General features: G+C 53.6%; 99 protein-coding genes and 1 rRNA gene (1 of these 100 running past the window's edge). 60 read left to right on the top strand and 40 right to left on the bottom strand.

Annotation, left to right across the window (positions count from 1 at the left end; translation table 11 throughout):
• Nucleotides 1–346, bottom strand: partial view of a dephospho-CoA kinase gene (gene coaE, locus AC3G3F_RS00500; protein WP_488394281.1) — the 5' portion only. Its footprint begins 275 nt before the window's first position; the window shows 346 of its 621 coding nt (coding positions 1–346); it begins with the start codon at nt 344–346; the stop codon falls past the left edge of the window.
• Between the two features lie 225 nt (nt 347–571).
• On the opposite strand from coaE, the gene AC3G3F_RS00495 reads away from it, so the two are divergent.
• Entirely contained in the window at nt 572–1,615 is a 1,044-nt protein-coding gene (locus AC3G3F_RS00495; RefSeq protein WP_023245725.1) for a GMP reductase, read from the top strand.
• 31 nt (nt 1,616–1,646) lie between these two features.
• Here the strand turns inward: AC3G3F_RS00495 and hofC are convergent, their stop codons facing one another.
• The 4 genes from hofC to nadC all read right to left on the bottom strand — a co-directional run bounded on the left by hofC (nt 1,647) and on the right by nadC (nt 5,786).
• Nucleotides 1,647–2,849 (bottom strand): protein transport protein HofC, encoded by a 1,203-nt coding sequence (hofC, locus tag AC3G3F_RS00490; protein ID WP_023245726.1) that lies wholly within the window; start codon nt 2,847–2,849, stop codon nt 1,647–1,649.
• Nucleotides 2,839–4,224 (bottom strand): type II secretion system protein GspE, encoded by a 1,386-nt coding sequence (gene gspE, locus AC3G3F_RS00485; protein WP_079813349.1) that lies wholly within the window; start codon nt 4,222–4,224, stop codon nt 2,839–2,841. Before gspE ends, hofC begins: the two co-directional genes overlap by 11 nt.
• A 9-nt stretch (nt 4,225–4,233) precedes the next feature.
• Complete coding sequence (gene ppdD / locus AC3G3F_RS00480; RefSeq protein ID WP_063390123.1) at nt 4,234–4,671, bottom strand: prepilin peptidase-dependent pilin; 438 nt, start codon at nt 4,669–4,671, stop codon at nt 4,234–4,236.
• A 221-nt stretch (nt 4,672–4,892) separates the two neighbouring features.
• Nucleotides 4,893–5,786: a carboxylating nicotinate-nucleotide diphosphorylase gene (gene nadC / locus AC3G3F_RS00475; protein ID WP_023245729.1), complete on the bottom strand. Its 894-nt coding sequence runs from the start codon at nt 5,784–5,786 to the stop codon at nt 4,893–4,895.
• 87 nt (nt 5,787–5,873) lie between these two features.
• On the opposite strand from nadC, the gene ampD reads away from it, so the two are divergent.
• Nucleotides 5,874–6,437 (top strand): 1,6-anhydro-N-acetylmuramyl-L-alanine amidase AmpD, encoded by a 564-nt coding sequence (ampD, locus tag AC3G3F_RS00470; RefSeq protein WP_488394280.1) that lies wholly within the window; start codon nt 5,874–5,876, stop codon nt 6,435–6,437.
• Nucleotides 6,434–7,288, top strand: a complete 855-nt coding sequence (ampE, locus tag AC3G3F_RS00465) for a beta-lactamase regulator AmpE (RefSeq protein WP_023245731.1) — start codon at nt 6,434–6,436, stop codon at nt 7,286–7,288. The genes ampD and ampE overlap by 4 nt, the downstream gene beginning before the upstream one ends.
• A gap of 115 nt (nt 7,289–7,403) precedes the next feature.
• Here ampE and AC3G3F_RS00460 read toward each other — a convergent pair whose 3' ends face one another.
• The 3 genes from AC3G3F_RS00460 to aroP all read right to left on the bottom strand — a co-directional run bounded on the left by AC3G3F_RS00460 (nt 7,404) and on the right by aroP (nt 11,298).
• The gene (locus AC3G3F_RS00460; RefSeq protein WP_488394279.1) at nt 7,404–8,354 is read right to left on the bottom strand and encodes a glycoside hydrolase family 43 protein; all 951 of its coding nucleotides are present in this window, start codon (nt 8,352–8,354) and stop codon (nt 7,404–7,406) included.
• Entirely contained in the window at nt 8,354–9,760 is a 1,407-nt protein-coding gene (locus AC3G3F_RS00455) for a glycoside-pentoside-hexuronide (GPH):cation symporter (RefSeq protein WP_053508803.1), read from the bottom strand. Before AC3G3F_RS00455 ends, AC3G3F_RS00460 begins: the two co-directional genes overlap by 1 nt.
• 164 nt (nt 9,761–9,924) lie before the next feature.
• Nucleotides 9,925–11,298, bottom strand: a complete 1,374-nt coding sequence (gene aroP / locus AC3G3F_RS00450; RefSeq protein WP_134950069.1) for an aromatic amino acid transporter AroP — start codon at nt 11,296–11,298, stop codon at nt 9,925–9,927.
• Between the two features lie 562 nt (nt 11,299–11,860).
• Here aroP and pdhR point away from each other — a divergent pair.
• From pdhR to AC3G3F_RS00425, 5 genes are all read left to right on the top strand, one after another.
• A complete protein-coding gene (gene pdhR / locus AC3G3F_RS00445; RefSeq protein ID WP_000331771.1) occupies nt 11,861–12,625 on the top strand; it encodes a pyruvate dehydrogenase complex transcriptional repressor PdhR in 765 nt (254 codons plus the stop codon).
• A 159-nt stretch (nt 12,626–12,784) separates the two neighbouring features.
• Nucleotides 12,785–15,448 (top strand): pyruvate dehydrogenase (acetyl-transferring), homodimeric type, encoded by a 2,664-nt coding sequence (gene aceE / locus AC3G3F_RS00440; RefSeq protein WP_488394278.1) that lies wholly within the window; start codon nt 12,785–12,787, stop codon nt 15,446–15,448.
• 14 nt (nt 15,449–15,462) lie between these two features.
• Nucleotides 15,463–17,352 carry a pyruvate dehydrogenase complex dihydrolipoyllysine-residue acetyltransferase gene (gene aceF, locus AC3G3F_RS00435; protein WP_053508799.1) on the top strand — a complete coding sequence of 630 codons (1,890 nt, stop codon included), beginning with the start codon at nt 15,463–15,465 and terminating at the stop codon, nt 17,350–17,352.
• Nucleotides 17,353–17,553: 201 nt separating this feature from the next.
• A complete protein-coding gene (lpdA, locus tag AC3G3F_RS00430; RefSeq protein ID WP_023245737.1) occupies nt 17,554–18,978 on the top strand; it encodes a dihydrolipoyl dehydrogenase in 1,425 nt (474 codons plus the stop codon).
• Nucleotides 18,979–19,314: 336 nt separating this feature from the next.
• Nucleotides 19,315–19,599: a hypothetical protein gene (locus AC3G3F_RS00425; protein WP_023245738.1), complete on the top strand. Its 285-nt coding sequence runs from the start codon at nt 19,315–19,317 to the stop codon at nt 19,597–19,599.
• A 37-nt stretch (nt 19,600–19,636) separates the two neighbouring features.
• On the opposite strand, the gene AC3G3F_RS00420 is transcribed toward AC3G3F_RS00425, so the two are convergent.
• Together AC3G3F_RS00420 and AC3G3F_RS00415 are read right to left on the bottom strand one after the other, a co-directional pair.
• Nucleotides 19,637–20,428 (bottom strand): DUF2950 family protein, encoded by a 792-nt coding sequence (locus AC3G3F_RS00420; RefSeq protein WP_488394277.1) that lies wholly within the window; start codon nt 20,426–20,428, stop codon nt 19,637–19,639.
• Nucleotides 20,429–20,440: 12 nt separating this feature from the next.
• Nucleotides 20,441–22,003, bottom strand: coding sequence for a DUF3300 domain-containing protein (locus AC3G3F_RS00415; protein ID WP_220572856.1), 1,563 nt, complete (start codon nt 22,001–22,003; stop codon nt 20,441–20,443).
• A gap of 391 nt (nt 22,004–22,394) precedes the next feature.
• On the opposite strand from AC3G3F_RS00415, the gene acnB reads away from it, so the two are divergent.
• From acnB to lacA, 6 genes are all read left to right on the top strand, one after another.
• A complete protein-coding gene (gene acnB, locus AC3G3F_RS00410) occupies nt 22,395–24,992 on the top strand; it encodes a bifunctional aconitate hydratase 2/2-methylisocitrate dehydratase (protein WP_053508793.1) in 2,598 nt (865 codons plus the stop codon).
• Nucleotides 24,993–25,179: 187 nt separating this feature from the next.
• Nucleotides 25,180–25,542, top strand: a complete 363-nt coding sequence (gene yacL, locus AC3G3F_RS00405) for a protein YacL (protein ID WP_023245742.1) — start codon at nt 25,180–25,182, stop codon at nt 25,540–25,542.
• 74 nt (nt 25,543–25,616) lie between these two features.
• Nucleotides 25,617–26,714 carry a LacI family DNA-binding transcriptional regulator gene (locus AC3G3F_RS00400; RefSeq protein WP_275043919.1) on the top strand — a complete coding sequence of 366 codons (1,098 nt, stop codon included), beginning with the start codon at nt 25,617–25,619 and terminating at the stop codon, nt 26,712–26,714.
• 155 nt (nt 26,715–26,869) lie between these two features.
• Nucleotides 26,870–29,947 (top strand): beta-galactosidase, encoded by a 3,078-nt coding sequence (locus AC3G3F_RS00395; protein ID WP_488394276.1) that lies wholly within the window; start codon nt 26,870–26,872, stop codon nt 29,945–29,947.
• A gap of 53 nt (nt 29,948–30,000) precedes the next feature.
• Nucleotides 30,001–31,257, top strand: a complete 1,257-nt coding sequence (locus AC3G3F_RS00390) for an MFS transporter (RefSeq protein ID WP_053508790.1) — start codon at nt 30,001–30,003, stop codon at nt 31,255–31,257.
• 17 nt (nt 31,258–31,274) lie between these two features.
• A complete protein-coding gene (gene lacA / locus AC3G3F_RS00385; protein ID WP_488394275.1) occupies nt 31,275–31,880 on the top strand; it encodes a galactoside O-acetyltransferase in 606 nt (201 codons plus the stop codon).
• 55 nt (nt 31,881–31,935) lie between these two features.
• On the opposite strand, the gene speD is transcribed toward lacA, so the two are convergent.
• The 3 genes from speD to AC3G3F_RS00370 all read right to left on the bottom strand — a co-directional run bounded on the left by speD (nt 31,936) and on the right by AC3G3F_RS00370 (nt 34,190).
• Nucleotides 31,936–32,730, bottom strand: a complete 795-nt coding sequence (gene speD, locus AC3G3F_RS00380; protein WP_023245747.1) for an adenosylmethionine decarboxylase — start codon at nt 32,728–32,730, stop codon at nt 31,936–31,938.
• Nucleotides 32,731–32,750: 20 nt separating this feature from the next.
• Nucleotides 32,751–33,611 carry a polyamine aminopropyltransferase gene (gene speE, locus AC3G3F_RS00375; RefSeq protein ID WP_000829968.1) on the bottom strand — a complete coding sequence of 287 codons (861 nt, stop codon included), beginning with the start codon at nt 33,609–33,611 and terminating at the stop codon, nt 32,751–32,753.
• Between the two features lie 231 nt (nt 33,612–33,842).
• Entirely contained in the window at nt 33,843–34,190 is a 348-nt protein-coding gene (locus tag AC3G3F_RS00370) for a YacC family pilotin-like protein (RefSeq protein ID WP_000846613.1), read from the bottom strand.
• Nucleotides 34,191–34,391: 201 nt separating this feature from the next.
• Here AC3G3F_RS00370 and cueO point away from each other — a divergent pair, with 201 nt between their 5' ends.
• Nucleotides 34,392–36,002: a multicopper oxidase CueO gene (gene cueO, locus AC3G3F_RS00365; protein ID WP_488394274.1), complete on the top strand. Its 1,611-nt coding sequence runs from the start codon at nt 34,392–34,394 to the stop codon at nt 36,000–36,002.
• 172 nt (nt 36,003–36,174) lie between these two features.
• Here cueO and AC3G3F_RS00360 read toward each other — a convergent pair whose 3' ends face one another.
• Nucleotides 36,175–38,565, bottom strand: a complete 2,391-nt coding sequence (locus tag AC3G3F_RS00360) for a glucose/quinate/shikimate family membrane-bound PQQ-dependent dehydrogenase (RefSeq protein WP_053529465.1) — start codon at nt 38,563–38,565, stop codon at nt 36,175–36,177.
• A 204-nt stretch (nt 38,566–38,769) separates the two neighbouring features.
• On the opposite strand from AC3G3F_RS00360, the gene hpt reads away from it, so the two are divergent.
• On the top strand, nt 38,770–39,306 hold the full coding sequence (gene hpt / locus AC3G3F_RS00355; protein WP_000683341.1) for a hypoxanthine phosphoribosyltransferase: 537 nt from the start codon (nt 38,770–38,772) through the stop codon (nt 39,304–39,306).
• A 102-nt stretch (nt 39,307–39,408) separates the two neighbouring features.
• Here the strand turns inward: hpt and can are convergent, their stop codons facing one another.
• Nucleotides 39,409–40,071, bottom strand: coding sequence for a carbonate dehydratase (can, locus tag AC3G3F_RS00350; RefSeq protein ID WP_023245752.1), 663 nt, complete (start codon nt 40,069–40,071; stop codon nt 39,409–39,411).
• A 108-nt stretch (nt 40,072–40,179) separates the two neighbouring features.
• On the opposite strand from can, the gene AC3G3F_RS00345 reads away from it, so the two are divergent.
• The 4 genes from AC3G3F_RS00345 (at nt 40,180) to AC3G3F_RS00330 (ending at nt 43,709) form a co-directional block, all read left to right on the top strand.
• Nucleotides 40,180–41,106, top strand: coding sequence for an ABC transporter ATP-binding protein (locus AC3G3F_RS00345; RefSeq protein WP_023245753.1), 927 nt, complete (start codon nt 40,180–40,182; stop codon nt 41,104–41,106).
• The gene (locus tag AC3G3F_RS00340) at nt 41,103–41,873 is read left to right on the top strand and encodes an ABC transporter permease (RefSeq protein WP_000983418.1); all 771 of its coding nucleotides are present in this window, start codon (nt 41,103–41,105) and stop codon (nt 41,871–41,873) included. Before AC3G3F_RS00345 ends, AC3G3F_RS00340 begins: the two co-directional genes overlap by 4 nt.
• A gap of 104 nt (nt 41,874–41,977) precedes the next feature.
• Nucleotides 41,978–42,418 (top strand): PTS sugar transporter subunit IIA, encoded by a 441-nt coding sequence (locus tag AC3G3F_RS00335; RefSeq protein WP_488394273.1) that lies wholly within the window; start codon nt 41,978–41,980, stop codon nt 42,416–42,418.
• 61 nt (nt 42,419–42,479) lie between these two features.
• The gene (locus AC3G3F_RS00330) at nt 42,480–43,709 is read left to right on the top strand and encodes a polysaccharide deacetylase family protein (RefSeq protein WP_023245754.1); all 1,230 of its coding nucleotides are present in this window, start codon (nt 42,480–42,482) and stop codon (nt 43,707–43,709) included.
• Between the two features lie 5 nt (nt 43,710–43,714).
• Here the strand turns inward: AC3G3F_RS00330 and panD are convergent, their stop codons facing one another.
• Nucleotides 43,715–44,095, bottom strand: coding sequence for an aspartate 1-decarboxylase (panD, locus tag AC3G3F_RS00325; protein WP_023245755.1), 381 nt, complete (start codon nt 44,093–44,095; stop codon nt 43,715–43,717).
• A 270-nt stretch (nt 44,096–44,365) separates the two neighbouring features.
• On the opposite strand from panD, the gene AC3G3F_RS00320 reads away from it, so the two are divergent.
• A complete protein-coding gene (locus AC3G3F_RS00320) occupies nt 44,366–45,259 on the top strand; it encodes an Rpn family recombination-promoting nuclease/putative transposase (RefSeq protein ID WP_072162046.1) in 894 nt (297 codons plus the stop codon).
• Between the two features lie 26 nt (nt 45,260–45,285).
• Here the strand turns inward: AC3G3F_RS00320 and panC are convergent, their stop codons facing one another.
• From panC to thpR, 8 genes are all read right to left on the bottom strand, one after another.
• Nucleotides 45,286–46,137 (bottom strand): pantoate--beta-alanine ligase, encoded by an 852-nt coding sequence (panC, locus tag AC3G3F_RS00315; RefSeq protein WP_053508781.1) that lies wholly within the window; start codon nt 46,135–46,137, stop codon nt 45,286–45,288.
• 119 nt (nt 46,138–46,256) lie between these two features.
• The gene (gene panB / locus AC3G3F_RS00310; protein ID WP_053529464.1) at nt 46,257–47,048 is read right to left on the bottom strand and encodes a 3-methyl-2-oxobutanoate hydroxymethyltransferase; all 792 of its coding nucleotides are present in this window, start codon (nt 47,046–47,048) and stop codon (nt 46,257–46,259) included.
• Nucleotides 47,049–47,170: 122 nt separating this feature from the next.
• On the bottom strand, nt 47,171–47,650 hold the full coding sequence (folK, locus tag AC3G3F_RS00305) for a 2-amino-4-hydroxy-6-hydroxymethyldihydropteridine diphosphokinase (protein ID WP_053508777.1): 480 nt from the start codon (nt 47,648–47,650) through the stop codon (nt 47,171–47,173).
• A complete protein-coding gene (pcnB, locus tag AC3G3F_RS00300; protein ID WP_205128315.1) occupies nt 47,647–49,044 on the bottom strand; it encodes a polynucleotide adenylyltransferase PcnB in 1,398 nt (465 codons plus the stop codon). Before pcnB ends, folK begins: the two co-directional genes overlap by 4 nt.
• Nucleotides 49,045–49,205: 161 nt before the next feature.
• Nucleotides 49,206–50,102: a tRNA glutamyl-Q(34) synthetase GluQRS gene (gluQRS, locus tag AC3G3F_RS00295; RefSeq protein ID WP_070803113.1), complete on the bottom strand. Its 897-nt coding sequence runs from the start codon at nt 50,100–50,102 to the stop codon at nt 49,206–49,208.
• Nucleotides 50,103–50,170: 68 nt separating this feature from the next.
• Nucleotides 50,171–50,626, bottom strand: coding sequence for an RNA polymerase-binding protein DksA (gene dksA, locus AC3G3F_RS00290; protein WP_001155232.1), 456 nt, complete (start codon nt 50,624–50,626; stop codon nt 50,171–50,173).
• A 176-nt stretch (nt 50,627–50,802) separates the two neighbouring features.
• Nucleotides 50,803–51,507 (bottom strand): DNA/RNA nuclease SfsA, encoded by a 705-nt coding sequence (gene sfsA / locus AC3G3F_RS00285; protein ID WP_023245763.1) that lies wholly within the window; start codon nt 51,505–51,507, stop codon nt 50,803–50,805.
• A gap of 16 nt (nt 51,508–51,523) precedes the next feature.
• Nucleotides 51,524–52,054 carry an RNA 2',3'-cyclic phosphodiesterase gene (thpR, locus tag AC3G3F_RS00280; RefSeq protein ID WP_488394272.1) on the bottom strand — a complete coding sequence of 177 codons (531 nt, stop codon included), beginning with the start codon at nt 52,052–52,054 and terminating at the stop codon, nt 51,524–51,526.
• A 72-nt stretch (nt 52,055–52,126) separates the two neighbouring features.
• Here thpR and hrpB point away from each other — a divergent pair, with 72 nt between their 5' ends.
• The 6 genes from hrpB (at nt 52,127) to fhuB (ending at nt 63,411) form a co-directional block, all read left to right on the top strand.
• A complete protein-coding gene (gene hrpB / locus AC3G3F_RS00275) occupies nt 52,127–54,556 on the top strand; it encodes an ATP-dependent helicase HrpB (RefSeq protein WP_063390940.1) in 2,430 nt (809 codons plus the stop codon).
• Between the two features lie 140 nt (nt 54,557–54,696).
• Nucleotides 54,697–57,213: a bifunctional glycosyl transferase/transpeptidase gene (gene mrcB / locus AC3G3F_RS00270; protein ID WP_023245766.1), complete on the top strand. Its 2,517-nt coding sequence runs from the start codon at nt 54,697–54,699 to the stop codon at nt 57,211–57,213.
• 295 nt (nt 57,214–57,508) lie between these two features.
• Entirely contained in the window at nt 57,509–59,698 is a 2,190-nt protein-coding gene (gene fhuA, locus AC3G3F_RS00265; RefSeq protein WP_053508773.1) for a ferrichrome porin FhuA, read from the top strand.
• A 46-nt stretch (nt 59,699–59,744) separates the two neighbouring features.
• On the top strand, nt 59,745–60,542 hold the full coding sequence (gene fhuC / locus AC3G3F_RS00260; protein WP_488394271.1) for a Fe3+-hydroxamate ABC transporter ATP-binding protein FhuC: 798 nt from the start codon (nt 59,745–59,747) through the stop codon (nt 60,540–60,542).
• Nucleotides 60,542–61,432: a Fe(3+)-hydroxamate ABC transporter substrate-binding protein FhuD gene (fhuD, locus tag AC3G3F_RS00255; protein WP_023245769.1), complete on the top strand. Its 891-nt coding sequence runs from the start codon at nt 60,542–60,544 to the stop codon at nt 61,430–61,432. Before fhuC ends, fhuD begins: the two co-directional genes overlap by 1 nt.
• On the top strand, nt 61,429–63,411 hold the full coding sequence (gene fhuB, locus AC3G3F_RS00250; RefSeq protein ID WP_023245770.1) for a Fe(3+)-hydroxamate ABC transporter permease FhuB: 1,983 nt from the start codon (nt 61,429–61,431) through the stop codon (nt 63,409–63,411). Before fhuD ends, fhuB begins: the two co-directional genes overlap by 4 nt.
• Before the next feature lie 57 nt (nt 63,412–63,468).
• Here fhuB and hemL read toward each other — a convergent pair whose 3' ends face one another.
• Nucleotides 63,469–64,749, bottom strand: a complete 1,281-nt coding sequence (hemL, locus tag AC3G3F_RS00245; RefSeq protein ID WP_053529459.1) for a glutamate-1-semialdehyde 2,1-aminomutase — start codon at nt 64,747–64,749, stop codon at nt 63,469–63,471.
• A gap of 169 nt (nt 64,750–64,918) precedes the next feature.
• On the opposite strand from hemL, the gene clcA reads away from it, so the two are divergent.
• Genes clcA through erpA form a run of 3 tightly spaced genes read left to right on the top strand, consistent with a single transcriptional unit; the run spans nt 64,919 to nt 66,766 of the window.
• On the top strand, nt 64,919–66,340 hold the full coding sequence (gene clcA, locus AC3G3F_RS00240; RefSeq protein WP_053529458.1) for a H(+)/Cl(-) exchange transporter ClcA: 1,422 nt from the start codon (nt 64,919–64,921) through the stop codon (nt 66,338–66,340).
• Nucleotides 66,341–66,363: 23 nt separating this feature from the next.
• Nucleotides 66,364–66,429 carry a small protein YadW gene (yadW, locus tag AC3G3F_RS00235; protein ID WP_366548011.1) on the top strand — a complete coding sequence of 22 codons (66 nt, stop codon included), beginning with the start codon at nt 66,364–66,366 and terminating at the stop codon, nt 66,427–66,429.
• A complete protein-coding gene (erpA, locus tag AC3G3F_RS00230) occupies nt 66,422–66,766 on the top strand; it encodes an iron-sulfur cluster insertion protein ErpA (RefSeq protein WP_001278668.1) in 345 nt (114 codons plus the stop codon). Before yadW ends, erpA begins: the two co-directional genes overlap by 8 nt.
• Nucleotides 66,767–66,888: 122 nt before the next feature.
• Here the strand turns inward: erpA and AC3G3F_RS00225 are convergent, their stop codons facing one another.
• Genes AC3G3F_RS00225 through mtnN form a run of 3 tightly spaced genes read right to left on the bottom strand, consistent with a single transcriptional unit; the run spans nt 66,889 to nt 69,034 of the window.
• Nucleotides 66,889–67,506 carry a TRIC cation channel family protein gene (locus AC3G3F_RS00225; protein WP_000964232.1) on the bottom strand — a complete coding sequence of 206 codons (618 nt, stop codon included), beginning with the start codon at nt 67,504–67,506 and terminating at the stop codon, nt 66,889–66,891.
• Between the two features lie 36 nt (nt 67,507–67,542).
• Nucleotides 67,543–68,343, bottom strand: a complete 801-nt coding sequence (gene btuF / locus AC3G3F_RS00220) for a vitamin B12 ABC transporter substrate-binding protein BtuF (RefSeq protein WP_053508762.1) — start codon at nt 68,341–68,343, stop codon at nt 67,543–67,545.
• Nucleotides 68,336–69,034 (bottom strand): 5'-methylthioadenosine/S-adenosylhomocysteine nucleosidase, encoded by a 699-nt coding sequence (mtnN, locus tag AC3G3F_RS00215; RefSeq protein WP_000689829.1) that lies wholly within the window; start codon nt 69,032–69,034, stop codon nt 68,336–68,338. The genes btuF and mtnN overlap by 8 nt, the downstream gene beginning before the upstream one ends.
• A gap of 84 nt (nt 69,035–69,118) precedes the next feature.
• Between mtnN and dgt the strand changes: the two genes are divergently transcribed.
• From dgt to cdaR, 3 genes are all read left to right on the top strand, one after another.
• A complete protein-coding gene (gene dgt / locus AC3G3F_RS00210; RefSeq protein ID WP_053529456.1) occupies nt 69,119–70,636 on the top strand; it encodes a dGTPase in 1,518 nt (505 codons plus the stop codon).
• Nucleotides 70,637–70,765: 129 nt separating this feature from the next.
• Entirely contained in the window at nt 70,766–72,193 is a 1,428-nt protein-coding gene (degP, locus tag AC3G3F_RS00205) for a serine endoprotease DegP (RefSeq protein ID WP_053508759.1), read from the top strand.
• 151 nt (nt 72,194–72,344) lie between these two features.
• The gene (gene cdaR, locus AC3G3F_RS00200) at nt 72,345–73,502 is read left to right on the top strand and encodes a DNA-binding transcriptional regulator CdaR (RefSeq protein WP_063390132.1); all 1,158 of its coding nucleotides are present in this window, start codon (nt 72,345–72,347) and stop codon (nt 73,500–73,502) included.
• A gap of 88 nt (nt 73,503–73,590) precedes the next feature.
• Here the strand turns inward: cdaR and AC3G3F_RS00195 are convergent, their stop codons facing one another.
• Entirely contained in the window at nt 73,591–73,977 is a 387-nt protein-coding gene (locus AC3G3F_RS00195) for a DUF3461 family protein (protein WP_000272193.1), read from the bottom strand.
• Between the two features lie 246 nt (nt 73,978–74,223).
• Here AC3G3F_RS00195 and AC3G3F_RS00190 point away from each other — a divergent pair, with 246 nt between their 5' ends.
• Nucleotides 74,224–75,525 (top strand): MFS transporter, encoded by a 1,302-nt coding sequence (locus tag AC3G3F_RS00190; protein ID WP_053508756.1) that lies wholly within the window; start codon nt 74,224–74,226, stop codon nt 75,523–75,525.
• Between the two features lie 35 nt (nt 75,526–75,560).
• On the opposite strand, the gene dapD is transcribed toward AC3G3F_RS00190, so the two are convergent.
• The 3 genes from dapD to map form a co-directional block, all read right to left on the bottom strand.
• The gene (gene dapD / locus AC3G3F_RS00185; RefSeq protein ID WP_053508754.1) at nt 75,561–76,385 is read right to left on the bottom strand and encodes a 2,3,4,5-tetrahydropyridine-2,6-dicarboxylate N-succinyltransferase; all 825 of its coding nucleotides are present in this window, start codon (nt 76,383–76,385) and stop codon (nt 75,561–75,563) included.
• A 29-nt stretch (nt 76,386–76,414) separates the two neighbouring features.
• Nucleotides 76,415–79,087: a bifunctional uridylyltransferase/uridylyl-removing protein GlnD gene (gene glnD / locus AC3G3F_RS00180; protein ID WP_488394270.1), complete on the bottom strand. Its 2,673-nt coding sequence runs from the start codon at nt 79,085–79,087 to the stop codon at nt 76,415–76,417.
• Nucleotides 79,088–79,190: 103 nt separating this feature from the next.
• Nucleotides 79,191–79,985, bottom strand: a complete 795-nt coding sequence (gene map / locus AC3G3F_RS00175) for a type I methionyl aminopeptidase (protein WP_002946964.1) — start codon at nt 79,983–79,985, stop codon at nt 79,191–79,193.
• A 323-nt stretch (nt 79,986–80,308) separates the two neighbouring features.
• Between map and rpsB the strand changes: the two genes are divergently transcribed.
• From rpsB to tilS, 21 genes are all read left to right on the top strand, one after another.
• Complete coding sequence (gene rpsB / locus AC3G3F_RS00170; protein ID WP_000246886.1) at nt 80,309–81,034, top strand: 30S ribosomal protein S2; 726 nt, start codon at nt 80,309–80,311, stop codon at nt 81,032–81,034.
• Nucleotides 81,035–81,289: 255 nt separating this feature from the next.
• A complete protein-coding gene (tsf, locus tag AC3G3F_RS00165; protein WP_000808102.1) occupies nt 81,290–82,141 on the top strand; it encodes a translation elongation factor Ts in 852 nt (283 codons plus the stop codon).
• Nucleotides 82,142–82,285: 144 nt separating this feature from the next.
• Nucleotides 82,286–83,011: a UMP kinase gene (gene pyrH, locus AC3G3F_RS00160; protein ID WP_000224567.1), complete on the top strand. Its 726-nt coding sequence runs from the start codon at nt 82,286–82,288 to the stop codon at nt 83,009–83,011.
• 146 nt (nt 83,012–83,157) lie between these two features.
• Nucleotides 83,158–83,715 carry a ribosome recycling factor gene (gene frr / locus AC3G3F_RS00155; RefSeq protein WP_000622423.1) on the top strand — a complete coding sequence of 186 codons (558 nt, stop codon included), beginning with the start codon at nt 83,158–83,160 and terminating at the stop codon, nt 83,713–83,715.
• Nucleotides 83,716–83,856: 141 nt separating this feature from the next.
• Nucleotides 83,857–85,053: a 1-deoxy-D-xylulose-5-phosphate reductoisomerase gene (ispC, locus tag AC3G3F_RS00150; protein WP_053508750.1), complete on the top strand. Its 1,197-nt coding sequence runs from the start codon at nt 83,857–83,859 to the stop codon at nt 85,051–85,053.
• 312 nt (nt 85,054–85,365) lie between these two features.
• Nucleotides 85,366–86,124, top strand: a complete 759-nt coding sequence (gene ispU / locus AC3G3F_RS00145; RefSeq protein ID WP_053508748.1) for a (2E,6E)-farnesyl-diphosphate-specific ditrans,polycis-undecaprenyl-diphosphate synthase — start codon at nt 85,366–85,368, stop codon at nt 86,122–86,124.
• A 12-nt stretch (nt 86,125–86,136) separates the two neighbouring features.
• Nucleotides 86,137–86,994 carry a phosphatidate cytidylyltransferase gene (gene cdsA, locus AC3G3F_RS00140; protein WP_000922422.1) on the top strand — a complete coding sequence of 286 codons (858 nt, stop codon included), beginning with the start codon at nt 86,137–86,139 and terminating at the stop codon, nt 86,992–86,994.
• Nucleotides 86,995–87,005: 11 nt separating this feature from the next.
• Nucleotides 87,006–88,358: a sigma E protease regulator RseP gene (rseP, locus tag AC3G3F_RS00135; RefSeq protein ID WP_063390134.1), complete on the top strand. Its 1,353-nt coding sequence runs from the start codon at nt 87,006–87,008 to the stop codon at nt 88,356–88,358.
• Between the two features lie 31 nt (nt 88,359–88,389).
• Nucleotides 88,390–90,807 (top strand): outer membrane protein assembly factor BamA, encoded by a 2,418-nt coding sequence (gene bamA, locus AC3G3F_RS00130; protein WP_053508744.1) that lies wholly within the window; start codon nt 88,390–88,392, stop codon nt 90,805–90,807.
• A 122-nt stretch (nt 90,808–90,929) separates the two neighbouring features.
• A complete protein-coding gene (gene skp / locus AC3G3F_RS00125; protein ID WP_053508742.1) occupies nt 90,930–91,415 on the top strand; it encodes a molecular chaperone Skp in 486 nt (161 codons plus the stop codon).
• Between the two features lie 3 nt (nt 91,416–91,418).
• Nucleotides 91,419–92,444: a UDP-3-O-(3-hydroxymyristoyl)glucosamine N-acyltransferase gene (lpxD, locus tag AC3G3F_RS00120; RefSeq protein WP_001139265.1), complete on the top strand. Its 1,026-nt coding sequence runs from the start codon at nt 91,419–91,421 to the stop codon at nt 92,442–92,444.
• 105 nt (nt 92,445–92,549) lie between these two features.
• Entirely contained in the window at nt 92,550–93,005 is a 456-nt protein-coding gene (gene fabZ / locus AC3G3F_RS00115; RefSeq protein ID WP_000210741.1) for a 3-hydroxyacyl-ACP dehydratase FabZ, read from the top strand.
• Between the two features lie 3 nt (nt 93,006–93,008).
• Nucleotides 93,009–93,797 carry an acyl-ACP--UDP-N-acetylglucosamine O-acyltransferase gene (gene lpxA / locus AC3G3F_RS00110; RefSeq protein WP_053508740.1) on the top strand — a complete coding sequence of 263 codons (789 nt, stop codon included), beginning with the start codon at nt 93,009–93,011 and terminating at the stop codon, nt 93,795–93,797.
• Nucleotides 93,797–94,945 (top strand): lipid-A-disaccharide synthase, encoded by a 1,149-nt coding sequence (gene lpxB / locus AC3G3F_RS00105; RefSeq protein ID WP_220529169.1) that lies wholly within the window; start codon nt 93,797–93,799, stop codon nt 94,943–94,945. Before lpxA ends, lpxB begins: the two co-directional genes overlap by 1 nt.
• On the top strand, nt 94,942–95,538 hold the full coding sequence (gene rnhB, locus AC3G3F_RS00100; RefSeq protein ID WP_053508736.1) for a ribonuclease HII: 597 nt from the start codon (nt 94,942–94,944) through the stop codon (nt 95,536–95,538). The genes lpxB and rnhB overlap by 4 nt, the downstream gene beginning before the upstream one ends.
• Before the next feature lie 23 nt (nt 95,539–95,561).
• On the top strand, nt 95,562–99,044 hold the full coding sequence (gene dnaE / locus AC3G3F_RS00095) for a DNA polymerase III subunit alpha (protein WP_063390138.1): 3,483 nt from the start codon (nt 95,562–95,564) through the stop codon (nt 99,042–99,044).
• A gap of 12 nt (nt 99,045–99,056) precedes the next feature.
• Nucleotides 99,057–100,016 (top strand): acetyl-CoA carboxylase carboxyl transferase subunit alpha, encoded by a 960-nt coding sequence (gene accA / locus AC3G3F_RS00090; protein WP_053508731.1) that lies wholly within the window; start codon nt 99,057–99,059, stop codon nt 100,014–100,016.
• 183 nt (nt 100,017–100,199) lie between these two features.
• Nucleotides 100,200–101,963 carry a glycoside hydrolase family 19 protein gene (locus tag AC3G3F_RS00085; RefSeq protein ID WP_488394269.1) on the top strand — a complete coding sequence of 588 codons (1,764 nt, stop codon included), beginning with the start codon at nt 100,200–100,202 and terminating at the stop codon, nt 101,961–101,963.
• Between the two features lie 76 nt (nt 101,964–102,039).
• Nucleotides 102,040–104,181, top strand: a complete 2,142-nt coding sequence (gene ldcC / locus AC3G3F_RS00080; protein WP_409528575.1) for a lysine decarboxylase LdcC — start codon at nt 102,040–102,042, stop codon at nt 104,179–104,181.
• A gap of 55 nt (nt 104,182–104,236) precedes the next feature.
• Nucleotides 104,237–104,626, top strand: coding sequence for a VOC family protein (locus AC3G3F_RS00075; protein WP_053508727.1), 390 nt, complete (start codon nt 104,237–104,239; stop codon nt 104,624–104,626).
• 62 nt (nt 104,627–104,688) lie between these two features.
• Nucleotides 104,689–105,987, top strand: coding sequence for a tRNA lysidine(34) synthetase TilS (tilS, locus tag AC3G3F_RS00070; protein WP_053529445.1), 1,299 nt, complete (start codon nt 104,689–104,691; stop codon nt 105,985–105,987).
• 42 nt (nt 105,988–106,029) lie between these two features.
• Here the strand turns inward: tilS and rof are convergent, their stop codons facing one another.
• A complete protein-coding gene (gene rof, locus AC3G3F_RS00065; RefSeq protein ID WP_000062326.1) occupies nt 106,030–106,290 on the bottom strand; it encodes a Rho-binding antiterminator in 261 nt (86 codons plus the stop codon).
• Nucleotides 106,277–106,477 (bottom strand): YaeP family protein, encoded by a 201-nt coding sequence (locus AC3G3F_RS00060; RefSeq protein WP_001518678.1) that lies wholly within the window; start codon nt 106,475–106,477, stop codon nt 106,277–106,279. Before AC3G3F_RS00060 ends, rof begins: the two co-directional genes overlap by 14 nt.
• Before the next feature lie 196 nt (nt 106,478–106,673).
• On the opposite strand from AC3G3F_RS00060, the gene AC3G3F_RS00055 reads away from it, so the two are divergent.
• From AC3G3F_RS00055 to nlpE, 3 genes are read left to right on the top strand one after another with little or no spacing between them, the layout of a single operon-like run.
• Nucleotides 106,674–107,219, top strand: coding sequence for a YaeQ family protein (locus AC3G3F_RS00055; RefSeq protein ID WP_053508723.1), 546 nt, complete (start codon nt 106,674–106,676; stop codon nt 107,217–107,219).
• On the top strand, nt 107,216–107,638 hold the full coding sequence (arfB, locus tag AC3G3F_RS00050) for an alternative ribosome rescue aminoacyl-tRNA hydrolase ArfB (RefSeq protein WP_053508721.1): 423 nt from the start codon (nt 107,216–107,218) through the stop codon (nt 107,636–107,638). The genes AC3G3F_RS00055 and arfB overlap by 4 nt, the downstream gene beginning before the upstream one ends.
• A 31-nt stretch (nt 107,639–107,669) precedes the next feature.
• Nucleotides 107,670–108,371, top strand: a complete 702-nt coding sequence (gene nlpE, locus AC3G3F_RS00045; protein ID WP_079790245.1) for an envelope stress response activation lipoprotein NlpE — start codon at nt 107,670–107,672, stop codon at nt 108,369–108,371.
• A gap of 73 nt (nt 108,372–108,444) precedes the next feature.
• Here the strand turns inward: nlpE and proS are convergent, their stop codons facing one another.
• From proS to metN, 6 genes are all read right to left on the bottom strand, one after another.
• On the bottom strand, nt 108,445–110,163 hold the full coding sequence (gene proS, locus AC3G3F_RS00040) for a proline--tRNA ligase (RefSeq protein WP_080070482.1): 1,719 nt from the start codon (nt 110,161–110,163) through the stop codon (nt 108,445–108,447).
• Nucleotides 110,164–110,273: 110 nt separating this feature from the next.
• The gene (gene tsaA / locus AC3G3F_RS00035; RefSeq protein ID WP_053508715.1) at nt 110,274–110,981 is read right to left on the bottom strand and encodes a tRNA (N6-threonylcarbamoyladenosine(37)-N6)-methyltransferase TrmO; all 708 of its coding nucleotides are present in this window, start codon (nt 110,979–110,981) and stop codon (nt 110,274–110,276) included.
• Complete coding sequence (gene rcsF, locus AC3G3F_RS00030) at nt 110,978–111,382, bottom strand: Rcs stress response system protein RcsF (protein WP_001202315.1); 405 nt, start codon at nt 111,380–111,382, stop codon at nt 110,978–110,980. The genes tsaA and rcsF overlap by 4 nt, the downstream gene beginning before the upstream one ends.
• Before the next feature lie 118 nt (nt 111,383–111,500).
• Entirely contained in the window at nt 111,501–112,316 is an 816-nt protein-coding gene (gene metQ / locus AC3G3F_RS00025; RefSeq protein ID WP_000874218.1) for a methionine ABC transporter substrate-binding lipoprotein MetQ, read from the bottom strand.
• 38 nt (nt 112,317–112,354) lie between these two features.
• Nucleotides 112,355–113,008, bottom strand: a complete 654-nt coding sequence (locus AC3G3F_RS00020) for a methionine ABC transporter permease MetI (protein WP_001287482.1) — start codon at nt 113,006–113,008, stop codon at nt 112,355–112,357.
• The gene (gene metN / locus AC3G3F_RS00015; protein ID WP_053508712.1) at nt 113,001–114,032 is read right to left on the bottom strand and encodes a methionine ABC transporter ATP-binding protein MetN; all 1,032 of its coding nucleotides are present in this window, start codon (nt 114,030–114,032) and stop codon (nt 113,001–113,003) included. The genes AC3G3F_RS00020 and metN overlap by 8 nt, the downstream gene beginning before the upstream one ends.
• A 189-nt stretch (nt 114,033–114,221) precedes the next feature.
• Between metN and gmhB the strand changes: the two genes are divergently transcribed.
• A complete protein-coding gene (gene gmhB / locus AC3G3F_RS00010; RefSeq protein WP_001140156.1) occupies nt 114,222–114,788 on the top strand; it encodes a D-glycero-beta-D-manno-heptose 1,7-bisphosphate 7-phosphatase in 567 nt (188 codons plus the stop codon).
• A 368-nt stretch (nt 114,789–115,156) separates the two neighbouring features.
• Nucleotides 115,157–115,343: ribosomal RNA gene (locus tag AC3G3F_RS00005) — 16S ribosomal RNA — on the top strand; the annotation flags it as partial.

Below are 115,343 nucleotides of genomic sequence, written 5' to 3'. Positions count from 1 at the left end.
CCAGCAGAGGCGCAACCCATAACACATAGGGCGACGTTGCCTGTTGAAACTGTCGTTGGGTTTCCTGCTGAATTAAGGGGTGAAGCAGAGCGTTAAGCCAGGCTTTTTCTTCCGGATGCGAAAAAATACGCTCACGCAGCGCCCGGCGACGTAACGTGCCGTCGGAGGTGATAAGTTCAGAACCAAAATGTTCCGCTATTGCGTTCAGGGCAGGCTGCCCTGGCTCAACCATCTGGCGCGCGATAATATCCGCGTCGATGACGGTTATTCCGAGGTCAGCGAAGGCATCAGCGACGGTACTTTTACCGCTGCCAATACCGCCGGTTAAGGCTACGGTATACCTCATATCTCCAGCTTCCGGAATTTTAATTTGATAATCAAAAGGTTAAATTTTAAGCATGCAAAGACGATACGGTCTGAGCATTAACCTACTATTCGCCAGGTAAATTTATGGGATTGTAACGTAAAAAAAGAGAATTTCGCAGTCTTGTACGGCCATGATTAGTGCGTATGATAGCGTCACTGGAGTTGTGAGTTTCGATTTTTCGCCATTAACCCCAGGAATCCGTACATGCGTATCGAAGAAGATCTGAAGTTAGGTTTCAAAGACGTTCTTATCCGTCCTAAGCGTTCTACCCTCAAAAGCCGTTCCGATGTCGAACTGGAACGTCAATTCACCTTTAAACACTCAGGTCAGACCTGGTCTGGCGTACCGATTATCGCGGCAAATATGGATACCGTCGGGACGTTTGAAATGGCGCAAGCGTTGGCCGGGTTCGATATTCTGACCGCTGTACATAAACATTATACCGTTGAAGAATGGGCGGCTTTTATCAACACTGCTTCGGCTGATGTTTTGAAGCATGTGATGGTTTCCACCGGGACCTCTGATGCTGATTTCGAAAAAACCGCGCAGATTCTGGCGCTGAGCCCTGTGCTGAACTTTGTCTGCATTGATGTGGCCAATGGCTATTCAGAACATTTTGCGCAGTTCGTCGCGAAAGCGCGTGAAGCATGGCCGACAAAAACAATCTGCGCAGGTAATGTGGTAACGGGCGAGATGTGCGAAGAGCTTATCCTCTCCGGCGCCGATATCGTGAAAGTGGGCATTGGTCCCGGTTCCGTATGCACGACGCGTGTAAAAACCGGCGTCGGCTATCCGCAATTATCAGCGGTTATCGAATGCGCTGACGCGGCGCATGGCCTGGGCGGTATGATCGTCAGCGATGGCGGCTGCACCATGCCAGGCGACGTAGCAAAGGCCTTTGGCGGGGGCGCGGATTTCGTTATGTTGGGCGGCATGCTGGCGGGCCACGAAGAGAGCGGCGGCAGCGTGGTGGAAGAAAACGGCGAGAAATTTATGCTGTTCTACGGCATGAGTTCGGAATCCGCGATGAACCGTCATGTCGGCGGCGTCGCGAAATACCGTGCTGCAGAAGGTAAAACGGTTAAATTGCCGCTACGCGGGCCGGTGGGCAATACCGCCCGCGATATCCTGGGCGGTCTGCGCTCAGCCTGCACTTATGTCGGCGCGTCTCGCCTGAAAGAGTTGACCAAACGCACCACCTTTATTCGGGTGCAGGAACAAGAAAACCGCATTTTTAATAATCTCTAATATTTTGGCTGGCGTAAAATGCGCGCCAGCCTTATCCCATCCCGCTCATCGCGTCTCCCAGATGAAAAATCGGCAAATACATCGCCACCACCAGCGTACCGATAATTAAACCAGTAATGATCAATAATGCCGGTTCCAACAGCGACGCCAGATTATCGGCCAGCGCCAACGTAGTTTCACTGTGGTGACGGGCAAGGTTATGCAGCATGATATCGAGTGAACCGGACGCTTCGCCAGTTCTGACTAGTTGCAGGCATAGCGGACTAAATTCCTGGGTATTTTTTAGCGCCAACCAGACCGGGTTGCCCGCGGCGATCTCCTGATGTGCCTGCGTTAAACGCTGTGACCAGTAGGGACAGCCGAGACTGTCGATAGTGCTTTCCAACCCCTGAAGAAAAGGAATGCCTGCGCTTTGGGTTAATGCCAGTACGGTGAATATTTGCGCTAGCTTCTGGCCTCTTATCAGGCGACCCATGATGGGGAGTCGTAGCAGAAGACGCTGGCGCTGCGCCTGCCAGGATGGTTTTTGTTTTACCCTGCGGTGAGCGATAGCAACGAGCATCGTCAGGAGCAAGATGAGCCAACCCCATGTCGCCCCCCATTGCGCTATCGCGATAATACCGCGTGTCAGAAGAGGGAGCGGCGTATCGAAGCTACGGTAAATGGCGGCAAATTCCGGCAGGACAAAGTGCAGCATGGCGAAAACGATCAGGGCGGCCATTGTCAGAATAATGGCGGGATAGCGCAGTGCCTTTTTCACGCTAACCGTAATCTGCCGTTGCGCTTTCTGCTGACGGGCCAGTTCAAAGCAGCATTCGGCCAGTTTACCGGTCAGTTCTCCGGTGCGAATCATCGTCTGGTAGAGCGGCGGAAATACCTGCGGCCAGGAGACTAATGCGCTGGAAAAAGGGACGCCCTGTTCAAGCTCCTGAGCCAGCGTGCGCAACAGTGCTTGCCATTGTCGGTGGGGATGCTGTTTTGCAAGAAGTTCCAGCCCTTCAGAAAGCGTAAGCCCGGCATGAAGGAGCGTTGCCAACTGGTGAATAATTTCAGCGCTTTTCTCTTCTTTCCACAATGCGGCGTTAACGCCCATGCGCTTGATGCGAAGCGGCATAATGCGCTGATGTTGTAGGGTGATGATCAGCGCCAGACGATTGTCTGCCCATACAACGTCTTGTTCCAGTTGACCTTTATCGTTAACGCCTTGCCAGCGCCAGAGCTGTTTAACGGTCATGGGGCATTCCCAGAACGCGCAGTATCTCTTCAAAGGACGTCATGCCTTGCTCAACGGCGCGACAGCCATTTTCAAAAAGCGTTCCTATACCGGTCTGTTGGAGGTGGGCTTCCAGTGCTTGCGCCGATGCGCCGCTCGCAATTAACTGACGTAATGCCGGGGTAACGGTTAATACTTCGAATAACGCGGTTCGGCCATAAAAGCCGTGGTAGCAATGCTGACAGCCGCTAGCCTGCCAGCGCGGTAGCGCGCTGGGCCAAAGATTGGGCGATAGCACCACGGGATCGCTCAGGCACTGTTTGCAGTGCGGGCAAAGTTTCCTTACCAGACGTTGCGCTACCACCAGCGTAAGCGATGATGAGATCATCCAGCGTGCTACGCCCATTTGCTGCAAACGTATTAGGGTTTCGCTGGTGGAGTTCGTATGGAGTGTTGAAAGCACCAGATGGCCCGTTTGCGCCGCCTTAATGGCGATTTCCGCGGTGTCGCCGTCCCGAATTTCACCCACCATGATGATGTCGGGGTCCTGGCGTAATAGCGCGCGTAGCACATTTTGAAAGGTGAGCCCGGCGCGGGGATGGATCTGGGTCTGGTTAATCCCGTCCAGTGGAATTTCTATCGGGTCTTCAACGCTACAGAGGTTGATACCCGGCGTATTCCGGGTTTGTAGCGCGCTGTATAGCGTGACCGTTTTTCCGCTGCCGGTGGGGCCAGTCACCAGTACCAGTCCCTGAGGTTGCTGTAGGGCTTGTCTAAAAGCGGTAAGTTGCGCCCCGTACATGCCCAGCGTGTCCAGTTTCAGCGTTTGTTCAACCTGATGCAATAACCGTAAGACGACTTTTTCGCCTTCTTTACAGGGAAGCGTGGCGATACGAAAAGAGATGCTGTCGCCCGTCAGGTCAACGGTAAATTGCCCGTCCTGCGGCAGCCGATGTTCGGCGATATCCAAATTTCCCAGAACTTTCAATCTGGCTGTCAGCGCAAGCCCCGTCTCTTTGGGGATGTCCTGCAGGATATGAAGAACGCCATCGATGCGGAGCCTTATCCGGTAGCGGCTGGCGCCTGGTTCGAGATGGATATCAGAGGCGCGTTTCGTCATCGCCGAGCGTAATGTCTGATTGAGAAGCTGGGCCGCGGTTTCTCCGCCTTTCGCGGCGTTTGCCGAGGGTGCCTGATCCGGCTTATGCAGATGACTTTCCATTTGCTGACGAGTCCAGCACACAATATCAATCTGTTTTTGCGTGGCGAAATGCAGAGCGTCCAGTAACGCATGAGAGGGCGCGTCGACCACCGCAACAGTGATGCTGTTGCTGGCGCTATTTATCAGTACAGCCTGATGACGTTGACACAATGTGTTGAGCTGTGCGTCTTTCATCTTGTCTCCTTAGTTGGCGTCAAAACGGAAGACATCTTCACAAGCCTGTTGTAACGCGCTGTCGCTTTGAATATTGCAGTTACGCGTCCAGCCGGTAATGCCGTTAGCATTGTCCCAGGCGGGCGTCATGATGACGCTAAGCCCGCTCAGGCTCTCCTGGCCGGTAAGCGTGATGACGCCTTTTTCCACGCTCATGCCCGAAACATAACGGGTGACGACGGGCGAGGGGATACCGTTGACGCCCGCATCGCATGTGTTCGTCCCTCCATGTTCCAGAGCGCAGAGTTCGACGGCGGTACGGTAGGGGACAAACGTTTGCAACATATCCGTCAGCGCCGCTTTACGCAGATAGTTCTGGTAAGCCGGAATGCCGATGGCGCTTAAAATGGCGATGATGCCTATAACGACCATCAGTTCAATAAGCGTGAAACCGCGTTGTTTTTCCATTGTTCGCTCCTTGAGTTAGCTGGCGCTACTTTGGCAAACGAGGGAATAACGGGCGAGCGGCAAAAGGTAAAACGGGAATGCGGATTCTGAAGATTTTTGTTGCGTTACATGACACGGCAACGTTATTGCGAGGCGCTACGAATATTTTACCGAATAACGATGCGGATCTACGGACAGGTGATTTATAAACCCGACGGCGCAGCGCCATCGGGTGGAGAGGATCAGCAAAAACGCATGGAGAGATCGAGCGCGCGCACGTGCTTGGTCAGTGCGCCAACGGAGATGAAATCCACCCCGGTTTCAGCAAATTCGCGTAAGGTTTCCACGGTGACGTTGCCGGACACTTCCAGCCGCGCCTGGCCGTTGACGCGTTTCACCGCCTCGCGCATCTGGTCGGTGTCGAAATTATCCAGCATGATGATATCCGCGCCCGCTTTCAGCGCATCGTCCAGTTCATCCAGATTTTCGACCTCGACTTCTACCGGCACGTCCGGATGTAGCCAGAACGCTTTTTCCACCGCCTGACGAACAGAACCGGAGGCGATGATATGGTTTTCTTTAATCAGGAAGGCGTCAGTAAGGCCAAGACGATGATTGGCGCCGCCGCCGCATAAGACCGCGTATTTTAGCGCAGTGCGCAGACCCGGCAGCGTTTTACGCGTGTCGAGCAACTGGGTTTGGGTGCCAGCCAACAGTTCAACGTAACGGCGTACTTCGCTGGCGACGCCGGAAAGGGTCTGGACAAAGTTGAGCGCCGTGCGCTCGCCGGTCAGCAATACGCGAGCAGGGCCGTCCAGCTCAAACAATGTTTGGTTGGCGTGAATAGCGTCGCCGTCCTCGACATGCCAGGTGAGGCACACATCATCGCCCGCCAGTTGGATGAAAACCTCTTCAACCCAGCGCTTGCCGCAGAAAACACCGTCTTCACGGGTGATCACCGCGGCATGGGCCCGCGTATCTGCCGGCAAAAGTTGCGCGGTGATATCGTTGTCGGCATCGACTTTTCCACCTAAATCTTCACGCAGCGCCTGAGCAACGGCGGCAGGGATATCCAGATTAATGCGTTCCAGTAGCGCGTCACGTCGGTCGTCTGGGTTATAACGGCGAGGCGGCATGATAAAACTCCAAATTGCTAACGAATCATAAGGTAGAAACATGCTACTCTGAAGCAGCTATAAGCACCACTCAAAAGGAGGCTCCGCATGTTGCCAGATAAGGGTTGGTTGGTAGAGGCGCGACGCGTCCCTTCCTCGCATTATGATTGCCGTCCGGATGACGAAAAACCGTCTTTGCTGGTGGTGCATAATATCAGCCTGCCTCCCGGCGAGTTTGGCGGTCCGTGGATTGATGCGTTATTTACTGGAACAATAGATCCAGATGCCCATCCTTTTTTTGCGGAAATCGCTCATCTTCGCGTTTCGGCCCATTGTCTGATTCGCCGTGACGGTGAAATCGTCCAGTATGTGCCTTTTGATAAGCGTGCGTGGCATGCGGGCGTGTCAAACTATCAAGGGCGGGAACGCTGTAATGATTTTTCCATTGGTATTGAGCTGGAGGGGACGGATACGCTGGCCTATACCGATGCGCAGTATCAGCAGTTAGCCGCCGTGACGCGCACGCTCATCGCTTGCTATCCGGCGATCGCCGACAATATGACCGGACACTGCAACATTGCGCCTGACCGCAAAACGGACCCTGGCCCCGCCTTTGACTGGCCGCGGTTTCGTGCTTTGGTAGCCCCTTCGTCGCACAAGGAGATGACATGACGTTGTTTACGACATTACTGGTGCTGATTGTCGAGCGCCTGTTTAAGCTGGGCGAGCACTGGCAGCTCGATCACCGGCTGGAGGCGCTATTCCGTCGGATTACGCATTTTTCGATGCTGCGCACGATGGGAATGACGGCGATCGCGATGGCGGTGACTTTTATACTGCTTCAGGCGTTGAAAGGGCTGCTATTTAACGTGCCGACGCTGGTGGTGTGGATTCTCCTGGGCGTGCTGTGTATCGGCGCGGGTAAAGTGCGAGTACATTATCACGCCTGGCTGAAAGCGGCGTCCCGTAACGATCCGCATCCTTGCGAGGCGATGGCCAGCGAGCTTACGCTAATTCACGGTGTGCCGCCGGATTGTAATGAGCGTGAGTTTCTGCGTGAGCTGCAAAACGCGTTGTTATGGATAAATTTCCGTTTTTACCTCGCGCCGCTATTTTGGTTTATCGTTGGTGGTCCGTGGGGGCCGGTAACGCTGGTGGGCTATGCGTTTTTACGGGCCTGGCAGACCTGGCAGGCGCGCTATCAGACGCCGCACCAACGTTTGCAATCCGGCATTGACGCTATTCTTCATGTGCTGGACTGGATTCCGGTACGTCTGGCGGGCGTAGTGTATGCATTACTGGGGCATGGCGAGAAAGCGTTACCGGCCTGGTTTGCCTCGCTGGCGGATCTGCATACTTCGCAATATCAGGTACTCACACGTCTGGCACAGTTCTCACTGGCGCGCGAACCGCATACAGACAAAGTGGAAACGCCCAAAGCGGCGGTGTCGATGGCGAAGAAGGCCTCATTTGTCGTGGTAGTGATTATTGCCGTGTTGACCCTTTACGGCGCGCTGGTGTAACGCGGTTTTGCCGGAGTGGCGCACGCGCCTTATCCGGCTTACGGTGCGCATTGTTGGCCGGGTAAGCGCAGCGCCCCCGGCAGACGCGAGTTGTGCCGGATGGCGGGTAAAGGGGTCAGGGCGTATCGGCCGGAGGGATGCCGAAATCAGGCATTCCATGCTCATCCCAGCGAATCAGCTTCAGGCGGGTATGGCGGTTGGGATCGTACAGCGGATCGCCTTCTATTTCAGTATAGTTTCGGGCGTGATAAACCAATACCTCTTCACTGTCTGGCGTGGTAGTGAAGCTGTTGTGACCGGGACCAAACTGACGATTTTCAATGCTGGTGGTAAAAACCGGACGTGGTGACTTATGCCAGTTGGCCGGATCGCGCGGATCGGCGCGCAGATCAATCCACAATAAGCCCATACAGTAGTTTTCATCGGTGGCGCTGGCGGAGTAGCTGATAAACAGTTTATCGCCGTGCGCCAGTACAGCCGGGCCTTCGTTAACCCAAAAACCCCGACACTCCCAGTCGTACTCTGGCTTACTGAGTCTTACCGGTTCGCCTTTAAGGGTCCACGGATTTTCCAGTTCAGCCAGATAAATATTTGAGTTACCGGCGATATCCGGCGCTTTTTGCGCCCACAGATACCACTGTTTTCCCTGATGATAAAAAGTGGTTGCATCGAGGGCGAAGGTATCAAACGGCGTCTTAATTTGACCTTTTTCAGTCCAGACGCCGGTGAGCGGGTCGGCATCGGCGCACTCAAGGGCAAACATGCGGTGCTGGAACATATTTAATTTATCCAGCGCCCGGGTATGCGCCGCGGCAAAATAGAGGTACCACTTACCGTTGATGCGGTGCATTTCCGGCGCCCAGATCAGTTCGCTCATCGGGCCGGTTTTCGGCTTGCGCCATACCACGGCGGGGTCGGCGGCGCGCAACCCTTCCAGCGAATCGGCCCGGCGGATTTCCAGCCTGTCATATTCCGGTACGGAGGCAAGAAAGTAGTAATCGCTGCCGTCGCGTAAAATAAACGGATCGGCACGTTGTTCAATGAACGGGTTTGGCCAGTTTGTCATCAGGCTTTCCTTACGCTTTCAGCGGCTTTAACTTCCTGCAACTCACTCAATTCGCGGTAATTAGTGCGACGTTTTTCCAAATCGTCCTGGATTTGTTTCATCAGTTCACGGTCAACTTTCAGCAGACGTACAACGCCTGCGGTAATCAGATAGCCAACCCCGGGGATAATGGAAAACAACAGCATAATACCGTTCATTGCCGAGGCGCTTTGCGCTTTAGCGCTGGCGTCATAACCGTACCAGGAAAGCAAAAAGCCGACCATCGCTCCGGCAATCGCCAGGCCCAGTTTCAGGAAGAACAGATTACCGGAGAAGCTAATACCGGTAATCCGTTTGCCGGTTTTCCATTCGCCATAATCATCGACGTCCGCCATCAGCGACCAGTGCAATGGGGAAGGGATCTGATGCAGAATATTGAGCAGGAAATAGAGCGCCACAATCATCACGGTGGCTTTCGGATCAAAGAAATAGAACGCGCAGGAGAAAATCGCCAGCGCGATATTGGTCCAGAAAAATACCTTCAATTTACACCAGCGATCGGTTAAGACTTTTGCCAGCATACTGCCGATCATCATACCGGCCACGCCGAGACTAATAAAAAGCGTGGCGAAATGGGTGCTTTGCCCCATCACCCAGGTGACGTAATACATGGTTGCCGCCATGCGGATAAACCCCGGACAGACGTTGCATAAGGTCAATAGCAGAATACGTACCCACTGATCGTTCTTCCACACGTCCTTGAAATCATTCTTCATATCGTCGTGTGTCGGAACGGCAGGGCGAACGCGTTCGCGGACGCTGGCGAAGCAGAACAGAAACATACCCATACCGATAATCGCCAGCACGGTCATCGCCAACTGATAGCCTTTGGCTTTGTCGCCGCCGCCAAACCAGTCCACCATCGGCAGCAGCGTTAACGATAGCAGTAGCGTCGCGATGCCGACTAACACAAAACGATAAGCCTGACAGGCCACGCGCTCTTTTGGATCGTTGGTGATCACGCCGCCCAGCGAGCAATAGGGAATATTGATGGCGGTGTAGGTTACGGAAAGCAGAAAATAGGTGACGAAGGCATAGACAACTTTGCTGTTATAGCCCCAGTCCGGTGTCGTGAACATCAGAATGCTGAACAGCGCGTAGGGAAATGCAATCCACAGTAGCCAGGGGCGAAAACGACCATATTTACTTTGGGTACGATCGGCAAGTGCGCCCATTATCGGATCGGTAACGGCATCGATAACGCGTACTGAAAGGAGTAGAACACCGACTAACGCCGGGGCAAGTCCAAAAATATCCGTATAAAAATAATTAACAAACAGCATGATAGCGCCAAAAATAATGTTACATCCGGCGTCGCCCATGCCATACCCGATTTTCTCTCTTACTGAAAGTCTACCCTTATCCATTGAGACTTCTCCCCATCAGATGATGGTGGTAATTATTCGCCTGCGAGCTTTTATTTGCGTAGCAGGATCACGCCACTGATATGGATAAAATGGTTATACGCGGGAAACTGTGAGGCAGATAACACCCTCCCCGGGCGGGGAGGGCGGAAAAGTAACGCTACGAATCAGTGGGCTTTCACCGTTTTTGCCGTTTTTTCCTTACACAGGTAGCCGACGCCCAGGACGAGCAGCCATACAGGAATCAGCCACACGGAGATCGCCATACCAGGCGTCATCAGCATAATGATCAATACTGCTGCCATAAACAGCAGGCAGAGAACGTTGCCGAGCGGATAAAACAGGGCCGGGAAGCGGGTTTTCATGCCCTGTTGCTGTTTCGCGCGACGGAACTTCATATGGGCAAGGCTAATCATCGCCCAGTTAATGACCAGCGCGGAGACCACCAGCGCCATTAACAGTCCGAACGCGGATTCCGGCGCCAGGTAGTTGATCAGGACGCACAGCGCGGTGACGACCGCCGACACCAGAATGGTATTGACCGGCACGCCGCGTTTATCAACAGACAATAGCGCTTTCGGCGCATTCCCCTGCTGGGCCAGTCCGAACAGCATACGGCTGTTGCAGTAGACGCAACTGTTATAAACCGATAGCGCGGCGGTGAGAACCACAATATTCAGCGCATTGGCGACAAACGTATCGCCCAGCTCATGGAAGATAAGGACAAACGGGCTGGTATCGGCGGTGACGCGAGTCCATGGCAGCAGCGAAAGCAGTACCGCCAGCGAGCCGATATAAAAAATCAGGATGCGATAGATAACCTGATTGGTGGCTTTGGGAATGCTCTGTTCCGGGTTATCGGCTTCAGCGGCGGTGATCCCTACCAGCTCTAGTCCGCCGAACGAAAACATAATAATGGCCATCATCATCACCAGCCCGGTCCAGCCATGCGGCAGAAAGCCGCCCTGCTCCCACAGGTTGCGCACGGTGGCCTGCGGACCAGCGGTATCGCTGAAGAGTAACCACGCCCCGAACAAAATCATGGCGATGACGGCGATCACTTTGATAATGGCGAACCAAAACTCCATCTCGCCGAACACTTTGACGTTGGTCAGGTTAATGGCGTTGATGACAACGAAGAAAAGCGCCGCTGAGGCCCAGGTGGGGATTTCTGGCCACCAGAACTGAATATATTTACCGACAGCGGTCAGTTCCGCCATCGCGACCAATACGTACAGAACCCAGTAGTTCCAGCCGGAAGCGAATCCGGCAAAGCCGCCCCAGTATTTATAGGCGAAGTGGCTAAAGGAACCGGCGACCGGTTCTTCAACCACCATCTCTCCCAGCTGGCGCATAATCAGAAAGGCAATAAAACCTGCAATCGCATAGCCCAGTATAATTCCTGGCCCCGCCGACTGAATAACGGAGGCGCTTCCCAGGAACAAGCCCGTTCCTATCGCGCCGCCCAAGGCGATAAGCTGAATATGGCGGTTTTTCAGGCCGCGCTTGAGCTGCTCGCCGTGCTGCTGACTGTCCATCATAAAACCTCGTGTATGGTGCGCTGTTTATTCATAACGCGCTTATTTTGAACGATGCAGTAGTGCGTGTGTAAGTTTGCAATTCCGCTTTTTGTATTGATTTATTTACAGCGCCTTTTTATTAAATGTCACTGCTACTCTTTTGTCTTTATCAGAATAATGGTATGTGGGCGCGAATGCACCTGCTTTGTGCAGGGGTGATGACGAGTTGCGTAAAAAGAAAGCACTTGTAAATACCTCCTTTTATTTTCCCTTATAGAGGTTGATTTGTTTTTATTCATTATTTATGCATAAAAATACATTCAACTTGCTGTTGAATCGGTTCAAATGAGATTTTTTATCGTTTCAAATACGTTAAATCTACCTCCTGGTGGGTAAATTTAACATTTGTGCGCAGTTACAATTTTGAAACGCGATTTCTGTAAAATTGTTAAAATGTGCCTCCTTTACTGATTTCAATCAAAACCTGTATGGACAGAAGGTGAATACTTTGTTACTTTAGCGTCACAGACATGAAATTGGTAAGACCAATTGACTCCGGGCAAATGGCTTAAGACAGGAAATCATGGCCTACAGCAAAATCCGCCAACCAAAACTCTCCGATGTGATCGAGCAGCAGCTGGAGTTTTTAATCCTTGAGGGGACGTTGCGCCCCGGAGAAAAACTCCCACCGGAACGTGAACTGGCAAAACAGTTCGACGTCTCCCGTCCCTCCTTGCGTGAGGCGATTCAACGTCTCGAAGCGAAGGGATTGTTGCTTCGTCGCCAGGGCGGCGGAACCTTCGTGCAGAGCAGCCTGTGGCAGAGCTTTAGCGACCCGCTGGTAGAACTGCTCTCCGATCACCCTGAATCCCAGTTTGACCTGCTCGAAACGCGCCATGCGCTGGAAGGCATTGCGGCTTATTACGCGGCGCTGCGCAGCACCGACGAAGATAAAGACCGTATTCGCGAGCTGCACCATGCCATTGAGCTGGCGCAAGAGTCCGGCGATCTGGATGCCGAGTCCGAAGCCGTGCTCCAGTATCAAATCGCCGTCACCGAAGCGGCGCACAACGTGGTATTGCTTCATCTGCTAAGGTGTATGGAGCCGATGCTGGCGCAAAACGTGCGGCAGAACTTCGAATTGCTGTATGCGCGTCGGGAGATGCTGCCGCTGGTGAGTACGCATCGCACCCGTATATTTGAAGCCATTATGGCCGGAAAACCCGAAGAAGCGCGTGAAGCTTCACATCGCCATCTGGCGTTTATCGAAGAGATTATGTTGGACAGAAGCCGTGAGGAGAGCCGTCGTGAACGGGCCTTACGCCGTCTGGAGCAACGCAAGAATTAGTTTTTTCTGGCAGAACGTTAACCAGAAGATGTTGTGAATAACGCGCAAAAATGTGCGCGGCAACTAAACGCAGAACCTGTCTTATTAAGCTTTCTGACGAAAGTTTAATGGGACAGGTTCCAGATAACTCAACGTATTAGATAGATAAGGAATACCCCCATGTCAGAACGTTTCCCAAATGACGTGGATCCGATCGAAACTCGCGACTGGCTACAGGCGATCGAATCGGTCATCCGTGAAGAAGGTGTTGAGCGCGCTCAGTACCTGATTGACCAACTGCTTTCTGAAGCTCGCAAAGGCGGCGTGAAAGTCGCGGCAGGCGCAGGGACCAGTAATTACATCAACACTATTGCCGTTGAAGACGAACCGGAATACCCGGGCAATCTGGAGCTGGAACGTCGCATTCGTTCTGCTATCCGCTGGAACGCCATCATGACCGTGCTGCGCGCGTCTAAAAAAGACCTTGAGTTGGGTGGCCACATGGCGTCCTTCCAGTCTTCCGCCACGATTTATGATGTCTGCTTCAACCATTTCTTCCGTGCGCGCAACGAACAGGATGGCGGCGATCTGGTGTACTTCCAGGGCCACATCTCTCCGGGCGTATACGCTCGCGCGTTCCTGGAAGGTCGTCTTACCCAGGAGCAGATGGACAACTTCCGTCAGGAAGTGCATGGCAATGGCCTCTCTTCCTATCCGCACCCGAAACTGATGCCAGAATTCTGGCAGTTCCCGACCGTTTCGATGGGGCTGGGCCCAATCGGCGCTATTTATCAGGCGAAGTTTCTGAAATATCTGGAACACCGCGGCCTGAAAGATACCTCTAAACAGACCGTTTACGCCTTCCTGGGCGATGGCGAGATGGACGAACCGGAATCCAAAGGCGCCATCACCATCGCCACCCGTGAAAAACTGGACAACCTGGTTTTTGTTATCAACTGTAACCTGCAGCGTCTTGACGGCCCGGTCACCGGTAACGGCAAAATCGTTAACGAACTGGAAGGCATCTTCGAAGGCGCTGGCTGGAACGTGATCAAGGTGATGTGGGGTGGTCGTTGGGATGAGCTGCTGCGTAAAGATACCAGCGGTAAGCTTATCCAGCTGATGAACGAAACCGTTGATGGCGACTACCAGACTTTCAAATCCAAAGACGGCGCTTACGTGCGTGAGCACTTCTTCGGTAAATACCCGGAAACCGCCGCGTTGGTGGCCGACTGGACTGACGAGCAGATTTGGGCGCTGAACCGTGGTGGTCACGATCCGAAGAAAGTCTACGCGGCACTGAAAAAAGCGCAGGACACCAAGGGCAAAGCAACGGTAATTCTGGCCCACACCATCAAAGGTTACGGCATGGGCGACTCTGCCGAAGGCAAAAACATTGCCCACCAGGTGAAGAAAATGAACATGGACGGCGTGCGTTACGTCCGCGATCGTTTCAACGTGCCGGTTGCTGATGCTGATATCGAAAAACTGCCGTACATTACCTTCCCGGAAGGTTCTGAAGAACACAAATACCTGCATGAACGCCGTCAGGCGCTGCACGGCTACCTGCCAAGCCGTCAGCCGAACTTCACCGAGAAGTTAGAGCTGCCTCAACTTTCAGATTTCGGCGCGCTGCTGGAAGAGCAGAACAAAGAGATTTCCACCACTATCGCGTTTGTGCGTGCCCTGAACGTGATGCTGAAGAACAAGTCGATCAAAGACCGCCTGGTACCGATCATCGCCGATGAAGCGCGTACTTTCGGTATGGAAGGTCTGTTCCGTCAGATTGGTATCTACAGCCCGAACGGCCAGCAGTATACTCCGCAGGACCGTGAGCAGGTCGCGTACTACAAAGAAGACGAGAAAGGCCAGATTCTGCAGGAAGGTATCAACGAGCTGGGTGCAGGCGCATCCTGGCTGGCTGCGGCGACCTCTTACAGCACCAATAATCTGCCGATGATTCCGTTCTACATCTACTACTCCATGTTCGGGTTCCAGCGTATTGGCGACCTGTGCTGGGCAGCAGGCGATCAGCAGGCTCGTGGCTTCCTGATCGGCGGGACTTCGGGTCGTACTACGCTTAACGGCGAAGGTCTACAGCACGAAGATGGTCACAGCCACATTCAGTCGCTGACTATCCCGAACTGTATCTCTTACGATCCATCTTACGCGTATGAAGTGGCGGTCATCATGCATGATGGTCTGGAGCGTATGTACGGTGAGAAACAAGAGAACGTTTACTACTACATCACCACGCTGAACGAAAACTACCACATGCCAGCGATGCCGGAAGGCGCCGAGGAAGGTATCCGTAAGGGTATCTACAAACTCGAAACTCTGGAAGGTAGCAAAGGTAAAGTTCAGCTTTTAGGCTCCGGTTCTATCCTGCGTCACGTGCGTGAAGCGGCACAGATTCTGGCGAAAGACTACGGTGTAGGATCTGACGTCTACAGCGTGACCTCTTTCACCGAGCTGGCGCGTGATGGTCAGGATTGTGAACGCTGGAACATGCTGCACCCGCTGGAAACCCCGCGCGTACCGTACATTGCTCAGGTAATGAACGACGCACCTGCGGTTGCTTCTACTGACTATATGAAACTGTTCGCTGAGCAGGTCCGTACTTACGTACCGGCTGACGACTATCGCGTACTGGGTACGGATGGCTTCGGTCGTTCCGACAGCCGTGAGAACCTGCGTCACCACTTCGAAGTTGATGCTTCTTATGTGGTTGTCGCAGCGCTGGGCGAACTGGCTAAACGTGGCGAAATCGACAAGAAAGTGGTAGCGGATGCGATTACCAAATTCAACATCGATGCAGATAAAGTTAACCCGCGTCTGGCGTAAGAGGTAAAAGAATAATGGCTATCGAAATCAAAGTACCGGACATCGGGACAGATGAAGTTGAAATCACCGAGATTCTGGTCAACGTTGGCGACAAAGTGGAAGCTGAACAGTCGCTGATCACCGTAGAAGGCGACAAAGCCTCTATGGAAGTCCCGTCTCCGCAGGCTGGCGTCGTGAAAGAGATCAAAGTCTCTGTCGGCGACAAAACCGAGACCGGCAAGCTGATTATGATTTTCGATTCCGCCGACGGTGCATCTGACGCTGCGCCTGCTCCGGCAGAAGAGAAGAAAGAAGCGGCTCCGGCAGCAGCACCTGCTGCGGCAGCGGCGAAAGAAGTACACGTACCGGACATCGGCGGCGACGAAGTTGAAGTTACCGAAGTGATGGTTAAAGTCGGCGACACCGTTGCGGCTGAGCAGTCTCTGATCACTGTAGAAGGCGACAAAGCCTCTATGGAAGTGCCGGCACCGTTCGCGGGCACCGTGAAAGAGATCAAAATCAGCACCGGCGACAAAGTGTCTACCGGCTCCCTGATTATGATCTTCGAAGTCGCTGGCGAAGCGGGCGCGGCTGCCCCGGCGAAAGCCGAAGCGGCGCCAGCAGCAGCGGCTCCGGCAGCCTCTGGCTCGAAAGAAGTTAACGTACCTGACATCGGCGGTGACGAAGTTGAAGTCACTGAAGTGATGGTGAAAGTGGGCGATAAAATTGCCGCTGAGCAATCACTGATCACTGTTGAAGGCGACAAAGCCTCTATGGAAGTTCCCGCGCCGTTCGCGGGCACCGTGAAAGAAATCAAAATCAGCACCGGCGACAAAGTCAAAACCGGTTCTCTGATTATGGTCTTCGAAGTAGAAGGCGCATCCCCTGCTGCGTCGCCGGCTAAGCAAGAAGCGGTTGCGCCGGCTCCGGCGGCGAAAGCTGAGAAGCCTGCTGCCCCTGCTGCCAAAGCGGAAAGTAAATCTGAGTTCGCTGAAAACGACGCTTACGTTCACGCTACCCCGCTGATTCGCCGTCTGGCGCGCGAGTTTGGTGTTAACCTGGCGAAAGTGAAAGGGACTGGCCGTAAAGGCCGTATCCTGCGCGAAGACGTTCAGGCTTACGTGAAAGAGGCTATCAAACGCGCCGAGTCTGCACCGGCAGCCGCTGCGGGCGGCGGTATCCCGGGTATGCTGCCGTGGCCGAAAGTGGACTTCAGCAAGTTTGGCGAAATCGAAGAAGTCGAATTGGGTCGTATCCAGAAAATCTCTGGCGCGAACCTGAGCCGTAACTGGGTGATGATCCCACACGTTACGCACTTCGACAAAACCGATATCACCGATCTGGAAGCGTTCCGTAAACAGCAGAACGCCGAGGCTGAGAAGCGCAAACTGGATGTGAAATACACGCCAGTGGTCTTCATCATGAAAGCGGTTGCCGCTGCGCTGGAGCAGATGCCGCGCTTTAACAGTTCGTTGTCTGAAGACGGCCAGCGCCTGACGCTGAAGAAATACATCAACATCGGCGTGGCGGTTGATACCCCGAATGGTCTGGTGGTTCCGGTCTTTAAAGACGTGAATAAGAAGAGTGTGACCGAATTGTCTCGCGAATTGACCACTATCTCCAAAAAAGCGCGTGACGGTAAGCTGACCGCTGGCGAAATGCAGGGTGGTTGCTTCACTATCTCCAGTATCGGCGGCCTGGGAACTACCCACTTCGCGCCGATTGTCAACGCGCCGGAAGTGGCTATCCTCGGCGTTTCTAAGTCGGCGATGGAACCAGTGTGGAATGGGAAAGAGTTTGTGCCGCGTCTGATGATGCCTATCTCTCTTTCCTTCGACCACCGTGTGATCGACGGTGCTGATGGTGCGCGTTTCATTACCATTATCAACAATATGTTGTCTGACATTCGCCGTTTGGTGATGTAAGCAAAAAAGCCGGCCCGACGGCCGGCTTTTTTCTGATAATCTCATGTGGTTTGTGAGGTTATTAGCGAAAGCGATAATTCGTGATCCGTTTGTTGTTTCAAAATTGTTAACAATTTTGTAAGATACGGGCGGATAGAACGACCCGGTGGATGATGGGCGATCAAGTACCCCGGACCGCCGGATACAAATAAAGAGGTCATGATGAGTACTGAAATCAAAACTCAGGTCGTGGTACTTGGGGCGGGCCCGGCAGGCTATTCTGCCGCTTTCCGTTGCGCTGATTTAGGTCTGGAAACCGTAATCGTAGAACGCTACAACACCCTTGGCGGTGTTTGTCTGAACGTCGGCTGTATCCCTTCTAAAGCTCTGCTGCACGTGGCAAAAGTTATCGAAGAAGCGAAAGCGTTGGCTGAGCACGGTATCGTCTTCGGCGAGCCGAAAACTGATATTGACAAAATTCGTACCTGGAAAGAGAAAGTGATCACCCAGCTGACCGGTGGTCTGGCTGGTATGGCGAAAGGCCGTAAAGTAAAAGTGGTCAACGGTCTGGGTAAATTCACCGGGGCTAACACCCTGGAAGTGGAAGGTGAAAACGGCAAGACCGTGATCAACTTCGACAACGCGATCATCGCGGCGGGTTCTCGTCCGATCCAATTACCGTTTATTCCGCATGAAGACCCGCGCGTATGGGATTCAACCGACGCTCTGGAACTGAAAGAAGTGCCGAAGCGTATGCTGGTGATGGGCGGCGGTATCATTGGTCTGGAAATGGGTACCGTATACCACTCGCTGGGTTCAGAGATTGACGTGGTTGAAATGTTCGACCAGGTTATCCCGGCGGCTGATAAAGACATCGTTAAAGTCTTCACCAAGCGCATCGGCAAGAAATTTAACCTGATGCTGGAAACCAAAGTGACCGCCGTTGAAGCGAAAGAAGACGGTATTTACGTTTCGATGGAAGGCAAAAAAGCCCCCGCTGAAGCGCAGCGTTATGATGCGGTTCTGGTGGCGATTGGTCGTGTGCCGAACGGTAAAAACCTCGATGCGGGCAAAGCTGGCGTGGAAGTTGACGACCGTGGCTTTATCCGCGTTGACAAACAGTTGCGCACTAACGTGCCGCACATCTTCGCTATCGGCGATATCGTCGGTCAGCCGATGCTGGCGCATAAAGGCGTTCACGAAGGCCACGTTGCCGCTGAAGTTATCGCCGGTAAAAAACACTACTTCGATCCGAAAGTTATCCCGTCCATCGCCTACACGGAGCCAGAAGTGGCATGGGTTGGACTGACTGAGAAAGAAGCGAAAGAGAAAGGCATCAGCTACGAAACCGCCACCTTCCCGTGGGCAGCTTCTGGCCGTGCTATCGCATCCGATTGCGCAGACGGTATGACCAAACTGATTTTCGACAAAGAATCTCACCGCGTGATCGGCGGGGCGATTGTCGGCACCAATGGTGGCGAGCTGCTGGGTGAAATCGGACTGGCGATCGAAATGGGCTGTGATGCGGAAGACATCGCGCTGACCATTCATGCGCACCCGACTCTGCATGAGTCTGTGGGCCTGGCGGCGGAAATCTTCGAAGGTAGCATTACTGACCTGCCGAACCCGAAAGCGAAGAAGAAATAATCTTCTGAGGGTGGCAATACCGGGTGGTTGTAGGCCGGATAAGACGTCAGTCGTCATCCGGCAAGGCACCGTCCGACCAGAAAAGCGGCTTTGTAGCCGCTTTTTTTACGCGTGGCAAATCAGATGTGTCAAATGATGGCGAAGGATAACGAAACCACAAAATTTATCTTTTCCGCAGAAGTGCGCTTTTCATACCTCATACCGTCAGCAGGGTGTTTGTCGTCTACTCTCAACCAACTAATTGTTTCATAAGAAATATCTCTCCTTACTTTGTCATTACCTCCGAAATTGATAACTTGCTAAAATAATAGCGAGAAAATTATTAGGATTTAACATATGAAACTTTTTCTGACGACAGCAGCGCTAACCGCGACGTTGATTTCCGGCATGGCATTCGCCAGCGATCCCGTTATTCCCTGGGCGACTAACAGCGGTGGTACGGAAAGTACGCATATTGCGGCAATGGGCGAGGATTTGAATGCGCAGCATCAACAGATCACCCACACGCGTGAAGGCGTATGGGCGACTAATTCCGGCAGCATCCAGGCTGATGAAGCCGCTCTGACCAGCAACAAGCCGCCGGTACAAGGCCACCCGGAATTAATGCCGCATCAGGGGTAATGATCATGGCCTGGCGATAACGCCAGGCGCTTACGGGTTATTCGGCGGCCTGCCACTGCGCGTCTGGCGCAAAACGCGTGATAGCCTTAACTTTACTCTCAGTGTCCTTGCCTAAATCCGCCTGATAAATATGATCGTCCTGGTTGACCATAAAACTCATCACCCCGGTTTCGCCGTAATGCATTGGCCAGGCCAGAAGCGCCGTACCGTGACCGTCGTTATCGCTGATAATGCGGAAATGGTAGCCGTGATAACCCTCGTCTGGAGCTGCGGGGCTAAAGTTTGGGCCTAACGGACTGGGGACTTCGCCTGCTTTGGTTGGCCAGTACAGGCCATCTTTTTGGCCTTCGCTACTGATTATCTTGTGTGCCCAGCGATGGTTTTGCAGGTAATAGTCCTGTTGCGCATCAACGTAAGCATGCATGGCCTGTAAGGTAGAAAGTTCATTTCGCCCAATAGTACGGGTGAGAATCTCATTCCCCGCTGCCGCCATATCAAAGCGCCAGCCGCCAGCCTCTTTCACCATAGGCACCGGGAGCTGCCAGTCTTCTCGTCCGACATTCAGGTGCGCCGTATTGTCTTTTTGTACAATGCGATGGCCTTCGCGCCAGTCACGATTGAAGCGGGCCACGGCCTCTGGATCGGCGCCTTCCGGCGGCAGAAATTGCCGCCATTCATCGCCCAGTAGCGCGGTAAGCTGTGTTTCGTTTTTTCCGGCTACCGCCGCGGCGAAGGCGCTGGCGGCTGCTTCCGGGGAGGAGAACCGTTCCTGCGCGTAGCCCAGCAAGGGGAGTGACAGTAACAGAGCGCTTAACATAACCTTTTTCATTATCTGCTCCGGTTAACGGCGATGAAATTCGTGGTGTTCAGAAAAATGTTCCCGCGCGGCGGCGCGTTGCTCGGTGTTTAAATGACCACCCAGGCGGCTTTCCTGGCCGCGTAACTGTTGTGATTGCCATGACGGCGAGCGACTGTCGTTCCCGCTAAACACATTGGCGTGCATATTCTGGTGAAACGCCTGACGCTGTTGCGGCGTAGAGGATGCGATCCGTTGATGCGCCGCGTTACGCTGTTGTAGCGATAAGGGATGCTGCTGCGCTGGCTGCCGCTGCGCGCTGTCATGCTGATTGTCATAACCGCGATAATTATTACGCCGGGCTATTTGATTTAACTGTTGAGAGGCCGCCTTACGCTGGGCATCGCGGGCGTTTGCCGCTGGCAAAGAAGCGTTCGCCGTATGGCTGCTCTGTTGGAATTGCGCCATGGCCGTCTGGCGCTGGCTATCGCGAGACACCGGCGCTTGCTGCGTCGCGCTTAGCCCGCCGCTAACGTTGGTGGGATGGAATCGTTGTGCAACGGTATTATTCGGATAGGGGACGCCATTGCGCCAGGTGGAATTATGCTGCCAGCCCATCGTTTGGCCCGGCAGGTTTTGCCCGGATATCCGGTTGAAATTATTAACATTAATATTGATATTATCGCCATTGTGTTGATAACCGTTACCACCATGATGGTAATCGTCATGATGATGGTCGTCGTCATGGTGGTGATGATCGTCATCATCCCAGTCTATGCTGCTGAACAAGGCATAGGTGGTGGCGACGCCCAGACTATAACCAAAACCTTTAACAAAACTATCGGCAAACTGCTGTCCCGGAGGGGGCGGTAAATACACCGGCGGATAAGCGGTATTGGGCCAGGCGCCATACACCGTCGCGGGATTATAGTTCGGCACGTACACCACCTGCGGATTCGCGGGTTCAATTTTGATGACGGTCGAAGATGCCGCTGGCGTACTGGCGGATGTGGTGGTTGTCGTCGTGACGGCGGAAGAGGCGCTGGACTTCGGCACGCTGGTGACGATTTGCTGCGGCGTCGATTTTAGCGAACCGGTTTGTTGAGCCAGCAGACGTAGCCTTTGTACCGCATCCATCACATCCTGCGGTTGGGCTAAGAACGCATCGCCCAGGTTTTGCACCCATTGCGGATTCTCGCCCATAAGCGCCATCAACTGGGGAAAGGCGACCAGTGATTTGACGCTGGGGTCCCACGGTTGGCTGGCCACCGCCTGAATAGCGGCGTCGCCCTGCAGCGTGGGGTTATCTCGCGACCACTGGACGGCCTGAACCACGTTTGCCGGGTAGGTGGCGGCCATGAGCACCTGCGAAAGCAGGGAATCGGGATAAAGCGCGACAGGCGCGACCCATTGATCGATTTGCGCAGTGGTAAAGGTCGTTTCCGCGACAGGCGCGGGGACGGATGCCTGCGTTTGTTCAGGGGCGGGAGCCGTCGCCTGCGCGGGCGCTTCGGGGGCGCGGCTTTTAACATACAGTACGCCCGAAGCGGCAAATAACCCGGCACTGCACACAAGGGCGATGAGATGGGGTTTAAAGGGCAACGTCATTTTGTCTCTCCCGATTCCAGGGAATCGCTATGGTCATTATGCCTGCTGCCGACGGGGTGCAGTTTTGCGTGAGTATAAAGGGACGATAGTTTAATTTTTAACTAATGTTGGGATCGGTAACGTTACGTGATGATCAAAGCACGAAATGAGGTAAGCATTTACGGTAGCAGCTCCCGCCTCAGCAGAGCGTTAGACCATCCTTAACGATTCAGCCACTTTTTTATGTTGCTTTTTTGTAAACAGATTAACACCCTACTAAAATCCTGCTATTCTGCCCGTTGCGGTACCCGGGCATTTACCCTACTAACTGCTGTCTCACAGGAGCGTGAAGAGAATCGCCCATACACAAAGCGTATGCCGCACTATGACAATGAGAGCGAGGAGAACCGTCGTGCTAGAAGAATACCGTAAGCACGTAGCTGAACGTGCCGCCGAGGGGATTGTGCCCAAACCTTTAGATGCAACCCAAATGGCCGCGCTTGTCGAGCTGCTGAAAAACCCGCCCGCGGGCGAAGAAGAGTTCCTGTTAGACCTGTTAACCCACCGTGTTCCCCCTGGCGTCGATGAAGCCGCCTATGTTAAAGCCGGCTTCCTTGCCGCCGTCGCGAAAGGCGAAACTACGTCTCCGTTAATCGCCCCTGAGAAAGCTATCGAACTGCTCGGCACCATGCAGGGTGGTTACAACATTCACCCGCTGATTGATGCGCTGGACGACGCTAAACTGGCGCCAGGCGCGGCGAAAGCGCTGTCTCACACCCTGCTGATGTTCGATAACTTCTACGATGTTGAAGAAAAAGCCAAAGCGGGCAACGACTATGCGAAGCAGGTGATGCAATCCTGGGCCGACGCCGAATGGTTCCTGAGCCGTCCGCCGCTGGCGGAAAAAATCACCGTTACCGTCTTCAAAGTGACCGGTGAAACTAACACCGACGATCTCTCTCCGGCGCCGGATGCGTGGTCGCGCCCGGATATCCCGTTACATGCTCAGGCGATGTTGAAAAACGCCCGCGAAGGCATTGAGCCGGATCAGCCTGGCGTTGTTGGTCCCATCAAACAGATTGAAGCATTAGCGAAAAAAGGCTTCCCGCTGGCTTATGTTGGCGATGTGGTGGGTACCGGTTCTTCTCGTAAATCTGCCACTAACTCCGTGCTGTGGTTTATGGGCGACGATATTCCGTTTGTGCCGAACAAACGCGGCGGCGGTCTTTGCCTCGGCGGCAAAATCGCGCCAATCTTCTTTAATACCATGGAAGATGCCGGCGCGCTGCCTGTTGAAGTGGATGTCTCCAGACTGAACATGGGCGATGTGATTGACGTTTACCCGTATAAAGGCGAAGTGCGTAACCACGAAACCGGCGAGCTACTGGCGAATTTCGAACTGAAAACCGACGTGCTGATTGATGAGGTACGTGCCGGTGGCCGTATCCCGTTGATCATCGGTCGCGGCCTGACCACCAAAGCGCGTGAAGCGCTGGGGCTACCGCACAGCGAGGTATTCCGTCAGGCGAAAGACGTGGCGGAAAGCAGCCGCGGCTTCTCGTTGGCGCAGAAAATGGTCGGTCGCGCCTGCGGCGTCGCCGGGGTTCGTCCGGGCGCGTACTGCGAGCCGAAAATGACCTCTGTCGGTTCTCAGGATACTACCGGCCCGATGACCCGCGATGAGCTGAAAGACCTGGCCTGTCTGGGATTCTCCGCCGATCTGGTCATGCAGTCGTTCTGTCACACCGCAGCCTATCCTAAGCCGGTTGACGTCACCACGCACCATACCTTGCCGGATTTCATTATGAACCGCGGCGGCGTGTCGCTGCGTCCGGGCGACGGCGTGATCCACTCCTGGCTGAACCGTATGCTGCTGCCGGATACCGTAGGTACCGGCGGCGACTCCCATACCCGCTTCCCGATCGGCATCTCCTTCCCGGCGGGCTCAGGCCTGGTGGCGTTTGCCGCGGCGACTGGCGTTATGCCGCTGGATATGCCGGAATCGGTACTGGTACGCTTTAAAGGTAAAATGCAGCCGGGTATTACCCTGCGCGATCTGGTCCACGCCATTCCGCTGTACGCCATCAAACAGGGACTGCTGACCGTTGAGAAGAAAGGCAAGAAAAACATCTTCTCTGGCCGCATCCTGGAAATCGAGGGTCTGCCGGATCTGAAAGTGGAGCAGGCGTTTGAGCTGACCGATGCGTCCGCCGAGCGTTCCGCAGCAGGTTGTACCATCAAGCTGAACAAAGAGCCTATCATCGAATACCTGACCTCCAACATCGTCCTGCTGAAATGGATGATCGCGGAAGGCTACGGCGATCGTCGTACGTTGGAACGTCGTATTCAGGGGATGGAAAAATGGCTGGCGGACCCGCAACTGCTGGAAGCCGATGCCGATGCGGAATATGCGGCGGTGATCGACATCGATCTGGCGGATATCAAAGAACCAATCCTGTGCGCGCCGAACGATCCGGACGACGCGCGTCTGCTGTCTGACGTGCAGGGTGAGAAGATCGACGAAGTCTTCATTGGTTCCTGCATGACCAATATCGGCCACTTCCGTGCGGCTGGTAAGCTGCTGGATAACCATAAAGGCCAGTTGCCGACCCGCCTGTGGGTAGCGCCGCCAACCCGTATGGACGCCGCGCAGCTCACGGAAGAGGGCTACTACAGCGTCTTCGGTAAGAGCGGTGCGCGTATCGAAATTCCGGGATGTTCGCTGTGCATGGGCAACCAGGCGCGCGTGGCGGACGGGGCGACGGTGGTCTCTACCTCAACCCGTAACTTCCCGAACCGTTTAGGGACGGGCGCGAACGTCTTCCTGGCCTCTGCGGAGCTGGCGGCGGTGGCGGCGCTGATCGGTAAGCTACCGACGCCGGAAGAGTACCAGACCTTCGTGGCGCAGGTAGATAAAACCGCTGTGGATACCTACCGTTATCTGAACTTCGACCAGCTTTCCCAGTATACCGAGAAAGCCGACGGCGTGATTTTCCAGACCGCGGTGTAATTTGCCCGATGGCGTCAGGCTTACCAGGCCTACGACTCTTATTACCCGGTGGCGGCTACGCTTACCGGGCCTACAAAACCCATCGCAACTGCGGTGGGTTTTTATTTTCATTCCGCCTGCTGCTCCCGCTTTTTTTCTTCTCCGGTGCTGCGATAATGACTGTAAGGGCTTTGCAGAGGAACACATTATGGATTACGAATTTCTGCGCGATGTGACCGGACGGGTTTTGGTACGTATGTCAATGGGGCACGAAGTGGTCGGCCACTGGTTTAATGAAGAGGTAAAAGAGAACCTGGCCCTACTGGATGAAGTAGAGCAAGCCGCGCGTACGGTCAAAGGTAGCGAACGTTCCTGGCAACGAGCAGGGCATGAATACACGATCTGGATGGACGGCGAAGAGGTGATGATTCGCGCCAATCAGTTGGATTTTTCCGGCGATGAGATGGAAGAGGGGATGAGTTATTACGATGAAGAGAGTTTATCCCTGTGCGGCGTAGAGGATTTTCTGCGGGTCGTCGCCGCGTATCGCAATTTTATGCAGCAGAAATAAGCGTTGACCACGACAGGTGGGGGCTTTTCCTCGTGGAGGAAAAGCCCTGAAGGGTGTGGCATGATAGCGCCAGGATAAATGAACTCAGGGTATTGAATGTGAAGCCAGTCACGCTCTACGACGTTGCAAATCATGCCGGTGTTTCCTATCAGACGGTTTCTCGTGTGGTGAATCAGGCCAGCCACGTTTCGGCGAAAACACGCGCGAAAGTGGAAGCCGCGATGGCGGAACTCAATTACATCCCCAACCATGCGGCGCAGCAGTTGGCGGGGAAACACGTTCCGCTCATCGGCGTGGCGACCACTAATCTGGCGCTGCACGCGCCGTCGCAGATTGTCGCCGCCATTAAATCTCGCGCCGACCAGTCGGGAGCCAGCGTGGTGATTGCGATGGTGGAGCGCAATGGCGTAGAAGCGTGTAAAATCGCAGTTCACAATCTACTGGCGCGGCGTGTTACCGGGATTATTATTAACTTTCCTCTGGAAGAAGACGCGGCGCTGGAGGTGGTCTCCGCAGCGGGTAACGTACCGGTACTTTTTCTGGACGTTTCTGAACAGACCCCAGTCAACAGTATTGTTTTTTCCCACGATGAGGGGGCGAAGCTGGGCGTTGAGCATCTGGTGGCGCATGGGCATCAGCGCATCGCGTTGCTGGCTGGTCCGGCGTCATCCGTCTCCGCACGCCTGCGGCTTGCGGACTGGCGTAAGCACCTTCAACATCGCCAGATTACCCCCGTTGCTGTACTTGAGGGCGACTGGAGCGCGATGTCCGGTTTCCAGCAAACGCAACAGATGCTGAACAGCGGGGTTATCCCAACGGCGATGTTGGTCGCTAATGACCAGATGGCGTTAGGAGTCATGCGCGCCATTACCGAATCCGGCCTGCGCGTGGCGACAGATATCTCCCTTATTGGCTATGACGATACGGAAGACAGTTCCTGCTATATTCCGCCATTGACGACAATCAGACAAGATTTCGCTCAACTGGGGCGGGGGAGTGTCGATCGTATTTTACAGATTGCCGCAGGCGGCTCGGTTTCGCAGAGTCAACTGTTGCCCGTCACGTTGATTGAACGCAAAACCGTATGCGCGCCGCAAACCGATCGCGCCTCGCCTCAAGCGTTGGCGGAAGCGTTAATGCAGTTGGCGCGGCAGGTTTCACGCTTGTCGTAAAGTGTGCTCTGTATTTGCTGGCTTATCGTGCTAATAACGAATTAGTTTGAGCCAGCTCACCAAACGTTAACCTCATCCTTTACCTAAATTGTTATTTCGCAGTATACCTTCAAAAGAAATGTGAGCGAGTAACAATTTTGCGGAAGGATATGATAATGACACCAGAACGTGATTCACTGGCCGCCGTGTTAGCCCGCCGGGATTGGGAAAACCCTGCGGTAACACAGCTTAACAGGCTGGCCACGCATCCGCCGTTTTGTAGCTGGCGCAAGGCAGACGATGCGCAGCGTAACCAATATGCGGCGCAGATACGCAGTCTGAACGGCGTCTGGAAATTTGCCTGGTTCTCCTCGCCGCAAGCAGTGCCGGAGAACTGGCGTCTTGAAGATCTTACGGAGGCTGGCACCATTAACGTGCCGTCGAACTGGCAGATGTACGGTTATGACTCGCCGATCTATTCCAACATTACCTATCCCTTCCCGGTTAATCCTCCCTGTGTTCCGGCAGAAAACCCCACTGGATGTTATTCGCTCACATTTTGCATGGATGATGACTGGCTGACTGAAGGCCAAACGCGCATCATTTTTGACGGCGTAAACTCTGCGTTTCATCTGTGGTGTAACGGTCGCTGGGTCGGCTATGGTCAGGACAGCCGGCTGCCGTCTGAATTTGACCTGAGTGAATATTTACAGGTGGGTGAAAATCGCCTGGCGGTACTGGTGCTGCGCTGGAGCGACGGTAGCTATCTTGAAGACCAGGATATGTGGCGGATGAGCGGCATTTTCCGCGATGTTTCCCTGCTGCATAAGCCGACGACGCAGATTACGGATTTCCACCTCCATACTCATCTGAATGACGACTTTACCCAAGCGGTGCTTGAGGCGGAAGTTCGACTGGCTGGCGGCGTGAACGACGATTTGCAGCTCGTGCTTCATCTCTGGCAGGGAGAAACGCTGGCGGGAGAGGCCCACGCCACGCCGGGAAGTGAAATTATTGACGAGCGCGGCGGCTACGATGACCGCGCCACGCTACGCCTCAATATCAATCGTCCGGCGCTGTGGAGCGCGGAAACGCCTAATCTGTATCGGGCGGTGATCCAATTGCGTACCGCCGATGGCGAGCTGATTGAAGCGGAAGCGTGTGACGTTGGCTTCCGCCAGGTCCGCATCGATAAGGGGCTGTTACTGCTAAATGGTAAACCGCTACTGATCCGTGGGACCAATCGGCATGAGCATCACCCTGAGCGCGGCCAGGTGATGGATTACGATACTATGGTGCAGGATATTTTGCTGATGAAGCAGAATAACTTTAATGCCGTTCGCTGCTCGCATTACCCCAATCATCCGCAGTGGTACGCCCTATGTGACCGCTATGGTCTGTACGTGGTGGATGAAGCCAACATTGAAACCCACGGTATGACGCCGATGAATCGCCTGAGCGATGACCCGGACTGGCTACCCGCCATGAGTCAGCGTGTGACGCGCATGGTGCAGCGCGATCGCAACCATCCGAGCATTATCATCTGGTCGTTGGGCAATGAATCCGGGTATGGGGCTAACCATGACGCGCTTTATCGCTGGCTGAAAGCGGAAGATCCTTCTCGCCCGGTGCAGTATGAGGGCGGCGGCGCGGACACCGCCGCGACGGATATTATCTGCCCGATGTATGCGCGCGTTGATCAGGATCAGCCCTTCCCGGCTGTGCCAAAATGGTCAATCAAGAAGTGGCTCTCGCTGCCCGGCGAGCGGCGTCCGCTCATTCTCTGCGAATATGCGCATGCGATGGGCAACAGCTTTGGCGGCTTTGCCAAATACTGGCAGGCGTTTCGTCAGTATCCGCGCCTGCAGGGGGGCTTTGTCTGGGACTGGGTAGATCAGTCGTTGATTAAATATGACGCGGACGGCAAACCGTGGTCTGCCTACGGCGGGGATTTTGGCGATACGCCCAACGATCGTCAGTTCTGCATGAACGGGCTGGTCTTTGCCGATCGCACGCCGCATCCGGCGCTGTATGAAGCGAAACACGTGCAGCAATTTTTCCAGTTTCGTTTGCTGCCGGGCGAAGAACGCCGCATTGAAGTACAGAGCGAATATCTGTTCCGCCACAGTGATAACGAGATCCTGCGCTGGATGCTGGCGCAGGAGGGCAATCAGTTGGCCAGTGGTGAAGTTGTGCTGGATATCGCCCCGCAGGGGCGACAAATTATCCTGCTACCTGCATTCCCGCAGCCGGAAACCGCAGGGCAGCTTTGGCTGACGGTACGCGTTGAGCAACCGCTGGCGACAAGCTGGTCGGAGGCCGGGCATATCAGCGCCTGGCAACAATGGCCGTTGGAAGAAAAGCTCTGCGTATCGAAACCCACTCGCGCCAGCGTTGCGCCCGCCCTGACGGTGCGTGACGGCGAATTCTGCGTCACGCAAGGTAATTTGCGTTGGCAGTTCTGCCGTCAGCAGGGCTGGCTTACACAGTTCTGGCGGGATGATGAAGCGCAATTGCTGACCCCGCTTATCGATCAATTCACCCGTGCGCCGCTTGATAACGATATTGGCGTCAGTGAAGCGACACGCATTGACCCCAATGCCTGGGTGGAGCGTTGGAAGGCGGCAGGACATTACTGCGCGGAGCCAGCGCTGTTGCTGTGTGATGCAGACGAGCTGGCGGATGCGGTGCTGATAACCACCGCGCATGCCTGGCAATATCAGGGGGCAACGCTGTTTATCAGCCGCAAAACCTACCGGATTGATGATCATGGCGAAATGCAGATCGACATCGGGGTGGAGGTTGCCAGTGGAATGCCGTACCCGGCGCGGATTGGCTTGAGCTGTCAACTTGCGCAGGTGAATGAAAGGGTGGAGTGGCTGGGGCTGGGGCCGCATGAGAATTATCCGGATCGCCTGAGCAGCGCTTGTTTTGATCGCTGGAACCTCCCGCTGGACGCGATGTATACGCCGTATGTCTTTCCGACTGAAAATGGCCTGCGTTGCGGTACTCGCCAGTTGCGTTATGGCGCGCACCAGTGGAGCGGCGATTTTCAGTTCAATATTAGCCGTTACAGCCAGCGGCAACTGATGGAAACCAGCCACCGCCATTTATTGCAGGCAGAATCAGGCGTCTGGCTCAATATCGATGGTTATCATATGGGAGTGGGCGGGGATGATTCATGGAGCCCGTCGGTATCGCCGGAATTTCAACTGAGCGCCCGGCATTACCACTACCAGATCGCATGGAAATAAAATACCTCATTGGGCAGATTGATCCTGCCCATTTTTAATGCAAGGAAATCCATATGTATTACCTGAAGAATACAAATTTCTGGATGTTCGGCTTTTTCTTTTTTTTCTATTTTTTCATTATGGGCGCTTATTTTCCCTTTTTTCCGATCTGGTTACATGATATTAATCATATCAGTAAAGGGGATACCGGAATTATTTTTGCCTGTATCTCTCTCTTTTCGCTGCTTTTCCAGCCTGTTTTCGGGCTGATGTCCGATAAACTCGGTTTGCGTAAAAATTTACTGTGGATTATTACTGGCATGCTGGTGATGTTTGCCCCGTTCTTTATTTATGTTTTTGGGCCGCTGTTACATTTTAATATTCTACTGGGCTCCATTGTCGGTGGGATTTATCTCGGATTTATCTACAATGCTGGCGCCCCGGCGATTGAAGCCTATATCGAAAAAGCGAGTCGACGAAGTCATTTTGAATTTGGCCGTGCGCGTATGTTCGGCTGTGTGGGCTGGGCGCTTTGCGCCTCCATTGTTGGCGTGATGTTTACCATTAATAATGAGTTTGTTTTCTGGCTGGGGTCAGGGTGTGCGGTGATCCTCGCGCTGTTGCTCTTTTTCTCTCGTACCGATTCTGGCTCATCAGCCGTAGTCGCGGATGCGGTAGGGGCCAATTCATCGCCGTTTAGCCTGAAGCTGGCGCTGGAACTGTTTAAACAGCCTAAACTATGGTTCCTGTCGCTATATGTGGTGGGCGTCTCTTGTACCTATGATGTTTTTGACCAGCAATTTGCCAACTTCTTTACCTCGTTCTTTGCGTCAGGAGAACAGGGAACACGCGTATTCGGCTATGTCACGACAATGGGGGAGTTGCTTAATGCCTGTATTATGTTTTTTGCCCCGTTTATCGTAAATCGCATTGGCGGTAAAAATGCTCTATTGATGGCGGGAATAATTATGTCTGTTCGCATTATCGGTTCCTCTTTTGCGACTACGGCGGGGGAAGTGGTTATTCTTAAGACCTTGCATATGTTCGAGATCCCTTTCCTGATTGTGGGATGTTTCAAATATATCACCAGCCAGTTTGAGGTGCGTTTCTCCGCCACTATCTACCTGGTCTGCTTCTGTTTTTTTAAACAACTGGCAATGATTTTTATGTCCGTACTGGCCGGGAATATGTATGAAAAAATTGGTTTCCAGGGCGCTTATCTGGTGCTGGGGCTGATTGCGCTGGTCTTTACGCTTATTTCAGCCGCAACGTTAAGCGGAGCAGGGCCGCTGGCAGTGATGCGAGTCTCACAACAGAAGAGCGCAAGCTGATTCGCGCGGAGGTGGGAATGATGTTATCAATGAGAGAAAAAATAAAAAAGGGCATGTTGTTTACTGACTTAACAGAAGGACTTCCCGAAGAGCGACTACGTGGTAAAGAGCTTATGTATGATTATAATCATACGCGTCCTTCAGAAGAGAACAAACGTAGAGAATTAATTGCTAAGATGTTTGGTAAAATTGGGAAAAATGCGTGGATAGAGCCGCCGATCTCTTTTTCTTATGGCAAGAATATTTATATTGGTGACAACTTTTACGCCAATTTTAATTTAACTATTGTCGATGACTATACGGTTACGATAGGAAATAATGTGATGGTTGCGCCTAACGTCACGATTTCCGTCACCGGGCATCCAGTCCATTTTTCTCTGCGCATGCAGGGCGAAATGTTCTCTTTTCCCGTGACGATTGGCAATAATGTATGGATTGGCAGCCAGGTCGTGATTAATCCCGGCGTAACGATTGGTGATAATTCGGTAATTGGTGCCGGTAGCGTCGTAACAAAAGATATTCCGCCAGATGTGGTCGCCGCTGGGGTTCCCTGTCGTGTACTACGTAAAATTACGCAGCGGGATAAGGAATATTATTATCGTGATTTAAAAATCGGACCCTGACTCTATTTTTGGGCTTTTGCAGCAAAAACCGGAGCTTCCTTGCTCCGGTATCAATTTACACGGCTGGAATATTGCGGCCGTAGTAAATCTCGCGCATCTCTTTCCACAGCGCGGCGGTGATCTCCTGGCGTTCGGTTTCAGTAAGATCTTCCGGTTTGGTGTGAAACATGTAGTGCTTAAGATCGAACTCCTTAAGCAGCATCTTGGTATGGAAAATATTTTCCTGATACACGTTCACATCCACCATGTCATACAGCGATTTCATATCTTCCGACATAAAATTCTGAATGGAATTGATCTCATGATCGATAAAGTGCTTCATACCGTTGACGTCGCGCGTAAAGCCGCGCACGCGGTAATCGATGGTGACAATATCGGACTCTAGTTGGTGGATCAGATAATTGAGCGCTTTCAGCGGTGAAATCACGCCGCAGGTTGACACTTCTATGTCGGCGCGGAAGGTGCAAAGCCCGCCTTCCGGATGGCTTTCCGGATAGGTATGCACACAGATATGACTCTTATCGAGGTGCGCCACCACGGTTTCCGGTAGCGGGCCGGGATGTTCGGTTTGGTCGATAAGCTTCGGGTCGATCGGCTCTTCGCTCACCAGAATCGTGACGCTGGCGCCCTGGGGTTCATAATCCTGACGGGCGATGTTCAGGATGTTCGCGCCGATAATGGAGCAGGTCTCCGACAGGATCTCGGTCAGTCGGTTGGCGTTATAGAGTTCATCGATATAGGCGATATAGCCATCGCGCTCTTCTGCGGTTTTGGCGTAGCAGATATCGTAAATACAAAAACTCAGGCTTTTCGTCAGATTGTTAAAGCCATGCAGTTTCAGCTTTTTCAATTTTTATCACCTCCTTAGCGTCACTGTGCGGACAGTGCGTCATGTAGATATTGCGGTAGCGCAAATGCAGCGGCATGAATCGCCGGGTTGTAATAGCGACATTTGAGGCCGGCGGCATGAAAACGTGCCTGAATAATTTCGCTCGACAGGTGACGAAGGGCGTCGTTGTCTGTCGCCCAGGCGAAGGTCATGATGCCGCCGTAATAGGTCGGAATCGCCGCCTGGTAGAAGCCGACATCGCTGAAGTAATGACTCAGCTTGCGGTGGCTGTCGAGCGCTTCATCCTGTTGCAGGAAGCACACGCCGTTCTGGGCGACAAAAATTCCGCCTGGATTCAGGCAACGCTTACAGCCTTCATAAAAGGCAGAGGTAAACAGGCTTTCGCCGGGGCCGATCGGATCGGTACAGTCGGAAATGATCACATCAAAGGTCTGATGGGTCTGATTGACGAAATTCACGCCGTCGTCGATCACCAGCGTAAAGCGCGGATCGTCGTAGCTGCCGGCATTGTGGTTGGGTAAATACTGGCGGCAAAACGAGACTACGCCAGCGTCTATCTCCACCATGGTGATGGTTTCGACGTTTTTATGCCGGGTGACTTCACGTAGCATTGCGCCGTCGCCGCCGCCGATAATCAGGACATGTTTCGCATGACCGTGCGCCAGCAGCGGGACGTGCGTCATCATTTCATGATAAATAAACTCGTCGCGTTCGGTGGTCTGTACCACGCCGTCCAGTGCCATCACGCGGCCAAAAGCGGCGTTTTCAAAGATGATTAAATCCTGGTGATCGGTTTTTTCATGATACAGAACGTTGTCTACGGCAAAGTACTGACCAAACTGGTCGTGTAGCGTTTCATGCCACATCGTATTTTCGGCCATTGGCTGATACCTCCATTGTTAACACCCGTAAAAAAAGGGCGCAACATCATAGCTAACAATGACCGTGGATGCACGGTCATTATTTCAGCAATATATTCTCGCCATGCTTCAAATTTCAGGTGCGTTGGCTTGACTCGCTCACCCCAGTCACTTACCGATGTAAGCGCCTGGGGATTCACTGCGTCGCTGCCTTCCAGTAATCTGGATTATGTAGAGTATAAAGCGCGAGGATTATTTAACGTAGGCTAACAGGCTCAGGGAATCGCGGGCCAGAGCTTTGCATTTTTTAGCGACCGGAATACCGATGCCGCTAAGATCGCGGTAGCTGTCTTCGCCCAACGATTTCATATCGAAGGTGTCGTAGTTACTAAGGTCCCACTGATTTTGCTGGGCAAAAAAGACCAGCGCACGCCGAATCTGACTGTTAGGTAAGTTTTGGTAACCACAGTCATTTTTCAGAAAAACGAAAACCGCCGTTAAATCGGCCATATCTTCAGCTTCGGATTCAGTAAGCGCATAGCTATTTGCGCATAAAGCCATCAGGCTGCCAAACAACACGGGTCTGAAAAACGTCTTCATTGCTTCTACCACGGCATCAGGGAAAGTCAACGTTAGCATACTGCGGACGTAGCGACGACTTTTATTATTAGAATTGGCCGCGGTGTTTTCATTCTTGTTGTATTGCTGTCAGGAACGGTAAAGACGTGTTGCTGGCTTGACCTTCCCGTTAGGGCAGGGTCTAAGCTTAGACACCCGCCTGTTCATTATAAGGAAATGATTATGTTACGCCGTGATTTCTTAAAATATTCAGTGGCGCTGGGGGTTGCATCAGCGCTGCCGCTGTGGAGCCGCGCCGCTTTTGCCGCCGAACGTCCCGCGTTACCTATTCCTGACCTGTTAACGGCAGATGCGAGCAACCGTATGCAGCTAATTGTTAAAGCCGGCCAGTCAACATTCGCCGGTAAGAACGCGACGACCTGGGGCTACAACGGTAATTTGCTGGGGCCAGCGGTACAGCTTCACAAGGGAAAAAGCGTGACCGTTGATATCCATAACCAACTGGCCGAAGACACGACGCTTCACTGGCATGGTCTGGAAATTCCGGGCATCGTCGACGGCGGCCCGCAAGGGATTATTCCCGCAGGCGGAACCCGCACGGTAACGTTTACGCCACAACAACGCGCTGCGACCTGCTGGATTCATCCGCACAAACACGGCAAAACCGGGCGCCAGGTGGCGATGGGCCTTGCCGGACTGGTGCTGATTGAAGATGACGATATTCGCAAATTGCGCCTGCCGAAACAGTGGGGCATCGACGATGTGCCGGTGATCATTCAGGACAAACGCTTCTCCGCCGATGGCCAGATTGATTATCAACTGGATATGATGACCGCCGCCGTCGGCTGGTTTGGCGATACGCTGCTGACCAATGGCGCTATCTATCCGCAGCATTCCGCGCCGAAAGGCTGGTTACGCCTGCGCTTGCTGAATGGCTGTAATGCACGTTCGCTGAATATTGCCGCCAGCGATAATCGCCCGCTTTATGTGATCGCCAGCGACGGCGGTCTGCTGGCGGAACCAGTGAAAGTCACTGAGTTGCCGTTATTAATGGGCGAGCGTTTTGAAGTGCTGGTGGATATCAGCGACGGGAAAGCCTTTGATCTGGTGACGCTACCGGTCAGCCAGATGGGTATGGCGATCGCTCCGTTTGATAAACCGCATCCGGTGATGCGTATCCAGCCGCTGCGGATTACCGCCTCCGGCACATTGCCGGATACGTTGACGACGATGCCGGCGTTGCCGTCGCTGGAAGGGCTGACGGTGCGCAACCTGAAACTGTCGATGGACCCGCGTCTTGATATGATGGGGATGCAAATGCTGATGAAGAAATATGGCGCTCAAGCGATGAGCGGCATGGATCATGACAACATGAACGCGCATATGCAGGGCGGCAATATGGGGCATGGCGAGATGGATCATGGCAACATGGATCACAGCGGGATGAATCATGGCGCGATGGGCAATATGAATCACGGCGGCAAATTCGACTTCCATAACGCTAACTTTATCAACGGCCAGGTATTCGATATGAACAAACCGATGTTTGCGGCGCAGAAAGGCCACCATGAACGTTGGGTGATTTCCGGCGTGGGCGACATGATGCTGCATCCTTTCCATATTCACGGCACACAGTTCCGTATTTTGTCAGAGAATGGTAAAGCACCAGCGGCGCACAGAACGGGCTGGAAGGATACGGTACGCGTTGAGGGCGGTATCAGCGAAGTGCTGGTCAAGTTCGATCACGACGCGCCGAAGGAACATGCCTATATGGCGCACTGTCATCTGTTAGAACATGAAGATACGGGGATGATGTTAGGATTTACGGTATAACTGATGTATCCGATGTAGGCCGGGTAAGGCGAAGCCGCCACCCGGCATGTCCGATAGCGCAGACCTGATTTACCGGATGGCGCTTATCCGGCCTACAAATACACGTTAACGTAGGCCGGGCAAGCGAAGCTGCCACCTGACAAAACGCCCGGCACGCGCCGGGCATTAATGGTTATTTCGCGTCGTCAGGCAAAGCATATGCGACGATATAGTCGCCCATCTTTGTGCCAAACGAACCGTGGCCTCCGGCAGAAACTACCACGTACTGCTTACCGTTTACCTCGTAGGTCATCGGCGTTGCCTGGCCCCCGGCGGGTAAACGCCCCTGCCACAGCTTTTCCCCGTTGCTCATGTTATAAGCGCGCAGGTAGTTGTCGGCGGTCGCGGCGATAAACAGCACGTTACCGGCGGTTGAGATTGGCCCGCCCAGCATTGGCATCCCCATGTTGAACGGCACCGGAACCGGCATCGGGAACGGCATACTGTCGCGCGGCGTCCCTATACGTTTCTTCCACACGATTTCATTGGTTTTCAGATCCAACGCGGAAATATAGCCCCAGGCCGGTTGTTTACACGGCAGGCCAAACGGCGAAAGGAACGGATTCAGCGTGACGCCGAACGGTACGCCGTACTGTGGCTGAATACCTGCTTCTGTACCGGTACCTTTCGCGTCTTTCGGCGGTTCCATTGGATTGCCAGGGCCGCGTGGGATCAGCTTCGATACAAACGGCAGCGCCATCGGGTTAGCGATAGCGACCTGACGGTCTGGATCGACGGAAATACCGCCCCATTCAAACATCCCCAGGTTGCCAGGGAATACCAATGTCCCCTGCTCGGACGGCGGGGTGAAGATACCTTCATAGCGCAACTGGTGGAACATAACGCGGCACACCAGTTGGTCGAACATGGTCGCGCCCCACATATCCGCGCCGGAGAGATCTTTTTTCGGGCGGAAGGTTAAATCAGAGAACGGCTGAGTTTTGGCGACGTAATCGCCTTTTGCCGCGCCCTGCGGGACCGGTTTTTCCGGAGCGGGCACGACCAGCTTGCCATTACGTCTGTCGAGCACAAAGATATTACCGGTTTTCGCTGGCGCATAGATAACCGGAACGGTTGTACCATCAACGGTAATATCCGCCAGCGTCGGCTGTGCCGGCAGGTCCATATCCCACAGATCGTGATGGACGGTCTGATAACTCCAGGCCAGTTTCCCGGTGGTGGCATTCAGCGCCAGGATGGAGCTGGCATAACGTTCCTGCTCCGGCGTGCGGTTACCGCCCCAGATATCCGGCGTGGTCACGCCCATTGGCAGATAGACCAGATCCAGTTTCGCATCATAGGCGGCAGGCGCCCACGAGTTCGGCGAGTTAAAGGTAAAAGAGTGCTCGTCGGATGGAATCGCGTTCGGATCTTTCGCTCCCGGATCGAAGGCCCACATCAGTTTACCGGTATTCACATCAAAACCACGGATAACGCCGGAAGTTTCACGGGTAGAGAAGTTATCCGTGACCGAACCGGCAATGACAATCGTTTTATCGGTGATAATCGGCGGCGACGTCGGTTCATACAGTCCCGGCGTGGTGTCCGGCATATTGGTTTGCAGATTCAGGACGCCTTTGTTGGCGAAGGTTTCACACAGCTTGCCGGTTTCGGCATTCACCGCGAAAAGGCGACCGTCATTGACCGGGAGGATAATGCGGCGCGGACAGTCGGCGATGACCTCCGGCGAGGCGGTATCCGCTTTGGCCTCATGATAAGAGACGCCGCGGCAGGTGACATGCTGGAAGGACTCATTGGTCTTCAACTGGGGATCAAAGTGCCACTTCTCTTTACCGCTGGCGGCATCCAGCGCGAACAGTCGCTGGTGAGCTGTACACAGGTAGAGCGTATCGCCGACTTTAATCGGGGTCACTTCGTTGGTGATTTCGCCCGGATCGTTTGGTTGTTTCAGATCTCCGGTGCGGAAGACCCACGCTTCTTTCAGGTGGTGAACGTTATCCGCAGTGATCTGTTTCAGCGGCGAATAGCGTTGGCCTTCCTGATTACGTCCATAGGCCGGCCAGTCTTCGTCGGCGATCGGCGAGCTTGTTGCGGCGGGTGTGGCGTCGGCGCGAAGCGTACCGTTGATCTCCTGCGGGTCGTTGAAGCCAGCCCAGGTCAGAATGCCGCCGCTAATCAGCAGCGCCACGACCAGCGCCGCCACTGCGCCGCTGGAAGGAACCACCAACCGATGCCAGACAAACGGCAATATTAGCCAGATGCCGAAAAACACCAGGATATCGCTACGCGGCGTGAGCGCCCAGAAGTCGAACCCGACTTCCCACACGCCCCAAATCATTGTCGCCAGCAGCAGGGCGGCATACAGCCACAGCGCGACGCGTTTACTGCGCCATAGCAACCCGGCTACGACCAGCATCACGAGGCCCGCTATGGGGTAGTACCAGGAACCGCCAATAGTAACCAGCCAGACACCTCCGATAAGAAGATACAGCCCACAAAGCGCTGCAAAGAGGGCCGTCAGCGTCACGAGTAATCGTGGCGATCGTGCGTTATTTTCTGCCATAAAAAGACACCATCCCAATTGTTAATTTTTTAGTAGCAATTAAGTATAGGAATTAACATGTGTGATCGTCCTCACAAAATGAGCTTTCTTATCAAATGCCGCGAATGAATACGTTTGCTGGTATACTGCGTGCCTTGCGCGTCAATGCGGCGTTATTATCAACCGGCATTGAGTGATTTGTTTTTAAATCATATGGTTATAAATATGAAACATACTGTTGAAGTCATGATCCCCGAAGCGGAGATCAAAGCACGTATTGCCGAACTGGGTCGTCAGATTACCGAACGTTATAAAGACAGCGGCAGTGAAATGGTGCTGGTTGGTCTGTTGCGTGGCTCATTTATGTTTATGGCGGACCTGTGCCGTGAAGTTCAGGTTCCTCATGAAGTCGATTTTATGACCGCCTCCAGTTATGGTAGCGGCATGTCCACCACCCGCGACGTGAAAATCCTCAAAGATCTGGATGAGGATATTCGCGGTAAAGATGTGCTGATTGTCGAGGACATTATTGATTCCGGTAATACGCTGTCGAAAGTCCGTGAAATCCTGGGCCTGCGCGAGCCGAAATCGCTGGCGATTTGTACGCTGCTGGATAAACCGTCTCGCCGTGAAGTCGATGTCCCGGTGGAATTTATCGGCTTCTCTATCCCCGATGAGTTCGTCGTGGGGTACGGTATTGATTACGCCCAGCGTTATCGCCATCTACCGTATGTCGGTAAAGTGGTGCTGCTGGACGAGTAAGAGCAAAACTGCCGGATGGCGTCGCTAAGGCGACTTATCCGGCTTACGGTAGCTGTTGTAGGCCGGGCAAGCGAAGCGCCCCCGGCAACCCTGCCGGATGGCTTATTGGTGGTTAATGTATTTCAGACTTAGGGCCGAAATACCCTTATGATAGCCGTTCTCCAGCGTTTCTCTGTTGGTGGCGGTGACGTCAAGATCGCGCAGCAGGCCGTCATTGATACTGTACGCCCAGCCGTGAATGGTCACATTCTGCCCGCGTTTCCACGCTGACTGCATAATAGTGGAATGCCCCAGGTTATAGACCTGTTCCATGACGTTCAATTCGTAGAGCGCGTCCAGACGTCGCTCTTCGGGCATTTTTCCCAACAGCGAGCTATGTTTAAGCCAGATGTCGCGGATATGCAGCAGCCAGTTATTAATCAAGCCCAGCTCAGGATTTTCTACCGCAGCCTTGATACCGCCGCAACCTGAGTGGCCGCAAATGATAATATGCTCAACTTCCAGAACATCTACCGCATACTGAACCACGGAGAGACAGTTCAGATCGGTGTGAATAACCAGGTTAGCCACATTACGGTGAACAAACAATTCGCCCGGTTCAAGCCCGGTTAAACGTTCAGCAGGAACGCGGCTGTCGGAACATCCAATCCATAGAAAGCGCGGTTTTTGCGCTTGCGCCAGTTTCTCAAAAAATCCGGGGTCCTCTTCCACCAGCATTTTTGACCATAGTGCATTGTTGCTGATGAGTGTATCTATGTCTTTCATGGAAGTTAACGACCTGTAACCAAATAAGTGCGTTGGGCTAATATAGGGCAACTCCGTAATTATTTAAACCATATATAAAGTGTAAGAACGTAAAGTAAGTGAGAATTTATGACCATTGCGCTGGAACTTCAAAAACTTAAAAAAACCTATCCCGGCGGCGTTCAGGCGCTGCGCGGCATAGATTTGCAGGTCGAAGCGGGGGATTTTTACGCGCTTCTGGGACCAAATGGAGCAGGGAAATCGACCACCATCGGTATTATCAGCTCATTGGTTAATAAAACATCCGGGCGCGTTAACGTTTTTGGTTACGACCTGGAAAAAGACGTGGTTAACGCCAAGCGACAGCTTGGGCTGGTGCCACAGGAGTTTAACTTTAACCCGTTTGAAACGGTGCAACAGATCGTAGTGAATCAAGCCGGTTATTACGGCGTGGAACATAAAGAGGCGGTTTTACGTAGCGAAAAGTATTTAAAACAGCTCGATCTGTGGGAAAAACGTAATGAACGCGCGCGGATGCTTTCCGGTGGGATGAAACGCCGCCTGATGATTGCCCGCGCACTGATGCATGAGCCTAAGCTATTGATTCTCGACGAGCCGACGGCGGGCGTCGATATCGAATTGCGCCGCTCGATGTGGGGGTTTCTGAAAGATTTAAACGCCAAAGGCACCACGATTATTCTTACTACCCACTATCTGGAAGAGGCGGAAATGCTGTGCCGCAATATCGGTATTATTCAGCACGGCGAGCTGGTGGAAAATACCTCCATGAAAAATCTGCTTTCAAAGCTGAAATCGGAGACGTTTATTCTGGATTTAGCGCCAAAAAGCCCGCTACCTAAGCTTGCGGGTTATCAATATCGTCTGGTAGATACCTCGACTCTGGAGGTTGAAGTGTTACGCGAGCAGGGGGTTAACAGCGTCTTTAGCCAACTGAGCGAGCAGGGGGTTCAGGTATTAAGTATGCGTAATAAAGCCAACCGTCTGGAAGAACTGTTTGTGTCGCTGGTGCATGAAAAACAAGGAGATCGCGCATGATGCAGCTTTACTGGGTTGCCCTTAAAAGCATCTGGGCGAAAGAGATCCATCGCTTTATGCGGATCTGGGTGCAAACGCTGGTGCCGCCTGTCATCACCATGACACTCTATTTTATTATTTTCGGCAACCTGATCGGTTCGCGCATCGGCGAAATGCATGGTTTTAGCTATATGCAATTTATTGTGCCGGGCCTGATTATGATGGCGGTCATTACCAACTCCTACGCCAATGTAGCGTCATCATTTTTTAGCGCCAAGTTTCAGCGCAATATTGAGGAACTGCTGGTTGCGCCGGTACCAACGCACGTGATCATCGCCGGATTTGTCGGCGGCGGCGTGGCGCGTGGGCTGTGCGTGGGGATTCTGGTGACGGCGATTTCGCTCTTTTTCGTGCCTTTCCAGGTGCATTCCTGGGTATTTGTCGCGCTAACGCTGATTCTGACCGCGATTCTGTTCTCGCTGGCCGGACTGCTGAACGCCGTGTTTGCGAAAACCTTTGACGATATCAGCCTGATCCCGACCTTTGTGCTGACGCCGCTGACCTACCTCGGCGGGGTATTTTACTCGCTGACGCTGCTGCCACCGTTCTGGCAAGGGTTGTCGCACCTGAACCCGATCGTCTACATGATAAGCGGCTTCCGTTATGGTTTCCTCGGTATCCATGATGTGCCGCTGGTGACGACATTTGGCGTACTGGTGATCTTTATCGCCGCTTTCTACCTGCTGTGCTGGTCGCTGATCCAGCGCGGACGCGGTTTGCGTAGCTGATACGATTCTCCTCTTCTCCTGGCGTGAAGAGGAGACTTTTGACGGCTGTCATCATTCCTGATTGGTAACCCTGATAAACTACTTGTCTGCTAAGGAGGTAGGCTATGTTAGGTTGGGTGATTACCTGCCATGACGATCGCGCACAGGATATGCTTGATCGCCTGGAGAGAAAAAATGGTCCGCTGGCGCAATGCCGGGCGGTCAATTTTTGGCGCGGCCTGAGCTCAAACATGCTGAGCCGCATGATGTGTGATGCCCTCCATGCCACCGACTCTGGTGAAGGCGTGATATTTTTAACCGACATTTCCGGCGCGGCGCCTTATCGTGTAGCGTCGCTGATGAGCCATAAACATTCTCAATGTGAAGTTATTTCAGGTGTCAGCTATTCATTGATAGAGGAAATGCTTCCTTTGCGAGAGTCGATGAGCAGTTCAGCATTTCGCAACCAGATTGTCGCGCTTGGCGCGCCGGATGTAACCAGTCTCTGGCATCAGCAGCAGAAAAATCCGCCTTTTGTATTGCTGCATGATTTGTATGAGTTTTGATCAATACCATTGACGACGCTTTTGCTACAATAACGGCGTTTTTTCGCCTCGGTTATGATATATGGTTATGCGCGTTGTTCTTATCTTGCTGTTCTTTTTCTCCGGCAATGTGTTGGCTGCCTTGCCCGCTCGTTATATGCAAACGACGAAAGACGCCGCCATCTGGTCGCAGATTGGCGATAAAATGGTGACCGTGGGAAATATCCGTGCCGGACAAATTCTTTCCGTAACGCCCATAGCGGCTGACTATTATGCCTTTAAATTCGGTTTTGGCGTGGGGTTTATCGATAAAGGCCATCTGGAGTCCGTGCAGGGGAAACAAAAGGTGGAAGATGGCCTGGGCGATCTTAACAAGCCTCTCAGCAATCAGAATCTGGTGACCTGGAAAGACACGCCGGTGTATAACGCGCCGGACATCAGTAGCGCCCCGTTTGGCGTACTGGTGGATAATTTGCGTTACCCCATTATTAGCAAGCTGAAAGGCCGGCTACATCAAACCTGGTATCAGATCCGTATTGGCGACAGGCTGGCTTATGTCAGCGCCCTGGATGCCCAGGAAGACAACGGCATTCCTATTTTGACCTATCATCACATCTTACGCGATGAAGAGAATACCCGTTTTCGCCATACGTCCACCACGACTTCGGTTCGCGCATTCAGCAACCAAATGACCTGGCTTCGCGATCGCGGCTATGCCACGTTGACGATGTACCAACTGGAGGATTACATCCATAACCGCGCTAATTTCCCGGCGCGCGCGGTGGCTATCACCTTTGACGATGGCCTTAAATCGGTGAGTCGCTATGCGTATCCGGTGTTAAAGCAGTACGGTATGAAAGCGACAGCGTTTATTATCTCATCGCGTATTAAGCGCCATCCGCAAAAATGGAATCCTAAGTCGTTGCAATTTATGAGCGTGTCCGAATTGCGCGAGATAAGCGATGTTTTTGATTTTCAGTCGCATACCCACTTTTTACACCGGGTAGACGGGCATCGGCGTCCGATTTTATATAGCCGCAGCTACCATAATATTCTGTTTGATTTTGAACGCTCGCGGCGGGCGCTCGCACAGTTTACTCCGCACGTATTTTATCTTTCTTATCCTTTTGGCGGCTATAACGCGACCGCGATCAAAGCGGCAAAAGATGCCGGGTTTCATATGGCGGTAACGACGGTGAAAGGGAAGGTGAAGCCGGGGGATAATCCGTTCTTATTAAAACGTCTGTATATTTTAAGAACGGATTCGCTGGAAACGATGTCGCGGCTGATCAGCAACCAGCCGCAGGGATAGCGTAATCAGGCAACCTGAACCGGAATGGCTTTCGCTGTACGCTTCATTTCGTTATCGCCTTCGAAGTAGGCGACGTTTGGGCGCCAGGTGCGCGCTTCTTCATCGCTCATGGTGACAAAGCTGGCGATAATGACAATATCGCCAACAGCGGCGCAATGTGCCGCTGCGCCGTTGACGGAGATAATTTTAGAGCCTCGCTCCGCCGCAATCGCATAGGTTGAGAAGCGCTTACCATTAGATACATTCCAGATATCAATGGCTTCGTTTTCCAGAATTCCGGCCGCGTCGAGAAAATCCTGATCAATAGCGCAGGAGCCTTCGTAATGCAGGTCAGCCTGGGTTACTTTGACGCGATGGAGCTTACCTTGCAACATTGTGCGAATCATAACGTCTACCTTTAACTCATTATCAATGACGAAGCAGGCGGCGCCTGCTTTGAGAAAATTCTCAGGCAGTATTGCCCGATTTTTACAGGGTGTCTATACATCGCGTGTCGTTTCCTGGCGTTGTTTGCGCGCTATTTTCCAGAGTCGACAGTAATGTTTGTATCTTATTGATTTTCATCCCGAGCCGCCTCGTAAAAGAGAAAATGTCTCACTGACCCCGGCAATTTGCGAAGGGATACTGCACGCACTGGACGAGAAAATGCAGGTCAGATGATGGAACTCATAAGCAACACGCCGCACGATGCCTTTTTCAAACAGTTTTTAATGCACCCTGATACGACCCGTGATTTTCTGGATATCCACCTACCGGCGGAAATACGGGGGATCTGCGATCTGGATACGCTGCGTCTGGAATCGAGTCACTCTGTTGAGGAGAGCCTTAAAGAGCAGTATTCCGATGTGCTTTATTCGGTAAAAATGCAGGGGACATCCGGCTATATCCATGTCTTGATTGAACACCAAAGTACCGCAGACAAAAAGATGGCGTTTCGTATGATGCGTTACGCAATTGCGGCGATGCACCGTCTTTTAAAAGATGAAAACGGGCCGCTCCCGCTGGTGGTGCCCCTGTTGTTTTATCAGGGAAAAACGTCGCCTTACCCGCTGTCGATGAGCTGGCTGGATATGTTCGCCTTACCCGAGCTGGCGCGGCGTATCTATAGTGAGCCTTTTCCGCTGGTGGATATTACCGTTATCCCCGACGATGACATCATGCAGCATCGACGGATCGCGCTGCTGGAGCGGCTGGTAACGCTGATAAGCGCAGAGTACACTACGGAAAGTCAGCTGAACTCGCTGCTCAGCTATATGGTGCAGCGTGGGCATACTGATCAACCACAGGTATTTTACAGGGAACTGGCGAACCGATTGCCGCAGGAGGAATCTATGATGACGCTCGCTGAATGGTTTGAAGAACAAGGTATGCAAAAGGGGGTGCGGGAGGGCATGCTGGAAGGTAAACGAGAAGGACTTCAGGAAGGCAAAACTGAGGAGCGACGTAATATCGCCCGCCGTATGCTGGAGAGCGGAATGACGCGTGAGGCGGTGGCGCAGATAACCACTTTAACGGATGATGAGATCGAGCAGATAATCCGCTGGCGCTAACGGTGGTGCGCGCCAGCGGCGGCTATTCAGGATAGCTCAATAATTTTATTATCGATAAGCCGCGCTTGTCCCAGCCATGCGGACATCAGGATCACCGCGCGTTTGCTGGCGTCCGTCAGTTCAAGCAGCGTGTCGGCATCGCGGATCTGGATATCATCAGGGCGGAAGCCTTTTTCATTCAACTCCTGGCCTGCGATGGCAATCATCTCTTCAAGGTCGCGCTCTCCGGCCTGTAATTTTTCGCCTAAGTCGCTCATCACGTTATATAAACCCGGCGCTAACTTACGTTGTTCCGCCGTCAGATAGCCATTACGCGAGCTAAGCGCCAGTCCATCTTTAGCGCGGACGATAGGCACGCCGACGATCTCAATATCGTAGCCCATATCGGCGACCATTTTGCGGATAAGCCGAAGTTGTTGAAAATCCTTCTCGCCAAAGCAGGCGATGTCCGGCTGTACCAGGTTGAACAATTTGCTGACGATAGTGGCGACACCGCGAAAGTGTCCCGGACGGCTGGCACCTTCCAGCATGGTAGAAAGGCCGGGAACGTCAACATAAGTTTGCCCTTCCGTACCCTGCGGATAGATCTGGTCCGGGGCCGGGGCAAATATGATATCGACTTTGCGCTTATTCAGTTTTTCACAATCTTCTTGCAACGTGCGTGGATAGCGCGTCAGATCGTCCGGGCGATCAAACTGCATCGGGTTGACGAAGATACTGGCCACTACCACATCGGCGCGGTCTTTAGCTTCATCAATGAGTTTCATATGTCCATCATGCAAGTTACCCATCGTTGGCACCAGCGCAATACGTTTGCCTTCCAGACGCAAACGGCGGATATGCTGGCGCAGCAGCGGCAGAGTTTCGATAATCAACAAGTTATGACTCCTGTAGTTGACTGAGTTCCCGTACGTTGTAGGCCTGATAAGCGTCGTGCCATCAGGCATTTTCCCGGATGGCGACGCAATGCGTCTTATCCAGCCTACGAATGCCCTAATTAATGGAAACTGTGTTCTTCGCCCGGATAAACACCAGACTCGACTTCAGCCATATACTGCCGTACTGCGGCGCGGATGTCGCCCGCTGTGCTAAGGAAATTTTTCGCAAATTTAGGGATATGCCCGCCGGTAATACCGAAGGCATCATGCATGACCAGAATTTGCCCATCGGTAACGTTGCCCGCGCCAATACCGATAACCGGAATGGAGAGCGCCTGGGTGACGCGTTTCGCCAGCTCAACCGGTACGCACTCCAGCACTAATAGCTGTGCACCCGCCGCTTCCAGCTCCAGAGCATCGCTGAGTAGTTGATCACCCGCATCACCGCGGCCCTGAACTTTGTAACCGCCAAAAATATTGACCGACTGCGGCGTCAGCCCCAGATGACCACACACCGGTACGGCGCGTTCGGCCAGCATCCTGACGGTATCGGCCAGCCAGGCGCCGCCTTCAATTTTGACCATATTCGCGCCCGCGCGCATTAAGGTCGCCGCGTTTGCAAATGCCTGCTCCGGCGTGGCGTAAGCCATAAACGGTAGATCGGCCAGCAGCAGACAATTCGGCGCGCCCCGACGTACCGCGCGGGTGTGATAGGCGATATCTTCTACCGTAACCGGCAGGGTAGAGTCGTGTCCCTGTACCGTCATGCCGAGTGAGTCGCCAACCAGCATTACGTTGATGCCTTCATCGGCGAACAGCCTGGCAAAACTGTAGTCGTAGGCGGTAATGGTGGCGAAGCGTTTTTTTTCCTGCTTGTATTTGCGCAACAGGGCGATAGTGGTGGGTTTCATAACGTTTCCTGATGGTAAAGGTTATATTTCCCGGCATTCTAACAGTCATATTCAGAGGGGCAATTGATTTAAGCAATCGATTGGCGTGAAAGCAGTAAACGCTAAAGAAAGGGGGAAATCCTTTACCAACTGGCCGGTTTTTCTACTGCCAGAAGCGTAAGTTGCTGGCGCAGAGTGAGCCCGTCCGGAAAGATCAATTCAGGCGCAACTTCAAACAGCGGCCACAGCATAAAGCCGCGGTTTTTCATATCGTAGTGCGGCACTGTCAGACGTTCGGTATTAATGATTTTATCGCCAAACAGCATGATATCGATGTCCAGCGTGCGCGGTCCCCAGCGTTCCGCTTTGCGCTCGCGACCCTGTTGTCGTTCAATACGCTGGGTATAATTAAGCAATTCTTCGGGGGCGAGAGCGGTATCCAGAGCCACCGCGGCGTTCAGGTAGTCAGGCTGATCCTGTGGACCAAGCGGTGGCGTGCGGTAAAACGAAGAAACCGCGACGATACGGCTATCGGGAATATCGGCGATAGCCTTCAGGGCGGCATTGACCTGCTCCAGCGGAGAAGCCAGATTACTGCCAAGCGCGATATATGCGATCGTCATGCGGCACCCTCGCGACGCGGCGTTTTTCGACGCGGACGTGAACGGCGGCGGCGCGGAGCAGGATCGTCGTCCAGCTCGTTAAGCATCCCTTTTTGTTCCGGCGGCGCGGAAGCCTGAAACTCGCCCCACCACTGCGCCAGACGTTGCAGTTCAGTATTATTTTCCACCTGAGCGCGCAGCTCCAGCAAATCAAACGCGGCGCGGAATTTGGGATGTTCCATCAGCTTCCAGGCGCGTTTGCCCTGACGTCGCGACATCCGTAACTGAAGCTGCCAAATATCACGGGTAAGCGTGGTAAGGCGTTTCGGGATCGCCAGCGAGCGGCAAGCTTCATCCAGCACGTCATTCATGGCCAGCGCGAAAGCATCGTAATAGGCAAGGCCGCTCTCCTGAGCGATTTTTTGCGCCATCTCCAGCAGCGGATACCAGAACATGGCGGCAAACAAGAATGCCGGGTTAACGCGCATCTCGTTACGGATGCGGTTATCCGTATTCTTCAACACCTGCGCAATGATGCGTTCCATTGCGCTGTCGCCGTTTTCGGTGAAATAACGCGTAATGGTAGGAAACAAGGGCTGGAAGAGGTTGTATTCCCGCAGTTGTTGATAGGTTTCAAAACCGTTCCCCGCCTGCAACAGCTTCAGCGACTCTTCGAACAGGCGTGCGGGAGGAATGTCGTTTAGCAAGGTCGCCAGACGCGGGATTGGTTCCGCCGTTTCAGGGCTGATACGCATATTGAGCTTCGCGGCGAAACGCACGGCGCGCAGCATCCGAACCGGATCTTCGCGGTAGCGCGTTTCCGGATTGCCGATCAGACGAATCACGCCTTCTTTCAGATCCTGCATCCCGCCGACGTAATCGCGCACGGTAAAATCCGCCACGCTGTAGTAAAGGCTGTTGATGGTGAAATCGCGGCGCTGAGCATCTTCTTCGATAGAGCCAAAGATATTATCGCGCAGCAGCATACCGTTTTGCCCACGCTGGGAAGTAGTACGGTCGCTTTCACTGCCTTCATGATGACCACGAAACGTTGCCACTTCGATAATTTCCGGGCCAAACATCACGTGAGCCAGGCGGAAACGACGTCCCACCAGACGGCAATTGCGGAATAATTTCCGTACCTGGTCCGGCGTAGCGTTGGTGGTCACGTCGAAATCCTTCGGCTTTTTGCCGAGCAGGAGATCGCGGACGCCGCCGCCGACCAGGTAGGCTTCATAGCCCGCTTTGTTCAGCCTGTACAGTACCTTGAGGGCATTTTCACTGATATCTTTGCGGGAGATAGCGTGCTGTTCACGCGGGATAATCGTCATATGTGGACGGGCGACGGCTTGTTCTGCCTCGCTCTCCTCGCGGCTTAACACCTTACGGCAAAAATTAGCGACTCGGGTAAAAATAGCGCACCTCGGTAGTGTCATACATTAATAAGATCAACTTACTCTATGTCTTTCGCATTACGGCAGACGGGCGTAAGAGAACAACGCGACCCGGGCTGTAAGCTTCATTAACGCCGCAGCAATGCGAAAGACGATGAGTAAAAATAGCGGCTAATCATAGCTCAGCGAGACGCATTTGAGAATGCCGGATTTACATTAGCCGATGTGGGTACGGCTGTAAGCCTCCAGTGCGCCACTGCAAAGCGCAGCAACTCCTCAACAGACATCTCCTGCCACGCTACGACGGCGCGCTGGCCTAAAAAGCGTAATGCCTGGACCAGTACCGGGCGCGGATCGCCCGTTGGAAGCGCAGAGGCATGATTCTGCTTGGAAAGTTTAGCGCCTTGTTCGTTGAGCGCCAGCGGAAGGTGAACGTAACCTGGCGCACGCCAGCCAAACTGTTTATACAGTGAAAGTTGTCGGACAGTGGGTTCGATTAAATCCGCGCCGCGGACGATCTCCGTCACCCCCTGAAAATGATCGTCGACCACTACGGCCAGATTATAAGCAAACAGTCCGTCGCGGCGGTGGATAATAAAATCTTCGCTAGCCAGTTGTGGGTCAGCCTGGATGTCGCCGCGCAAGGCATCATGGAAACGCATCACCGGATGCTGCTGTTTAATTCTGACGGCGGCATTCTCCGGCCCGTGGCATAACGTCCGGCAATGGCCGTCGTAAATACCGCCCAGACGTTGAATGCGCGAGCGGGGGCAGGTGCAGTAGTAGCTCAGTCCCTGCTCGTGAAGCCAGGCCAGCGCCTCGCGATAGGCCTCATGACGCTGTGATTGCCATAAGACCTCGCCATCCCAGTGCAGGCCGTAATGTTCCAGTTGACGCAGAATGGTCGCTGCGGCACCGGGAACTTCACGTGGGGGATCGATATCCTCTATGCGAACGCGCCAGACTCCGCGTTGCGCGCGGGCTTGTAGATAGCTGCCGAGGGCGGCGATTAACGAGCCGAAATGCAGTTCGCCGGATGGCGACGGCGCGAAACGGCCAATATAGTGTGAGTCAGTCATGCTGCGGGCAATAACGAATAAGGCGGGAAAACTCCCGCCTGTCATAAATAGGGTAGAAACGAACGGGATTAACCCGCCATCTGTTTTTCGCGAATTTCAGCCAGCGTTTTGCAGTCGATGCACAGATCGGCTGTCGGACGCGCTTCCAGGCGGCGGATACCAATCTCCACCCCGCAGGATTCGCAATAACCGAAGTCTTCATCTTCCACTTTCTTCAGCGTCTTCTCGATCTTTTTGATCAGTTTGCGCTCACGGTCACGATTACGTAACTCCAGGCTAAACTCCTCTTCCTGCGCGGCGCGATCGACCGGATCGGGGAAGTTAGCGGCTTCGTCCTGCATGTGCGTCACAGTGCGATCGACTTCATCCCGGAGTTGATTACGCCATGCTTCAAGAATACGCTTGAAGTGCGATAGCTGGGCTTCGTTCATATACTCTTCGCCCGGTTTCTCCTGGTACGGCTCCACCCCAGCGATGGCGAGAATACTCAGGGACGATGTTTTACGGTTTTGCCCTTCTTGCATGTTGCTTCTCCTTAACACGCACTATCGATCCCCATGTTCGGGGGAAAATCAGGTCGCTATAAATAGCAGATGCTTTTCCGGATAGCAATTATCTAAACGTAACACTTGACAACCCTGTGAGGAAAAGCGTATTTACGCACGCGGCCAGAATACTTATTAATCAGGCGGTTATTCCACTACAACGTTATGGGTACTGGTTCGTTCAGTTCCATTTTTGTGGCTGAAAGTTCTGCTTTATAAGCTAAAACTTCCACACCTTTATTCTGAGCCTCGCTCAATAGCTGCGCGTATTTTATATCGATATGACGTGCGGGTGAAAAACGTGTAATGGCGGAGTGCAGCACCGCGAACAACACCACCGCGCGATGACCTGCCGCCGCAACGCCCATCAACTCCCGAAGATGTTTTTGCCCTCGTTCGGTGATGGCATCGGGAAAATAACCGTTTTCTTTTTCCGCTAACGTGACCGATTTCACTTCAATATAGCAGTCCGGGCGGAAATCTGCCTGTAACATAAAATCTATACGGCTGCGTTCGGCGCCATATTTGACTTCACTTTTCAGAATATTGTACCCCGCCAGAGCTGGCAGACGATTCGCTTGAATCGCTTCTTTCGTTAGCCGGTTCGCCCACAGAGTATTTACGCAAATGAATGCGCCGGATTGCGTTTCAGTCAATTCCCAGGTGTGCGGATATTTGCGTTTAGTATTTTCTGATGTTGAATACCAGACGGTATCGCCAGGCGTGGCGCAGCCGGTCATTGCGCCAGTATTAGGACAGTGCAGCGTGAGCGCCGTACCGTCAGGGGTGATCACATCGGCTAAAAAACGTTTATAGCGCTGAATCAGCGTAGCGCGTTGTAAAGGGGGTGAGAATAGCATCGAAATTCCTTCATGATTATTCGCCCAGCGTCCAGCGCTGTAGCTCGGCATAGCGGGTGCGGCCCTGCCCATACGAAGAGGCGTAAAGCGCAAACGACGTGACCGGGAATGACCAGTAAAAGCCCGGCGGCGGGATAGCCACCGCATGGCTGGCGTCGCGCAGCAGCGTAATATGCGGGTGAAAAGGCTGCGGGCTTTGGTAACAACCGCTGCGGGCGGCCTGCGCGCGCAGCATGTTCGCCAACTGCAACAACCCGCGCGGCGGCTGGCGCATCCCCAGCCACACAACGCGCGAACGCAGCCACTGACCGGCGTCATTCAGATGCAGCGTAAAGCCCGGCTGGCGAATTCGTCCGGCCAGTTGCGCAAGCGCGCGCTGCTTATCGTTACTGACGTTGCCTAAGAAGGCCAGTGTCAGGTGTAGGTTCGCCGCCGCGACGGGGCGTCCGTCTTCAGATGCAAAATGGACGGCGCGCCAGGCGATAATTTGCGCGCGCGCCTCGTCGGGTAAGTCAATAGCAAAAAACAGCCGTTTTGGCTCAGACATAGGGATACTCGGTTATGGATTAACACGATGCTACAATGCGGCGCAAAGAAAGTTAACCCTGTGGAGCCGTTTGTGACGTCATTGCCCGTTGCCGCCGTATTGCCTGAATTGTTGACTGCCCTAAAAACCGCGCCGCAGGTTTTGTTGTCCGCGCCTACCGGGGCGGGGAAATCCACCTGGCTGCCGTTGCAACTCCTGCAACAAGGTCCGGTTGCTGGAAAAATCCTCCTGCTTGAACCGCGTCGTCTGGCGGCGCGTAATGTCGCGCAGCGTCTGGCGGAAGGGCTGAATGAAAAGCCAGGCGAAACGGTAGGCTACCGGATGCGCGCGCAAAGCTGCGTGGGGCCGCATACCCGGCTGGAAGTGGTGACAGAAGGCGTATTGACCAGAATGATCCAGCGCGATCCCGAATTACGCGGCGTGGGGCTGGTGATACTGGATGAATTTCATGAGCGCAGTTTACAGGCGGATTTAGCTCTGGCGCTGTTGCTGGATATCCAGCAAGGGCTCCGTGACGATCTCAGGCTGTTAATCATGTCTGCGACGCTGGATAACAACAGGCTTTGTCAGCGATTGCCCGATGCGCCGACGATCGTCTCGGAGGGGCGCGCGTTTCCGGTGGAGCGACGTTATCAGCCGCTCGCGGCGCATTTGCGTTTTGATGAGGCCGTCGCGATGGCGACAGCGGAACTGCTGCGCAATGAAAGTGGTTCGCTGCTGCTATTTTTACCCGGCGTAGGCGAAATACAGCGCGTTCATGAACATCTGGCGTCGCGGGTAGGGCGCGATGTCCTGCTTTGTCCGCTGTATGGCGCATTGTCTCTGGAGACGCAACGCAAAGCGATTATTCCCGCACCTGCCGGGATGCGTAAAGTGGTGTTGGCGACTAACATTGCCGAAACCAGTTTGACGATTGAAGGGATTCGTCTGGTCGTCGATAGCGCTCAGGAGCGCGTGGCGCGATTCGACGCGCGAACGGGACTGACGCGGCTGGTTACGCAGCGTATAAGTCAGGCGTCAATGACGCAGCGCGCGGGGCGCGCCGGACGACTGGCGCCGGGTATCTGCGTACATCTGCTGGCAAAAGAACAGGCGGAGCGGGCGGCGGCGCAAAGCGATCCGGAAATCTTACACAGCGATCTCTCCGGTTTGTTGATGGAGGTGTTGCAGTGGGGATGTCACGATCCGGCATTGCTTTTCTGGCTGGACAGGCCGCCAGAAGTGAATCTTCAGGCCGCCCGCCGTTTATTATTGATGTTAGGCGCGCTGGAGGGTGAGAGATTAAGCGCGCGGGGCCGGAAAATGGCGGCACCAGGTAACGATCCGCGTCTGGCGGCGATGTTAGTCAACGCCGGTGAGGGCGATAGCGCCGCCACCGCCGCTATGCTCGCGGCAATCCTTGAGGACCCGCCGCGCGGCGGCGGTACGGATTTAAGCGTGGTATTTTCGCGGCGACAGCCGGGCTGGCAGCAGCGTAGCCAGCAGCTTTTAAAACGGCTGCAGGTACGTAATGGCGAGCCGGATAGCGCGCTTATCGTGCCGCTGTTGGCCAGAGCGTTTAGCGACCGCATCGCGCGGCGTCGTGGTCAGGAAGGGCGCTATCAGTTAGCCAATGGCATGGGGGCGATGCTGGACGCGGATGACGCGTTGGGACGTCATGAATGGCTGATCGCGCCGCTGTTGCTGCAAGGTAGCGCCTCGCCGGACGCCCGAATATTGTTGGCGCAGCCGCTGGATATCGCCTCGCTGATTCAGGCGTGTCCTGATTTACTGCGCCAGTCCGACACGGTTGAATGGGACGAAGCGCAGGGAACGTTGAAAGCGTGGCGCAGAATGCGTATTGGGCAGTTGACGGTTAACGTTCAGCCACTGGCGAAGCCGTCTGAAGAGGAGCTTCATCAGGCGATGCTGAACGGCATCCGCGATAAAGGTCTGGCCGTCCTTAACTGGACGCCGGAAGCGGAGCAGTTCCGTCTGCGTCTGCACTGTGCGGCGAAATGGCTGCCGGAATATGACTGGCCTGCCGTGGATGAGGCGTCGCTGCTGGCGACTCTGGAAAACTGGTTGCTGCCGCACATGACAGGCGTACAGTCGTTACGAAGTCTGAAATCTCTGAATGTGACTCAGGCGTTACGGGGACTGCTTGACTATCCCATGCTGCAACGTCTGGATAGTGAACTGCCTGGGCATTACACTGTGCCGACGGGAAGCCGAATAACGATTCGTTATCATGAAGATAACCCGCCCGCACTGGCGGTCAGAATGCAGGAAATGTTCGGCGAGGCAAGTACGCCGACGCTTGCGCAGGGGCGAGTGCCGCTGGTGCTGGAACTGCTTTCGCCCGCGCAGCGACCGCTACAGATTACGCGCGATTTAAGCGCTTTCTGGCAGGGCGCGTATCGCGAAGTGCAAAAAGAGATGAAGGGCCGTTACCCCAAACATGTCTGGCCGGACGATCCGGCGAATACGGCCCCAACGCGGCGCACGAAGAAGTATTCGTGACGTGTTATACGCTGCCTCCAGCCCGGATAAGGCGTTAATCGCCCTCCGGCGAAAGGGTAAATTGAGAGATTTCTTCTTCTGTCGTCTGGCGGAAGAATAGAGAATCGGGCCTTTGCGCCTGTATGTTGCGGAGAAAAAGCATGGCGGGGAATGACCGCGAGCCGATTGGACGTAAAGGGAAACCGTCACGTCCTGTGAAACAAAAGGTGAGCCGTCGTCGGCAGCATGACGACGATTATGATGATGACTATGAGGATGAAGAACCGATGCCGCGTAAAGGTAAGGGCAAAGGGCGTAAGCCTCGTGGCAAGCGCGGCTGGCTGTGGCTATTGCTAAAACTGTTTATCGTTTTTGTGGTGCTGTTCGCCATTTACGGCGTCTATCTGGATCAAAAAATCCGCAGCCGTATTGATGGCAAAGTCTGGCAACTTCCGGCGGCGGTATATGGCCGGATGGTGAACCTTGAGCCAGACATGCCTGTCAGCAAAAACGAGATGGTGAAATTGCTGGAAGCGACGCAGTATCGTCTGGTGACGAAGATGACTCGTCCCGGCGAATTTACCGTGCAGGCCAATAGCATTGAGATGATCCGTCGTCCGTTTGACTTCCCGGACAGCAAAGAAGGGCAGGTGCGCGCGCGGCTGACTTTCGATGACGGGCGTCTGGAAACCATTGTCAATCTGGATAACAACCGCCAGTTTGGCTTCTTCCGCCTCGATCCGCGGCTTATCACCATGCTTTCTTCGCCAAATGGCGAGCAGCGTTTATTCGTCCCGCGCAGCGGTTTCCCGGATCTGCTGGTCGATACGCTGTTGGCGACGGAAGATCGTCATTTCTATGAGCATGATGGCATTAGTCTTTACTCCATCGGGCGTGCAGTACTGGCCAACCTGACGGCGGGACGCACGGTGCAGGGGGCCAGTACGCTGACCCAACAGCTAGTGAAGAACCTGTTCCTCTCCAGCGAAAGATCATACTGGCGTAAAGCGAATGAAGCCTACATGGCGCTGATCATGGATGCCCGTTACAGCAAAGATCGTATCCTTGAGCTGTACATGAACGAGGTCTACCTCGGTCAAAGCGGGGACAATGAAATTCGCGGTTTCCCGCTGGCAAGCCTGTATTACTTTGGCCGTCCGGTAGAAGAACTGAGCCTCGATCAGCAGGCGTTACTGGTAGGGATGGTAAAAGGGGCGTCGATTTATAACCCGTGGCGCAATCCGAAACTGGCGCTGGAGCGTCGTAATCTGGTGCTACGCCTGCTACAGCAGCAGAAAATCATCGATCAGGAACTCTATGACATGCTGAGCGCGCGTCCGCTTGGCGTACAGCCGCGCGGCGGCGTTATTTCACCGCAGCCGGCGTTTATGCAGATGGTTCGTCAGGAACTGCAGGCGAAGCTGGGGGATAAAATTAAAGATCTTTCCGGCGTGAAGATCTTCACCACCTTTGACTCCGTGGCGCAGGATGCCGCAGAGAAAGCCGTTGTCGAAGGCATTCCGGCGTTAAAGAAACAGCGTAAGTTGAGCGATCTGGAAACTGCGATGGTGGTGGTGGATCGCTTTAGCGGCGAGGTGCGCGCGATGGTCGGTGGGGCGGAGCCGCAGTATGCCGGCTATAACCGCGCCATGCAGGCGCGTCGTTCCATCGGGTCGCTGGCGAAACCGGCCACCTATCTGACTGCGCTAAGTCAGCCGAACTTATACCGCTTGAACACCTGGATTGCCGATGCGCCGATTTCTCTGCGCCAGCCGAATGGTCAGATCTGGTCGCCGCAGAACGACGATCGTCGCTACAGCGAAAGCGGGAAAGTAATGCTGGTGGATGCGTTAACTCGCTCGATGAACGTACCGACGGTAAATCTGGGGATGGCGTTAGGCTTACCAGCGGTAACCGATACCTGGACGAAGCTCGGCGTGCCGAAAGATCAGCTCAATCCGGTTCCGGCTATGCTGCTAGGGGCGCTGAACCTGACGCCGATCGAAGTTGCGCAAGCGTTTCAGACTATCGCCAGCGGCGGAAATCGCGCGCCGTTATCAGCGCTGCGTTCGGTTATTGCGGAAGATGGTAAGGTGCTGTACCAAAGTTATCCGCAAGCTGAACGCGCCGTACCGGCACAGGCGGCTTACCTGACGCTCTGGACAATGCAGCAGGTCGTCCAGCGTGGTACGGGGCGTCAGCTTGGCGCGAAATATCCGGGTCTGCATCTGGCGGGTAAAACCGGGACGACAAACAACAATGTCGATACCTGGTTTGCCGGTATCGACGGCAGCCAGGTAACCATCACCTGGGTAGGTCGTGATAACAACCAGCCGACTAAACTGTACGGTGCCAGCGGCGCGATGGCGATTTACCAGCGCTATCTGGCGAACCAGACGCCGACGCCTTTAGTTCTGACGCCGCCGGAAGATGTGGTGGATATGGGCGTTGATTACGACGGTAATTTTGTCTGTAGCGGCGGCGTGCGAACTCTACCGGTCTGGACGGACGATCCGAATACGCTGTGCCAGCAGGGCGAGATGATGCAGCAACAGCAGCCGTCAGGCAATCCGTTCGATCAGTCATCTCAGCAGCAGCCTGCGCAGCAACAGCCGCCGAAAGAAGAGAAGAGCGACGGCGTTGCCGGCTGGATTAAAGAGATGTTCGGCGGCAATTAATTGCGGTAATAGTGCCGGGTGGCGCAGCGCTTACCCGGCCTACACCGTTACGACCACACTACGCACTCCCGTATGCCGGATAAGACGTCTTGCGTCGCCATCCGGCAAATCCCCCGTAAATAACATTCCAGTCTAATTTATTAACCCTTTCCTTTCATCTGGTTGTTTCTTAACCCCTTAGTTTTCGTAGGGCCGCGTATCGCTTGCCATTGCGACGATATTTCGCCTATTATGCTGCGGTTATAATAATAATTCTCGTTTACGTTATCATTCACTTTTCATCAGAGATATACCAATGGCGCGTCTTAAAACTGCTCAGCCAAACTCCTCACTGCGTAAAATCGCAGTTGTAGTAGCCACAGCGGTTAGCGGCATGTCTGTCTACGCACAGGCGGCGGTTCAACCGAAAGAAGAAACCATTACCGTAACCGCAGCGTCTGCCCCGCAGGAAAGCGCCTGGGGACCGGCTCCGACCATTGCCGCGAAGCGTTCCGCCACAACCACCAAAACTGATACGCCTATCGAAAAGACGCCGCAGTCTGTTTCGGTCGTGACCAACGAAGAGATGCAAATGCATCAGTTCCAGTCGGTGAAAGAAGCGTTGGGTTACACGCCGGGCGTAACGGTAAGCAGTCGCGGCGCTTCCAATACCTATGACTTCGTTATCATTCGTGGTTTCTCATCTGTCGGTCTGAGTCAAAATAACTATCTGGATGGATTGAAGCTACAGGGTAATTTTTATAACGATGCGGTCATCGATCCCTATATGCTGGAGCGTGTTGAGCTGATGCGCGGGCCAACGTCCGTTCTCTACGGTAAGAGCAACCCGGGCGGTATCATTTCGATGGTCAGCAAGCGGCCGACTACTGAGCCGCTGAAAGAAATTCAATTCAAAATGGGGACGGACAATTTGTTCCAGACCGGTTTTGATTTTAGTGATTCCCTGGATGACAACGGTGAGTTCTCATATCGTCTGACGGGGCTGGCGCGTTCGACAAATGAGCAGCAAAAGAGTTCTGAGTCGCAGCGCTATGCTATTGCCCCCTCTTTTACCTGGCGTCCTGATGAGAAAACGAATTTTACGTTCCTCTCTTATTTCCAGAATGAACCAGAGATTGGCTACTACGGCTGGTTGCCGAAAGAAGGAACGGTTGAACCGCTGCCAAACGGCAAACGCCTGCCGACGGATTTCAACGAAGGGGCGTCAAACAACACCTATTCTCGTAACGAGAAAATGGTGGGATACAGTTTCGAGCATGGCTTTAACGACACCTTTACCGTGCGCCAGAATTTACGTTTTGCTGAAATGAAAACCGCGCAAAAAAGCGTCTATGGTACGGGGATTGCGGCAGACGGCCATACGCTTAACCGCAGTACTATCGTTGACAACGAGCGTTTACAGAATTTCAGTGTAGATACACAACTGGAAAGTAAATTCGCAACCGGCGATATTGATCATACGTTGCTGACGGGTGTCGATTTCATGCGTATGCGTAATGATATTAACGCCACGTTTGGCAGTGCGCCGTCAATCGATCTCTATAATAACTACCATCCTGAATACTTCGCTTTCGGCGGCGCTGAGCCGTACCAGATGAACGAAAGTAAACAAACAGGCATCTATATTCAGGATCAGGCGGAATGGGATAAGTGGGTGTTTACCCTCGGCGGTCGCTATGACTGGTCTAAACAAGCGACAACGGTACGTCAGAATTCCATAACGCCGATGGAAGGCTATATTGAACGTAATGACCACCAGTTCACCTGGCGCGGTGGCGTAAACTACGTATTCGATAATGGGATTTCACCTTACTTCAGCTATAGCCAATCTTTCGAGCCAAGCGCCTTCGATTTATGGAACATTCCACGCGTTTCTTACAAGCCGTCAAAAGGCGAGCAATATGAAGCAGGGGTGAAATACGTACCGAAAGAGATGCCGGTTGTTGTTACGGGGGCCGTTTATCAACTGACCAAAACCAATAACCTGACCGCCGATCCAACCAACCCAGTAGCGCAGGTGCCGGCAGGTGAAATTCGCGCGCGAGGTGTAGAGCTGGAAGCCAAAGCAGCATTGACGGCTAACATCAATATGACGGCGTCTTACACTTATACTGATGCTGAATACACGAAAGACACTAACCTGAAAGGTAATACTCCAGAGCAGGTGCCTGAACACATGGCTTCGCTATGGGGCGATTACACCTTTAACCAAGGTCCGTTGTCAGGTTTAACGCTGGGAACTGGTGGTCGTTTTATTGGTTCCAGTTACGGCGATCCGGCCAATAGCTTCAAGGTAGGCAGTGCAGCGGTGATGGATGCGGTCATCAAGTACGATCTGGCGCGTTTTGGTATGGCGGGCTCCAGCATTGCGGTTAACGTTAACAACCTGCTTGACCGCGAATACGTCGCCAGCTGCTTCCAGACCTACGGCTGTTTCTGGGGCGCGGAGCGTCAGGTTGTCGCAACGGCAACCTTCCGTTTCTAATTTCTTTTTGGGCACGGCTCCGTGCCCGTTTTACAAGTTGGCTGCGATGCAGGAAAACCACATTCATCCCGATACCACCTTTGCGCTGCGAAGCGTCGCCTTTCGCGTGCCGGGCCGCACGCTTTTACACCCTCTTTCGTTAACGTTTCCCGCAGGCCGCGTCACCGGACTTATCGGCCATAATGGTTCCGGTAAATCCACGCTGTTAAAAATGCTGGGACGCCATCAGCCGCCTTCCGAAGGGGATATTCTGCTCGACAATCAGCCGCTGGCGAGCTGGAGCAGCAAGGCGTTTGCCCGCAAAGTCGCGTATCTGCCTCAGCAATTGCCGCAGGCGGAAGGAATGACGGTGCGCGAACTGGTGGCGATTGGCCGCTATCCATGGCACGGCGCGCTGGGACGCTTTGGCGTCGCGGACCGGGAAAAAGTAGAAGAGGCGATTACGCTGGTCGGCTTAAAACCGCTGGCACATCGTCTGGTAGACAGTCTTTCCGGCGGTGAGCGCCAGCGCGCGTGGATCGCAATGCTGGTAGCACAGGACAGCCGTTGTCTGCTGCTGGATGAGCCGACGTCAGCGCTGGATATCGCCCATCAGGTTGACGTGCTGGCGCTGGTGCATCGCTTAAGCCAACAACGTGGCCTGACGGTGATTGCGGTGCTGCATGATATCAATATGGCGGCGCGTTATTGCGACTATCTGGTGGCGCTGCGCGGCGGCGAAATGATTGCGCAAGGAACACCTGTGGAACTCATGCGCAGCGACACCCTGGAGCAGATTTATGGCATCCCGATGGGCATCCTTCCGCATCCGGCGGGCGCCGCACCTGTGAGTTTTGTGTATTAATGCGTGATTTATATCCTCTTACTCGCCGCCGTTTATTAACGGCGATGGCGCTCTCGCCGCTGCTTTGGCAAATGAATATGGCGCAGGCTGCCGCTATCGATCCCCGCCGGATTGTGGCGCTGGAGTGGCTGCCGGTTGAGCTGTTGCTGGCGCTCGGTATTACGCCTTATGGCGTGGCGGACGTGCCAAATTATAAGCTGTGGGTTAGCGAACCGCCGTTGCCGGATTCGGTGATTGATGTAGGTCTTCGCACTGAACCCAATCTTGAACTGCTGACGGAGATGAAGCCGTCGTTTATGGTCTGGTCGGCAGGTTACGGACCCTCGCCGGAGAAACTGGCGCGGATCGCGCCGGGGCGCGGGTTCGATTTTAGCGACGGCAAAAAGCCGCTGGCGGTGGCCCGACGATCGCTGGTTGAGCTGGCGCAGACGCTGAATCTGGAAGCCGCGGCAGAAAAACATCTGGCGCAATACGATCGCTTCATCGCAAGCCAGAAGCCGCGTTTTATCCGCCGCGGGGGACGTCCGTTACTGATGACGACGCTTATCGATCCGCGGCATATGCTGGTGCTGGGCCCGAACTGCCTGTTCCAGGAGGTGCTGGACGAGTATGGCATCCGTAACGCCTGGCAGGGGGAAACCAACTTTTGGGGCAGTACGGCGGTCAGCATCGATCGGCTGGCGATGTATAAAGAGGCGGATGTCATTTGCTTCGACCACGGGAATAACACCGATATGAATGCGCTGATGGCGACGCCGCTGTGGCAGGCCATGCCGTTTGTCCGCGCCGGGCGTTTTCACCGGGTGCCTGCCGTTTGGTTCTATGGCGCGACCCTCTCCACGATGCATTTTGTCCGCATCCTGAATAACGTGCTGGGAGGGAAGGCGTGAATAAACGTGTGGCGCGCTTCCCGGCCTTTCTGCTGGTTGGGTTGTTTATCATCGCGGTCTGGCTGACCTGGACGAATCTCTCCATAGCGCTACCGCGCGACCAGTGGCGGCAGGCGATGTGGTCGCCGGATGTTGATGCCATTGGACAGATGATTTTTCATTACAGTCTGCTGCCAAGACTGGCGATTTCACTGCTGGTAGGCGCGGGGCTTGGGCTGGTAGGCGTACTGTTCCAGCAAGTATTACGTAACCCGTTGGCGGAACCGACCACGCTGGGCGTGGCGACCGGTGCGCAATTGGGGATCACGGTGACTACGCTATGGGCGATTCCCGGCGCGCTGGCGACGCAGTTTGCCGCCCTGACGGGAGCCTGCATCGTCGGCGCGCTGGTGTTTGGTGTGGCGTGGGGCAAACGCTTGTCGCCGGTAACCCTGATCCTCGCCGGGCTGGTGGTCAGCCTCTATTGCGGGGCTATCAACCAGCTATTGGTGATTTTCCATCACGATCAGTTGCAAAGCATGTTTTTATGGAGCACCGGAACGCTGACGCAAACTGACTGGAGCGGCGTGCAGCGTCTGTGGCCCCAGTTGGTGGGCGGCGTAATGCTCACTTTATTATTGTTACGTCCGATGACGCTGATGGGGCTGGATGACGGCGTTGCGCGTAATCTGGGGCTGGCGCTGTCGTTAGCGCGTCTGGCGGCGCTGTCGCTGGCGATTGTGTTGAGCGCGCTGCTGGTCAACGCAGTGGGCATTATTGGTTTTATCGGTCTGTTTGCGCCGCTGCTGGCGAAAATGCTTGGCGCAAGACGTCTGCTGGCGCGCCTGATGCTGGCGCCGCTCATTGGGGCACTTATTTTGTGGCTATCCGATCAGATTATCCTTTGGCTAACTCGCATATGGATGGAAGTCTCCACCGGGTCAGTGACGGCATTAATCGGCGCGCCGCTACTGCTATGGCTGCTGCCGCGGCTTAAAAACATGAGCGCGCCGGATATGAACGCCAGCGATCGCGTGGCGGCGGAACGTCGGCATGTCCTCGCTTTTACCGTTGCCGGTGGGGCGCTCCTGCTGCTGGCAACATGGGTCGCGCTCTCTTTTGGTCGTGACGCGCACGGCTGGACGTGGGCGAGCGGAACGCTGCTTGAGGAGCTGATGCCGTGGCGCTGGCCACGGATACTGGCGGCGTTAATGGCGGGCGTCATGCTGGCGGTGGCGGGCTGTATTATTCAGCGTCTGACCGGTAATCCGATGGCCAGTCCTGAAGTGCTGGGGATCAGTTCCGGGGCTGCGTTTGGCGTGGTGTTGATGCTGTTTCTGGTGCCGGGGAATGCTTTCGGTTGGCTACTGCCTGCCGGAAGCCTTGGCGCGGCGGCGACATTGCTGATCATTATGATAACCGCCGGACGCGGCGGTTTTTCGCCGCAACGGATGTTGTTGGCGGGGATGGCGCTCAGCACCGCGTTTACCATGCTGCTAATGATGCTCCAGGCGAGCGGCGATCCGCGGATGGCGGAAGTGTTGACCTGGATCTCAGGATCTACCTATAACGCTACTGGCGGGCAGGTTACGCGAACCGCGATAGTGATGGTGATTTTGCTGGCAATTGTGCCGTTGTGTCGCCGCTGGTTAACGATTTTGCCACTGGGCGGCGATGCCGCGCGCGCGGTGGGTATGGCGCTCACGCCGTCGCGTATCGCGCTGCTGGCATTGGCGGCTTGTTTGACGGCAGCCGCGACGATGACCATTGGGCCGCTGAGTTTCGTTGGACTGATGGCGCCGCATATTGCGCGGATGCTCGGTTTTCGCCGGACGATACCGCATATGGTCATCTCGGCGCTGGCGGGGGGCGTTTTACTGGTCTTTGCCGACTGGTGCGGCAGGATGGCGCTATTTCCGTATCAGATCCCGGCGGGACTGCTTTCAAGCTTTATTGGTGCGCCGTACTTTATTTATCTGTTACGTAAACAGAGCCGGTAATAAAAAAGCCGGGTGGCGGCTGGCGCCTTACCCGGCCTACAATACTTCATCTCGCCTTTACAGCGTCGCAAGCACCCGACGCGCGGCGTCAATGGTATTATTAATGTCGTCCATGCTATGTGCGACCGACATAAAGCCTGCTTCAAACGCCGATGGCGCCAGATACACGCCTTCCTCCAGCATCAGGTGGAAGAAACGCTTAAAGCGTTCAACGTCGCACGCCATCACGTCCTGATAGCAGGTTACGCTCTCGGCGTCGGTGAAGAAAATCCCGAACATGCCGCCAACATGGTTGACGATCAGTGGGATACCTGCCTCCTGTGCTGCTTCGCACAATCCTTCCGCCAGACGGGTGGTGAGCTCATCCAGCGTTTCATGAATGCCGGGCTGGGCGACTTCATTCAGACAGGCGAAACCAGCCGCCATCGCAATCGGGTTGCCGGAAAGGGTGCCCGCCTGGTAAACCGGGCCCGTCGGCGCCAGCGCATCCATTACATCGCGACGACCGCCAAACGCGCCTACCGGCATCCCGCCGCCGATGATTTTACCCAGACAGGTTAGGTCCGGCACGACGCCGTAGTAATCCTGGGCGCCGGCCAACGCTACGCGAAAACCGGTCATCACTTCGTCGATAATCAGCAGCGCGCCGAACTCATCACACAAGGCGCGCAGGCCCGGCAGGAACGCTGGCAGCGGCGGGACGCAGTTCATATTGCCCGCCACGGGTTCGACGATGATACAGGCTATTTCCTGCGGATATTGTTCAAACGCCGCGCGCACTGATGCCAGATCGTTATAGACGCAGGTCAGCGTATGTTTAGCAAAATCTGCCGGGACGCCCGGCGAGTTCGGCTGACCGAGCGTCAGTGCGCCTGACCCGGCTTTTACCAGCAGGCAATCTGCGTGGCCGTGGTAGCAGCCTTCGAATTTGATAATCTTATCGCGGCCGGTAAAACCACGCGCCAGGCGAATGGCGCTCATGGTTGCTTCGGTGCCGGAGTTCACCATGCGCACCATGTCCATGGTCGGTACCAGGTTTGTGACCAGTTCCGCCATTTTTACTTCCATTTCGGTTGGCGCGCCGAAGCTAAGCCCCCGTTCGGCGGCTTCGATCACCGCATTGCGGATAGCCGGATGGTTATGCCCAAGTACCATTGGCCCCCAGGAACCGACATAGTCGATATACGCTTTGCCATCGACATCATAAAGATAGGCGCCGTCCGCTTTTTCGATAAACAGCGGGGTGCCGCCCACGCCAGTGAAGGCGCGAACAGGGGAGTTCACGCCGCCGGGGATCAGCTCGCGCGCTGCGCTATAGAGATTTTCAGACTTACTCATGGAAAGGTTCCTGGTTCGTAGAAAAAGTGAATACCCGCTATTCTAAGTTATTCAGAGAAGGTTATGAAAGTTTTACGCATTTGAAACAATACGATTTGCAGGGGATTTTCACGGCGTTGGCGAGTAGAATGCCGACTTTAGATTTGTATTACCAATGAATGATCTTCTGATGAAAACAGACACTTCCACCTTTTTAGCTCAGCAAATCGTGCGTTTACGGCGCAGAGATCAGATTCGCCGGTTAATGCAGCGGGATAAAACGCCGCTGGCCATCCTGTTCATGGCGGCCGTTGTCGGCTCACTTACCGGGCTGGTTGGCGTGGCCTTTGAAAAGGCTGTTTCCTGGGTACAAAACATGCGTATTGGCGCGCTGGTTCAGGTCGCGGAGCATGCTTTTTTGCTTTGGCCGCTGGCCTTTATACTGTCGGCATTACTGGCGATGGTCGGCTACTTTTTGGTGCGAAAATTTGCGCCGGAAGCCGGCGGATCGGGTATCCCGGAAATTGAAGGCGCGCTGGAGGAGTTACGTCCGGTGCGCTGGTGGCGCGTGTTGCCGGTGAAGTTTATCGGTGGGATGGGAACGTTGGGCGCAGGAATGGTATTAGGGCGCGAAGGGCCAACGGTGCAAATCGGGGGAAACCTGGGGCGCATGGTGCTGGATGTCTTTCGTATGCGCAGTGCCGAAGCGCGGCATACGTTGCTGGCGACTGGCGCGGCGGCGGGGCTTTCTGCGGCGTTTAACGCGCCGCTGGCGGGTATCCTGTTTATTATTGAAGAGATGCGCCCGCAGTTTCGCTACAACCTGATTTCGATTAAAGCAGTGTTTACCGGCGTGATCATGTCGAGCATTGTGTTCCGCATATTTAACGGCGAAGCGCCGATTATTGAAGTCGGCAAATTGTCTGATGCCCCGGTTAACACGCTGTGGTTATACCTTATCCTCGGCATTATTTTTGGCTGCGTCGGGCCGGTATTTAATTCGCTGGTGCTGCGTACCCAGGATATGTTTCAGCGCTTTCATGGCGGCGAAATTAAAAAATGGGTGCTAATGGGCGGCGCGATCGGCGGCCTGTGCGGTATTCTGGGGTTGATTGAGCCGGAAGCGGCAGGCGGTGGATTTAACCTTATTCCTATCGCCGCGGCAGGTAATTTTAGCGTCGGGCTACTGTTGTTCATCTTTATTACCCGGGTTGTCACGACGCTGCTTTGCTTTTCTTCCGGCGCGCCGGGGGGGATTTTCGCCCCGATGCTGGCGCTGGGGACGCTGCTTGGTACGGCCTTTGGTATGGCGGCGGCAGTGCTTTTCCCGCAGTATCACCTGGAGGCCGGTACTTTTGCGATTGCCGGGATGGGGGCGCTGATGGCGGCGTCGGTGCGCGCCCCGCTGACGGGAATTGTGCTGGTGCTGGAAATGACCGATAACTACCAGCTCATTTTGCCAATGATTATCACTTGTCTTGGCGCGACACTATTAGCCCAGTTTTTGGGTGGGAAACCGTTATACTCAACCATCCTGGCGCGCACTCTGGCGAAGCAGGATGCGGAACAGGCGGCGAAAAGCCAGAATGCGCCTGCGGGCGAGAATACTTGAACGAATTACCAGGGTATTAGATAATGACCGCCAATATTGGGTGGAAATTTATCCAATTACCGATGTCGTTTGGAGCAAAATATGAGTGATGACGTAGCGCTGCCGCTGCAGTTTACCGACGCAGCAGCGAATAAAGTAAAAAGTCTTATCGCTGACGAAGATAACCCGAATCTGAAACTGCGCGTGTATATTACCGGCGGTGGTTGCAGCGGTTTCCAGTACGGTTTCACCTTTGACGATCAGGTTAACGAAGGGGATATGACCATCGAAAAACAGGGCGTTGGTCTGGTGGTTGACCCGATGAGTTTGCAGTATCTGGTCGGTGGTTCGGTAGATTATACCGAAGGTCTGGAAGGCTCCCGCTTCATTGTGACCAACCCGAATGCGAAAAGCACCTGCGGGTGTGGCTCTTCCTTCAGCATCTGATGTATTGCCGGATGACGGCTTAACGCCTTATCCGGCCAACAAGTGACAACTGTACTGTAGGCCCGGTAAGCGTTAGCGCCACCGGGCAATGGGTTCGTTTTATCCGGTCTGCAAATGACGTTTCAATTCTCATCTAAGGCAAAGGTCGGCAGTTTCAGGTGCCAACGTATCGCCGCCAGCCGAATGAACAGCGTGACGACCATGCCCATCATGCTGGCGCTTTCCAGCGGCACTGAAAACGTATAAAACGCGGTGGCGTGAACAATTCCGCCGATAATACAGGCCGTGGCATAGATTTCGGTGCGTAGGATCATGGGAATCTCGCGTGCCAGAACATCGCGAATAATCCCGCCGCCGACGCCGGTAATCACCCCCATACAGACTGCCACTAATGGCCCCGTTTCGGCGAGGAAGGCTTTATTTACCCCAATGCCGACAAACACCGCCAGCCCTACGGCATCCAATACCGGCAGCATCCATTTCGGCAGGCGTCTTGGCTGGCGAACCAGCAGGATGGTCAACATACTGGTAACCATGGCGACAACCAGATCGGTAGGATCTTTAACCCAGAATACCGGGCCGTTATCCAGCGCCATATCGCGGATTGTCCCGCCGCCGACGGCAGTAACGACGCCGAGCACCAGGACGCCAAACGGGTCCATACGTAATTTCCCGGCCAGCAACACGCCAGAGATAGCAAATACAGCCGTGCCTACAATATCCAGCCAATAGACGAGCATTGTTGAATCCCCACTGAGAGCCTGGTGAGACAGGCTCTAATTCACCTGTGAAAGCGCATTACAGAGTTGTTTTGCGGCGAGGATAATACGCGGGCTTGCGCGTTCAAACCAGTCGCTGTTAAGCGGAATAACCGGAATTTTTAGCAGGTTTCCCCAGTATTGTTCAATTTTGAGAATTTCGCCCGCTTTTCCGGCCACGATAATGGCCTGGGGATGCCTTGCCAGCACCTGCTCACGGCTGACTTGCGGCCACGGCACGCGGCTGTCAGCGAAGACGTTTTCTCCGCCGCAGGTCGTCAAAACCTGATGTTGGATAGACCCTTTACCGCTGGTAAACAAAGGATTCATGCCAAACTGAAGAAAGACGCGTTTTTTAGCTTTACTGGCATACTCGGTTTTGAGCGCGGCGTACTCCTTTAGCAACGTCTGCGCTGCCTGCTGAGCCTTTTCCGGCTGCGGGCTCCAGTCGGCCAGTTGACGGAGCGTGTCGGCGATCTGTTCGATGGTTATCGCGTCCACCCACATTACCTTAATACCTAACGAAGTCAGTTGGTTTACCTGACGTTCCGCATTACCGCCGCGCCAGGCGACGACCAGATCCGGCTTCAGCGCCACAATGCGCTCCAGATTCATTCCCTGCCAGGTAGAGACCTGTTCTATTTTTTGCGCTTCGGGCGGGTAGTCGGAATAGCTGCTGACGCCAACGGGCGTAATCCCGGCGGCAAAAGCGAGCTCCGTATTGGCGGGAGAGAGGGTAATTACGCGCGGCGCGGCGTAAAGCCACACCGGGAGCGTAAGCAGCAGGGCGACCAGCGCCCTGAACATTTGCTTAGCCATGCGCCAGTTTCTGTACCAGAGTTTCGACCATCAGAGTCGACTGTTTCGCCGCCACCGCGAGGAATTCGTCAAAGCTGAGGTGCGATTGCTGATCGGCCACGTCAGAGATAGCGCGTACCACCACGAACGGCACGTTGAAGTTATAGCAGACGTGTGCGATAGCGGTGGCTTCCATCTCTACAGCGACCGCTTCGGGGAAGTTATGCCGGATTTTCGCCAGCCCGACGGAACCGTTAATAAACGCGTCGCCGCTAACAATAAGACCGCGTACCGCGTTCAGATTCAGCTCCCTGATGCAGGATTCCGCGGCGGCGATCAGTTTGTCATCGGCCTTAAATCCGGCCGGACAGCCCGGTAATTGCCCGTATTCATAGCCGAAAGCGGTCACATCAGCGTCGTGGTAACGCGCTTCGTCAGAGACGACGATATCGCCGACCTTCAGCGTGGACGCCAGACCGCCTGCGGAACCGGTATTGATGATCACGTCCGGCTTGCAGTGCTCCAGAAGCAACGTTGCGCCCAGCGCCGCCGCGACCTTACCGATACCGGATTTCAGTAACGCCACTTCGGTGCCGTTCAACTGGCCGGTGTAAATTTCGCAGCCGCCCAGCGTCAGCGTCTGACGGTTATCAATTTTGTCACGCAGCAGCGTAACTTCTTCTTCCATTGCGCCAATGATGCCGATTTTCATAGATTTACTCGCGATAAGTCAGTTTTGGGGGCATAGTTTATCATGCGCTTATGGGGAAGCGCATTTCTCAGGCGGGGAGAGGATATGGCATCGATCGATTTCCGAAATAAAATTAACTGGCATCGTCGTTATCGTTCACCGCAGGGCGTAAAGACGGAACATGAGATCCTGCGGATTTTTGAAAGCGATCGCGGGCGGATTATCAACTCTCCGGCTATACGCCGTTTGCAGCAAAAAACGCAGGTTTTCCCGCTGGAGCGCAATGCCGCAGTGCGTACTCGCCTGACGCATTCGATGGAGGTGCAGCAGGTGGGGCGTTATATCGCGAAAGAGATTTTAAGCCGCCTGAAAGAGCAAAACCGGCTGGAGGAGTACGGTCTGGACGCGCTGACCGGTCCCTTTGAAAGTATTGTGGAAATGGCCTGCCTGATGCACGACATCGGTAATCCGCCGTTCGGTCATTTTGGCGAGGCGGCGATCAATGACTGGTTTCGTCAGCGGCTGCATCCGGAAGATGCGGAAAGTCAGCCGCTCACGCATGATCGCTGTGTGGTTTCCTCGCTACGGTTACAGGAAGGCGAAGAAAATCTGAACGATATTCGCCGCAAAGTACGTCAGGATATCTGCCATTTTGAAGGCAATGCACAGGGAATTCGTCTGGTGCATACGCTCATGCGGATGAATCTTACCTGGGCGCAGGTTGGCGGAATTTTAAAATATACCCGTCCGGCATGGTGGCGAGGGTCGGTGCCGGACTCCCATCGCTATTTAATGAAGAAACCGGGCTATTATCTTTCTGAAGAGAAGTATATTGCGAGGTTACGTAAAGAACTTCAGTTAGCGCCTTACAGTCGCTTTCCATTAACGTGGATTATGGAAGCCGCAGATGATATCTCTTATTGTGTCGCCGATCTTGAAGACGCGGTAGAGAAAAGAATCTTTAGCGTTGAGCAGCTTTATCACCATTTATATCACGCGTGGGGCCACCATGAGAAGGATTCGCTGTTTGAGCTGGTGGTAGGAAATGCGTGGGAAAAATCACGCGCCAATACATTAAGCCGCAGTACCGAAGATCAGTTTTTTATGTATTTACGGGTAAATACATTAAATAAACTGGTGCCATATGCCGCTCAGCGTTTTATTGATAATTTACCGCAGATTTTTGCCGGTACCTTCAATCAGGCGTTGCTGGAAGATGCCAGCGGTTTTAGTCGTCTACTTGAATTATATAAGAACGTGGCGGTTGAACATGTGTTTAGCCATCCGGACGTAGAACAGCTTGAGCTACAGGGATACCGGGTAATCAGTGGGTTATTAGATATCTATCAGCCACTATTAAGTCTGTCGCTTAACGACTTTCGCGAGCTGGTGGAACAAGATCGGTTGAAACGCTTGCCCATAGAATCGCGTTTATTTCAGAAACTCTCTACGCGCCATCGTTTGGCCTACGTGGAAGTCGTCAGTAAATTACCCACGGATTCGGCGGAGTATCCGGTGCTGGAATATTATTATCGTTGTCGGTTGATTCAGGATTATATCAGCGGTATGACTGACCTTTACGCATGGGATGAATATCGGCGATTGATGGCGGTCGAACAGTAAATGGACTTTTGTAAAGATGGACAATAAATTTTTACTTTTTCCAGAAACTTTATTCCGGAACTTCGCGTTATAAAATGAATCTGACGTACACAGCAATTTTGCGTTACCTGTTAATCGAGATTGAAACACATGAAAAAAACCACATTAGCAATGAGTGCACTGGCTCTGAGTTTAGGTTTGGCATTGTCGCCTCTGTCTGCCACGGCGGCTGAAACGTCGTCTTCAGCAATGACCGCCCAGCAGATGCCAAGCCTGGCGCCGATGCTCGAAAAAGTGATGCCATCGGTGGTCAGTATTAATGTAGAAGGCAGCACCACGGTGAATACGCCGCGTATGCCGCGTAATTTCCAGCAGTTCTTTGGCGATGACTCCCCGTTCTGCCAGGACGGTTCTCCGTTCCAGAATTCCCCGTTCTGCCAGGGCGGCGGTAACGGCGGCAATGGTGGCCAACAACAGAAATTCATGGCGCTGGGTTCCGGCGTAATTATTGACGCCGCGAAGGGTTACGTCGTCACCAACAACCACGTTGTTGATAACGCCAACGTGATTAAAGTACAGCTTAGCGATGGGCGTAAATTCGATGCCAAAGTGGTGGGCAAAGATCCGCGTTCTGATATTGCGCTGATTCAAATTCAGAATCCGAAAAACCTGACGGCGATTAAGCTGGCGGACTCCGACGCGCTGCGCGTGGGGGATTATACCGTGGCTATTGGTAACCCGTTTGGTCTGGGCGAAACGGTGACGTCAGGTATCGTTTCGGCGCTGGGGCGTAGCGGCCTGAACGTTGAAAACTATGAAAACTTTATTCAGACCGACGCCGCGATTAACCGCGGTAACTCCGGCGGCGCGCTGGTGAACCTGAACGGCGAGCTGATCGGTATTAACACCGCGATTCTGGCGCCAGACGGCGGTAACATTGGTATCGGCTTCGCTATCCCCAGCAACATGGTGAAAAACCTGACGTCGCAGATGGTGGAATATGGCCAGGTTAAACGCGGCGAACTGGGAATCATGGGGACTGAGCTGAATTCCGAACTGGCGAAAGCGATGAAAGTCGACGCCCAGCGTGGCGCGTTCGTCAGCCAGGTGATGCCGAATTCGTCCGCGGCGAAAGCAGGTATTAAAGCCGGGGATGTCATTACCTCCCTGAACGGTAAACCGATCAGCAGCTTTGCGGCGCTGCGCGCGCAGGTCGGCACTATGCCGGTCGGCAGCAAAATCAGCCTCGGTCTGCTGCGTGAAGGTAAAGCTATTACGGTCAATCTGGAACTGCAGCAGAGCAGCCAGAGTCAGGTTGATTCCAGCACCATCTTCAGCGGGATTGAAGGCGCTGAAATGAGCAATAAAGGCCAGGATAAAGGCGTTGTGGTCAGCAGCGTGAAAGCGAACTCACCAGCCGCGCAAATTGGCCTCAAAAAAGGCGATGTGATTATCGGCGCTAACCAGCAGCCAGTGAAAAATATCGCCGAGCTGCGTAAGATTCTCGACAGCAAGCCGTCGGTTCTGGCGCTGAATATTCAGCGTGGCGATAGCTCTATTTATCTGTTGATGCAGTAATCACCTTATCCCCCTTCCACCACGGAAGGGGGCAACTTTTTTCTGTGAAGCCCCCCACAACTCCATACTTCTTTGCTCTGCTTTGTGCATTTGCACAATGTCGAGGTCTGCCATCTTCCTTATGCTTATGCTCTGCTCACTGGAGGGTTTTATGGCTGGCTGGCGTCTTGATACCAAAATGGCGCAGGATATCGTGGCGCGCACTATGCGCATCATTGATACCAATATCAACGTAATGGATGCCCGTGGGCGCATTATCGGCAGCGGCGATCGGGAGCGTATTGGTGAATTGCACGAAGGCGCGCTATTAGTGCTGTCACAAGGCCGGGTTGTGGATATCGACGATGCCGTGGCGCGACACCTGCACGGGGTACGTCAGGGGATAAATCTACCCTTATGCCTTGAGGGCGAAATTGTCGGCGTGATCGGCCTCACTGGCGAACCAGAACATCTGCGTAAATATGGTGAACTGGTGTGTATGACCGCCGAAATGATGCTGGAGCAGTCGCGGTTAATGCACCTTCTGGCGCAGGATAGCCGTCTGCGCGAAGAGTTGGTGATGAACCTGATTCAGGCCGAAGAAAATACGCCAGCGCTGGTGGAATGGGCGCAACGTTTGGGGATCGATTTGAACCAGCCGCGTGTAGCGGCGGTAGTCGAAGTCGACAGCGGCCAGCTTGGTGTCGACAGCGCAATGGCGGAGCTTCAGCAGTTACAGAATGCGCTCACCACGCCGGAACGTAACAACCTGATAGCCATTGTTTCTCTCTCCGAGATGGTGGTACTAAAGCCTGCATTAAACCCGTTTGGTCGCTGGGATGCCGAAGATCATCGTAAGCGTGTAGAGCAGCTTATCTCGCGAATGAAAGAAAACGGTCAGCTACGTTTTCGCGTGGCGCTGGGCAATTACTTTACCGGGCCGGGCAGTATTGCACGTTCATATCGCACGGCGCGTACCACGATGATGGTTGGCAAACAGCGGATGCCAGAGAGTCGCAGCTATTTTTATCAGGATTTGATGCTGCCGGTCCTGTTAGATGGCCTGCGTGGCGGCTGGCAGGCCAATGAGCTGGCGCGCCCGCTGGTAAAACTCAAAGCGATGGATAACAACGGGTTATTACGTCGGACGCTGACGGCGTGGTTTCGCCATAATGTCCAGCCGCTGGCAACTTCTAAGGCGCTGTTTATTCACCGTAATACACTGGAATATCGGCTGAATCGCATTTCGGAACTGACCGGGCTGGATTTGGGCAATTTTGACGATCGGCTGTTGCTGTATGTGGCGCTACAACTGGATGAACAGCGTTAAGCCCGGCGGCGCTTCGCTTACCAGGCCTACGGAGATATAGCTGTAGGCCGGATAAGGCGTAACACGTCGCCATCCGGCAACACACAGCTTACTTACGGGTAAGCTTGTCCAGATCGGCTTCGATTTCACTGATCTTATTCGCGACGACGCTTTCCAGATGGCGCAAGTCGTCGAGGATCTTACGTTTGAGATCGAGTTCTGAGCGGTCGCGCTGGCAGATTTGGTCCAGTTCGTCAATCACATAGCGTAGGTTAGGGCTAATCTCCTGTACTTCTTTATAACCCTGACCGATGCCATCGGCCACCACCGTTTTTCGCTGGCGTGGGTACTTAAACTTCACGCTTTTAGCAAAGAATTCACCTCTATCCTTTTGAAAATAGATTTTCAGGATATCGTTGTTGGCTTCTTGCCGCAGGCTGTAACGATCGATTTCCTCAGGATTGGTAATGCCCAGACTTTTTAGATTGTCATACATAGCGGTATCCTTCATCACACTATAACTTTTGAATAATTAACGAAAAGTTGGTTTTTCGCCACCAATGGATACAAAAAAAGCGCGGTTGATCGCAGAAGACTTCTCGACAACGTAATGAGTAAAAGGGCGGCGGTTATTGATAGCCTAAGTAATTCAACGCGATATTCAGTTTATAGAGAAAGCGTTTGAGGTCGGTGTGGGAAATTGACCGGAGGCAGCAGTCGATAACCCTGAAAGGCAGAGTCTATGTCTGGAACGTATAATACCACTATTCGCCGGGTGGTGATTTCCGCCTGGATAGGAAACTCCATTGAATATTATGATTTTCTATTATACGGCCTGGCAAGCGCGCTGGTATTTGGCCCGCTTTTTTTCCCTGGCGCCAGCCCATTTACTGTAACGTTATCTTCTTTTGCCAGTTTCGGCGTGGGATTTATTTCCCGGCCGTTGGGCGCGCTATTTTTTGGCAACAGGGGAGATACGCTTGGGCGTAAAAACACGTTATTAATCACGTTAGGGGGGATGGGCGCGGTAACGTTTCTCATCGGTTGCCTGCCTTCTTACGCCAGTATTGGCGCGCTGGCGCCTGCTTTACTGGTTATTCTGCGTTTTCTGCAGGGATTTCTGGTTGGAGGCGAATGGGGCGGCGCCATGTTAATGGTCGTGGAATATGCTGTTGGAAAGCACCGGGGGCGGTTAAGCGCGCTATCGCAAACAGGGGGACTCACAGGACAATTATTGGCGACTGGCGTATTTATATTCGTGACCCAATTACCGGAGGAGGAGCTGTTATCATGGGGATGGCGTATTCCTTTTCTGCTCAGTGCGCTTTTGGTGTTGCCGGGATTATATATGCGTCATCGTCTGGATGAGACACCTGTCTTCCGTGCGTTTAAAAAGCAGCAAGCTATTAATCATATGCAGCAAAGAGAAGAAAGGCCGGTGGTCAAAGTAGTACGAGAACAATGGCGCAGCATTTTGCTGATTATGATTCTACGTTTTGCTGAAAGCGTTCCCTTTTTTCTTGCCACCGTCTTCGCGGTTTCCTGGGCGACGACGCAGCTTGGGATTGCCAGCCTGACTATTCTGTACATTGTAATGTTCACCTGTCTGCTGGCGTATCCCATGCACATGCTATTTGGCATCGTGTCGGATCGGCGTGGCTGCCGTCAGGTGTACATTTTTGGCGCGCTTTTTGTAGCGGCAATGGCTTTTCCCTTTTTCTGGCTGCTGGAAAGCCGTTCGCTAATACTGATGATAGTGGGCTACGTTCTGCTTATTAACATTGGTCATAATTCACTGAATGCCGTGCAACCTTCTTTTTTCGCCGGACTGTTTCATCCGCCTGTACGCTATAGCGGTTCATCAATTGGCGCTCAGTTGGGGGCGGTTGTGGCAGGGGGATTCACACCGTTTATCGCTAAAGCGTTAAGTGCAGTCTATGATAACAGTTGGACTTTGGTTGCCGGTTATGTCGTTTTGACTGCGTTGGCTTCGGCGTTTGCGGCAAAGATTGCGCCGGAGACCGTTTTGCCGCATTCGCCATAATGCAAAGGGGGCTGTCGCCCCCGCTTTTCACTCGCTTAATCAATAGTGCGCAATAATTCGTTAATGCCCACTTTACCACGCGTTTTGGCGTCGACTTTTTTCACGATCACCGCGCAGTACAGACTGTATTTACCGTCTTTTGATGGCAGGTTGCCGGAAACGACCACGGAACCCGCCGGTACGCGACCATAGTGAACTTCACCGGTTTCGCGATCGTAGATTTTGGTGCTCTGGCCGAGGTATACGCCCATAGAAATGACGGAACCTTCTTCGACAATTACGCCTTCCACGACTTCAGAACGCGCGCCAATAAAGCAGTTGTCTTCAATGATTGTCGGGTTAGCCTGCAACGGCTCCAGTACGCCGCCGATACCCACGCCGCCGGAGAGGTGAACGTTTTTACCGATCTGCGCGCAGGAACCCACGGTCGCCCAGGTGTCAACCATAGTGCCTTCGTCAACGTAGGCGCCGATGTTAACGTAAGACGGCATCAGCACGGTGTTGCGGGCGATAAATGCGCCCTGACGAACGGCCGCTGGCGGAACGACGCGGAAACCTTCTTTCTGAAAACGCGCTTCGTCGTAATCAGCGAATTTCATCGGGACTTTATCGAAGTAGCGGCTTTCCGCACCGTCGATAACCTGGTTATCGTTAATACGAAAAGAGAGCAGAACCGCTTTCTTCAGCCACTGGTGAGTGACCCACTGACCGTCGATTTTTTCTGCGACACGCAACGCACCGGAATCGAGTAGAGAAATGACCTGGTTTACCGCCTCCCGGGTCACGGTATCTACATTAGCCGGCGTAATATCGGCGCGGCGCTCAAAAGCGGTCTCAATAATGTTCTGTAACTGCTGCATTGTTAAACTCTTTCATATAAATAAACACACTACCCTTTATCGTTTGGATTGAGGGCCGCTGTCAACCGTTGTTGCACCTCAAGTTGCAGCACATTATTAAGTGCGCGCCGATCCGCTGTGGCGATTATGAATAAATCTTCTACTCGTTCACCAATGGTTGTAATTCGGGCGCCATGAAGCGAAATTCCCAGATCGGCAAAAATTTGTCCGACCCTGGCCAACAGGCCGGGTTGATCGAGCGCGATCAATTCCATGAATGATTTTCTGTCGGTATGGGTGGGCAGAAAATTGACTTCCGTTTCGACCGTAAAGTGCCGTAACTTTGCCGGTTGCCGACGCGGCTGCGGCGGCTGCCAGCTACGCTGCGTAATGGTCTGTTCAAGACCGGTGCGAATAACTTCATGGCGATCCGCCGCTAGCGGGCTGCCGTCTGGTTCCAGAACGATAAACGTATCCATTGCCATGCCGTCGCGAGTGGTAAAGATCTGCGCGTCATGGACGCTTAAATTACGCCTGTCCAGTTCGGCGCAGACGGCGGCAAACAGATAGGGTCTGTCCGGACTCCAGATAAAAATTTCGGTTCCGCCGCGCGTGGCCTGCGGACTGAGTAACACTAACGGTTGGTGCAGATCGTGCTGCAATAAATGGCGTGCGTGCCAGGCGAGCTGATTTGGACTATGACGAACAAAATAGTTAGCGCGACAGCGGGTCCAGATTTTGTGCAGCGCGGCTTCATCAATATTGTCCATTCGCAGCAGCGCCAGCGCCTGAAGCTGATGGTGACGCACGCGCTCACGCATATCCGGCGTATTTTGCATTCCGCGCCTGAGCTGTTTTTCAGTGGCGAAGTACAGCTCGCGCAGCAGGCTCTGTTTCCAGCTATTCCACAAGGTTTCGTTGGTCGCGCATATGTCCGCGACGGTCAGGCAGACCAGAAAGCGCAACCGTGTTTCGGTTTGTACCTCTTCGGCAAACTGCTTGATGACTTCCGGGTCCTGGATGTCGCGGCGTTGGGCGGTGACCGACATCAGCAGGTGCTGGCGCACCAGCCAGGCGACCAGTTGCGTTTCGCGCGAGTTCAGGCCATGTAGTTCGGCGAAGGTGAGTACATCCTGCGCGCCCAGTACCGAATGGTCGCCGCCGCGTCCTTTCGCAATATCGTGGAACAGCGCGGCGATCAGAATGAGTTCCGGATGGGGAAGCCGCGGCCAGAGATCGACGCATAGCGGGTGGCGCTGGCGCGTCTTTTCCTTCGCAAAGCTCTCCAGCTTGAGCATCACGCGGATGGTGTGTTCATCCACCGTGTATGCGTGGAACAGGTCAAACTGCATTTGTCCGACGATGTGCGACCACTGCGGCATATAAGCCCACAGTACGCTGTGGCGATGCATAGGTAGCAGGCCGCGGCTGACCGCGCCGGGATGGCGCAGCATACTGAGAAACAGCGTGCGCGCCTCCGGGATGTAACAGAGAGGTTGGCTCAGATGGCGGCGGGCGTGGCGCAAATGGCGTAATGTCGTAGAGTAGATGCCGGTGATCGCGCTATTGCGCACCATCATATAAAACATCCGCAGGATCGCTTCCGGTTCGCGGATAAACAGTGTGTCGTCACGCAGATCAATGAGCGTGCCGCGCAGTTGAAACTCATCGTCGATAGGACGTGGTTTTTCATCCGCAGGCAGCGCCAGAATCGCCTCGTCAAATAGCTGAAGCAGCATCTGATTGAGTTCGCTCACCCGGCGCGTGACCCGGAAGTAGTCTTTCATCATCCGCTCAACCGGATCGTTGCCTTCGCCGCTGTAGTTAAGGCGTTGAGCGACGCTCAACTGGCGGTCGAATAGCAGGCGGTTATCGTAGCGGCTGACCACCAGATGTAGCGCAAAACGAATGCGCCACAGGATATGCAGGCACTCGTTGAGTTCCGCGCGCTCAGCCGGGGTTAAAAAGCCGAAGCCCACCATCTCATCGAGCGAGGTAGCGCCGAAGTGACGTCGGGCGACCCACTGCAACGTGTGGATATCGCGCAGACCGCCGGGGCTGCTTTTAATATCCGGCTCCAGATTATAGCTGGTGCCGTGATAGCGCTGGTGGCGTTGGTTCTGCTCTTCTACTTTGGCGGCGTAAAATTTGTCGGATGGCCAAAAGCCTTCGCTGAAAATATGTTTTTGCAGCGCCAGAAACAGAGCGACATCACCGATCAGCAGGCGCGTTTCGATGAGGTTTGTCGCAACGGTTAAATCAGACAGACCTTCCAGCAGGCATTCTTCCAGCGTACGTACGCTATGACCGACATCCAGCTTGACGTCCCATAATAAGGTCAGCAGTTCGCCAACCTTTTGCGCCTGTTCATCGGGCAGCTTTTTGCGGCTTAAAATGAGCAGATCAATATCGGAAAGCGGATGCAGTTCGCCGCGTCCATAGCCGCCGACGGCGACCAGCGCCAGATCGGCAATCTGACCGAAACCAGCCTCAATCCACAGGCGTTGTAACAACTGGTCGATAAATTCGGTACGGGCTTCAATAAGCTGTTCTGCACAAATGCCGCTGTCAAATGCCTCGCCCAGCCAGTGTTGAAAGATGTCGATACGGGCTTTGATACCGGCGACGGTCAGCTCAGCGCGCGGCCAGACGCCAGGGTTTTGCGGCTGGTCGGGAAGGGTGGGGAGTGCGGTATTCGCGTACTGTTCAGGAAGAGTATTCATATGCGCCACCCATTAAAAAGCCGGATGATAGCGAACGCCTTATCCGGCCTACGGTGTGTATTTGATGTAGGCCTGATAAGCGTAGCGCCATCAGGCAAAAAAGTTATGCGTCGTGCGTAATGACCGCCGGGATGGTGTCATCTTTACGCAGCGTCAGAATTTCACAGCCGTTTTCCGTTACCACAATAGTATGCTCGTACTGAGCAGACAAGCTGCGGTCTTTGGTTTTCACCGTCCAGCCGTCTTTCATGGTGCGGATACGGTAGTCCCCTGCGTTCAGCATCGGTTCAATGGTAAAGGTCATGCCAGGCTGCAACACGACGCCGCCATCGTCCGCATCATAATGCAGCACCTGCGGTTCTTCATGGAAGCCGCGACCAATACCGTGTCCGCAGTATTCACGTACCACGGAGAAACCTTCGCCTTCGGCATATTTCTGGATGGCGGCGCCAATGGTGCGCAGGCGGATACCCGGTTTCACCATTTTGATGCCCAGATACAGGCTCTCTTGTGTGACGCGGCACAGACGCTCGCCCAGAATGGTCGGTTTGCCGACGATAAACATTTTAGAGGTGTCGCCGTGGTATTCATCTTTGATAACCGTCACATCAATGTTGACGATATCACCATCTTTCAGATGCTTAGCGTCATCCGGAATGCCGTGGCACACCACTTCATTAATAGAGATACAGACGGATTTCGGATAGCCGTGGTAGCCGAGGCAGGCGGAGATCGCGTGTTGTTCGTTAACGATGTAATCGTTACAGATACGGTCCAGTTCGCCGGTGGTGACGCCCGGTTTGATATACGGTTCGATCATTTCCAGCACTTCGGCTGCCAGACGGCCCGCGACGCGCATCTTTTCGATTTCTTCAGGGGTCTTGATTGAGATAGCCATGAATTCTGTCCATCAGGGTCGATGATTTCGACAATAATTGTGTATGTGCTGTCAATGTTAACAGTCTGAAGCATCCACTACCAGATTGAGAATCAGTTACAGCATGGAGTGCCAACAATTATTGGTGTCGAAGGCGTATTTGTGGTATAAAGCGCGCCGGACTTCCGTTTCATTCCCTGATACACAAGATGGGCGGGAGCGACAAATCTCACTTTGTGTAACAACACACACGTATCGGCACATATTCCGGGGTGCCCTTTGGGGTCGGTAATATGGGATACGTGGAGGCATAACCCCAACTTAATCTATAGAGGTTTTAAATCATGGCAACTGTTTCCATGCGCGACATGCTCAAGGCTGGTGTTCACTTTGGTCACCAGACCCGTTACTGGAACCCGAAAATGAAGCCGTTCATCTTCGGCGCGCGTAACAAAGTTCACATCATCAACCTTGAGAAAACCGTACCGATGTTCAACGAAGCTCTGGCTGAACTGAACAAGATCTCTGCTCGTAAAGGTAAAATCCTTTTCGTTGGTACCAAACGCGCTGCAAGCGAAGCGGTGAAAGAAGCTGCTAACAGCTGCGACCAGTTCTTCGTGAACCATCGCTGGCTGGGCGGTATGCTGACTAACTGGAAAACCGTTCGTCAGTCCATCAAACGTCTGAAAGACCTGGAAACTCAGTCTCAGGACGGTACTTTCGAAAAGCTGACCAAGAAAGAAGCGCTGATGCGTACTCGTGAGCTTGAGAAACTGGAAAACAGCCTGGGTGGTATCAAAGATATGGGCGGTCTGCCGGACGCTCTGTTCGTTATCGATGCTGACCATGAGCACATTGCTATCAAAGAAGCAAACAACCTGGGTATTCCGGTATTTGCTATCGTTGATACCAACTCTGATCCGGACGGCGTTGACTTCGTTATCCCGGGTAACGATGACGCAATCCGTGCTGTTAGCCTGTACCTGGGCGCTGTCGCTGCAACCGTTCGTGAAGGCCGTTCTCAGGATCTGGCTTCCCAGGCGGAAGAAAGCTTCGTAGAAGCTGAATAATAAGGCTTGATAACTCCCTAAAATAGTTCGAGTTGCAGGAAGGCGGCAAGCTCGAGAATTCCCGGGAGCTTACATCAGTAAGTGACCGGGATGAGCGAGTGAAGGCAACGCACCTGCGGCTCGAAATATGAAGGGGAGCGCCCCCTTATAAACCAGGTAGTATCACGTTTGGTTAGGGGCCCTTTAGGCCCCTTTTTCACTTTTATATCTGTGCGGTTTGATGCCGGGCAGATCAAATCTTTCGAGGATTTTAGAATGGCTGAAATTACCGCATCCCTGGTAAAAGAGCTGCGTGAGCGTACCGGCGCAGGCATGATGGATTGCAAAAAAGCACTGACTGAAGCGAATGGCGACATTGAGCTGGCAATCGAAAACATGCGTAAGTCCGGCGCTATCAAAGCGGCGAAAAAAGCAGGCAACGTGGCTGCTGACGGCGTAATCAAAACCAAAATCGACGGCAACATCGCTTTCATTCTGGAAGTTAACTGCCAGACTGACTTCGTGGCTAAAGATGCTGGCTTCCAGGCATTCGCTGACAAAGTGCTGGACGCCGCTGTTGCTGGCAAAATCACTGACGTAGAAGTCCTGAAAGCGCAGTTCGAAGAAGAGCGTGTTGCGTTGGTTGCGAAAATCGGCGAGAACATCAACATTCGTCGCGTAGCTTCCCTGGAAGGCGACGTTCTGGGTTCTTATCAGCACGGTGCGCGTATCGGCGTTCTGGTTGCCGCTAAAGGCGCTGACGAAGAGCTGGTTAAACAGTTGGCGATGCACGTTGCTGCAAGCAAGCCGGAATTCGTTAAGCCGGAAGACGTGTCTGCTGACGTGGTAGAGAAAGAGTACCAGGTACAACTGGACATCGCGATGCAGTCTGGCAAGCCGAAAGAAATCGCAGAGAAAATGGTTGAAGGCCGCATGAAGAAATTCACCGGCGAAGTTTCTCTGACTGGTCAGCCTTTCGTCATGGAACCGAGCAAATCTGTTGGCCAACTGCTGAAAGAGCACAACGCTGACGTGACTGGCTTCATCCGCTTTGAAGTGGGCGAAGGCATTGAGAAAGTCGAGACTGACTTTGCAGCGGAAGTTGCTGCGATGTCTAAGCAGTCCTGATTTTCCTGAGGAGCCGCCTGAGGGCGGCTTCTTTTTGCGCCTCTCTTGTAAAATCAGCCGACGCCTGGCGTTTGCGCTGAAATGCGACGTACAATGTCGCCGGAATTAACTCATATCAATCGTTGACAGTCTCAGGAAAGAAACATGGCTACCAATGCAAAACCCGTCTATAAACGCATTCTGCTTAAATTAAGCGGCGAAGCTCTGCAGGGTACGGAAGGCTTCGGTATTGATGCAAGCATACTGGATCGTATGGCTCAGGAGATCAAAGAACTGGTTGAACTGGGTATTCAGGTTGGTGTGGTGATTGGCGGTGGTAACCTGTTCCGTGGCGCGGGTCTGGCAAAAGCGGGGATGAACCGCGTTGTGGGCGATCACATGGGCATGTTGGCCACCGTAATGAACGGCCTGGCAATGCGTGATGCGCTTCACCGCGCCTATGTGAACGCCCGCCTGATGTCGGCAATTCCTTTAAACGGCGTGTGCGACAACTACAGTTGGGCCGAGGCGATCAGCCTGCTGCGTAATAACCGAGTTGTGATTCTGTCTGCAGGTACGGGTAACCCGTTTTTTACTACCGACTCAGCAGCCTGTCTGCGCGGGATCGAAATTGAAGCGGATGTCGTACTGAAAGCGACCAAAGTGGATGGCGTATTCACTGCCGATCCGGCAAAAGATCCTTCCGCGACCATGTACGATCAGCTTACCTACAGCGAAGTGCTGGATAAAGAGCTGAAAGTGATGGATCTGGCGGCGTTCACGCTGGCTCGTGACCACAAACTGCCGATTCGTGTTTTCAACATGAACAAACCGGGCGCGCTGCGTCGTGTGGTGATGGGCGAAAAAGAAGGGACGCTAATCACGGAATAATTCCCGTGAGCGCCAAATACAGGTAAGATTCTGTTCTATTGACGGGTCTTATTACCTGGCAGAAATTAAACGAGACTATACTTAGCACATCTTTGTATTGTGTGACCGTCTGGTCTGACTGAGACTAGTTTTCAAGGATTCGTAACGTGATTAGCGATATCAGAAAAGATGCTGAAGTACGCATGGAAAAATGCGTTGAAGCGTTCAAAACCCAAATCAGCAAAGTGCGCACGGGTCGTGCTTCTCCCAGCCTGCTGGATGGTATTGTCGTAGAGTACTATGGCACTCCGACCCCGCTGCGTCAGCTGGCAAGCGTAACGGTAGAAGACTCCCGTACCTTAAAAATTAACGTGTTTGACCGCTCTATGGGGCCTGCCGTTGAAAAAGCGATCATGGCGTCAGACCTCGGTTTGAATCCAAGCTCTGCGGGCACCGACATTCGCGTTCCGCTGCCGCCGCTGACCGAAGAACGTCGTAAAGATCTGACGAAAATTGTCCGTGGCGAAGCGGAGCAGGCGCGTGTCGCCGTACGTAACGTACGCCGTGATGCGAACGATAAAGTAAAAGCTCTGCTGAAAGATAAAGCGATCAGTGAAGATGACGATCGTCGTTCTCAGGAAGAAGTACAGAAAATGACCGACGCGGCAATTAAAAAAGTTGATGCGGCGTTGGCAGACAAAGAAGCAGAACTGATGCAGTTCTGATTGATCTGTACGCAGATATAAACTCATTCCACCGCTAAACCTGGCGGATGAGTGGTGTACAAAGCGCCGCGCAGAAGACATTATCAGGTCTCCTGTGCGGCGCTTTGCTTTTTATCCCGTTTCAACACTTCTGGACGTTTCATGAAGCAATTAACCATTCTGGGCTCGACCGGCTCTATTGGTTGCAGCACACTGGACGTGGTGCGCCATAATCCTGATAGCTTCCGCGTTGTCGCGCTGGTGGCGGGTAAAAATGTTGCCCGCATGGCGGAGCAGTGCCTGGAGTTCTCGCCGCGTTATGCCGTAATGGATGATACGTCGAGCGCAGAACAGCTCAAAATAATGCTTCAGCAGCATGGCAGCCGCACCGAGGTTTTGAGCGGTCAGCAGGCTGCCTGTGAGATGGCGGCGCTTGATGAGGTCGGGCATGTGATGGCGGCCATTGTGGGCGCGGCTGGTTTACTGCCGACCCTGGCGGCGATTCGCGCAGGGAAGACGATTCTGCTGGCGAATAAAGAATCGCTGGTGACCTGCGGGCGGCTGTTTATGGACGAAGTGAAACGCAGCAACGCCCGGCTTTTACCCGTCGATAGCGAACATAACGCGATTTTTCAGAGTTTGCCGCAATCTATTCAGCATAATCTGGGATACGCTGACCTTGAGCAAAATGGCGTAACGTCGATTTTGCTTACCGGGTCTGGTGGCCCGTTTCGTGAAACGCCAATGTGCGATCTGGCAGCGATGACGCCGGATCAGGCATGTCGTCATCCGAACTGGTCGATGGGGCGAAAAATCTCCGTCGACTCCGCCACCATGATGAATAAAGGTCTGGAATACATTGAAGCGCGTTGGTTATTTAATGCCAGCGCACGTCAGATGGAAGTGTTGATCCATCCGCAATCGGTAATTCATTCGATGGTGCGTTATCAGGACGGCAGCGTCCTGGCGCAGCTTGGAGAACCTGACATGCGTACGCCTATTGCGCATACGATGGCATGGCCGAATCGCGTTGCGTCCGGCGCGCAGCCGCTCGATTTTTGCAAACTCAGCGCGCTGACGTTTAGCGCGCCAGATTATCAGCGTTATCCGTGCCTGAAGCTGGCGATGGAGGCGTTTGAGCAAGGTCAGGCGGCAACGACGGCGCTCAATGCGGCAAACGAAATCACCGTTGCCGCGTTTCTGGCGCAACAGATTCGTTTTACCGATATCGCCGGGCTCAATTTAGCGGTGCTGGAGAGGATGGATTTACAGGAACCGGCAAGCGTTGATGACGTATTGCAGGTTGACGCCATCGCGCGTGAGGTAGCCAGAAAACAAGTGATACGGCTCTCACGCTGACGATTATCCCGCGACAGAAGATCGTGCTATTTGTTAGCGTTGGGCTTCGGTGATATAGTCTGCGCCACCTGATCGCAGGTTTTTGGCTTTTTTCGGTCAGGTTAGCCGTGGTTTTACACGGCTTTTTTGTGGATACACAAAATCATTCAGGACGCATCGGGACGGCAGGCGAATACGTTCCCGGCGTGCGCGGACAGCGCACGACAGGGGCGATGACGCGCAGTCATCAGCGAAGCGGACCGAAGAGAATGTGTATAAAGGCTTCAGTATTCCTGAGTACCGCTAAATCCTTTCAGGGACAAAAAACGCGTTATGTTGTCTGCAACTCAACCAGTAAGCGAAAATTTGTCAGCACATGGCTGCCGTCATGTTGCAATAATTATGGATGGCAATGGTCGCTGGGCGAAAAAGCAAGGGAAGATCCGGGCCTTCGGGCATAAAGCCGGGGCGAAGTCCGTCCGGCGAGCGGTCTCTTTTGCTGCCAATAACGGTATTGATGCGTTAACGCTGTATGCCTTTAGTAGTGAAAACTGGAACCGACCGGCGCAGGAAGTGAGCGCGTTAATGGAGCTGTTCGTGTGGGCGCTGGATAGCGAAGTCAAAAGCCTGCACCGCCATAACGTTCGCCTGCGTATTATCGGCGATATCAGTCGATTCAACTCACGTTTGCAAGAACGTATTCGCAAATCAGAAGCGCTTACCGCCCGTAATACGGGGTTAACGCTGAATATCGCTGCGAACTACGGCGGACGTTGGGATATTGTCCAGGGAGTCCGGCAACTGGCGGAACAGGTGCAGGCTGGAGTGCTGCGCCCCGATCAGATTGATGAAGAGAGACTAGGCCAGCAAATTTGTATGCATGAGCTGGCGCCTGTGGATTTAGTAATTAGGACTGGGGGAGAGCATCGCATTAGTAACTTTTTGCTTTGGCAAATTGCCTATGCCGAACTTTACTTTACGGATGTTCTTTGGCCCGATTTCGATGAACAAGACTTTGAAGGTGCGCTGCATGCCTTTGCTAATCGAGAGCGTCGTTTCGGCGGTACCGAGCCTGGTGATGACACAGCCTGATGGGGGTTGCTTTTGCTGAAGTATCGCCTGATTTCTGCTTTTGTGTTAATACCCGCGGTCATCGCTGCGCTTTTTTTATTGCCGCCGGTGGGGTTCGCCATTATTACGCTGGTTGTCTGTATGCTGGCCGCGTGGGAATGGGGACAGTTAAGCGGTTTCGCCGCGCGTTCACAGCGGGTTTGGCTGGCGGTGCTGTGTGGTCTGTTATTGGCGCTGATGCTATTTTTGTTGCCTGAGTATCATCACAACATTCGTCAACCGCTGGTTGAGATGTCGCTTTGGGCATCGTTAGGCTGGTGGGTTGTCGCACTACTGCTGGTGCTATTTTATCCCGGTTCGGCGGCAATCTGGCGCAACTCAAAAACATTGCGCCTCATTTTCGGCCTGTTAACTATCGTGCCATTTTTCTGGGGAATGCTGGCGCTGCGTGCCTGGCACTATGACGAGAATCATTACAGTGGCGCAATATGGCTACTCTATGTCATGATCCTGGTCTGGGGAGCGGACTCCGGCGCGTATATGTTTGGTAAATTGTTTGGCAAACATAAGCTGGCGCCGAAAGTTTCCCCGGGTAAAACCTGGCAAGGGTTTATCGGCGGGCTTGCTACGGCTGCTGTGATCTCATGGGGTTACGGTATGTGGGCGAATCTGAATGTTGCGCCTGTTATCTTGTTGATTTGCTCTGTGGTTGCGGCACTGGCTTCCGTATTGGGTGATCTCACCGAGAGTATGTTTAAGCGCGAAGCAGGAATTAAGGATAGCGGCCACTTGATTCCAGGACATGGCGGTATTCTGGACCGAATTGACAGCCTGACGGCGGCTGTACCGGTCTTTGCTTGCCTGTTGCTACTGGTGTTCAGGACGCTCTAACGGAAGGTTTTATGCTGAGTATTCTCTGGAATCTGGCTGCATTCATCATCGCACTGGGCGTGCTGATCACTGTGCATGAATTTGGTCATTTCTGGGTTGCCCGGCGCTGCGGTGTGCGTGTTGAGCGCTTTTCCATCGGCTTTGGCAAAGCGCTCTGGCGCCGTACTGACCGGTATGGTACCGAGTATGTCATCGCCCTGATCCCGCTGGGCGGCTATGTCAAAATGCTGGATGAGCGCGCCGAACCGGTAGCGCCGGAATTGCGTCGTCACGCCTTCAATAACAAAACGGTGGGCCAGCGCGCCGCAATTATTGCCGCAGGTCCGGTGGCGAACTTCATTTTTGCTATCTTTGCTTACTGGTTGGTCTTTATCATCGGCGTCCCTGGCGTTCGTCCGGTCGTTGGCGAAATAACGCCCAACTCGATTGCTGCGCAGGCGCAAATTGCGCCTGGTACGGAACTTAAAGCCATTGATGGTATCGAAACCCCTGATTGGGATGCCGTGCGTTTACAACTGGTGTCCAAAATTGGCGACCAGCAGACGACGGTGAGCGTCGCGCCCTTTGGCAGCGACCAGCGGCAGGACAAAACGCTTGATTTACGTCACTGGGCATTTGAGCCTGATAAGCAAGATCCTGTATCTTCTTTAGGGATTCGGCCCCGCGGGCCGCAGATCGAACCGGTACTGTCAGAAGTGCAGGCGAATTCCGCAGCCAGTAAAGCGGGTTTGCAAGCGGGCGACAGGATCGTTAAAGTCGATGGTCAGCCGTTAACGCAGTGGATGAAATTCGTTACGTTTGTACGCGATAATCCCGGTAAGCCGTTAGCGTTAGAGATTGAAAGGCAGGGGAGCGCCTTGTCGTTGACGTTAACGCCGGATACGAAATCGGTTAACGGAAAGGCGGAAGGTTTTGCAGGCGTGGTGCCTAAAATTATTCCTCTGCCGGAAGAGTACAAGACTATACGCCAGTATGGGCCTTTTAGCGCCATCCTCGAAGCCACGGATAAGACGTGGCAGTTGATGAAGCTGACGGTCAGTATGCTGGGTAAATTGATAACCGGTGATGTGAAACTGAACAACCTCAGTGGGCCGATTTCTATCGCTCAGGGGGCTGGGATGTCAGCGGAGTTCGGGGTGATTTATTACCTGATGTTCCTTGCGCTAATCAGCGTGAACTTAGGGATAATCAACCTGTTTCCGCTGCCCGTTCTTGACGGGGGGCATCTGCTGTTCCTGGCGATTGAAAAGCTTAAGGGCGGGCCGGTATCCGAGCGAGTTCAAGACTTTAGTTATCGCATTGGCTCGATTTTGCTGGTGTTGTTAATGGGGCTTGCACTTTTCAATGATTTCTCTCGGTTGTAAGAGAGTTAGTTAGGAAGAACGCATAATAACGATGGCGATGAAAAAGTTGCTCATAGCGTCGCTGCTGTTCAGCAGCGCCACCGTATACGGTGCTGAAGGGTTCGTAGTGAAGGACATTCATTTCGAAGGCCTGCAGCGAGTCGCCGTTGGTGCGGCTCTCCTCAGTATGCCGGTGCGCACAGGCGACACGGTTAATGATGAAGATATCAGTAACACCATTCGCGCTCTGTTCGCCACCGGCAACTTTGAGGACGTCCGCGTCCTGCGCGATGGTGATACCCTTCTGGTTCAGGTAAAAGAACGTCCGACCATTGCCAGCATCACTTTCTCCGGTAACAAATCGGTGAAAGACGACATGCTCAAGCAAAACCTCGAAGCGTCTGGCGTACGTGTTGGCGAGTCTCTGGATCGCACCACGCTGTCTGATATCGAAAAAGGGCTGGAAGACTTTTACTATAGCGTAGGTAAATACAGCGCCAGCGTTAAGGCGGTTGTAACGCCGCTACCGCGCAACCGTGTTGATCTTAAACTGGTGTTCCAGGAGGGCGTATCGGCGAAGATCCAACAGATCAACATCGTCGGTAACCATGCCTTTAGCACCGAAGAACTCATTTCTCATTTCCAGTTGCGTGACGAAGTGCCGTGGTGGAACGTCGTTGGCGATCGTAAATATCAGAAGCAGAAGCTGGCGGGCGACCTTGAAACCTTGCGCAGTTACTATCTGGATCGCGGCTACGCGCGTTTCAATATTGACTCTACGCAAGTGAGTCTGACGCCGGATAAGAAAGGGATCTACATCACCGTCAATATCACCGAAGGCGATCAGTACAAGCTTTCCGGGGTTCAGGTGAGCGGTAACCTGGCCGGGCATTCCGCTGAAATTGAGAACCTGACGAAAATTGAACCGGGCGAGCTCTATAACGGCACCAAAGTGACCAAAATGGAAGATGACATCAAAAAGCTTCTCGGTCGCTATGGTTACGCCTATCCGCGCGTGCAGTCACAGCCTGAAATTAACGACGCCGACAAGACCGTTAAATTACGCGTTAACGTCGATGCCGGTAACCGTTTCTACGTGCGTAAGATCCGTTTTGAAGGCAACGATACCTCAAAAGATTCCGTTCTGCGCCGTGAAATGCGTCAGATGGAAGGGGCGTGGCTGGGCAGCGATCTGGTCGACCAGGGGAAAGAGCGTCTGAACCGTTTGGGTTACTTTGAAACCGTTGATACCGATACGCAGCGCGTTCCGGGCAGCCCGGATCAGGTGGATGTGGTCTACAAGGTGAAAGAGCGTAATACCGGTAGCTTCAACTTCGGTATTGGCTACGGTACAGAAAGCGGCGTTAGCTTCCAGGCCGGCGTTCAGCAGGACAACTGGTTAGGTACAGGCTATTCCGTGGGGATTAACGGAACCAAAAACGACTACCAGACCTACAGCGAACTGTCCGTTACTAACCCATACTTTACCGTTGACGGCGTGAGCCTCGGTGGTCGTATCTTCTATAACGACTTCCAGGCGGACGATGCGGATCTGTCCGACTATACCAACAAGAGTTACGGTACGGATGTGACGCTTGGCTTCCCCATCAACGAGTACAACACGTTGCGCGCGGGCGTAGGGTATGTGCATAACTCCCTGTCCAATATGCAGCCTCAGATAGCGATGGACCGTTATCTTGAGTCGATGGGACATGATGACAGCAGTAGCTTTGCTGCAGATGACTTCACCTTTAACTACGGCTGGACCTACAATAAATTGGACCGTGGCTATTTTCCGACGGATGGCTCAAGAGTTAACCTGACGGGTAAAGTGACAATTCCGGGGTCTGATAATGAATACTATAAAGTGACATTGGATACCGCGACCTATGTACCAATCGATAACGATCACAAATGGGTAGTTCTGGGTCGTACGCGCTGGGGTTATGGGGATGGAATCGGTAGTAAAGAGATGCCGTTCTATGAAAACTTCTATGCTGGGGGCTCAAGTACTGTGCGTGGTTTCCAGTCTAATACCATTGGTCCGAAAGCGGTCTATAAATCTGGTGCACACTCGGGTGATGGAGATAACTACGAAGATTGCTCCCGTACTGATGGTGGGGTATGTGATTCAGACGATGCGGTAGGGGGTAACGCCATGGCGGTCGCTAGCCTGGAATTTATCACGCCGACGCCATTTATCAGCGAGAAATATGCTAATTCGGTGCGTACTTCCTTCTTCTGGGATATGGGTACCGTCTGGGATACAAACTGGCAAGACACTAGCCAGACTCGGGCTGCTGGTGTGCCGGACTACAGCGATCCAAGCAACATCCGTATGTCCGCGGGTATCGCATTACAATGGATGTCCCCATTGGGGCCGTTGGTCTTCTCCTACGCCCAGCCGTTTAAAAAGTACGATGGAGACAAAGCTGAGCAGTTCCAGTTTAACATTGGTAAAACCTGGTAATTGTTCACTGCAAAGGAATGCATTGGTAGTGTAGCGATGACTTTTGGCGATGCCTTCAGGGATCGCCAGGCCACGCAAAGAGCTGTACCTTCGGGTGCAAATGGGATGGTAAGGAGTTTATTGTGAAAAAGTGGTTATTAGCTGCAGGTCTTGGTTTGGCGATGGTAACGTCCGCACAGGCTGCTGACAAAATTGCAATCGTCAACATGGGTAATCTGTTCCAACAGGTTGCGCAGAAGACGGGTGTATCCAATACACTGGAAAACGAGTTTAAAGGCCGTGCGGCTGAACTGCAAAAAATGGAAACCGATCTGCAATCCAAAATGCAGCGTCTGCAATCCATGAAGGCAGGCAGCGATCGTACTAAGCTGGAAAAAGACGTGATGTCTGAGCGCCAGACTTTCGCGCAAAAAGCGCAGGCTTTTGAGAAAGATCGCGCTCGTCGCTCCAACGAAGAACGCGGCAAACTGGTGACTCGTATCCAGACTGCGGTGAAAAAAGTGGCTAACGACCAGAGCATCGATCTGGTGGTAGACGCGAACACCGTTGCTTACAACAGCAGCGATGTGAAAGACATCACCGCTGACGTACTGAAACAGGTTAAATAAGTAATGCCTTCAATTCGACTGGCTGACTTAGCAGAACAGTTGGATGCAGAATTACACGGTGATGGCGATATCGTCATCACCGGCGTTGCGTCCATGCAATCTGCAACAACAGGCCACATTACGTTTATGGTGAATCCTAAGTACCGTGAACACTTAGGTTTATGCCAGGCTTCTGCGGTTGTGATGACGCAGGACGATCTTCCGTTCGCAAAAAGCGCAGCGTTAGTCGTGAAAAATCCCTATCTGACGTACGCGCGCATGGCGCAAATTTTAGACACCACGCCGCAGCCCGCGCAGAATATCGCGCCAAGCGCAGTGATTGATGCGACGGCAACGCTGGGTAGCAATGTTTCAGTCGGCGCGAATGCGGTAATTGAATCTGGCGTACAACTGGGCGATAACGTGGTTATCGGCGCAGGCTGTTTCGTCGGAAAAAATAGCAAAATCGGGGCGGGTTCACGCTTGTGGGCGAACGTAACGATTTACCACGACATTCAGATCGGTGAGAATTGCCTGATCCAGTCCAGTACGGTGATCGGCGCGGATGGTTTTGGTTACGCTAACGATCGTGGCAACTGGGTGAAGATCCCGCAACTGGGCCGGGTCATTATTGGCGATCGTGTCGAGATCGGCGCTTGCACCACCATTGACCGTGGCGCGCTGGATGATACTGTTATTGGCAACGGCGTGATTATTGATAATCAGTGCCAGATTGCACATAACGTCGTGATTGGCGACAATACGGCAGTTGCCGGTGGCGTCATTATGGCGGGTAGCCTGAAGATTGGCCGTTACTGCATGATTGGCGGCGCCAGCGTGATCAATGGGCATATGGAAATATGCGACAAAGTCACGGTAACTGGCATGGGTATGGTGATGCGTCCCATCACGGAACCGGGCGTCTACTCCTCAGGCATTCCGCTGCAACCCAACAAAGTATGGCGTAAAACTGCTGCACTGGTGATGAACATTGATGATATGAGCAAGCGTCTCAAAGCGATTGAGCGCAAGGTTAATCAACAAGACTAACGTTTCGCCTTGTAGTTGCCATTCTTTTCCGGCCTGTCACATTCATACGATTGCGGCAGGCCGTGTTATTATTGCCTTTTTGTATATTTGGACAGGAAGAGTATTTTGACTACTAACACTCATACTCTGCAGATTGAAGAGATTTTAGAGCTTCTGCCGCACCGTTTTCCGTTTTTACTGGTCGATCGCGTGCTGGACTTTGAAGAAGGGCGTTTTCTGCGTGCGGTGAAAAATGTCTCCGTCAACGAGCCGTTTTTCCAGGGGCATTTCCCGGGCAAACCAATTTTGCCAGGCGTATTGATTCTGGAAGCGATGGCGCAGGCAACTGGTATTCTGGCGTTTAAAAGCGTCGGTAAACTGGAGCCCGGTGAGCTGTATTATTTCGCGGGTATTGATGAAGCGCGCTTTAAGCGTCCGGTTGTGCCAGGCGATCAGATGATCATGGAAGTCACTTTCGAGAAAACGCGTCGTGGCCTGACCCGCTTTAAAGGGGTTGCGCTGGTCGACGGTAAAGTTGTGTGCGAAGCAACCATGATGTGTGCTCGTAGCCGGGAGGCCTGATTCGTGATTGATAAATCCGCCTTTATTCATCCTACCGCCATTGTGGAAGACGGCGCTGTACTTGGCGCTAATGTCCACATTGGTCCCTTTTGTATTGTTGGGCCGCAGGTCGAAATTGGTGAGGGAACCGTACTGAAGTCTCATGTGGTCGTGAATGGTCAAACCAAAATCGGCCGCGACAACGAGATTTATCAGTTTGCCTCCATCGGCGAAGTGAACCAGGATCTGAAATATGCTGGTGAGCCGACCCGTGTGGAAATTGGCGATCGTAACCGCATTCGCGAAAGCGTCACCATTCATCGTGGTACAGTGCAGGGCGGTGGGCTGACGAAGGTGGGTAGCGATAATCTGCTGATGATCAATGCGCATGTCGCACATGATTGTACGGTAGGTAATCGCTGTATCCTCGCCAACAACGCCACGCTGGCAGGGCACGTATCAGTCGATGATTTTGCGATCATCGGCGGTATGACGGCAGTTCATCAATTCTGCATTATCGGTGCGCATGTGATGGTCGGCGGCTGCTCCGGCGTAGCGCAGGATGTTCCTCCATATGTGATTGCGCAGGGTAACCATGCGACGCCGTTCGGGGTAAATATCGAAGGGTTGAAGCGTCGCGGCTTTAGCCGTGAAGGGCTGGTAGCGATTCGTAATGCCTATAAGTTGTTGTATCGCAGTGGTAAAACGCTCGACGAAGCGAAGCAGGAAATCGCTGAACTTGCTGAAAAGCATCCGGAAGTGAAGGCGTTTACCGAGTTCTTTGAGCGTTCAACGCGCGGTCCGATTCGTTAATGGTGGCACAGCGTCCTTTAACGATTGCTCTGGTCGCCGGCGAAACGTCCGGCGATATTCTTGGCGCAGGCTTAATTCGTGCGCTGAAAGCGCGCGTACCCAACGCCCGTTTTGTGGGCGTTGCGGGGCCGCGTATGCAGGCTGAAGGGTGTGAAGCCTGGTACGAAATGGAAGAACTGGCGGTCATGGGCATTGTTGAAGTGCTCGGACGTTTACGCCGCTTGCTGCGTATCCGCGCCGATCTGACCCGCCGTTTTACCGAACTCAAGCCCGATGTCTTTGTCGGGATTGATGCCCCTGATTTCAACATTACCCTCGAAGGTAATCTGAAAAAGCAAGGGATCAAGACCATTCATTATGTCAGCCCGTCCGTGTGGGCCTGGCGACAGAAACGCGTTTTCAAAATAGGCAGATCCACCCATATGGTGCTGGCTTTTCTGCCTTTCGAAAAAGCGTTTTACGATAAATTTAACGTCCCGTGCCGCTTTATCGGTCACACCATGGCGGATGCAATGCCGCTGGACCCGGATAAAAATGCGGCGCGCGACGTGCTGGGTATCCCGCATAACGCTCATTGTCTGGCGTTACTGCCGGGCAGTCGTGGCGCGGAAGTGGAAATGCTCAGCGCCGATTTCCTGAAAACCGCACAATTGCTGCGACAGCGCTATCCCGATCTGGAAGTGGTAGTGCCGCTGGTGAACACGAAACGCCGCGAACAGTTTGAAAAAATTAAAGCGGAGGTTGCGCCGGATCTCGCCGTTCATTTGCTGGACGGGATGGGGCGTGAAGCGATGGTTGCCAGCGATGCGGCACTGCTGGCTTCCGGTACAGCGGCGCTGGAGTGCATGCTGGCAAAATGCCCGATGGTGGTGGGATATCGTATGAAGCCCTTCACTTTTTGGCTGGCGAAACGTCTGGTGAAAACCGAGTATGTTTCTTTGCCTAATCTGCTGGCGGGAAGAGAATTAGTCAAAGAGCTGTTGCAGGAAGAGTGCGAACCGCAAAAACTCGCCGAAGCGCTGTTGCCGCTACTGGCGAACGGTAAAACCAGCCATGCGATGCACGACACCTTCCGTGAACTGCATCAGCAGATCCGCTGTAATGCCGATGAGCAGGCGGCAGATGCCGTTCTGGAGTTAGCACAATGATCGAATTTGTTTATCCACACACCCATTTAGTGGCGGGTGTGGATGAAGTGGGCCGTGGCCCGCTGGTGGGCGCAGTAGTGACCGCCGCCGTGATCCTCGATCCGGCTCGCCCGATCGTCGGTCTGAATGATTCCAAAAAATTGTCTGAAAAGCGTCGTCTGGCGTTGTATGACGAGATTAAAGAAAAGGCGTTAAGCTGGAGTCTGGGGCGCGCGGAGCCGCATGAAATTGATGAACTGAATATTTTGCACGCTACAATGCTCGCGATGCAGCGTGCTGTCGCCGGTCTGCATATTGCGCCAGAGTATGTGCTGATCGACGGCAATCGCTGTCCGGATCTGCCGGTGCCGGCAATGGCCGTGGTGAAAGGCGATAGCCGCGTGGCGGAGATTAGCGCGGCCTCTATTCTGGCGAAAGTCACCCGTGACGCCGAAATGGCGGCGCTGGATATCGTTTTTCCTCAGTATGGCTTTGCGCAACACAAAGGCTATCCAACCGCTTTTCATCTGGAAAAGTTGGCACAGTATGGCGCGACGGCGCACCACCGACGCAGCTTTGCGCCTGTTAAACGCGCTCTCGGACTTGCGTCCTGATTCTTGTATCGAGAAATCTGAAGATGTCTGAACCACGTTTCGTCCACCTGCGGGTGCACAGCGACTACTCTATGATCGATGGGCTGGCGAAGACCGGGCCGCTGGTGAAAAAGGCGGCCTCATTAGGTATGCCTGCGCTGGCGATCACCGATTTTACTAACCTCTGCGGTCTGGTGAAGTTCTACGGAGCGGGTCATGGTGCGGGCATTAAACCCATCGTCGGGGCGGACTTTAACGTTCACAACGAACTGTTGGGAGATGAACTGACTCACCTGACGGTACTGGCGGCGAATAATACGGGATACCAGAACCTGACGCTGCTGATCTCGAAAGCGTATCAGCGCGGCTACGGTGCGGCAGGTCCGATTATCGATCGCGACTGGCTGGTAGAGCTTAAAGAAGGTTTGATCCTGCTTTCCGGCGGGCGCATGGGTGATGTAGGCCGCTGTTTGCTACGCGGCAACCAGGCTCTGGTGGAGGAGTGCGTTGCCTTCTATGAAGCGCATTTTTCCGATCGCTATTTTCTGGAACTGATCCGCACCGGCAGACAGGACGAAGAGACATACCTGCATGCCGCGGTCGAACTGGCTGAAACTCGCGGTTTGCCGGTTGTCGCGACGAACGATGTCCGTTTCCTTGAAAGCGATGATTTTGACGCCCATGAAATTCGTGTCGCGATCCACGACGGTTTCACGCTTGACGATCCTAAGCGTCCGCGCAATTACTCGCCGCAGCAATATATGCGCAGCATCGACGAGATGTGCGATCTGTTTGCCGATATTCCGGAGGCGCTGGAAAATACGGTGGAGATTGCCAAACGCTGCAACGTAACGGTGCGTCTGGGTGAATATTTCCTGCCACAGTTCCCGACTGGCGATATGACCACCGAAGATTATCTGGTCAAAAAGTCGAAAGAGGGGCTGGAAGAGCGTCTGGCTTTCCTGTTCCCGGACGAAGAAGAGCGCAAAAAGCGTCGCCCGGAATATGACGAGCGTCTGGATATTGAACTGCAGGTTATCAACCAGATGGGGTTCCCTGGCTACTTCCTCATCGTGATGGAGTTTATCCAGTGGTCAAAAGATAACGGTGTGCCGGTAGGGCCTGGACGTGGTTCCGGGGCCGGTTCGCTGGTGGCCTACGCGCTGAAAATTACCGACCTTGATCCGCTGGAATTTGACCTGCTGTTCGAACGTTTCCTGAACCCGGAACGTGTCTCTATGCCTGACTTCGACGTTGACTTCTGTATGGAGAAACGCGACCAGGTGATTGAGCACGTCGCAGACATGTACGGGCGTGATGCGGTATCGCAAATTATCACCTTCGGTACGATGGCGGCGAAAGCGGTTATCCGCGATGTAGGGCGCGTGCTGGGGCATCCATACGGTTTTGTCGATCGTATCTCCAAGCTGGTGCCGCCCGATCCGGGAATGACGCTGGCAAAAGCCTTTGAAGCGGAACCGCAACTGCCGGAAATTTACGAGGCGGACGAAGAGGTCAGAGCGCTGATCGATATGGCGCGTAAGCTTGAAGGCGTCACTCGTAACGCCGGTAAGCACGCTGGCGGCGTGGTGATCGCGCCGACCAAAATTACCGACTTTGCGCCGCTGTACTGCGATGAAGAGGGCAAACATCCGGTTACCCAGTTTGATAAAAGCGACGTGGAATATGCCGGGCTGGTCAAGTTCGACTTCCTCGGCTTGCGTACGCTGACCATCATCAACTGGGCGCTGGAGATGATCAACAAGCGGCGCGAGAAGAACGGCGAGCCGCCGCTGGATATCGCCGCCATTCCGCTGGACGATAAAAAAAGCTTCGACATGCTGCAACGCTCGGAAACCACGGCGGTCTTCCAGCTTGAATCGCGCGGCATGAAAGATCTGATCAAGCGCCTGCAGCCGGACTGCTTTGAAGATATGATCGCGCTTGTGGCCCTGTTCCGTCCCGGTCCGTTGCAGTCGGGGATGGTAGATAACTTTATCGACCGTAAGCACGGTCGTGAAGAACTCTCTTACCCGGACGTTCAGTGGCAGCATGAAAGCCTGAAGCCGGTACTGGAGCCGACCTACGGCATCATTCTGTATCAGGAACAGGTGATGCAGATTGCCCAGGTACTTTCCGGGTATACTCTCGGCGGCGCGGATATGCTGCGTCGTGCGATGGGTAAGAAAAAGCCGGAAGAGATGGCCAAACAGCGTTCCGTTTTTGAAGAGGGCGCGAAAAAGAACGGTATCGACGGCGAACTGGCGATGAAAATCTTTGACCTGGTGGAGAAATTCGCCGGTTACGGGTTTAACAAATCGCACTCGGCCGCCTATGCGTTGGTTTCTTACCAGACGCTATGGCTGAAGGCGCACTATCCGGCTGAATTTATGGCGGCGGTGATGACTGCCGATATGGACAACACCGAGAAAGTCGTCGGCCTGGTGGATGAGTGTTGGCGGATGGGGCTGAAAATTCTGCCGCCGGATATTAACTCCGGGTTGTACCATTTCCACGTTAACGATGAGGGCGAGATCGTCTACGGCATCGGCGCGATCAAAGGCGTTGGCGAAGGGCCGATCGAAGCGATCATCGACGCGCGTAATCAGGGCGGCTATTTCCGCGAACTGTTTGATCTGTGCGCGCGGACCGATACCAAAAAACTCAACCGCCGGGTACTGGAAAAGCTGATCATGTCCGGGGCGTTCGACCGGCTGGGTCCGCACCGTGCTGCGCTGATGAACTCATTGGGCGATGCGCTGAAAGCCGCCGACCAGCATGCCAAAGCGGAAGCTATCGGTCAGGCGGATATGTTCGGCGTACTGGCGGAAGAGCCGGAGCAAATTGAACAATCCTATGCCAGCTGCCAGCCGTGGCCGGAGCAGGTGGTATTGGATGGGGAGCGCGAAACGTTGGGGTTGTACCTGACGGGCCACCCCATCAATCAGTATTTAAAAGAAATTGAGCGCTATGTCGGCGGGGTAAGGCTCAAAGACATGCATCCGACAGAACGTGGTAAAGTCACCACGGCTGCGGGGCTCGTGATTGCCGCAAGGGTTATGGTCACCAAGCGCGGCAATCGTATCGGCATCTGTACGCTGGATGACCGTTCCGGGCGTCTGGAAGTGATGTTATTTACCGACGCGCTGGATAAATACCAGCAGTTGCTGGAAAAAGACCGCATACTTATCGTCAGCGGACAGGTCAGCTTTGATGACTTCAGCGGGGGGCTTAAAATGACCGCCCGCGAAGTGATGGATATTGACGAAGCTCGCGAAAAATACGCTCGCGGGCTTGCTATCTCGCTGACGGACAGGCAAATTGATGACCAGCTTTTAAACCGACTCCGTCAGTCTCTGGAACCCCACCGCTCGGGGACCATTCCAGTACATCTCTACTATCAGAGGGCGGATGCGCGTGCGCGACTGCGTTTTGGCGCAACGTGGCGTGTCTCTCCGAGCGATCGTTTACTTAACGATCTGCGTGGCCTCATTGGTTCGGAGCAGGTGGAACTGGAGTTTGACTAATACAGGAATACTATGAGTCTGAATTTCCTTGATTTTGAACAGCCGATAGCAGAGCTGGAAGCGAAAATCGATTCTCTGACTGCGGTAAGCCGCCAGGATGAGAAACTGGATATTAATATCGATGAAGAAGTCCATCGCCTGCGCGAAAAAAGCGTAGAACTGACGCGCAAAATCTTCGCCGATCTCGGCGCATGGCAGGTAGCCCAACTGGCGCGCCATCCGCAGCGTCCGTACACCCTGGATTATGTCCGTCTGGCGTTTGATGAGTTTGATGAGCTGGCGGGCGATCGCGCCTATGCTGATGACAAAGCTATCGTCGGTGGTATCGCGCGTCTGGAAGGGCGACCGGTGATGATTATTGGTCATCAAAAAGGCCGTGAAACCAAAGAAAAAATTCGTCGTAACTTTGGGATGCCAGCGCCGGAAGGCTACCGCAAAGCGCTGCGTTTGATGGAGATGGCCGAGCGCTTCAACATGCCGATCATCACCTTTATCGATACGCCAGGCGCTTACCCAGGCGTGGGTGCGGAAGAGCGCGGTCAGTCTGAAGCTATCGCCCGCAACCTGCGCGAAATGTCGCGTCTGAACGTGCCCATTATCTGTACCGTGATTGGCGAAGGCGGTTCCGGCGGCGCATTGGCGATTGGCGTGGGCGATAAAGTGAATATGCTGCAATACAGCACCTATTCCGTTATCTCTCCGGAAGGTTGCGCTTCCATTTTGTGGAAAAGCGCCGACAAAGCGCCATTGGCCGCTGAAGCGATGGGCATCATCGCGCCGCGTCTGAAAGAACTGAAGCTTATCGACTCCATCATTCCGGAGCCGCTGGGCGGCGCGCACCGCAACCCGGAAGTGATGGCGGCATCGCTGAAAGCACAACTGCTGGAAGACCTGGCCGATCTGGACGTGCTGAGTAAAGACGACCTGAAAAACCGTCGTTACCAGCGTCTGATGAGCTACGGTTACGCCTAGTCGCTCCTCATTTTTCACAAAAGGGCCGCTTTGTCGGCCCTTTTTTCGTTTATAGTCTGCTGATGCCGAAATGATGTCACGCTGATGTTTGATGATTAGCGTTCGTCTACCGCTCCCCTGAAACTGCGCCTACTGCCCGCATTTGCGCCGGCAGTCTGTTAACGATATTCAAGGAGAATTAGGATGGCATTACGGAAAACAATGGCCTTAAGCGCGGTCGCCGCCGGAATTGTGTTGAGTATGGCTGGGGCACACGCGGCCTCTTTATTGAGCGCCAGCGAACCGGCAACCATGAAAGCCAGCGAACTTGCGGCAAAAGAAAAAGCCCTGACCAATTTCCCGTTAATGAACGCGGTAAAGTCGTCTATTGCCACGCTGCCGAACAGTGAAGTGGAACTGATTGCCCCGGGACGCGTCGCTAACCCGGCAAACGTAAAACGCGTCGAAAGTATGCTTAAAGAGAGCGACTGGGATTATCTGTTCCCGATGCGCGCGCCGGAATATACCTACAGCAACTTCCTGAAGGCCATCGGTAAATTCCCGGCGGTCTGCGGAACCTATACCGATGGGCGTGACAGCAATGCAATTTGCCGTAAAACGCTGGCAACCATGTTTGCTCACTTCGCACAGGAGACGGGCGGTCACGAAAGCTGGCGTGATATTCCGGAATGGCGTCAGGCGCTGGTTTATCTGCGCGAAGTCGGCTGGACAGAAGGGCAGAAAGGCGGCTACAACGGCGAATGTAACCCGGATGTATGGCAGGGCCAGACCTGGCGGTGCGGTAAAGATAAGGACGGCGACTTCCTCAGCTATTTTGGCCGCGGGGCAAAGCAGCTTTCTTATAACTACAACTATGGGCCTTTCTCTGACGCGATGTATGGTGACGTTCGCCCACTGCTGGATAAACCCGAGCTGGTAGCGGATACCTGGATGAATCTGGCAAGCGCTGTCTTCTTCTTTGTTTATCCGCAGCCGCCGAAGCCGTCTATGCTGCATGTGATTGACGGTACCTGGCAGCCAAACGATCGCGATAAAGCAAATGGCCTGGTATCAGGTTTCGGCGTCACCATTCAGATCATCAATGGCGGCGTGGAGTGCGGCGGGGCAGATGAGAATGCGCAGTCGCTTAACCGTATCGCCTACTACAAAGAGTTTGCCAACTACCTGAAAGTGCCGGTACCGGCTGACGAAGTGCTGGGCTGTAAAAACATGAAGCAGTTCGATGAAGGCGGCGCTGGCGCGTTACCGATCTATTGGGAGGAGGACTGGGGCTGGAGCGCCGATACTGCGGACGGTAAAACCTATTCCTGCCAGTTAGTTGGATATCAGACGCCGTATACCGCCTTTAAAGAGGGCGACTACACGAAATGCGTACAGCATTATTTCAACGTTAATGTCGTCGATGATAACGGGACCGCTGAACCGGATGTCACTCCATCCCCGGTGCCAATTACGGATGAAAACGTGGCGCCAGTCGCGCGTATTGCCGGACCGATCGGGGCGGTGGAAGCCGGTAGTGCGGTTTCACTCAGCGCGGAAGGATCGACAGACGCGAATGGCGACAAGCTCACTTATACCTGGATGTCGCAGGACGGCAAAACGCTGAGCGGCCAGGATAAAGCCGTTGTGATTTTCAATGCACCTGATGTCACTCAGGACACCCAGTATGTGGTGAATCTGACCGTTAGCGACGGTACGCTATCCAGCACCGCAGTTTATACGCTGAATGTGAAAGCGAAGGCCGCCGCTGCGGATGACGAAGATAAGACCACCAGCTACCCTGCCTGGAGCAGCAGCCAGAAATGGATTCCAGGCGATATCGTCAACAGTAATGGCGCGTTGTACCAGTGCAAACCGTTCCCGGCGGGCTCATGGTGTAATGTTGCGCCAGCTTACTATGAGCCCGGCGTAGGAATTGCCTGGGCCGATGCATGGAGCGCATTGTAATAAGATAAATCCTGTCGGTGCTCTGCATCGGCAGGATTGCTACTATGCTTATCTCAGGTTTTTTTCAGGAGAAAGCATGAACATCATCGCCATTATGGGGCCGCACGGGGTTTATTATAAAGATGAACCCATCAAGGAGCTTGAGCGTGCATTACAATCCCTGGGATTTCAAATTATCTGGCCGCAAAATAGCGTTGATTTGTTGAAGTTTATTGAACATAACCCACGCATTTGCGGCGTTATTTTTGACTGGGATGAATACAGCCTCGACCTTTGTAGCGAAATTAATCAGCTAAATGAATACCTTCCCCTCTACGCCTTTATCAATACCAACTCGACGTTGGACGTTAGCGTTTACGATATGCGCATGGCGCTGTGGTTTTTTGAGTATGCGTTGGGGCAGGCCGAAGATATAGCGACGCGCATTCATCAATATACCAACGAATATCTCGATAATATTACGCCGCCGTTTACCAAAGCGCTGTTTACCTACGCTAAAGAAGGAAAATATACCTTTTGTACGCCGGGTCATATGGCGGGTACGGCGTATCAGAAAAGTCCGCCAGGCTGTCTGTTTTATGACTTTTTTGGCGGCAATACCTTAAAAGCTGATGTGTCGATTTCGGTGACTGAACTGGGGTCACTGCTGGATCACACCGGGCCGCATCTGGAAGCGGAAGAGTATATCGCCCGTACTTTTGGCGCCGAGCAGAGTTACATGGTGACGAACGGTACGTCGACCTCGAATAAAATTGTCGGTATGTATGCCGCGCCTGCGGGAAGTACGTTGCTTATTGACCGTAATTGCCATAAATCGCTGGCGCATTTGCTGATGATGAGCGATGTGGTGCCTCTCTGGCTAAAGCCGACGCGCAATGCGCTCGGCATTCTCGGCGGTATTCCTAAGCGTGAGTTCACCCGTGACAGCATTGCGCGTAAGGTGGCGGAAACCGAGCAGGCGCAGTGGCCGGTTCATGCGGTTATCACCAATTCTACTTACGATGGTCTGCTATATAACACTAACTGGATCAAGCAGATACTGGACGTTCCCTCGATCCATTTTGATTCCGCCTGGGTACCCTATACTCATTTTCATCCGATCTACCAGGGGAAAAGTGGGATGAGCGGCGATCGGGTGCCCGGAAAAGTGATTTTCGAAACGCAATCCACCCATAAAATGCTGGCGGCTTTTTCGCAGGCGTCGCTTATTCATATCAAAGGGGAATATGACGAAGAGACGTTTAACGAAGCGTTTATGATGCACACCTCTACATCGCCGAGCTATCCCATTGTCGCCTCTATCGAGACTGCGGCGGCGATGCTGCGCGGTAACCCGGGGAAAAGATTGATTAATCGTTCGGTGGAACGGGCGCTCCATTTTCGTAAAGAGGTACAGCGGTTACGTGAAGAGTCCGATAGCTGGTTCTTTGATATCTGGCAGCCGGTAGAGGTTGATGAGGCCGAATGCTGGCCGGTAGCGCCGGGAAAAACATGGCACGGCTTCACCGATGCTGATGACGATCATATGTTCCTCGATCCGGTTAAGGTGACAATCCTGACGCCGGGAATGGATGAACAGGGCAACATGAGCGAAGAGGGGATACCTGCCGCGCTGGTGGCGAAGTTCCTCGATGAGCGAGGCGTGGTGGTGGAAAAAACCGGGCCGTATAATCTGCTGTTTTTGTTCAGCATAGGGATTGATAAGACCCGTGCAATGGGGCTGCTGCGCGGACTGACGGAATTTAAACGGGCCTACGATCTTAACCTGCGCGTCAAAAATATGTTGCCGGATCTGTATGCGGAAGATCCTGATTTTTATCGCAATATGCGCATTCAGGATCTGGCGCAGGGGATTCATAAACTGATCCGCCAGCACGATCTTCCGGGGCTGATGTTGCGGGCGTTCGAGGTTTTACCGGAGATGATCATGACACCGCACCAGGCCTGGCAGCGTCAGATCAAAGGCGAGGTGGAAACCGTGGCGCTCGATCAACTGCCAGGGCGCGTTTCCGCAAATATGATCCTGCCTTATCCGCCAGGCGTTCCTCTGTTGATGCCCGGCGAGAGGATCACGCAACAGAGTCGGGCCGTGCTCGATTTTCTGCTGATGCTATGTTCGATTGGTCAGCATTATCCCGGTTTTGAAACGGATATTCACGGCGCGAAGCGGAATGAAGATGGGGTGTACCAGGTACGAGTCTTAAAACACGCCTGTTAGCTTGCCTGACGGGAATGTGGCGAGTAACGTACTGATAATCAATAAAGGAGACGCTATGCTGGGATTAAAACAGGTTCATCACATCGCGATCATTGCGACAGACTATGTGGTGAGCAAGGCGTTTTATTGCGATATTCTGGGATTCGAGCTGATAAGCGAAGCCTGGCGGGAAGAGCGTGACTCGTGGAAGGGCGATTTGGCGCTAAACGGGCAGTATGTGATTGAGCTTTTCTCTTTTCCCTTCCCTCCGGCGCGTCCAAGCCGACCTGAAGCCTGCGGCCTGCGCCATCTGGCTTTCAGTGTGGAAAATGTAGAAAACGCCGTTGCGCATCTGGAAAAGCATCAGGTTAAGTGCGAACCGATACGCGTCGATCCGTATACCGGGAAGCGCTTTACTTTTTTCAACGATCCGGACGGTTTGCCGCTTGAGCTGTATGAGCAGTAAGACTTGTCATTAAGGCGCTAGCCAGGTAACGTTGCCGGGCAAAGTCACTATAAGCACGAACCATGACCACTCTCACGCTGAATACTTCGTTACTCTCTTCTCGCCGTATTCTGGCCGCCTTTAGCGGCGGCCTGGATTCTACGGTGCTTTTGCATCAACTGGTGTTGTGGCGAGAACGTCATCCTGACGTCACGCTGCGTGCTATCCATATTCATCACGGTTTAAGCCCTCATGCTGATAGTTGGGTGCGGCATTGCGAAACCGTATGCGAACGCTGGCAGGTTCCGCTGGTAGTAGAGAGGGTGACTCTGGCGGATAATGGCCTGGGTATCGAGGCCCATGCGCGTGAAGCGCGCTACCGGGCGTTCGCACAGACGTTATTGCCTGGCGAAGTGCTGGCAACCGCGCAGCACCGTGACGATCAGTGTGAAACATTCCTGCTGGCGTTAAAGCGCGGTAGCGGTCCGGCCGGACTTTCCGCGATGGGAGAACGCTCGCCTTTTGCCGGAACTCAGCTTCTTCGCCCGCTGTTGAGAGAAACGCGGGAGACGCTGGAACAGTGGGCTGTGTGTCATGACTTATGCTGGATCGAAGATGAAAGCAATCAGGATGATGCCTACGATCGCAATTTTTTACGCCTGCGCGCGCTTCCGCTCTTGCAGCAGCGTTGGCCGCATTTCTCTGCGGCGGTAGCCCGTAGCGCGGCGCTCTGCGCCGAGCAAGAAAGGCTGCTGGACGAACTTTTGGCCTGCGAGCTTACGGACTGTATCACGGCGCGGGGAACATTGCGGCTCTCTCCATTAATGTCGATGAGCGATGTACGGCGGGCGGCGATTCTGCGTCGCTGGCTGGCGACGCGTAATGCGCCGATGCCCTCTCGCGACGCGCTGGAGCGTATCTGGCAGGAAGTAGCGCTGGCGCGCGACGATGCCTCTCCCTGTTTACGTTTTGGCGATCGCGAGATTCGCCGTTATCAGTCACAACTGTGGTGGATTAAATCCGTGGCCGGACAAAGCGAAACGACGGTCGCCTGGCCCGTCTGGCAAACACCGCTGGCGCTGCCTGCCAGCTTAGGGACGGTACAGCTCGTTCCTGGCGGCGAACTGCGCCAGCCGCGAGAGGAAGAATCCGTCAGCATTCGTTTTAAGGCGCCAGGGGTGCTACATATTGTGGGACGTCACGGCGGACGTAAGCTGAAGAAAATCTGGCAGGAGCTGAATGTGCCTTCCTGGCGGCGCGATACCACGCCGCTGCTGTTTTATGGCGATACGCTGATTGCGGCGGCGGGGTACTTTGTCACCCATGACGGGCTGGCGAATGACGAAGACGGTGTGGCGTTACTGTGGCGAGAAGAAGCATAAAATGCCGGATAGCGGCGAAAATGCCTTATCCGGCCGCAGGATTCAGGATTCGCTGACCACCACTGTACCAATTTCCGGGTGGCTGAAACTGGCGATTTTATCGAGACGAAGCTCACGAGACTCGCCGGAAACCTCGGCAAGCAGATATTCCACGTTTTTACGTAATATCAAATCGTTCGCTTTTGCCTGCAAAATCTCGCCATCTTTTAACGTTAGCGTCAGTATTAAATGATGCATGCAGGCAAGCTCAAGACTATCGTAGTCATCGCAATTAATGGGTTGATACGTTTCATTCATTGACATAATCGCTCACCAGTAAGTTCGCGGCAGCATAAGCTGCCTTTTCCCTGACCGACTCTGAAAGGGCGCTATCTGCCGCCACTTCATTAAGCACTTTCAATACACAACCCAGCGCATCCGGGACATACCCTAAGTCTCCGCTGGCGATTTCCGCATACCGCTTGCGTACTAACTCACAATATTTTTCCACACGCCCTCCTGTCAGCATTCTGACTTAACCGTGGATGCAAGTCTAAGCCTACGAAGTTAAATCCTGTTTAGCAAGGTGACTATACCATACTCATTTACGCAATATCAGCGCCTGACGCGAGTGAGTAAAAGATTCGTTAACAGCCTTTTAGCGCGGTTTTCGCTACAATGGATGCCTGATTCGAAAGGAGTTTCTCATGGCGCTTAAAGCGACAATTTATAAAGCCGTCGTCAATGTGGCTGACCTTGATCGCAACCAGTTTCTGGATGCGGCATTGACGCTGGCGCGTCACCCTTCTGAAACGCAGGAGCGTATGATGCTGCGCCTGTTGGCATGGATAAAATATGCTGATGAGCGGTTGCAGTTTACGCGCGGACTTAGCGCGGAAGATGAGCCGGAGGCCTGGCTGCGCAACGATCATCTGGGCATCGATCTCTGGATAGAGCTGGGGCTGCCGGATGAGCGCCGTATTAAGAAAGCCTGTACTCAAGCGGGCGACGTCGCGCTCTTTGCTTATAACTCCCGGGCGGCGCAAATCTGGTGGCAGCAGCATCAAAGCAAGTGTGCGCAGTTCGCTAACCTGTCCGTCTGGTATCTGGATGACGGACAACTGGCGCAGCTCAGTGAATTTGCCGATCGTACCATGACGCTACAGGCGACAATTCAGGACGGCGCAATCTGGCTTTCTGATGCTCGGAATAATCTGGAAATACAGCTTACCACCTGGCAACAGCCCTCATGATTGCCATCTCCCGGACGGTCTCCATAGACGATAATGAGCTGGAAATTACGGCCATTCGCGCGCAGGGCGCGGGTGGCCAGCATGTGAATAAGACCTCTAGCGCGATTCATTTGCGCTTTGACATCCGGGCCTCTGGCCTGCCAGAGTATTATAAACAGCGTTTGCTGACGGCCAGCCACCATCTGATAAGCCATGATGGCGTAATTATCATTAAGGCGCAGGAGTACCGGAGCCAGGAGCTCAACCGGGAAGCGGCTATCGCCAGGCTGGTTGCCGTCATAAAAGAATTAACCGCGGAGCAGAAAAGCCGTCGCGCAACTCGCCCGACGCGTGCCTCGAAAGAGCGCCGCTTGTCCTCGAAGGCGCAAAAATCTTCTGTAAAGGCGCTTCGCGGTAAAGTTCGTCGTCCACTGGATTGACGGGCAGGAATAGCAATTTCATAAGGATTTCATGGTGAGAACAGCAATATTGTCAGTAGCGGCAGCCTGCACGCTATTTGCCTTGATAGGGTGTAATAACCGTGCGGAAGTTGACGCCCTGCAACCTGCGCAGGCGGCGGAATTAAAACCCATGCAGCAAAGCTGGCGCGGCGTGCTGCCCTGTGCGGATTGTGAAGGTATTGAAACGTCACTGTTTCTGGAAAAAGATGGCACATGGGTGATGAACGAGCGCTATCAGGGCGTTCGCGAAGAACCTTCCTCTTTTGCGTCATACGGTACCTGGGCGCGGACGGCGGATAAACTGGTGTTAACCGACAGCAATGGCGAGAAATCGTATTATCGCGCGAAAGGCAATGCGCTGGAGATGCTCGACAGAGAAGGCAATCCGGTAGCTTCGCAGCTTAATTATACGCTTGAACCTGTTACCGCCAGCCTGCCGGTAACGCCAATGCCGCTGCGTGGTATGTATGTATATATGGCCGATGCGGCGACCTTTACCGATTGCGCGACCGGAAAACGGCTCCCTGTCGCCAGTAACGCCCAGCTTGAGCGCGGCTATCTGGCGGCTAAAGGCGAAGCGGAAAAACCGGTGCTGCTGACGGTAGAAGGGCATTTTGTTTTTGCCGCGAATCCGGACACGGGCGAGCCGGTAAAAATGCTAATAGCCGATAAAAATGCGAAGTTTGCGCCAGGTAAAGATTGCACTCACTAATAAAAGGCCTCGCATGGTGCGAGGCCTTTACATATCTGCCGGATGGCGCCGGACAATCCCAACAAGATGCCGTTTAGCCTTTAATGACCTTGACCAGATAGTCAACGATATCGCCGGTTTTAATCAGCGATTTTTCACCGCTACGACGGTATTTATACTCAATATCGTCGTTATCCAGGTTACGATCGCCAATCACGATAGTATGTGGAATACCAATCAGTTCCATATCGGCAAACATCACGCCCGGGCGCTCTTTACGGTCGTCCATCAGCACTTCAATGCCCTGCGCGCGCAATTCGCTGTACAGCTTTTCCGCCAGCTCCTGCACACGGAAGGATTTGTGCATATTCATCGGCAGAATAGCGACCTGGAAAGGCGCAATGGCGTCAGGCCATACAATGCCGCGCTCGTCAAAGTTCTGCTCGATAGCCGCGGCAACGACGCGTGTTACACCAATACCGTAGCAGCCCATTGTCAAAGTCTGGTTACGACCATCTTCACCCTGAACGGAGGCTTTCAGCGCTTCTGAATACTTGGTACCCAACTGGAAGATGTGCCCCACTTCGATACCGCGTTTGATAAGCAACGTTCCCTGACCATCCGGACTCGGATCGCCGGCGACTACGTTACGGATGTCGGCAACAATAGGCGTCGCCACATCACGATCCCAGTTAATGCCAAAGTAGTGTTTACCGTCGATGTTAGCGCCAGCGGCGAAATCGCTCATGGCGGCAACGGTACGATCGATGATGACCGGAATCGGCATATTGACCGGGCCGAGGGAGCCCGGACCGGCGTTAATCACGGCGCGAATCTCTTCTTCGGTAGCGAAGGTGAGCGGGCTGGCAACGTGCGGCAGTTTTTCCGCTTTAACTTCATTCAGTTCATGATCGCCGCGAACCAGCAGAGCCACCAGCGGAGACTTGCTGTCTTTCACCGCTTTAACCAGCAGTGTTTTTACCGTTTTTTCAATTGGCAGGTTGAACTGTTCCACCAGCTCCGCGATGGTTTTGGCGTTTGGCGTATCGACCAGAGTCATTTCCTGCGTCGCCGCTGCGCGCGGCGCTTGCGGCGCGATAGCTTCTGCCAGTTCGATGTTAGCCGCGTAATCAGAAACATCAGAGAAAACGATATCGTCTTCGCCGCTTTGCGCCAGCACCTGGAACTCATGTGAGGCGTTGCCGCCGATAGAACCGGTATCGGCCTGTACCGCGCGGAAATCCAGCCCCATACGGCTGAAGATACGGCTATACGCGGCGTACATGGCGTCATAGGTTTCCTGCAACGATTCCTGAGAGGTGTGGAAAGAATAAGCATCTTTCATCAGGAATTCGCGCGAACGCATCACGCCAAAGCGCGGACGCACTTCATCACGGAATTTGGTCTGGATTTGGAAGAAGTTCAGCGGCAATTGCTTATAAGAGCTGAGTTCATTACGCACCAGATCGGTGATAACTTCTTCGTGGGTCGGGCCGAGTACGAACGGACGCTCGCCACGGTCGACAAAACGCAGCAGTTCCGGACCGTACTGTTCCCAACGACCACTCTCTTGCCACAGGTCGGCTGGCTGAACGACTGGCATCGACACCTCGATAGCACCGGCGTTGTTCATCTCTTCACGCACGATGTTTTCGACTTTTTTCAGGACGCGCAGGCCGGTCGGCAGCCAGGTATATAACCCGGAGGCGAGCTTGCGGATCATCCCGGCGCGCAGCATCAGCTGGTGGCTGATAACCTCGGCGTCGGCAGGCGTCTCCTTCAGTGTGGAGAGCAGGTATTGGCTAGTACGCATGTTGTTACGGTTCCAGTTGAACGATCGAACAGGCTCAATGTGAGCCTGATACAAAAAAAGTGATTTAGTTTACCAGTGTGCAAGGGATGTCAAAAGAGAAGGGCGTGAAATTACCGTGGTTCCAGCGCAAACACTTCAAATCCAGTGTTAACCACACGCCAGCGCACGTTAAAATCATGCAGCCAGACAGCATAGGTTTTGCCCGTTTCTTCACCCTTACGATAAGCCGGGCGAGGATCTTGCGCCAGCACATCGCAAATAAACGTCCGTAGCTGCGGATAACGGCTTTCCAGCGTCGTGAGCTGTTGAACCACCTCAGCGGTAAAACTCACGGGCATTTCAGCCATCGGCGCCTGTTGCGCATAGCTGGCGACGGCGTCCGGTAAGGCTTCGGCAAACGGTAAATACGGTTTGATATCCACCACCGGCGTGCCATCCACCAGATCCAGGCTGTCTAATTTCAGAATTACGCTCTCTTTCCGGCACTCGATACCTTTTAGCGCAACGAGCGACATGCCAATCGGATTGGGGCGGAACGTGGAGCGCGTGGCAAAAACGCCCATTCTGGCGTTACCGCCAAGACGGGGCGGACGAACTGTTGGCCGCCAGCCGCCGTCCATCGTCTGATGAAAAACGAAAAGCACCCACAAATGGCTGAAGGCTTCCAGTCCGCGAACGGCATCGGCCTGGTTGTAAGGCGCTATCAGATGCAGTTCGCCGCAGGCGCTTTTGACCAGACCGGGCTGGCGCGGAACGGCGAATTTTTCTTTATAGGGGGAGCGAATAACGCCGATTTGTTCAAACTGAAAGCTGCTCATTTCGCCGAAATATTCAGGGCAGACCCGATACAAACCGCCTGACGGTAGCAGCCTGGCGTGCCGCTGGTAATTTCACAGCTATGCAGCAGGACGGCGTTGGCTTTCATTTTAGATGCATTAATCTGCATACGCTTGCGCGCAGTTGGAATGTTAGGCGGAGAGTCTTGATTTGTCGCCTGACAGGATTCGCCGCTAACCTCGCCAAGATCGCGAAAAGGTTTGCCGACTAAGTCTTCAGCATTGGTGTAAATCCTGACGGGAGCGGCACGCGGCGCTTTAGGTTTCTCCGGCTCCGCTTTTGGCGGGGTTGCGGTGCTTTGAACGGGTTCAACAGGGGATCTGCTTAGCATGGAACAACCGCCCAGCATGAGTGCCAATAAACAGATCGGTAAAGCACGCATAATATTTCCTCAATGAATGTTCTAATTGCCAGATATTGAATCAGGAGCTTGCATAAATGACAAGACGGGCAATAGCCCGTCCTGAATAATATTACAGATTGTGGAATCAGCCTAAAACTTACCAGCCTTTCACCGCTCCACCATTAAAAACTTTATTTGCGGCTTCGTATACTTCATCAGACTGGTAAGCCTGAACGAATTTTTTCACATTCTCGGCGTCTTTATTGTCTTCACGCGTCACGATCAGGTTAACGTACGGAGAGTCTTTATCTTCAACGAAGATACCGTCTTTCGCTGGCGTCAGGCCAATCTGGCTGGCGTATGTCGTATTGATGACCGCTAACGCGATCTGCGCGTCATCCAGCGAACGCGGCAACTGCGGCGCTTCCAGCTCAACAATTTTCAGATTTTTCGGGTTTTCCACAATATCCAGCGAGGTAGGAAGCAGACCGACGCCGTCTTTCAGTTTAATCAGCCCCACTTTTTGCAGCAGCAGCAGGGAGCGACCAAGGTTGGTCGGGTCGTTAGGCACAGCGACCTGGGAACCGTCCTGGAGCTCATCCAGTGATTTGATTTTTTTGGAATATCCTGCAATGGGATAGACAAAAGTCTTACCTACAGAAACCAGTTTGTAGCCGCGATCTTTGATTTGCTGATCCAGATACGGTTTGTGCTGAAAGGCGTTGGCATCGATATCCCCTTTGCTCAGCGCTTCATTAGGCAGAACATAATCATTAAAGGTCACCAATTCCACGTCCAGACCGTATTTTTCTTTCGCGACTTTCTGCGCCACTTCGGCAACTTGCTGCTCTGCGCCAACGATTACGCCGACTTTAATATGATTCGGATCTTTTTCATCCTGACCGCAACCCGCAAGTGCCAGAGAACCAATCAGAGCACCCACTGCCGCAAAGGTTTTGAATTTGAACGCCATGCTTATTTCCTTAATGAGTATTTGTGTTGTGTTTAACGTTATTTATGCGTGACAGCCCTGACGATGCGATCGCCGGATAACTGAATTAAATAAACCAGAACGACGAGTAATACCAGCACCGTATTCATCACGGTAGCATTGTATCCAATATAACCGTACTGATAGCCGATTTGACCGAGGCCGCCTGCGCCGACTGCGCCGCCCATTGCGGAGTAACCGACCAGGGTAATCAGCGTAATGGTTGCCGCATTCACCAGACCAGGCAGAGCTTCCGGTAAAAGGATTTTACGTACAATTTGCAATGGTGTGGCGCCCATCGCTCGCGAGGCTTCAATCAGTCCGGCAGGGATCTCTAACAGCGCATTTTCCACCATACGGGCGATAAAAGGCGCGGCACCGACGGTCAGCGGTACAATCGCGGCCTGCAAACCGATGGAGGTACCGACAATTATCCGGGTAAAAGGAATCATCCACACCAGCAGGATGATAAAGGGAATCGAGCGGAAAATATTGACCACCGCAGAAAGGGCGCGATACAGCCTGGCGTTCTCCATAATCTGCCCCGGGCGCGTAACATACAGCAATACGCCGACCGGCAGGCCAATCACAAAACCGAAGAAACCGGAGACAAAGGTCATCGCCAGCGTTTCCCAGACGCCACGAACCAGTAACCACATCATTGCCTCAGACATAACCCAGTACCTCTACTTTCACATGGTGATCCTGCAGCCAGGCAATTGCGGCTTGCGTTTCTTCTTGTGTGCCGTGCATTTCCGTTAGCATAATGCCGAACTTCACACCGCCGGCGTAATCCATCTGCGCGCTGATAATATTATTGTTCACGTTGAAACGTCGCGCGGTTTCGGAAAGCAACGGGGCGTCAACAGACTGCCCGGTGAATTCCATGCGCAGCATCGGCACGCTGTCAGTTTCCGGCGACGCTTTCAAGCGCGCCTGGTAATCCTCTGGAATGTCCAGGTGCAGAGTGGACTGAATAAACTTCTGTGCCAGCGGCGTTTTAGGATGCGAGAAGACTTCGCTGACCGTATCCTGCTCAATAAGCTCGCCATTACTGATGACGGCAACGCAGTCGCAGATACGTTTCACGACATCCATTTCATGAGTGATAAGCAGAATCGTCAACCCCAGGCGACGGTTGATATCTTTCAGCAATTCCAGAATCGAACGGGTGGTCGCGGGATCAAGCGCGCTGGTGGCTTCATCGCACAGCAACACTTTTGGATTACTGGCTAACGCGCGGGCAATCGCGACACGCTGTTTCTGACCGCCGGAAAGATTTGCCGGATAGCTGTCGTGCTTGTCGCCAAGACCGACTAAATCCAGCAGTTCTGTTACACGGCGTTTGATCTCTTCCTTTGGTGTGTTATCCAGTTCCAGCGGCAGCGCGACGTTGCCAAACACGGTTCGTGAGGCCAGCAGATTAAAGTGCTGAAAAATCATGCCAATCTGGCGACGGGCTTTGGTGAGTTCCGCTTCAGAAAGGGTGGTCAGTTCCTGGCCGCCCACCATTACGCTTCCTTCAGTGGGACGCTCAAGTAAGTTTACGCAGCGAATGAGTGTACTTTTACCGGCGCCGGATGCGCCGATGACGCCGTAAATTTGTCCGGCAGGGACATGCAGGCTGACATTGTTCAGCGCCTGAATGGTGCGGGTCCCCTGATGGAACACTTTGGTAATATTCGAAAGTTTAATCATTGATTCTTTATTATCGTAATGAAATTAGCGGAGGCATTTTCGTCTGCCTAATACGGTCAACGCCGTCAACAGAATGGATGTTAAGGCATCCAGACGTCTAAATCAATCAGGCTTTATACGATGAGCACTTTCTTGCCTGCTGAAACATGCGATACTAGCGTCACTTGCTTTACTCAGGAGCTATAAAAGGTGGCAAAGTCTGTACCCGCAATTTTTCTCGACCGTGACGGCACTATTAATGTGGATCACGGCTACGTACATGAAATCGATGCGTTTGAGTTTATAGATGGTGTTATTGACGCGATGCGCGAGCTAAAAAAAATGGGCTATGCGCTTGTGGTAGTGACGAACCAGTCCGGAATCGCGCGCGGCAAATTCACTGAGGCGCAGTTTGAAACCTTAACCGAATGGATGGACTGGTCGTTGGCGGATCGCGATGTCGATTTGGACGGCATCTATTATTGTCCTCACCATCCGCAGGGCAGTATAGAAGAGTTCCGCCAGGTATGTGATTGCCGCAAGCCGCATCCAGGAATGCTTATCTCGGCGCGTGATTTCCTGCATATCGATATGGCGGCTTCTTATATGGTGGGAGACAAGCTGGAAGATATGCAGGCGGCTGCGGCGGCAAATGTCGGGACAAAAGTGCTGGTGCGTACGGGCAAACCGATCACGGCAGAAGCAGAAAACGCGGCGGACTGGGTGTTAAACAGCCTTGCCGACCTGCCATCGGCGATAAAAAAGCAGCAAAAATAAGCGTTATGGATAAAAGATGAGCGGTTAAAACAAAAATGCATTTTTCCGCTTGTCTTCCTGAATCGACTCCCTATAATGCGCCTCCATCGACACGGCGGATGTGAATCACTTCACACAAACAACCGGTCGGTTGAAGAGAAAAATCCTGACATTCAGGGTTGACTCTGAAAGAGGAAAGCGTAATATACGCCACCTCGCGACGGTGAGCTGAAAGCCGCGTCGCACCTGCTCTTTAACAATTTATCAGACAATCTGTGTGGGCACTCGAAGATACGGATTCTTAACGTCCCCGGACGAAAAATGAATACCAAGTCTCTGAGTGAACACGTAATTCATTACGAAGTTTAATTCACGAGCATCAAACTTTTAAATTGAAGAGTTTGATCATGGCTCAGATTGAACGCTGGCGGCAGGCCTAACACATGCAAGTCGAACGGTAACAGAAAGCAGCTTGCTGCTTTGCTGACGAGTGGCGGACGGGTGAGTAATGTCTGGGAAACTGCCTGATGGAGGGGGATAACTACTGGAAACGGTGGCTAATACCGCATAACGTCG

The organism is Salmonella sp. FC25216 (genome assembly GCF_057751355.1).
This window is presented reverse-complemented; position numbering and strand designations above follow the sequence as displayed.

What these genes read in the sequence shown, in the direction of transcription:
- AC3G3F_RS00495 (WP_023245725.1), top strand. Translation starts at nt 572, where the DNA reads ATGCGTATCGAAGAAGATCTGAAGTTAGGTTTCAAAGACGTTCTTATC.
- hofC (WP_023245726.1), bottom strand. Translation starts at nt 2,849, where the DNA reads ATGACCGTTAAACAGCTCTGGCGCTGGCAAGGCGTTAACGATAAAGGT.
- gspE (WP_079813349.1), bottom strand. Translation starts at nt 4,224, where the DNA reads ATGAAAGACGCACAGCTCAACACATTGTGTCAACGTCATCAGGCTGTA.
- ppdD (WP_063390123.1), bottom strand. Translation starts at nt 4,671, where the DNA reads ATGGAAAAACAACGCGGTTTCACGCTTATTGAACTGATGGTCGTTATA.
- nadC (WP_023245729.1), bottom strand. Translation starts at nt 5,786, where the DNA reads ATGCCGCCTCGCCGTTATAACCCAGACGACCGACGTGACGCGCTACTG.
- ampD (WP_488394280.1), top strand. Translation starts at nt 5,874, where the DNA reads ATGTTGCCAGATAAGGGTTGGTTGGTAGAGGCGCGACGCGTCCCTTCC.
- ampE (WP_023245731.1), top strand. Translation starts at nt 6,434, where the DNA reads ATGACGTTGTTTACGACATTACTGGTGCTGATTGTCGAGCGCCTGTTT.
- AC3G3F_RS00460 (WP_488394279.1), bottom strand. Translation starts at nt 8,354, where the DNA reads ATGACAAACTGGCCAAACCCGTTCATTGAACAACGTGCCGATCCGTTT.
- AC3G3F_RS00455 (WP_053508803.1), bottom strand. Translation starts at nt 9,760, where the DNA reads ATGGATAAGGGTAGACTTTCAGTAAGAGAGAAAATCGGGTATGGCATG.
- aroP (WP_134950069.1), bottom strand. Translation starts at nt 11,298, where the DNA reads ATGATGGACAGTCAGCAGCACGGCGAGCAGCTCAAGCGCGGCCTGAAA.
- pdhR (WP_000331771.1), top strand. Translation starts at nt 11,861, where the DNA reads ATGGCCTACAGCAAAATCCGCCAACCAAAACTCTCCGATGTGATCGAG.
- aceE (WP_488394278.1), top strand. Translation starts at nt 12,785, where the DNA reads ATGTCAGAACGTTTCCCAAATGACGTGGATCCGATCGAAACTCGCGAC.
- aceF (WP_053508799.1), top strand. Translation starts at nt 15,463, where the DNA reads ATGGCTATCGAAATCAAAGTACCGGACATCGGGACAGATGAAGTTGAA.
- lpdA (WP_023245737.1), top strand. Translation starts at nt 17,554, where the DNA reads ATGAGTACTGAAATCAAAACTCAGGTCGTGGTACTTGGGGCGGGCCCG.
- AC3G3F_RS00425 (WP_023245738.1), top strand. Translation starts at nt 19,315, where the DNA reads ATGAAACTTTTTCTGACGACAGCAGCGCTAACCGCGACGTTGATTTCC.
- AC3G3F_RS00420 (WP_488394277.1), bottom strand. Translation starts at nt 20,428, where the DNA reads ATGAAAAAGGTTATGTTAAGCGCTCTGTTACTGTCACTCCCCTTGCTG.
- AC3G3F_RS00415 (WP_220572856.1), bottom strand. Translation starts at nt 22,003, where the DNA reads ATGACGTTGCCCTTTAAACCCCATCTCATCGCCCTTGTGTGCAGTGCC.
- yacL (WP_023245742.1), top strand. Translation starts at nt 25,180, where the DNA reads ATGGATTACGAATTTCTGCGCGATGTGACCGGACGGGTTTTGGTACGT.
- AC3G3F_RS00395 (WP_488394276.1), top strand. Translation starts at nt 26,870, where the DNA reads ATGACACCAGAACGTGATTCACTGGCCGCCGTGTTAGCCCGCCGGGAT.
- AC3G3F_RS00390 (WP_053508790.1), top strand. Translation starts at nt 30,001, where the DNA reads ATGTATTACCTGAAGAATACAAATTTCTGGATGTTCGGCTTTTTCTTT.
- lacA (WP_488394275.1), top strand. Translation starts at nt 31,275, where the DNA reads ATGATGTTATCAATGAGAGAAAAAATAAAAAAGGGCATGTTGTTTACT.
- speE (WP_000829968.1), bottom strand. Translation starts at nt 33,611, where the DNA reads ATGGCCGAAAATACGATGTGGCATGAAACGCTACACGACCAGTTTGGT.
- AC3G3F_RS00370 (WP_000846613.1), bottom strand. Translation starts at nt 34,190, where the DNA reads ATGAAGACGTTTTTCAGACCCGTGTTGTTTGGCAGCCTGATGGCTTTA.
- cueO (WP_488394274.1), top strand. Translation starts at nt 34,392, where the DNA reads ATGTTACGCCGTGATTTCTTAAAATATTCAGTGGCGCTGGGGGTTGCA.
- AC3G3F_RS00360 (WP_053529465.1), bottom strand. Translation starts at nt 38,565, where the DNA reads ATGGCAGAAAATAACGCACGATCGCCACGATTACTCGTGACGCTGACG.
- hpt (WP_000683341.1), top strand. Translation starts at nt 38,770, where the DNA reads ATGAAACATACTGTTGAAGTCATGATCCCCGAAGCGGAGATCAAAGCA.
- can (WP_023245752.1), bottom strand. Translation starts at nt 40,071, where the DNA reads ATGAAAGACATAGATACACTCATCAGCAACAATGCACTATGGTCAAAA.
- AC3G3F_RS00345 (WP_023245753.1), top strand. Translation starts at nt 40,180, where the DNA reads ATGACCATTGCGCTGGAACTTCAAAAACTTAAAAAAACCTATCCCGGC.
- AC3G3F_RS00340 (WP_000983418.1), top strand. Translation starts at nt 41,103, where the DNA reads ATGATGCAGCTTTACTGGGTTGCCCTTAAAAGCATCTGGGCGAAAGAG.
- AC3G3F_RS00335 (WP_488394273.1), top strand. Translation starts at nt 41,978, where the DNA reads ATGTTAGGTTGGGTGATTACCTGCCATGACGATCGCGCACAGGATATG.
- AC3G3F_RS00330 (WP_023245754.1), top strand. Translation starts at nt 42,480, where the DNA reads ATGGTTATGCGCGTTGTTCTTATCTTGCTGTTCTTTTTCTCCGGCAAT.
- panD (WP_023245755.1), bottom strand. Translation starts at nt 44,095, where the DNA reads ATGATTCGCACAATGTTGCAAGGTAAGCTCCATCGCGTCAAAGTAACC.
- AC3G3F_RS00320 (WP_072162046.1), top strand. Translation starts at nt 44,366, where the DNA reads ATGATGGAACTCATAAGCAACACGCCGCACGATGCCTTTTTCAAACAG.
- panB (WP_053529464.1), bottom strand. Translation starts at nt 47,048, where the DNA reads ATGAAACCCACCACTATCGCCCTGTTGCGCAAATACAAGCAGGAAAAA.
- folK (WP_053508777.1), bottom strand. Translation starts at nt 47,650, where the DNA reads ATGACGATCGCATATATCGCGCTTGGCAGTAATCTGGCTTCTCCGCTG.
- gluQRS (WP_070803113.1), bottom strand. Translation starts at nt 50,102, where the DNA reads ATGACTGACTCACACTATATTGGCCGTTTCGCGCCGTCGCCATCCGGC.
- dksA (WP_001155232.1), bottom strand. Translation starts at nt 50,626, where the DNA reads ATGCAAGAAGGGCAAAACCGTAAAACATCGTCCCTGAGTATTCTCGCC.
- sfsA (WP_023245763.1), bottom strand. Translation starts at nt 51,507, where the DNA reads ATGCTATTCTCACCCCCTTTACAACGCGCTACGCTGATTCAGCGCTAT.
- thpR (WP_488394272.1), bottom strand. Translation starts at nt 52,054, where the DNA reads ATGTCTGAGCCAAAACGGCTGTTTTTTGCTATTGACTTACCCGACGAG.
- mrcB (WP_023245766.1), top strand. Translation starts at nt 54,697, where the DNA reads ATGGCGGGGAATGACCGCGAGCCGATTGGACGTAAAGGGAAACCGTCA.
- fhuA (WP_053508773.1), top strand. Translation starts at nt 57,509, where the DNA reads ATGGCGCGTCTTAAAACTGCTCAGCCAAACTCCTCACTGCGTAAAATC.
- fhuC (WP_488394271.1), top strand. Translation starts at nt 59,745, where the DNA reads ATGCAGGAAAACCACATTCATCCCGATACCACCTTTGCGCTGCGAAGC.
- fhuD (WP_023245769.1), top strand. Translation starts at nt 60,542, where the DNA reads ATGCGTGATTTATATCCTCTTACTCGCCGCCGTTTATTAACGGCGATG.
- hemL (WP_053529459.1), bottom strand. Translation starts at nt 64,749, where the DNA reads ATGAGTAAGTCTGAAAATCTCTATAGCGCAGCGCGCGAGCTGATCCCC.
- clcA (WP_053529458.1), top strand. Translation starts at nt 64,919, where the DNA reads ATGAAAACAGACACTTCCACCTTTTTAGCTCAGCAAATCGTGCGTTTA.
- erpA (WP_001278668.1), top strand. Translation starts at nt 66,422, where the DNA reads ATGAGTGATGACGTAGCGCTGCCGCTGCAGTTTACCGACGCAGCAGCG.
- AC3G3F_RS00225 (WP_000964232.1), bottom strand. Translation starts at nt 67,506, where the DNA reads ATGCTCGTCTATTGGCTGGATATTGTAGGCACGGCTGTATTTGCTATC.
- btuF (WP_053508762.1), bottom strand. Translation starts at nt 68,343, where the DNA reads ATGGCTAAGCAAATGTTCAGGGCGCTGGTCGCCCTGCTGCTTACGCTC.
- mtnN (WP_000689829.1), bottom strand. Translation starts at nt 69,034, where the DNA reads ATGAAAATCGGCATCATTGGCGCAATGGAAGAAGAAGTTACGCTGCTG.
- dgt (WP_053529456.1), top strand. Translation starts at nt 69,119, where the DNA reads ATGGCATCGATCGATTTCCGAAATAAAATTAACTGGCATCGTCGTTAT.
- degP (WP_053508759.1), top strand. Translation starts at nt 70,766, where the DNA reads ATGAAAAAAACCACATTAGCAATGAGTGCACTGGCTCTGAGTTTAGGT.
- cdaR (WP_063390132.1), top strand. Translation starts at nt 72,345, where the DNA reads ATGGCTGGCTGGCGTCTTGATACCAAAATGGCGCAGGATATCGTGGCG.
- AC3G3F_RS00195 (WP_000272193.1), bottom strand. Translation starts at nt 73,977, where the DNA reads ATGTATGACAATCTAAAAAGTCTGGGCATTACCAATCCTGAGGAAATC.
- AC3G3F_RS00190 (WP_053508756.1), top strand. Translation starts at nt 74,224, where the DNA reads ATGTCTGGAACGTATAATACCACTATTCGCCGGGTGGTGATTTCCGCC.
- dapD (WP_053508754.1), bottom strand. Translation starts at nt 76,385, where the DNA reads ATGCAGCAGTTACAGAACATTATTGAGACCGCTTTTGAGCGCCGCGCC.
- glnD (WP_488394270.1), bottom strand. Translation starts at nt 79,087, where the DNA reads ATGAATACTCTTCCTGAACAGTACGCGAATACCGCACTCCCCACCCTT.
- map (WP_002946964.1), bottom strand. Translation starts at nt 79,985, where the DNA reads ATGGCTATCTCAATCAAGACCCCTGAAGAAATCGAAAAGATGCGCGTC.
- rpsB (WP_000246886.1), top strand. Translation starts at nt 80,309, where the DNA reads ATGGCAACTGTTTCCATGCGCGACATGCTCAAGGCTGGTGTTCACTTT.
- tsf (WP_000808102.1), top strand. Translation starts at nt 81,290, where the DNA reads ATGGCTGAAATTACCGCATCCCTGGTAAAAGAGCTGCGTGAGCGTACC.
- pyrH (WP_000224567.1), top strand. Translation starts at nt 82,286, where the DNA reads ATGGCTACCAATGCAAAACCCGTCTATAAACGCATTCTGCTTAAATTA.
- ispC (WP_053508750.1), top strand. Translation starts at nt 83,857, where the DNA reads ATGAAGCAATTAACCATTCTGGGCTCGACCGGCTCTATTGGTTGCAGC.
- ispU (WP_053508748.1), top strand. Translation starts at nt 85,366, where the DNA reads ATGTTGTCTGCAACTCAACCAGTAAGCGAAAATTTGTCAGCACATGGC.
- rseP (WP_063390134.1), top strand. Translation starts at nt 87,006, where the DNA reads ATGCTGAGTATTCTCTGGAATCTGGCTGCATTCATCATCGCACTGGGC.
- bamA (WP_053508744.1), top strand. Translation starts at nt 88,390, where the DNA reads ATGGCGATGAAAAAGTTGCTCATAGCGTCGCTGCTGTTCAGCAGCGCC.
- lpxD (WP_001139265.1), top strand. Translation starts at nt 91,419, where the DNA reads ATGCCTTCAATTCGACTGGCTGACTTAGCAGAACAGTTGGATGCAGAA.
- lpxB (WP_220529169.1), top strand. Translation starts at nt 93,797, where the DNA reads ATGGTGGCACAGCGTCCTTTAACGATTGCTCTGGTCGCCGGCGAAACG.
- rnhB (WP_053508736.1), top strand. Translation starts at nt 94,942, where the DNA reads ATGATCGAATTTGTTTATCCACACACCCATTTAGTGGCGGGTGTGGAT.
- dnaE (WP_063390138.1), top strand. Translation starts at nt 95,562, where the DNA reads ATGTCTGAACCACGTTTCGTCCACCTGCGGGTGCACAGCGACTACTCT.
- accA (WP_053508731.1), top strand. Translation starts at nt 99,057, where the DNA reads ATGAGTCTGAATTTCCTTGATTTTGAACAGCCGATAGCAGAGCTGGAA.
- AC3G3F_RS00085 (WP_488394269.1), top strand. Translation starts at nt 100,200, where the DNA reads ATGGCATTACGGAAAACAATGGCCTTAAGCGCGGTCGCCGCCGGAATT.
- ldcC (WP_409528575.1), top strand. Translation starts at nt 102,040, where the DNA reads ATGAACATCATCGCCATTATGGGGCCGCACGGGGTTTATTATAAAGAT.
- AC3G3F_RS00075 (WP_053508727.1), top strand. Translation starts at nt 104,237, where the DNA reads ATGCTGGGATTAAAACAGGTTCATCACATCGCGATCATTGCGACAGAC.
- tilS (WP_053529445.1), top strand. Translation starts at nt 104,689, where the DNA reads ATGACCACTCTCACGCTGAATACTTCGTTACTCTCTTCTCGCCGTATT.
- rof (WP_000062326.1), bottom strand. Translation starts at nt 106,290, where the DNA reads ATGTCAATGAATGAAACGTATCAACCCATTAATTGCGATGACTACGAT.
- AC3G3F_RS00055 (WP_053508723.1), top strand. Translation starts at nt 106,674, where the DNA reads ATGGCGCTTAAAGCGACAATTTATAAAGCCGTCGTCAATGTGGCTGAC.
- arfB (WP_053508721.1), top strand. Translation starts at nt 107,216, where the DNA reads ATGATTGCCATCTCCCGGACGGTCTCCATAGACGATAATGAGCTGGAA.
- nlpE (WP_079790245.1), top strand. Translation starts at nt 107,670, where the DNA reads ATGGTGAGAACAGCAATATTGTCAGTAGCGGCAGCCTGCACGCTATTT.
- proS (WP_080070482.1), bottom strand. Translation starts at nt 110,163, where the DNA reads ATGCGTACTAGCCAATACCTGCTCTCCACACTGAAGGAGACGCCTGCC.
- tsaA (WP_053508715.1), bottom strand. Translation starts at nt 110,981, where the DNA reads ATGAGCAGCTTTCAGTTTGAACAAATCGGCGTTATTCGCTCCCCCTAT.
- rcsF (WP_001202315.1), bottom strand. Translation starts at nt 111,382, where the DNA reads ATGCGTGCTTTACCGATCTGTTTATTGGCACTCATGCTGGGCGGTTGT.
- metQ (WP_000874218.1), bottom strand. Translation starts at nt 112,316, where the DNA reads ATGGCGTTCAAATTCAAAACCTTTGCGGCAGTGGGTGCTCTGATTGGT.
- AC3G3F_RS00020 (WP_001287482.1), bottom strand. Translation starts at nt 113,008, where the DNA reads ATGTCTGAGGCAATGATGTGGTTACTGGTTCGTGGCGTCTGGGAAACG.
- metN (WP_053508712.1), bottom strand. Translation starts at nt 114,032, where the DNA reads ATGATTAAACTTTCGAATATTACCAAAGTGTTCCATCAGGGGACCCGC.